This is a genomic window from Tardiphaga sp. (genome assembly GCF_028290495.1).
In the GTDB taxonomy this organism is placed as follows: Bacteria; Pseudomonadota; Alphaproteobacteria; order Rhizobiales; family Xanthobacteraceae; genus Tardiphaga.
In genome coordinates, this window is the sequence record NZ_JAQGJT010000026.1 from 1 (window position 1) to 81,897 (window position 81,897).

The window sequence follows — 81,897 nt, forward strand, 5'->3', positions numbered from 1 at the left end:
AACTTGCCACCATCGCAAACCGTCGCTTGCAGCACCGACTGCAGGCCGCTTAAACTCTAACCCCTGATGAGCCAGAGCCTCCCTTCTCGAAATGCCTGATCAGTCTCAAATTATCTGACGACGAACAATCGCTTCCTCGCCGGACGCCGTCAGGGCCGAGGCAAAGCCGCCGTCTGAAAGCGCTTCTTCGACCATAGCCTGAATAAGCTCCTCGTCCTCGACCACCAGAATCGTAACGGCATCGTTCAAAGCCCATCTCCCCCCGGGCTGCCTCGTTGCAGTGCCCCGGCAGGCTAAGAGGTGGTGGAACAATAAGATCCGTCGTTGAGACATACGAGGGCTTTTCCAGCAATACCACGCCTAGCACTAGACGCTTGGAAAGAGGTTCGCGCGCAAGTCCCCATCCCGCAGGGCAAACTGGAAGCGGACTCGTCCCAACTGGGCAACTTATCATGCTACAAGCCAAGAAGGGCCAGCCGCCCGGTTTTCGAAGGGACGAATTCATGCCAACCCCCGCGGGAACAGAGTTCGTGACGTCTCCCGTCCCGTCAAGCGCCGCAACGAGACAGGAACTTCCGTACCGGTTGAGACAACAGTCCTTGCTGGGTGAGTTCGGCCGAACCGCGCTCCAAACCCGCGATGTCGGCCAGATACTGCAACGCGCGACGGAGCTCTGCGCGCAGGGTCTCGAAACACCATTCGCCAAGGTCCTTGAGTACATGCCGGAGGAAAAAAGGTTACTGGTGAGCGCAGGCGTCGGATGGGCGCCTGAGACGATCGGCCAGATATCCTTGGGAGTCGATTTGGAGTCTCCCGCCGGCTATGCGTTCCATACCGGCCAAATTGTCATTTCCAATCACCTTCAGAAAGAAACCCGCTTTCGAACGCCGAAATTGCTCTCCGAGCACGGCATCAAGCGCGCCATCAATGTCCTGATCGCGCGGGGCGGCGAAGGCCATCTACCGTTTGGCGTTCTGGAGGTCGACAGCGGGGACCCGGGCCAATTTGACCTTGCGGATGCCGATTTCCTTGCCGGCTTCGCGGGCCTGCTCGGCATCGCCATCGAGCGGCAGCATGCCGACGCCGAGCTCCAAAAAGCCCTGGAGCACCAGGCCATCTTGACCCGAGAGATGAGCCACCGTGTCAAAAACAGCCTGGCGTCGGTGGTAGGGCTGCTTCGCGTCCAGTCGCGTAGCGCGCAGTCCGAGGAAGTTCAAAACGCACTCAAGGACGCGGCTTCCCGTATCACCACGATCGCCCAGGTTCACGATCACCTGTGGCGCAGCACCCGGATCGGGTTCGTCGATATTGCAGACTTCGCGGGCGAGCTTTGCAGAAAGCTGCAGGAAACACTCGCCTGCAAAATAAACTGCAACTTCGATCACCTGATGATTGCGGCGGACAAGGCAATTCCGCTTGGCCTCCTGATCAATGAGCTTGTCACTAACGCTGCGAAGCACGCCTACTCCGACAAGTCCGGCGAAATCCAGGTGGCGGGCGCCGGGCGTGGAGCCGATTTGCATGTCGTGGTAGCGGATCAGGGCGTAGGACTGCCGGCGGATTTCGATATGGACCAGCCGCGAGCGAGCCTAGGCTTCAAGGTGATCAAGAGCTTGCTTGCCCAACTCAATGGACGCATCGCGGTCTCATCAAACGAGCCAAAGGGCACAACAATCCAACTTGATGTACCGCTCGATTAGAGGAAGTCCGCCCATCCTACGTCCGGGAGCTGTCAAAGCTTCCCGGACCGATAGGCGAAGCGATCGGTCTCGCCCTTGATCGAGGGATCGAACACCTTGATCGAGCGCGGATCGTCCTTGTTCGAGAGCATGGTGCCTTCCGCGTCCACTACGAAGCCGCGCCTCCACCTGCTCGCGAAGGGATGCAGGCTTAATCCGATGCAGGACTGGGCGTCGCTCGTGCCCGCCCCGTCGACAACTGCCTGCAAGCGGACATCCCCTGCGCATGAATTGGGATTTCCGGAGTCACGGCACCGTTGGCTGCCTCTCAAAGACTCAGGAATATTACAAGCGGGGGCAGTCTAGGAAGGCGTTTGTTGCGGGTCCTCGATTTGAACTCACCATTCGAGAAGCTCCGAGTTCAGCCCATCATAGGAGCCCTGCAGTCGAAGTGTTCGGCTTGGCAAGCACGCCGTGGTTCTTGCGGGTCATCTGCTCAATTCGCTCGTTCGAAATAGCGAAATTCGTCCTGAACGTTTGCCCTGTCGATACCAGCAAAAATACCAGCAAAATGATCGGCTGCAACTGGAGCTTCCGCGAAATTTTACTTGTGTTCTCAAATAGGCCGCCCAAATTCTCCTGAAACTCAGGAATCGAACCAGCGTTGCAAGTTATTGTTATTGCTCATATTTTCTACTTGGTGCGCCATTCAGAATAAAACTACGAACTCGTATGTCATTGAAATTGTAATGTAATTCTGAAGGATATTTCCGCCTCATCACAACAATTGGACTCAGCGCCTTCAACAGAGGCGTTCCCCCCGCAGGGCTCGGCCTTGACGGCATGGGGCCGCAGGCCCCCTTTCTTTTGCTGCATACGATTGAAGCCTCTCTGCACGGGATGGCTCAGGAAAGATGCGGCTAGAGCCGCCATCGTCAGTCCTCCAACAAGGCCGGTTCTCATAACGAGCCTCGTCAGTTCTGAGCGGCGGCGCGCGTCGACAGCTTCACCAGCAACCTGGCGTTGGATCGGACCAACTGAACGCGGCCATGATCGGCATACTGGAGCCGGACCAACTGGTTGTGGAGCGCGCCTCGGATCCAGTTGAGCGGGTTGATGTCGCGGGCCCGAGCGGGCCGTCCGGTTGAAGTCAGGGTGAAGCTCCAGCCGGCTGGGCCCGCGGATTGTCCGGCGTCGGTTCGTCGATGAGCCATGTTGCATCCTCAAGGCGAAGGTGTCCTATGTTCGACGGTGCAGGCTCGCGGCGTTGGAAACGCATTTCTATCCGACCCCACGTCCCCCTCGTCCTGTCGTCGCTCGCATCTCGGCGCTTGTTGGTCCAGTACTCGCCCCTCAGGACCCAGGCCTCGGGATCGAGGCTCTCGTCGTTCAAGTCGAGTAAGAGGGCGCCGCTATGATCCTCGCCATGATCGACGGCCGGGATCACGGGAAGCGTCCGCTCCTTCCCGAAGGAGCTGTAGTAGGTGACGTAAAGACGCGCAGACATACTATTCGTGCGAGCGAGAGTCGCTGCGAGCGTGTTGCCGGTGCTCTGAGTGCGGATCAACGTCATTCGAAGCCCATGAAACGAATGATTTATCACCACAACCGTCCTGAATGGATTCCATTCGCCGGGGTTGGAGATGGCATGCCACGTACCCGAGAGGTCGGGAAAGTTGATGAGGCCGAGCTTCTGGAAGACCGGCTGTCGCCAGCCCCATTTGGTGAACAGCCAGAAGACCGCACCCGTGATCGCGAGGGCGCCTCCTGCGGCTTCGCTGAGTCCTCCGAAGGCGCCATAAAGGGCATGAATTGTATTCCAAGAAAGCTCGCGCGAAGGCAGAGCGATGTTCGTCTGCGCCCACCAAAGCTCCGTGAGAAACGCGATGACGAAGCAGATTCCAAGTCCCTTGCTGAGCCGGTTCCAGTTCGCAAGGCCGTTCATTGCGAGATGGCCTGGATGATCGCCTCGAAGTGCGGCTTCGATGCGCTATCTCCGGGCAGGCCCGGGAATCCTGTCTCCCCATCGCGCCAATCGCGCCCGCCTAGGACCGCGCTCACCGCAGCCGCAAGGTCGTCGACCTCACTCGCGCTGGACAGCACCTCCTCCAGCATTGCAATGAGACCGCAAGCGTCGCCTGCCGCTCCGGCCGCCCCCGGATAGGCGTCAAGCGGCTGGTCGAAATACATTCTTCGATCCTCGCTCGCCGCGCATCGTCGCCCGAAATTGTCCTGGAACCTTTGCCGGAGCCTTTCAAGGCTGCCGTCGAAAAACAGCAGCGGCCGCCCGCAAGCCTTCGCGAACGCGATCTCAGCGAGCGTGCCACGGCTGCCGCCAAATGCCACGACCACGTCGGGCGTCCGGCTGTTGATGACGTTTCGTATGTAGTGAGGCTGGCCCGTGTGAAGGAACAACCGTCGGGCACCCGCGGCGTAGTCCCAGCGGACGGCCTCAGCCCGCTGCTTCGCGGGCAAGATTCCGATGAGGCGGGCCTTGGAGGGCGACGCCTCCGCGGCCCCGAGCATCGACCCGTCCTTTACCTCGCCCTTGAGCTCAACCACTGCTCTTGGCAGCACTTGGCCGCCGGTCAACAGCATCCATTCGCGCTGAGCAATTACTCTCCCCAGCGCGACGCTGGGCGCCATCTGCCCGTCGCCACCGATGACGCCAATGATCGCTCGCCGTTGCCCAGGCATAATCGTCCCGCTGCCGTTTCAAGCAGTCTAAAGTCGTTTCGCGCCAACTGGAAGTGAGGACGCAGCAGTTTGGCGCAACATGCGGTTTTTGTTGCCGCTGCGAAGGCCGGCCTTGACGACAATTTCCTGGCCTTGCGCGCCGATGCCAGCCTCGACCATACATTTCGCGCACGGAATCAATGTCACCGCCTCCCGCGAAGGTCAGGTCGCAGCCGCCTTGGCCGATGCGCTTGTCAAGCTCCGGACGACTAAGTACCTGCACAACAAGGGAGACTATCAATTCTCGTTCTACCTCGTGGTGCATTGGTGTTTTCGAAGAATGTCTCCCGCCCTTCCCTGAAAATTCAACACGTCATATTTTTGTCGACCGGCAAGGCGGCTAGCGACACGATAGTCGGTCAATGATCGACGGAACAGATTTAAAAGCAGAGCGCCGCAGGCGTCCGCCCTTAGGCTAGGACGATCTTCAAGCTCACGTCAATGACCCGTCTTGCGCCGATTGGCGAGGAGACGTCGAAGCCTATCTCGCATGATCTGCCGCACCTCCACAGCTCGAGCTTTCGCACGCGTTCGCGCCGCAGATGGAATTCTCCCCATCGCTCCGTCTGAATCTCAAATCTTCACCCGCTCACGAAAGAACATACCGAACCACCAGCCACAGCCGGTCCAGATTCAGCTTGTTGCCCTGGAACGTGAGCGTCCAGTCATCCATAGGCACGCCACGGGTGTTCTCGGCATCGAAGGAGATTAAATCACCGACTGCAGCGCTGCGGACGAGCAGCGTGTCGTTGCCGCGCTCGGTAAGAGTCACGCCGGTCACGCCAGAGTCCTCGCCGGCAAAGACATAGACGTCATTGGCCGAGATCTTCGCGGCTTTGCGGCCCTTGGTGAATATCGGCAGGCGCTCGTAGATGCCTTTCAGTACGATGGCGGGGCCGCCCATCGGTTGGGTCGCCTTGTACCATTCGTTGGGGAAATCATGCTTAAGATCGAACGCTGCGTACAGACCCTCGTCGCGACTGAGATCCTCGACGCTCTTGATATATGCAAGCACGGAATCCGAGGCCGATTTCTTGAGCTTGTCACCGCCATCCTTGGATGTATACCGCATCGTCAGCACGACGTCGGAGATCGTGTCGTAGTCGAATTGCCGGAACTGGCTCGGAAGCTCAAGGCTCCATTTGCTGATCGCTCCCGCGCCCTCGAATGGACTGTACCGCTCATCACGAAAATTCAGTTCGAACAGCCCGCTATCGCTTTGCCCTTTGCTGACGGCGATGGCAGTGATCGGAATGTTGACCGTACTGAAGCGCTCGTCGTTCTCGTCGGTTCGCTGCGGATAGTCGCTCTTGTCCTTGACGATTGCGCTGCTCCGGAACTTGTGCTCCCGCAAACGCAAGGTGCAATTCAGGCTGGTGTACGGACCAATGACGCAGGGCACGGTAACGGCGACCGACCTGATGCGCCGCATATATTGGCCCGGAAGATCCATGTCGAAAAGCACTTCCGGCACGGCAAACTCGCAAACCCCAGTCTGGCGCAGCTGCAGGAGGGCGAGCGGGTCGACTTGCTTGAGAGATATTTCCTTCACTACTTCGAAGTCGTAGCCGCGCTCCGACTGGTAGGCGGCCTCAAGCTGTTTCAGGCCGATATAGAGCCGTTCGCCGGCGAGCAGGCCGTCATGAGAGGCGTCCCAATAGCCGAACTGAATAAAGTTGGAATCCGTCTGCCGCTCGAAGCGGAAGACCTGTTCGGCGCGTTTGGCGATGTCGTAGGCAAGCGTGTAGGCTTGGTAGTAGAGCCCGCGTACCGAATCCTGCATCCAGGAATATAGCTCTTCGTTGGTGTATTTGTTGCGCAGGAAATCCTCGACCTCTTGCGCATTGTCGATCTGCTTTTGCTGGTTGGTGATTTCCTGTCCCGCGATGTTGATGCGAATTTGCTGGGTCAGTATCTGCTTGTCGATGCCCTTGATTTCATATCCCGCGGTGTTCGCCTGGAGTACGCGGTCCTGCAGCTGACGCAGGAAGCCTCCCTTGCGACCCGCAGACGTCGATTCATAGGTCCGCTTGGAGACGGTTCCCTGAGCGGATCTGGCCATCGCCTGGAACGCGGCGCCCAAATTCGAGCCGCCGAAGCTGATGGTACCTCCGCAGCCGAGGGGCTGAAAGCTGGCGCCGAAATTAGGGATGATGCTCATGACGCTGCCAAGCGTCTCCATCTGCGTCACAGCGTCCTGTTGATCGGACGCAATGCCTGCCTTGTCCAACTCCTCCTTTTCCAGCGACATCAATTTCATGCCGCTGTCGCTGACAGGCGCCTCGATCATGTCCGGCAATTCGGCGAAATCGGTGTCGACGTCGGCCGGTACCTTGGCCAGGTCTTCACCGATTAGCTTGAGGGCGTGCTGGAGGCGATAGACCGGCCCCTTACGGTTCTGCTGTAGGGATTCGAGCGTTTTGTTCGCCTCGTCGAGCTGTTGTTTGCGCAATTCCATGACGAGATTAGCGATGCTCGACTCGTGCGTAGCGCGAAGCTTGGTGAGCGCTTCAGCGTCGGCCTTCTCCTTGGCGCTGAGGAAGGCATTGCCGAGCCCCTTCAATTCGCCGCACAATTCTATCGCTTTCTGCACGAGATAATTGAAGCGATAGTTCGGCATCGGACTGTTGAGATCGTTCAATACGCTGGACAGACTTAGCCCAGCGGCCGCCGCAGCGACGAGCAGGCCTGGATCGATCGGCGCATCGAACAGCGGCAGCTGGCGGAAGACCCCGTTGATGTCCTCGCAATGCCGGATTTTGAAAAGTCGGTCATCAATAGTGTCACGCAACGCCTGCAGATTCGGATTCGGCGGGATGCAGAAATAGAGCGACGTCGCAAAGCCGAACACATTAGGAATGCCGACTACGCCGTTGCTGGCGCCTGTCGGGTTCGAGATCTGGTTGCTAAACGGGAAAGCAAGTTCGAGCTCTACCATTGCGTTGCCGAACGCATCCCATTTATCCAGCAGCGAGAGGTAGGTTTCCGGCAGAATCTTCCCACGCTTTGGAATCACCTGACCCTTCGGGCCATAGATGTGCGACGCCAGCACATAACACTGGATCGCCATTGGTATCGCCTCGAGCGAGTTCTGGCGGAAATAATAGTCACCATAAGCGATCAATATCTGAACGTACTGCATGACCACCCATTTCATATAGGCGGATGGACGCGAGCGCGCGACCACGTGCGGCTGGAAAGGATTGTCGCGCCACTCGTTAATGGCCTTGTTCGGCACTCCGGGCTGGAGACTGAGGAACAGCCTTTCCAGCACGTTCATTGCGTCGATCTGCTTGAAGGGCGGGAATTGCCAGAAACGGCTGGCCTCGGCGCCTTTCGCCGAGGGATCGAACACGTAGTGGCACATCTCGAGCGCTTGATCGAACTGTTGGCCCGCGAGCAGTTTGGCTACGATCGCCATCGGCGCGTGCAGGCCCACCTCCCAATTGTAGAGGGCGTAGGGCCGCCGCAACTCGTGAAAGCCGACCTCCAAATCGGCACCGTATGCGTCGTCGGTGGTATTCTGATTGGTGATCCCCGCGTAATAGGCGTAGAGATCGTCGAGACCGCCGCGTGCCAGCTCCCCCAGCAATTCGTCCACGAAGGTATGATTGAAGCTCCGTGCTTTTCCCTCGCCACTGACGGTGACGCTTGCGGGTTCGACGTCGAAATACGGTTGTTTCGCGAGAAGTGGCGGATCCTCGGCGCCGACCGCCTGAAGCGAATGCATCTGCGTGTTCGACTGGGTAAAATGGAAGGTGGTGCTGGTACGATCGGATGCTGCAATGGCCGGCGGCGAATTGGATTCGCCGAACAACTGGCTTCCAGAAAATGTGAAGCGCTTCTTGGCTGTTTCGAAACCGCCGTAATAGACGTCCACGTGGACCTGCGCCCCGATTTGGTTGACAACCCGCGGCAGAAATTCGTACTGGCTTATGTCGGGAACCGGATGGGGTGGGCTCGGTGGATCGTTCCCATTGGGATCATCTGGGAATGAATCCGACGAAACCTGCTTCGGCGTCCATTTGCCGTTGCGGAGCTCCGTCCAGCCGATCTTGATCTCCCAGTAGATGTACGGGGCAGTTGAGGCTGGAGTTTCGCCAGCGTGCTTCTGAATGGTCTCGCCAGAATTCTTTTTGTTGGCGGCGGTCTTCTTGACGAATTGCGGGAAGAACACCAGCAGCCGGCCGTTGGTCACCACCGGCGTCAAATAGCTGCCATGCCCGGTTACAATGCCGCTGTCCGCTTGCTCGACATCATAGCTCGGGATGTCAACCGTCATTTTGCCCCACGGATACCAGTTGTCTGCGTAAACTTCGTAGTAGCGATAGTAGAATAGATAGGGCGCGTTCCGAGTGCGGCCGAAAATATGTATCTTGGCCTGGTTGCCGTCCCTGTCGCTCTCGACATATAGGCCGACAATGGTGAGGTTGGCCACTTCGTCGACCTTGAACAGATAGTTCTGCAGGGCGCTATCGACCGATTGGGGGGTGATGTCCTTCTGCAACAGCTCGGACTCGAGCTCCTTGTAGAAGATACTTTTGTCGTCGCGCAGCTCGGTCTTGATCCAATTCTCCGGATAGAGAAATACCTTTCGGTTTGCCTGCCACAGAACAAACTTCTCCATCCAGGTCCAACGGTCGCGGTCGAGCGCGTCATTCGGAACATAAGGCGATTCCAGTCCGAGCATGCAGCGCTGTACGAAGAGCTGGACCGTCGAGATCGCCTGTTTGATGCGCGAGGTCTCCATGCAGGCGCACATCTGGACGTCGATTAGGAAGAACTCAAACAGCGTGTCGGCGTCCAAAATCTCGCCGCGATCCGCCGCCCAGTCGATCAGATCCTGCTGCACGAGCAAATAAGCGATGAGCGCGTTCTTCTGGTTCTCCCGCTGCGTGTCGTTGAGCGGCTTGATGACTTGCTCCCAGTCCTCCGCGTCAAAGCGTGAGCGCAGCGCCTTGCGGATGTCTTCCGCGATCTTGTGGCACGGCCAGAACTGCGAATTGGGATCGGCCCAGCCGAATAGGCTGTCTACATTCATATTGGTCTTGGAGGCGATGGCCAGAGCCTTTTGAAGGGTCACGAGGTTAATCTCGTTACGGAAATCTGCGGGCGTGCCGACGTCGAAATGCGCAGGCGTCAGCAGGTGTGAAACGCTCGTCTCGTCCCAGGTGGCGACGGCAGCGATCTTGGCGCCAAGCTTCGTCGGATCGTCTGGATTCACCGCCCAGCCAAACAGATCGAGGAGCTTGGTATCCAACTGCGGCAAGCTGTCACGCAGCTTCGTGTACGCCTGCAACCGCTTCCAGTGTTTCAATTTCACCGAGTTAAAGTCGAAGTCGTCGAAGTCAGTACTATGAGCATGGAAATATTCGACTTCGTCTTCCGTCAGGTTGAATCCATTGACGAGGATCGCCGCCTTAAAGATCTTGGCGAAGGCTTCGCCAGTGCCCTTCATGGAATCGTCGGGCAGTAGTGCCGAGCCGGGGATCGTCATCTTGGGCGAGATCGCAGTCTTCCAGGCGAGCTGCGAGAGCGCGACACCGGTTACCTGAAGGTAATAGAGCTTGCCGCTCTTGAGCAGCACGGGATCGCTCGACCAAACGTTTGAGGGATCGTCCTGCTGGTGCGGAAAGCTAATCGCCTGTCCGTCCAGAACGAGCGGCGCGGGCGCCGTGTCACTCGTCACCGCGAAAGTGTACGAATCCGAAGTGGGCGGGATAAGGTATCCTTTCCAGATTCCTGGCGTCGAGGGCGGAATGTTCTTGATGTTCTCGAGCGACGTCATAGCATCGAGCGGCGGGGTCCCGACCGTGAGCACCTTTGACAGCAACGTGTCGGTCACGTCGGCAGCTAATCCCGTCGCGCCAGACATCGTGTCGACGATAAGCTTGTGTGCCAACCGCTCGCGGAGGAACGGCATAAAGCATCTAAGAAAATAGAGGCGTTTGATCGGTGCGGTGTTTGGGTCGGGTAGGGTCGGATCAATTTGATCAGCGGGCACGGTGACGTCACCCGCAAGCAGAATGGCCTTGGCAGCCGCCTTGTCCGCAAAAATTCCGAACAGCACGTCATCGTAGAAGTGCTCCGCCTGCTTGGCCGCTCGATCGATCGCCTTGCCCCAGTCCACATTGCCAGGCACCAGGCTCTTGGCTTGCATGGCTTCGTTCGCGGTAAGGAGGCCAGTGACCTGAATGCCGGCAGAGGACGGTGTCGCGGTCGGCTGGTTGCTGTATTTGAGTTTAGCTGCAAGTGCTGCCGGGATCGTCAAAGTCAGATTGACGGGCGCGTTCGTGGAATAGACCGTTGTGCCATTGATCAGGCCGACGATTCCCTCCACCACAGTTTGATCAAAGATCAGACCGGCCTTGGCGCGCACCACGTCATTGGTGGCAGTCTCCGGCTTGTCTTGCGGAATATCTGGTTGATCTTTGTCGATGCCAGTAAGGCCGTCATAGATTATCTTTGCGAGCTGCAGAGCTTTTTTCGGCGAGGGCGCCTGAGGCCTGAGTGGGTCATCGATCTCGCGGATAACGTAGTCGAGTTGCTGAAATTTGAAGCCCGCGTCCTCCATCTTGCCCCACACGTCGAACAAGACGACTGTCGAAGCGGCATCGACGAAGGGATCGCCGAAAAGGGCAAAGACATTGACAAGATCTGTCACCTTGACATGCAGCAGCTTGGCGATCAATCCGTGGCGGTAGAGCGCAGAAACGTTGGCAAGCGTCAGCGAATCCCGCAGACGTCGCTGCGCCATGATGGCTTGCACGTCGCCGGCCTTTAAACTCAACGCGGCCATGAGGACCGGGAGGTGATCGCTGATTTTTGCGGGCTGGGTCAAAAAATTACCATTCGCGTCGGCGGCAAAAACCTTGTCAAGGCCCTGGATGTTGTGCGTAAGAAAGAGCTTTGCATAGAGCGACCCACTGCCTGCCGTACTGATGTCGGCCCAAAATGTAAGCAACTTCAGCAGTGGCAAGCCGGTGAGGTCGAGCAGCTTCTTAATCGCAGCCAATTGGTGGATGAACTCTGGTGTAATGTCGAAATCGACCGCCCTTTCATCCGGGCATTCCAGCGTGCCGCCATCGTCGCAGCAGCAGTCTTCGTCGCCGTTGTCAGGAGTGTCGGCGCAATCGTCCTTGAACGCGGCGAAACTCACGTAGGGCGCGGCGCCCGAGTAGGAGGCGCCTAGCGCGTCGGCGGGTGGTTCGACGAAACCGTTCAGCGCCTTGTCAGCCTCGTCAATCGTCCAGCCCATCTTGCGCCACAAGCGAATGAACCGCTGAATGCGGTCGTATTCATCTTCTGTCAGCGCTGTTCCGTCGAGATGAGCGAGACGGACCTTGTTCAGATCGCAGGAGTCGCGCGTTGGCAACCACCGGGCGAGACTGCGCCCCTCGTGCAGGTAATCGTACAATGCGTAATCAATCACTGCCCCGATGACCGGAGCCCCGAAATCACGTACGAAAACTTCGCCTTTAAACAATACATTTGTCCCATCGTCTTTGAGCGCGATCTTCAAGTCCTGCCCGACCTGTCCAATGATTTTGCCGTCGTTGTCGGTGATGGAGCCGTCCGCGGACAACATGCCAATCTCTGTCCAGCCTCCCTCGGCCCGCTTGTAAAGATGCCCGTAGACGTTCAGCTGCGGTCCATCGCCGGTTTCCAAGACGATCAGCTGTCCGACGCGCTCGAAATAGCAATAGACCCAGCGAGCGAGTTCCTTGGCACGCTGCTCGTCGCCGCAACAATCCGACTTCATTTTATGACAGGGATCCGGGTGCAAAAATGCCTTTAACAGAGGCAGGACATCGTCCGTCGCCTCCAGCCATTCAATCAGCTTGGCATAGCGAATCCTCGGATCCGAGCTACTATTATCCACCAGCGTCTGCATGAAGCGGTAGCTTAGCCGCAGGCTTTCCATGATCGTCAGTGCGAGCCCCTGCGGGTAATTGGGGTTGATGCTGCGCGTCAGGAGAAGATCGACGAGGTCGCTGTACTGGATGCCGGTGCGCGGCAGAAACTGCTTCTTCACGAAAGTCAGGCCGGCCTGGCGCGTCTCGTCAGTGCTGAGCATCTCCGTGCTGCTGCCGTATCCGTAATATTCGCAGACTGGCTTGACACCGATTTTCTGGCTATAAATGTCGTCGGTCAGCGTCTGGCTCTGCGTCAGTTCAAAATACCGCTTCGGCCAGAAGGCCTGACGGGTAAGAATGATGTATTCCTCCTGTGTCATTCGAAGAAATTCCGCATCGGCGGACCGATCAAGCACTGCTGGATGCAGGGCCTGCAATTCCTGTTGCTGTGCAGGCGGGAGGCCCTGGCCAGAGCCGCTTTCGCTTGCGGTTCGGTAGGTATCGAGAAGCTCGAACCGGCTCGTGCCCATGTAATCGAGCAAGATGCGGGCTGCATCGATCGGCTGATGATAGGGCAACGAAAAGGGGTACACCGCGCTCTTGAGAATACAATAGGCCTCGTAATTTATGTGTTGCGGTTGCGCGAGAAGCTCTTCGGACGTCTCGTCGATCACATCGAAAACCTCGAGCGTCGCCTGCTTCGGCACGTGCGTGTCGGCATGATATTTTCCAAGATGCACGACGAAACTTTCCATCACCTCGTTGACGAGATCGATGTAGGGCAGCACGGTGTTGGTATTCTCGCAGGTCAGGTCAAGACAGAAGATGTCCGGCCGGCGCCGGTAAAGCATCGCCAGCGGGGTATTTGCAAAGCCCTTATGAATATTCGGATTATGCGTCGGATCCGGATCGTCGCTCTTAGGATCCGGCCCCAGATCGTTGTTGCGCAAATATTGCATCAACTCGACGAAATAGGCCGCGGGACTGTAGACCGACTGGCAGTCGTCGCAAGCGCAATAGTCCATGCTGCCAAACAGGGTTTCCAGATTTAGCGGTACCGCATGTTTGTTGAGAATGCCCGCGAATATCTTCTTCTTGTCGTCAAGGCTGGCATCCGCGTAGTCGTTGTCGAGTATCTTCATGCCGGATCCGCGTGCGGCTTCCTGCATTGTCATCAGCGCGTTTTCGTTGCGAACGCGCGCATCGATCGCATAGGTGTAGACACGTTGTGCCGAGTCCTCGCCGAGCGCTTCCTTGTGGGCGTTCATGAAGGTCGATTCCGGCATCTCGCTGATCTGGAAGGCCGAAGTTAGATTGGCTTTGAGTAGTACGGGAACCGCCTCCCCTGTCGGGCTCAGCGCTTGCACACGTTGAAGGGTCTTTAGCTGTTCGATGACGCCAGTCCGCTTATCCGCCGCAACTGAAGCAAGCGCGTCAGAGTCCTGCAACGCGGTATAGATAGAGGTTTGCCGGATATTGAAGTCCGGCTTGGCGTTGAAAAATTGCAACACGCCCGTGCGCACGTCGGCGTCGGCAATCGGAATCTCGGAAGCCTGGATCATACGTTGAAGTGCGGCGCTCGTCTGTACGGAAAACAGCCTGTTGTTGAGGGTGACCGCGGTCGCTTTCGCGGCCATGGCGCTATCGGCTGTTGTGTCTTTGTCGTCCGGGGGGGCGATGAGCGCGGCGAGCTTGTCGACGTCGTAGTTGAGGGCGAGGTCGCGAAACGAAGTGACGTTGGCTTGCTTTGCGATCTTCGTTACTAGGCTGACGTCGTCATTGGTTAGGTCCGCCAGCGAATGGGCAAGATCGGCTTTTTGCAATTGCTCTGGCGCAAGCGTTTCCGCGACCGACGCGCGCGCGGCAGTCCAGTCGCCGTTCGACGCCTCCAGAGCCGCACTTACTGCATTGAACACCTTCCCAGAGAGTACGCCGCGAAGCGATCTTATTCTGGTCTGAAGCTTCGAATTGGATGATGCCATGATGAAACTCCCTTACGTCCTTTAGACCGTTGAACGTCGAAGTAGAGAAATCTGCGCATTGTTGCCTATAGCGCCTTCAATCTCGGCAGCACGGTGAGTCGCGTTCACGTAAAGCAGGAAGGGAGCATGAAGATATTGTGGCTCCGACCATTCGCCCGCGTGTCTGTCGAAATTGCTCTTGACTAGAAGTTGCTCCCCGTCAGCGCCTCGGGTTGCGAAATAATTCCCTCCGTGGAACGAACTCTCGCGGGGTTCAAGTTTGGTCCGGAGTAGTAGTTCGACCAAGGCATTAGCTTTATCAAGAGACGCCGTATCAATGCCGAACAATAAAAAGACCTTCGTCATCGATTGTTCACCCATATTTTTTCCGCCCGCCTCGCCTGCGAGTCTTCGCTAAAAATGCGGAAGTTAACCTCTCTGCCTTCTGCCAAACGGACTAGCGATTCACGAAGTTTTGTCAGCCCGAGCTTTTCGATAACTTCCGCACTCAACGGCCCTGTGCTCGCACCGGAGTGGCGAAGAAATGCTCCCGCGGCTTTTGCGCGCTCTAGGAGCGTTGGACTAACAATGCCGATGTCGAAATCGCTGACACGGCCAATATCGAAGAGCTGGCCGGTTTCGGCGCTTCGGCCTGTGACCGAGCTACCTTGGAAAGCGGCGCGGATGTCTCCGAACCCAGCACGCTTCAATCCGGCGATCAACGCGCTCCCGAATTGACGGAACTGTCCTCTACTCTTGAAGCCAAGCGGAAATCCCCGGTTGACTATTTGTGCAGTGGTTATTGGCCCAGCTGGCGCCCCGCTCGGCGTCGTCGGAGTACCCTTCGCGGACGGGCCAGGCCGCTGTTCTGAAGATTGGGAGGCGGAGTTCGACGTCGAACCACCTCTGTCCTCCATCGCGGACATCATGGTGTGGGTGCCCGTCCCCAGGTGAGCCGCGGTGGAGATGAATGCTGGAGTTACTATCCTAGCGCCAGCGAGCGCTCGACCTCCTTGGCCCCCAGCTGCAAGCGCTGTCGCCAGGCGAGGGCCGCCTGTCACGCCACTCGTAGGATTGACGAAACCCAGCGTAATATCCGCCGCTACTGCGACGGCTTTGGCCTTATCTTCATCGACGTGCGCGGTCTCAAGCCCCGACTGGATGCCCTGCTGAACGATGCTGGTCGCCTCAGCTCCTGTTCGGACCTGGCGCATACCGGCCTCATAGTCGGACAGGCCGTGAGCAACCGCGATGGCTCCGATGACTTGGGTTGCACCAAATGTTTCGAAATTAGCGAAAGCGAAGGCTCCTGCGGCAACCTGAGCGAGGCCGCCAATCGCCCTCACTCCGCCCCAGAATCGGGTCCATTCGGCGCCATTAGGATCGTAAAAGACGATCGGGTTTGACCGAACGTATTCATAGCAATTGCTGAATTCAGGTCTGAAAATCGGATCGCACGCCGTCCAACGTCCTATCCAAGGCGCATAATAGCGCGCACCGTGATAGCTGAAGCCGGTCTCTTCGTCCCGCTCTTTGCCGCTGAAGCGGTAGCGCTTGGCGGCGGCTTTGACGGTCTTGTCGGTAGCCTGATAGGCGGTGCTCCCGTAAGGGAAATACTCTTCGTAGGAGATGACTGCGGCTGAATCGTCCAGCTCGAGGCTGGCGGAGCCTAGATGGTTTGCGAGCTGATAGCGGACGAGCTGCTCGGCCGAGCCGTCGTCGCCTTGCGTACGCGTCTCGACGAGCGCGATACGCTGTAGGTTGTCCATGACATGCAGCGTCTCGCGTTCCAGCGTGACCGCGCCGCCATCGGCTGCATATTCACGGTAGACCTCATAGAAGCTAACATAAATGCGCTCGTAGGAACGCACCGGAATCTGGGCCTGCCGCGCTGAGCTCTCCGTGACTTTGCGAACGCGATTCCCTTGGCCGTCATAAACATACCAGGTCGTTTCCGGTGTGCCGGTATTTACCACCTGGCGAGCGGTCGCGCGCAACTGATCCTTATGGTCCCAAACCATGGTCGGCAGATGGGACATCGTTGTGATATTGCCATGGAGACCCGCACTGCCGGCGTATTGATACGTCTCGGTGGTCGAGCCGCGGGTCGTGCTGCTCAGCCGATTGTTGGCTTTGCCGACCTCAAGCTGGCTGGGTTCGTTGTAGGCATATTTTTGCGTCCAACCGGGATTGGCGGGATCGCTGCCGCGATGTTGAAGCGAAAGGATATTGCCAACGGCGTCGTAGACATATTGTTCAGTATAGAGGCCGAGCGCGTTGCCGTCGCCCGGCTGGGCGATACCCAACGGAAATGAGTTCCAAGCGTCGGGCGCCGTCGGCGCCTGCAGATTGCCGCCATTGAGGCCGAGTTGCTCGCGTCCGCTGGCAGAGATCAGGCGGTAGAGCGGGTCGTAGCTGTAGACCGAGCTCGGTTCGACACGCTTGTTGCGGAAATAAATTGTTTGCTGCGCGTCGTCTCGGATACGGACGATATTGCCGGCGGGATCGTAAAAATAATTGAGATCCTGCAGAACGTCTTTCGCGTTGTGAAGGCCGAGCAGGCCCATTACCTTCGCTCCGAGCGTGTTCTGATCGCGAGTGGTCAGCAGGCGCATGAGGCGATATGTGTCGGCATCGTAGCTGTATAGCGTGGTCGCGCCGTTGCCATAGGCGATCAGTTCGCGCTGACCCTTGGCGTCGTAGTCTATGTTCTGAATGAATACCGAATCCGCGGTGGCGCCCGACGGCGTGACCGTAACACCATCGAGAAGGCCCGCTACGCTGTACGATGGACGGATAACGCTTGAGTCCGGGGCGGTGAGTTCTATTGGCCTATTGAACGCATCGTACCGCGTCGCGTTCGCATATGCGCCAGCCGCGAGCTGCACCGTGCTCAGTGACCAATCGATAACGTTTTTGTAGTCGTTGGCGAGCTGCCGGCTGCTCCCGAGCAGATTGCCCTTGAAATCGTAGCCGACGTTGCCGAGGAGGCCGGCCTGATCGAATATTTGAATCACCCGGCCGCGCAGATTGAGCATCTCCGGCGCGGCGACGCTCTCGCCGTAGATAGTGCGCTCGGTAAGGACTTCCGCGGATGCCCCGTCGGTGAGATAGAATTCCACCGGTCGTTGCAGGGCGTCATAAGCGTTGCGGAAGAGATGCCCGCGTGAGTCCCAAGCCCGGATGAGCTTACCCGAGACATTGTTGAGCGACCAGCGCTCGCCGGCCTCCGTGCTTGCCTGGTGCAGCAGCACGCCACGCATGTCGTGGTCGTACCGCATGACCGTACGGCCGAGCGCGTCTTTCACCGCGCATTGATTGCCTTCGATGTCGAGTACGATCCGGGCGAGAAATTTCTGCGGATTGCCGCTGGTGTCCGGACCGTTGTCAGAAATCGTGAGCACCGTGCGGCCGAGCGTGTCGAACAAATTTACTGTGGGCGTCGCAGTATGCTCGGCCGCGGCCGCCGCGGCCTGCTGTTCTTCAGCCCCAAGGGCGCCGCCGATGCGTTGCGCATACCAGGTAGGCTTGTAATCCGCGTCAGGCAGGCGCGCGAAGCAAATTCCAACGTCCTGATCCGCACCTGGGTCAGCGATCGCGACAGTATCGTTGACATCCCATTTGGTCTGGCGCCAGGGATCGAATGCGACTTTTTCCCAGCTGTGATTAGGGTGTAGCGTCGCGACGATTCGACCGATCGGGTCATAAAAAAGCGTTGCGCTCACGCCTACCCGAACGCCGAAGCGGAAATCGTGTGTGTCGTCGAAGAACGGCTCGTAGGCGCGGACCGGGTTGCCCTTGTTGTTGAGAATCGCCCAACCGCTGCAGGTCCAGCGCGGATCGACGGTTGGACCTCCCGGAGCAAGCGAACCCGTTTCCGCCTGAACCTTCTGCTGAATCTCTCGACCGAAGCCATCACTGTAGCTGAACGAAATTTGAAGCGAGGACGCTTCGCCTGAGGCCAGATCGCTCTTATGCGTCTCACGCGCGATTGTCGCGGCGTAAACCGGTGCCGGCGTGCCGACGTTCCGAGCATAGCGGCCTACGTCGTACACGATGCGCTTTGTGGCGTCGCCGAGAAAAGCAGCCGCGTTGCTGCGCGGATCGGCGAAGAATTGCGTGATCTGTTGCGACGTGAGATCGGCCGAGAATCCTGAAAGCGAATCGCCGAGGTTTTCGCCTTCCTTTCCCATGACCGAGATGCCGACAACTAGGCCGAGCGCATCGAACGCGGCCTGCGACTGGTTTCCATTCGGGTCGGTTACCAGGGAGGGATGCAGCACGCGATAGTCGTTGCGCGCTGCGACAACATTCTGCAAGGGGTCGCTGGCCGAGACCATCAGCAGGTCGTAGCCGTCATAGTCGACCGTGGTCGCGGCGCCGAATGGATCGACGAAGTTGCGGGGGAGGAAGAAGTGCTCGCGGGCTTCGGCGAGCTCGGCTGCAGCGGTGGTCGCGGGCGCCGCTGGATTTGCAGCCTTGCTCAGGAATACGCGTCCCTGAGGTGCCCACCAATTGCCATCGCTGTCGAGATCGACATAGCCCCCTTGGTCTGGCCCGGCCCCGCCGAGCACGGCTGCGGCGCCCGGAAGCAGGTTTTCCGTTGTCCCGCCAATGGCGCGCTGGAAGCATTGCACAAGCAGGCCGGGCGTGAAGGCTTGCGAATAACCGTCGAAGGGCAGCGCCAGAGATTCGAGCTTACCGAGCGTCAGAAGGCCGGTCATATCGTTTTTGCGATATAGCAGGCGATCGCGCTTCACCGCGCGGCGGTAGGGAACATTGTCCGTTGCGCCTGCCGCATCGAAATCCTGGTAAGGCAGGTCATGCGCGCCGTCGCCGGCCTGGGACAGCTTGCTCTCGAGCTCCCCGAACGAAAATCGCGCAGTTGCTATGCCTGGCGTACCCTGCGGCGCGACCTTGATAAGTTCGTAAGTGACAGTTTCAGCTGGGAGAGGAGTGCGATAGGCGCCATCGCCGTCGATCGCATTGGTGTAGCTGCGCTCTGTCGAGGTGACGTGAAGCGTCTTCTGGCTGGCGCGATCCTCCGGCTTGATCGCCGGATCGGGATCGTCGTGGCGCCGGCCATAGGCAATCTCAGCGGAGCGTTGCTCGTTGCCGAACTGATCCACCGCGAGAATCATTGAATGGGTGATACGCGGATCGGATACCAACGTGGTACCGATCGAATAGAGCACACGATCATAGTGGAAGTTGACCGATTCACGCGGGTGAGCGAAAAACACAGCGTTGGTGTTTGAACCAAATCCCTGCACACGCACGAGAGTGTAATTTCTTTCGACGACACTGTAGGGACGATCGGCGGCGCCAGTGCCGTCAAGCGCATAGATTTCTGTACGCAGCATGGAACCCCTGAGCGCGCGCAGAGCCTCGCGCATCTCGTCGGCGGTAACGTCCTCCGGCAGCACCGAATCCGGCAGCAGCGATGCGCTGAAATCGGCATCGCCAAGCCTACCCGTGACATTGGCAGAATCGCCTTCACGGTAGTATTCGTAGGCGTATTGACGAGATACGCGATCGCCGCCGATATAGACGCCGGTGTGAAACCAGGTCTTGGTGCAGACGGTTGGCACATAAGAGGCGGCGTCTATGTTCGTCGCTGCCGGGAAGGCTCCATCGGCGCTAAGAACGCCGAGCTCTTCGGTATCGAACTGCTCCACCAGGCCGAACCCGCGAAATTCGCGTTCTGTCCCGTCGTAATAACCGTGGTGATAGGCGTAGCGAGAGACGAAGCGGTTGCGGCTGACGCGATCACACGTCTCGATCCGATCCACCACATGCACCACGAAGGGCAGGCGCGTGATCCAGGGGCGCCCAGCTTCGCGGTCGGCGAGGTAGAACTTGGTTGACGGCGAGTATTGAACGTTGGTTTCAGCTCCAAGATTGTTGACCGATCTGACCAGCAAGTTCGGCTTCTGCCCGCCCGCGAGATCGATGTAGCGGAGCGGGCTGCGTGAGTCGGTTGGTAAGGGCGATGACCACACTAGGCATGCCGTGCCACTGCCGAGTAGATCGACGACCGAAACGGCCGCAATGTTGTCGATGTGCGGGAAGCGGCTTAATACGCGCGCCGCGCTCCAGCCGTTTCCCGCCTGGTTGTAATAGAGCGTAGCGCCTGCGGCACTGAGATAGACGATGTCGGCGCAACCGGTGCCGTCGACATCCGCCAGTCGGAGTCGCCTTGCGTCGAACTGCTCGACGCGGTCGAACCATGGTGACGCGTTCATCGTGACTTTGGCACCGAAGCGGCCATACCCGATGTTGGGCCAGTAGCAGGTTTCTCCGTTCCGGATGCGCACGAGATCGGTGAGGCCGTCGCCGCTCATGTCGGCGAGGAAGATGGATTGCGTTCCGTCTTCAAACAGCAGGCGAGGCCCGACTTCCTCGTCATCCGGGGTGCTGACCTTCCGTGCCGCGCCGAAACCGTCTGCGCCCTCCGACGGATACCAGGTGAAGACGCTCTGCTCAGTGATGAAGACGTCGGCGAGGCCGTCGCCATCGAGATCGACGATGCGCAGGTTCGGATCGTGCCACGAGATATTTGGAAGATGACTGAACGGCCGAAACGGATCGAGGTTCTCGCCATGCCGGCGAGCATAGCCGGGCGTCGGGCCTTCGAACTCGACGAGATCGACCTGACCGTCGCCATCCACGTCAAGCCATTGCTGCCGGTGCCCTGAAAGTTGCGCCCCTGACGGGCGACGCGCCACCGGCACGGCTGGATAGAAATGGCCACCGCCGCGATTGCGCTTGTAGTACCAGGCGGCGCCTTGTTCGGTGAGAACGCCCGAGATACCTTCGCCGTCGAGATCCATCCAGGCATATTCGTGGCCGTCCAGCCCTACCGGAAGCTGGGTGAGGTCGCCGGAATCCAGTTCGCGTACGTCCTCCTGGATTGCCGAATCGCTGTACTCAAAAGAGGAAGGCGGAAACGCACCATTGCGATACGTAGTGCCGTTGCGCACATACCCGTGTTGGGTCGCGGACGCGAGCAGCGAGCCCACGGGATTGCCGCGTTTTGCATCGTCGGGCTCGTTGCGCGAATTTCGGTAGGCAAGGTTGAGCGAGCGCACCAGACAGTCCGACCCCACGTCCAGCTCGGCGGGAAATTGATGAAACATCAGAATGCGCTGACAAAGCCGATAGCTGCGCACCTCAAATGCGGCGCGGTAGGTTGAGAAAGGATCGTTGCGGCAAAGCCAGGAACCAGTATCGGTCGGTCTCGGCGCGTCGGCATCGTGTTCGCCATAATCGAACACGAGGTCAAATGCCCAATCGGCATTGCTGATGTCGGCGCTTGCAAGGAAGGCCGGCCGGTTTCCGTCTCCATCCAGGAGTGGAACCCGATTCCCGTAACGTACGCGCTTGATGTAGCGTTGTACGGCGCGTCGCGGATCGCTCGTCGCGCCACGATTGCGCTCGCTTACAAGCGTCAGGTCGACGCCGGTCGCATCCTCGGGCTTGTACTCGTAAACAATCCCGTTTCCCTTATCGTCGCGGGACTCGGCGATGAGCCAGCTGAAGATGTGGACTGAATCGTGAGGGTCGGTGATACGCGAATTCTCATCCTTGCCGTAGACGACGAGCATGTTCTCGCGTGATACCGTCCTCCAATGGACGTCGCCGTCACTAAATCGGCGCCAACGCTCAATGCGAATGAACGCGCCCTCGACGCGCGGAAGATAGCGACGGACGGAGTAGCCGTCCTCCACTCGTTCGTCATAAAGCATGATGCCGGCATTGCTGCTCTTGAGCGCCGGAACCAAATCTTCTGCACCGGATAGGACAAAGATGTCCGGGTCGTCCCACTCGCGGTACTGCGGCAGACCCTTATCGGTCTTGCACGCGATGTTGGGCAAAGAGAGATGCCAGCCGATGCCGAAAGGGCCGTTGCCGCGGCCGGAATCGTAGGCAAGCTCCAGTTGCGGTTCGAAGCCCGCACGGCCACCGCTAACCGATAGCGGCAAGCCGAAGACTGCAGTTCCGGTGGCGGCGCCGACAGAGAATTTCTCGCCGATGCCGCGAATGGCTCCCCCACCTTTGGGAAGCTCTATCTGGGCCGGCCGGAAGGCGGCTCCTTCCACCGAGTTGCTGTGGTCCGCCTGCGCTGCCATGGCTCAGCATCGCTCCCCACAATCTCGGAGATCTACAACTATACGTTTAGTTCGCCCCGACCGTCAAATGGAATTTCCAAAATCACGGAAATTCTTAACCAGCGTTTCAAAGAGTTGGACAAATTGGGTCTAAGACGACTGAACTAATATCAATGAACGCCTCCAAACTTGCGCCGAATTGCGTGTTAGTGGGGACGATGACATCAAGCGTGATACCGAAGTAGCCATCAACGCCCGCCGGCGTGACGTTGGCATTTAGCGCTGTAGGCGCTTGATCGCTCATGAAGCCCTCCATCAGATTGGACACGCCAATTTAACGGGAAAGAGCGACGCTCCGTAAATCTGGATTTTCTTGAACGGGCTGTTGCCCGATCGGCAACAGTCGCCTTTTTGGCCGGGGTCTAGAGCTTAGAATCCGATTAAAAGGCGGGAATAGATGCACAGGTGTGAAAAATTAGTAACCTTTTTGTATCAAAAGAGAGCATTTAGTATCTGTTTCAATTTGCTCGGTTTTGCTTCAAGGCAAAGGTAGAATCCTGGCCTAAAAGAAGTGGATGGGAACCGATCCGAAACCTTGGGCCGAAGCATTTGTTTCTGAGATGAGCGTGGACGGCGAACGTATCCCGTTCGAACGCGTGCTTGCTCATCACCTCGATGCTATTTCCAAGCTGCGTTCCGCGTCGGGTATGACGTGGCGCAGCGTCGCGTCCCTTCTCGCCCGCGCTGGGGCACGTCGCGCGGACGGCAGTCCCATATCGGCCGATCAGTTGCGTGTCGGCCATGCCCGGCTGGTTCGCCATGCCGCGAAAGCAGTCAACGGCCCGCCGCTAAGAAGCCCCCCTCTAGTCGACAATCAACGCGTTGTAAGGACGGAGCCCTCGTCCGTTGCCGAGCTTCCGAAGTCACGCCCGCCTCGCGGCGCCAATTCGACGGCAACCGAAACCGCCTCGCCAGACCTCCGGTCGCCTTCGAGCGATCGCGAAAACGTTTCTGATGACGAAATAGCGTTGGCCCTCTCGCGTCTTACCAGATTACCCTTCAGACCGTGAGGCAACTGCCACGACGGTTAGCCGCAGGGACGCAAGCTGCTTCAAGAAATATGGGGTCGCCGGCCACGGCGCTGACTTGCAGACGTCTTTGCCACCCAGACCGGCTAGATTTTACAAAATAGCCGATTGTCGCTTGATGCAGTTGGATTATTGGGGGTAGCCCGCCTTCTGCGTTGCACGCCGAACAAATACGGAACACAATATCGGCGTGTCCACACCGCCTCAAATTGCACCGCCCGCAGCGACGGGTAATGCCGGCCCGCAATTCGAGGCTAGCGTTGGTGCGTTCTATCTTCTCTCACTTCTCGCAGGGAGTGAGCCGCGCGGGCTACCGGGCGCGACGATCCGAACTGTCGAATTCCAGCGTCGCGGTTCAGGCCACCCCCTTGATGACGTCATCATAAAAGCTGTGAACGCTGACGGCTCAGCAGCAGTACTTGAGATTCAAGCCAAGCGGACGCTGACTTTCATCGCGTCCGACGATGAATTCAAAGATGTCGTTTCGCAGATGTGGGAGGCTGCGCAAAATCCTGAGTTCGGGAAGATCCGGTATGAACTAGCCGCGGCCATTGCAAGGACCACGACGCGGGTCGAATTGGCTTGCCAGGAAGTCTTGCATTGGGCGCGGCAGCTACCCGATTCAGCGACTTTTAAAGCGCATATCGACCGCGAGAAATTTTCGTCGAAAGACATGCGCGACTTCGTCAAGGTGTTCAGCGCCAATCTTGCCCTGGCGGGCGCGCCGACAGACGATGAGACGGTTTGGCAGCTGCTGCGCAGCTTCCAGATCCTACCGTTCGATTTCGAATCGCCCGGTTCGGATTACGCGCATCGCGCGCGTGAACGAGCGCGCTTGGTGCTGCTTAACCACCAGGCCGAACGTGCGGCCGACCTTTGGCCGGTCCTGATCCACCACGCTGGCGTGAGCGCTAGAGCAGGCGGCGCGTTAGACAGGCCATCGTTAGCCACCTCACTCAACACGCAACATGGATATCAATTTGATCAGCGTGCGGATTTGCGGGCCGTGGACAACCGCCTGGCGGAAGCGGCTGAACACGCACTAGCCGAAATCAAAGATCAGGTCGGCGGGGTGAGGCTCGCCCGTACCGAACTGGTCGACGGGGTTTATGCCGCGCTCGAACAGAACCGCGTGGTGCATCTCGTGGGCGAGGCCGGCACGGGCAAATCGTCGATCCTGAAGCATGTCGCACGTCGCGTTCAGCTGGAAGGCCGCATCATTATCCTGCGCAATGGCCGGATCATCCCGGGCGGCTGGCTAACGATGGCACACACCATTGGGTGTCCGGTATCGCGCGACGAGCTCTTCAACGAGTTGGGCTGCGGCGGCGGAGCCACGCTCTTTATCGACAACATCGACCAGATCGACGACCCGGGCGATTGGGCAACCGTCTCGGATCTTCTCATAAGCGTTGCACGAAATCCGGGCTGGCGCGCCGTAGTTACGGGCGGCCTTGGAAATGATGAATGGAAAAGCAAAGTCTCGGAACAGGTAAGGACTGTCGGTATTGCTGCGCTTGATGTGGGCGCCATCACGGACGACGAAGTCGTCGTTCTTTCCGAGGAAAATCACGCGCTCGCGATCATACTAAGCGCCGATCATCCCGCGAAAGGCATCGCCCGGAATCTGTTTTATCTGTCGCGCATGATTGAACTTGGCGCGGGCCTGGCCGGCGCAGCGACCAGCATTGCAAGCGAAGTTAATTTGGCCCGGCTGTGGTGGCGCTACGGCGGTGGCCGCGCGGAGGATGCGGACAGGTTTTTCCGGTTAAAAGTTTTGCGAATGATTGGCGCCCAAGTGATTGCGAACCCTGGCCGTACGGTGTTCAACGTCGATGAATTCGAGTCGTCGACCGTTGTCGCGCTCCTGAGATTCGACAGTCTGCAGGAAGACATTAAGGGCGCAACGGTCAGTTACCGGCACGACGTGCTGCGCGATTGGACCGTCGGTTTCATGCTGCATGAAAATCGAGCCCTGCTAAGCGCGGTGCCTATGGAAGGGCCGATTGCAGTTGGCCTGGCCCGCTGCCTCGAAATAGCGGCGCGGCTTGCGCTTGACACTGACGCCACCGGCGCCACTTGGCTGACCTTGCTTGCCACGGTCGAAAGGCCGGGCGTTCATGGAAGTTGGAAGCGCCCGGTTCTGCTTGCACTGCCTCGCTCTGAACAGGCTTTAGCGCTGTTCATGGGCCTGAAGTCCGTATTGCTCGAATCCGGAGGCCGCCGTCTGAGCGAGATCATCAGGCTGATGATCGCGGTCGAGTCGACTCCGTTGGTCAAAGTCATCGCGCGTATCCAGCCTGCGGTCGCGATCCCGCCGGGTGTCGAAGACCTGATCGTGCCGAAGGGGATGGGCTGGACCTGGCTCGTGCTGTGGCTTGTTGGAGAAGCGGATGCATTGCCTTCTCAAGTCATTCCGGACGTCGTCAAGGTGTTTCAGGCGTGGCTGATTTCGACGCAGAGCCAATCTCCGGAAATAAATGCGCAAATCGTGGGTCTGCTGTTCGGCTGGCTGGCGTTGATCGAAGATGAAATGGTGCCCCGCTCGTACAAGCACATCAGCGAAGCGCCGCCGCCTCTGCGAATTCCACATCTGACAGACGTGCGCGACGAAATTCGCATGAACGTGTTCAGTTTCGCGCGCCTAAATCCGGCTGCCGCTGCAGGCTATCTCTCGGCTCTTGATCCAGACGCCGTCCGGCATCGCGAGGCGCAAGCCATCCTGCGCGCTCCGGGATCGCTGGCGCAAGCTGCACCCACCGAACTAGCGAATTTTGTGCTGGGAACACTCATCGAGAAAGACGACCCGGACGACTGGTATGGCGGGCGGCGCAACCGGTATGGACCGTTTGGCGCGAACGACCACCTGTTTACGCAGGCTTCGCCGTCCCAAGGCCCGTTCCTCGATCTTCTCGAGCACGCGCCTGCTGACGGGCTCAGGCTAATCCGTGCGCTCGTCGAGCACGCCACCCGTTGGTGGCGGGAGCAGTATATTGAGGCGCGACGGCCTTTCCCCAGGGTCACCATCCCTTTTCCCGACGGATCGAAGTCGTTCGAGGGTGATCAATCGATCTATCATTGGGCTCGCAGCGTCGCGCCTTCGACGATCACCGCATCGGCGTTGATGGCGCTCGAAGCCTGGGGACATCAGCAGATCGAGGCAGGACGTCCTTTCGCGGATGTCTTGCACGATGTCCTTGGCCCGGATGGATCAAGCATCGCTTTAGTATCCGTCGCGGTTGATCTCGTGCTGTCGCATTGGCCGAAGTCACGCGACGCGGCATGGCCGATTGTGGCCACGCCGGAGATACTAGTATTTGATAACGCGCGGCACCTGCGGGACCTGACAGGCGTTGATCGGATGAGTTTGTTCGAACAAGAGGCGAGCACGGCGCGCGTGAAGCGCGCTGATCTTGACGCCAAACCGTCAAGGCGCGCCCAACTGACCGATACGATTGGCCAGTACCTGTTCCGTGGAGAGCCAAAACAACTGGAAGAGCTTCGTAACGCGCTGGAGCGCGCCAGGAACGAGATTAAGCAGAAGCCAATTGAGAACGAAGACCCGATCAACGGGTTGGGCGCCACGGCTGATCGCGCGCAGCGCATGACAATTCCTGAACATTGGCCTGTGATCAAAGTGAGACTGCAAGACGGCTCAGAGGCTGAAGTTCGCCAGTTTCAGCTTGATCCCGAGGAGCTCCGGCTGAAAGAGATCAAGGGCGCTGATGCGGACGTTAATGTGGAACATCTCAGCCTGCGCATGAAGGTGAAGGATGCTTTGTTTGGGCGTAACAAGTCGACGCCCGCCATTGTGCGCGAAGGCATTGTCTGGGCAAAGACGCAGGTCGCCGATGATGCTGGACCATCTGAAGAGGACGATGAAAGCGACAGCGACTTTAGCAAAGAATGGGATCGCCGGGTTGTGGTAATGGCTGCAGCGCTTGCTGCGCGTGACTATGAGTCGTCAGATCGCGCCGATGTCATGGTGTGGGTAAGGTCGGTACTTCAAACGGCCTCATCCGTAAAAGATAAGGAATATCGCGGAAACGACCAGATCGAACATAACGCCACGGCAATCGCCGTCCTGGGTTTAGTTGCGCTATATCTAAGGAATAGAGATATCGCGACGCGCGATATGCTCATGCGGCTTGCCTGCGACGAGCACCCCGCCGTGGAACGGGCACTCGGCCAACACTTTTTTGATCTCGCGGGTGTCGATGAGCGGCTGCCTTGCGCGCTGGTTCGCATCTTCATGACGAACACCGTTCATCCGCATCGAACGGACAGCGACGATGAAGTCGGGGTGAATCAGCGCAATCGCCGGGAAAGGATCGAGGCGGCGATTGCTGCGGAGCAGCGGTGGCTTGATGGCGCAGAACGTGAACCCACTTGGCCCGACTTGCCGGACTGGTGGTCGCGACCGCGTCGCGGACTCCGGCTCGGAGACTGGACGCCGGATGAGAATGACGACCTTACCGAAAGCAAACCCGAAGATTACGTGGACGAACAAGCGCTGGGGATGATGATAAGCCATCTCGATCGCTTCACCACGGGCGTGTTGCCTCCATGGATTGTCGCGCTGTGTCAGCACATGATGCAGTGGACATGCGAAGCCAATGAACCGCACGGGGCCGGGGATCACGATCAGGATCACCGCCCATCAACCTGGAATCTGCACTTTTTCGAGTTCGCCGGGATATTGTCTGTCGCGCTGCCCCACCGCGATGTCGTGACCATGTTTTTGGCCCCGATCATGGAATTCAGGGACGAGTCTTTCTATGACGCCATGGCGCCGTTCGTCCGGGGTTTTGATCGCGCAACGCTGGCAATAGACACCAAAACGCCTGAGAACCCGGCGCAAGTCCGTCGGTTATTGGCTAACCGCATCAAACAGGGTTGGAATTTTCGGCGCTATGAAAGAGAGAAGACATTCTCAAGCGAGCGCCATGCCGGCGACGCGTTAACTGCCATCTTCTACCAAGCTTCGTCTTTCGTCAATAACGGCAGGCCAAGCACTCCAACCAACTGGGGCGGGTTGGATGCTACTATTTCGACTTTGACGGAGCTCGTCACCGGAGCCGGATCCTCCGGCTATCTCGCGGTCTTATTCTTGAATTTAATCAGCTCGTCACCTCGCGCCGCGCTGCTTCTTTATGTCGTGAAGGCAATGACGGCTTGGTGCGCGTCCTACGGCGCCGATACCAATTTTTGGTCTGAAAAAGACATCGGCGGCCGGACTTGCAGCTGGCTTGCTCGCACGTTCGACGCCGACCCGCAAGCGACAGCGGCGCTTCCCGACGTTTCTGAGGATATCCTCAGGTGCCTTGATATTCTCGTCAGGGCTGGAGTCACGCAGGCAGCCGAGATCGAGGAGCGATTTACCGGGATAGCCAGCAGCATGTCCGCATAGCGCGATACGCAACGGACGCTTTCGACCCTTCCAGGGTCCGGACCGCATAGCATCCGATGTCTTCAGCGCGTTGCTGGCTGACACCAGCCTCAACGCCCATACCCGCGACCTCCTGTTCGATTCAGGAGGAGCTTTGAGAAGGTTTTGGCCGACCTCCAGGTCTCAACAGACCCTCATGACCAAAAGCGGTACGACGCTCTTATCACAGCGGTGGCGGGGATAGCCAAGGTCCATCTATGAGCTAGAATCGGGTCCAGGCGGCCGCAACAAACCCTTCGCCTTTCACACTCCATCTGGTTGCCGGCCAGTCAAGTCGGTGGGCGGCACCGGCGTAGTGCACGATCGCCCTGATGTATTCCCTGTTAGTATTGGGCTCGAACAACCCGAAATCGCGAGCGAACTGGGCGGCGGTGACAATGGGCTTGGTTTCGTCCTTTGTTATGAATTTCCGCTTATCGCCCTGCCCAGGATTTTTGTTCGGCGCTTGCCAACGGATCGCACGCGACCCGAGAGTATTTGAGGCATCGGCGGCGCCGTCGCCGGCGGTAAGCCGGCTATAGATCTTGATCTGAAAAAGATCAGAAAGGAGGACCGATTCGTCCTGGTATAGCAGCCGCAATTGCTCCATGGACTGAACGGCGGCGACGCAGATCAAGCCTTTCTCCCTCGCGACGGAAAGCGCCGTGGCCAGACCCTCAATTTTGCCTAGAGAAAAGAACTCGTCCAGAATGAGGGTGGTACGGCGAGATTGGTCGATCGCCATGGATGCGTCGGAAACCCCCTTGCAGATACGGCGCAGCACGCCGCCGCAGACCGACGTCGACATCGCCTCGAAGTTTGGTGAAGTCTGAACGATGACGATTTTGGGGCCGGCATAGTTTGTGGCAAGCCACCTTTTGATGGAGAAATGCTTTTCCGGCGGCAGGCCCGCCCAAGCGTAAGCCATTGGGCGCAGGGTCGTAAGTGCCGCGGACAGCAACGTTGACATGATGCTTTGGACGGTCTTGTCGGCGCCGTCGGCACCGCTGGCAAGCAAGGGGCTGGCGCTGAGATTAATGTTCGCGATCTTCAGGCGGAGATCTTCCGGGCTACTTAGAAGCTCCAAAAGGAGGTCGAGCGGTCCCCACTTCTGGCCTTTTTCGACCGAGATGGCATTGATAGTGTCGGTCAAGATGAGGCGAGCGGAATCCGACCAGAACGGTTGGTCAGAAGACGGGATGACATCGCGGGCAAACTCTGCGGCTGCAGCAGGACCGTCCAAATCTGCCCCGATGTCCCAAGCCCAGCCGTCCCGATGGGACGGCGAAATCAGAACCACATCGCGAAGGTCGAAGCTCCGGGTCACGTCGCCCTTGTTGCAGTGGATGACCGTGCGGTCGCCCCGTTGGATCGTCTGGGTGGCGATCGCCCGCACGATATTGGATTTACCGTGGCCGGAGGCGCCAACCACCAAGAGATTTCGGCTTTCCAGTGTAAACGGCAGGTTGAGATAGGGGGCCAACCAGAAACCTTTGGTCGCCGCTCCTGCTTCTCTCCTGAAGCTCCATTGCAGTTTCATGCGCGCATCTTCGTCGTAGTAGACGTGGGGGTCGGCATCGTCGACCGTCTGGAACGGCTCCGTCCACGGCGTCCGATCTTTCGCCTCGAGGCTCGTCATGTAGCCGGCGACAATGCTGATGCCGAGCGCAACGAGCAAAATCGGCCGGTGCGCGACGATGTAGGTCCAGAGCTTGGAACCATCAGTCAGAGCGGCAAGTGCGACCATCCACTCGGACCAAACATAATGGTCGCCGATGGATCCCGCGACCAGCAGCACGACGATGACCAGCGGAAGTATGATTCCGGCAACGAGGAGCCCGATAGTAGTGGCCACGAACGGGTGCGGACGCGGCTTGAGGCCGACTTGCAGATATGTGAAAAGACCCATGGTGTGTTCCAGTCTGCTGAGAGGATTGGGCGGTGATGAGATGTCAGGCCATCAGCCGGAGAACGATGATGGCGCCGATGGTTAAGATCACCGCGGCGAGGAGCCCACGCGTGGTCGCCGCTGCCACGTAGGACGAGCGATAACGCTGCTGAGCTTGCCAGTTCTTCACGGCGACGACGGGTGCCTTTGCGCTTATCGACAAAGCCGCTTTCCACGGCAGCTTCATTTTGGTGCGCACCTTCGCGACAACGGCAGTAGCCTTTGTTGGGAGCGCGTGGCGCCCGGCCGGTGCCGCGACCTTCGCAACACCTGGGATGGCCCTGGTGGCCGCTGCCACGCCTACCTGTTGTTTGACGCGCGCCTTGAGCCGCTTGAAAAAGTATCGCGCGCCATCGTCTCCCCATTTGCGAAGGATCTTCGGATCGGCGGCTTTTGCCGAATCCAGCGTAAGCTCCACAAGGGCATTGGCCTCCCGCTTGATCTCCTCGGTACCTTCCTCAATGATGGTCTTAAAGGGAGGGATGGAGGCCCAAGCAGGCTTGGGAGCCGGCTCGGGATTGTTGATTGCGTCCGGCATCACGCACCACCCTTCGGCAGGTTGATGAGCTGCGACAGGGCGCCGTGCATCGACCTGAAGAAGATCGTGACCGCACGCCGGGCGAGTTTGACGTCGCCGACCGGCTTCTTCAGGAGCTTGCTGCCCTCCGCAGGATCCATCGCCAGCGCTTTGAGGAACCGCAAACCGGCATTCTCATACGGCTCCCAAAATTCGGAGATGATCCCCGGCATCACCATCCGCGTGACGTGGTCGAGCAGCGGCTTCAGTTCCTTTGCGTACTGCTGTCCGGCGATACTGGCAGCAGACAGTTGGTCAAGCGGCTTACGTTCGAGCAGGTTCTCGACCAGGACCAGATGTGCGCTCGGAACCGCCTTCCGGAAGCGGCGGATCGTCTCGGCTGCGGATCCGATGGCGTCGGGTTCGGCCTGCACAAGCACGAACACCAGCATCGGCAGCTTCCACGTACCGAGATCTTCATCGATTTCGACGTCGGTGAGATAGTTCGCGGTGTTTTCCACTTCGTCAGCGCCGATATCAAACAGCACCGAATTGCCGGCGGGTACCGCGGCTTGACATGCCGTGTAGAACGGGGTGAACGCCGTGCGCACCAGAGCCGGATCGTTCATGATCAGATCCGGATTGGGCCGCAGATCCACGACCCGCGCGCCGAGCATCTTGCTGAGCCGCTTTTTGTCGTCGGCCTGAAACACGCTGTAAGGATAACCGTTCAGCGTCAGCAGATCGGCGATGGTCGTCATCAAGTGGGTCTTGCCGGTACCGCCCTTTTTGGAAGCGGTAATCAATGCAACGGGCAGGCTCAGGGGGAACGACTTCGTCATCGGAGGAACCTCTCATCAAGCCGGCGCCAATCGCCGACGTGATGTCTTAACCGAGGCCGAGAGTCCCCCTCGCGAATGCAATCACCGCAAATTATTTTGACAGCGGCGCATCGTGACGCTTAACCGGACGCCAAGCGGCCACGGACCAAGCAGTCGGCCGGTCGGCGCCGCAGGCCGCTGCCATGCGGCCGCATAGCCCGCGCAGCCTTTCCTTTGTACAATCCATGTCGTTTTTCTTTCCGAACCGATAAAGAAAGAGACAGGAAGACATCAACATGGAAAGGCGACTGCGAACGGCATCCGAGGTCGAGTGGCGCTGGCGATTACCGTCTACTATTCATCGCAGCCCCGTTTTTGGGGTGGCAAGCTATGGTCCACGGCAATCGGCAAGCCGACATCGATCGATTGCGGGCTCAAGCGGATACAGCGACGGCCAGTCCTTCTAACATTATTAGCTCACTGAGGATTGATGGCGGCGGAGGCGAAAGGGACCGTCGGTCGGCTGCGGCCGGCGGGCTTCGATGCCGCTTGACAACCAGAAGTAATTCACTGCCCACTCGATAGGCCATGAGGGAGAGTGGATGGCGAAGAAAGTCCAAAAATCGAAAAAATCCGCCGTCAAGAAAACAGCAAAGCGCAGTGTTGGATCGTCAGGACGTACAACCGACTGGCTAAAGCCACCGCCGACGCGCCCCAAAAAGAAAGTTTAGCATGTCCGAGGATCACGACAAGGATCAGCCCAAGAAGCCTGCGCCTACTACCACTCCGACGCCGCGACCTGCTCCGCAGCAGCCCGGCCATAGAGAACAGGCGAACGAGCATAAAACGACTGACTGGATCAAGCCGCCGCCGGACAAAAAGAAGTGAGCGAATGGAATGATGGCGAATATCTCTATGCGTCGTTCGCCGTCGAGCGGGCACGTCGCTATCATTCCAAGATGCTCGCCTACTATGAGTGGTGTTACTATTTGATCCGCGCGGCAACCGCCTTGACGGGCACAGCAAGTTTTTTCGTTGTTCTTGCGAAAGACTTGGACATCGCGAAATACCTTACCGGGGTCGTCGCGGCTTCAGCAGCATTAGACTCTATTTTCCGCTTCAACCGAAAGGCACGCATTCATGATGCGCTTTGCCGTCGTTTCACAGATCTCAGCGGCAAGATTGCAGGGTGGGAGGCGACCCCAGCTAACCTCAAGAAAGCTCGGACGGCGCGGCTTCAGATTGAGAAGGACGAGCGCCCAGTTCGACGCCTCATTGACCTTCAAGCACACAACGAGGAGCTTCGAGCGCGAGGCAGGCCGGAAAATCAATTGCTGCCACTAAGTTGGTTGCAGCGGAAATTTGGCTATATATGGACTTTTGGGCTGCCGCGGCTGGAAAGGTGGCGCGCGGTTTCCGAGGATTCCGGGACGATCGAAAAAGACGAGCCTGTAATTGTTAGTGCGCTGCCGCATGTCGACGAAGCTACACCGCAGTAGAGCAACTGTTTCAGACTTAATTTAAGCACCAACGTTTAAAGCGCATTGCTTCTGTCTAAAGGGAGCGATGTATGGCGACGTGATGCCTCCAAGTTGTCTGAGCGCCGGAACAGTTGTTCGATAAATGAGGGAATGACGGGCAATATCCCACACGATCTTCAGCTTTGAATGCGCACTCAAGTCCGGCTTGAACTGCTGCCAGAACGTCGCCACCGGCCGCATCTTCCTGGCGCCTTCGCACGGCTTGTCGTCGTCGTCGTCCTACACATTGCCACAGTTCCGACAGACCACTGTCACTGCCGCCGCGGAGCAACGTTGGCCAGGCGTCCGTCATCGACAGCGGCACGTTCGACATCCGCGCGTCTGGATCCACCTATTGGGCGTCAACGCCCCAGAGGGCGCCCAGACATGCTTCAACGACGGAAGCACCACGTTCTTCCCGAAAGCACCTCAACTGGTTTGTGTCAGGGTGCATACAACGTCATGAAATCCGAATCATAAAGCCGCTCAATGGTATTTCCATCAGCAACAGCTATCGACAAATTGGGCGCCCTAGCGGGCGCCCAATTTCTGACCGGTCTCGACTACGCAAGGGGCGGCAATGCGGGCATCGTCGCCTTCAGGCTGACCTGCCACAGCCGGAATGGCTTCGGAAGGCCGGGAGTATAGATAACCATGACTGCCTGCCTTGTGGCGACAACATCCTCGCAAATCGCGAACAGGCTTTTGGTCACCTTCATCCTGCCGGCGATATCCTCAACATTGGAAATCCACTGCCGTCTGCCCAAGTAGCCACCCTCCGGCCGGATGTTCGAGCGCTCATTGAGGACGCGCTGCGCATCGTCCACGGTAAGAATGCGCCAGCCACAGCTCTGGATCGCAGCAATAACCGCGGCGCCAGACGGCAATGGCAGCAAGCCATCGCCACGAACCAACGTCGCACCTTTCTCCCGAAAACTCGGGAGGCTGTCTACACGGTGCGGCGCCAGAGCCATGAGAACCGGCTCATTGACGCGAACCAACGGTACATTCCCATTCGGAGCAAGAGACCGATATTCCACGAAGTTGAGGCGCGGAAAGTCCCGGTAGCTTGCGTTGAGCATATAACAGTGCGGGTACCGGGCGACGATAGTATCGGCGATCGCCCTGGGGCAACAGTGGCGAATCCCGTTTCGCACGTTACGAATCGCCGTAGGCAGTGCGTACCTTCCGAGATCATCTTTCATCTCACTCAGCAAAGTACGGGTCATAAGAACGAAGGCAGCGAGAACCTCCTTGACGGTGCGTGACATTGTAACCTCCTGTTTGGGGAGGTTTGTTCTAAGCGCTATCGGAGACACCCCTGGCGAATGCAATCGGCCCCATGTTATGGGGCCGATCAAAAATCAACTGCGCTTTATCGTATCAAGCTAAGACCAATCCCTTAAAATAATCATCCTCGTCTCGCTGCATCCGCCACCGGCCATGCCATTGGGTTTGATAGAACGGTGGCAGGCTGACGAATGTAGACCTTAAGTCCAGCTCCGGAGAAATGCTCTGACACATACCCAGTTCAGCGTTAAACCGGAAATAAGTGTGATGCTCGTCCTCGGGAATTTCGTCGTTCACCACTTGGCCGTCGGCCGCCACGGAATCTTGCAGCGCAAGGAAAACCGTTCGAACTTCGCCTGTCGACGCGATCTCCTCGGCGGCCTGAACAAACAGTGCCCGATCGGTTCTGTTCAGAAACGACATGCCTACTTCCAGACAGTTCTTGACCAGCAAGTGCTGGTCTGTTTCGCCCCCTGCGTGATGCAAAGCATTCAGGAACGTGCGGGCGGCGCTATAGTCGAAATCTCTCACCCTATGACGTTGCAGATGCCCTAGCCAAACCAGGCTTTCCAAGACATCCTCAAAGAACGATGGCAGTTCTGGACAAATTCCGGGTATAGTTGAACGTGCATTGACGCCGCCGAAAAACGCAAGAATGGCTGCATCAAGCGGTGCAAAGCAACGAGACACTGCATTCTGCTGGTCACTGTCGACCTGCGACAGCACGCGTGCGATCCTCCCGTCGAATTCAATAGCCGCCACCGTGATGGCGGCTCGCAATTCACCGATCCTTGCCGTGTCCGCTGGCGTTGAATGATCCAGTCGCATAAGACGCTGAATTTCTACATTCTCGTCAACCATCTTGTCGGCGACATCCGAACGTAGGCTATCAAGTTCGTCAAAAATGCTGGCTCCTAGCCGAAGAGCAGTCACCACACGATGATACCAAGCACCCATCGCGGTCCCATCCAGATCGAAGCCAAAAGTACTTTTTGCGTCGCGCATCTCGTCGTCCACACGAGCATTGTTGGACTCAAAGATGTGCGGGCGTGTCTCCCTATATTCCAAGCCAAACGCACCCCGTTGTTTTGGCTTGTCGATGGTCTCGCGTGCAATAGTTCGTGCCGCTTCAAACTTGTAGCACGTGATCGCTAAATATTTTGCGTTTGGATCACTTTGGGTGGGCCGTGAGACAATTACGTCGCGTTCGGCAACAAGATCGCCTTCTAAATCGACAAAGCACGGGCGTCCCAGGGCATGCTCCATGAACTGCAGCGCGTGCGCATCTGACAGGGTGTAGTGTTGACCCCTAGGAAAACGATTGGGATAGCGACCATACTCAGCTTCGAGCAGGGGCTTGACGACGGCCTTGCCGATTACGGATTGGATCGCCATCGCCTGTCGCAATGCTCGCCCAACCGGACTTTTACGACTTCCCTTTCGGACGCCAGGAACAAACATGGCTGGAAGGCGCCAGATCGGCTTTCCAGCCATATAATTCAGACGATCGCGGCTAGAAACAGACACTTTCTCTGCAAGCAAGTCATCGAGCGAAATCCGAAACACTCGTACCGCGAAACCTGTGCACCAACATATTTCATCCGTGATGGCGACAACCTGTTGCTCGGTGAGGTCGTAGTAGGGGTTGATATATATTCTGGTATGATCCGCAATCCACGCGGCATCGTATAAAATACTGACGGCGTCCTTAAGAACGATAGGTGTTGGCTTTTCGGCGACTTGCGGCATGTCATTCCTATGAACGCGGTTAATTGATTGAAAATCCAGACGGGGGCTTCATCGGCCTTGCTGCATTAGTAGTCCGACATCCCTGCCGTCTGACTGAAGGCTATTCCTCTAATTTGAATGAATCGCGTTTAAGGCGATCAGAGCCCGCGGCGCATCCCATGCGGAATGCAGCAAGCAAGTATTGCGGACTTCCATTCGCCGCCCCCCTGACAATGCTGTGATTTGTAGAGGACCTCAATGGAGGTTCTCATGGTTGCGACTCTCGCGGCTGGCACGACGGCGCGGTACTACACCAAGCAGGCCGAGTACTATCTTGGAGGCGGTGAGCCTGCGTGTCGTTGGATTTCGGCGACTAACAATTTCGATGCAGTTCATGGCGCTACCGTCAACGCGGACGCGTTCGAGCGCTTGCACGACGGTCTTGACCAATCTGGCCAACCGTTGCTGAGCAGCGCCGGCTCTACCGGTGCAGCCGGTAATCGTGTTGCGGGCATCGACCTCACGTTGTCGGCACCGAAGTCCGTCTCAATCGCCTATGCACTAGCTAACCGTAAGACGCGGAGCCAGATTGAACAGGCTCAGCAGCAGGCCTGCGAGGCGACGATCGCGTTTCTGGACCGGCATGCCGCGTTTGGACGACGTGGCAAGAATGGTCTCCATTTGGAAGCCGTGTCGCTGACGGTCGCCTCATTCCAGCAAGGAGAATCACGACCTGTCGTGCACGAAAACGGCGCGGTCTTCGCCGATCCCAATTTGCATAATCATCAGGTCATTCTGAACTGCGCGATCCGCAATGACGGCACGATTGGTGCTTTGGATGCGCGCCAATTGTTCGCCTTCAAGATGGCTGCCGGCGCGGCCTATCATTTGGCGCTCGCTTCAAATCTTCAGCGTCTCGGCTTTGCGATCGGCGAAATCGGTAAAAACGGCATTTTCGAAATCGTCGATGAACGTGGTGGTCAGGAGGCGGAGCGCGGCGTCGAGCTCCGACGCTTCATGTCAGCTCGTCGCCAGGAAATTGAGCAAGCTTTGGCTGACGAGGGGCTGACGACGGCAAGCGCACCGGCGTTGGCTGCCGCCGTCGCGCTTGGTACCCGGACCTCGAAGCAAGAAGAACGTCCCGGCGATCGCTTCGCGACGTGGGCTGAACAGGCGGCGCCCTTCGTCGATGTCGGGCGATATGTCTCGGACCTGCAGACGTATCGGGAGCTTGCCCTGGCTGAGCGCGAGGCGGTCATCGTCCAGCGCATGCTGGCATTGCCCAGCCAGCTGACAGAAACCGAAAGTCTTTTCGAGCAACGGCATCTGTTGGCGGCGATCGGAACGGCGCTGGTGGGAACGGGCGCCGGAGCGGATCGCATCGATTTAGAGGCGAAGCGCTTTATCGACGCCGGTCGTGTAGTCCAGCTCGGGCGCGACAAGCTGGGTCAGCCGATTTACTCAACGCCCGAACAGATCGCACTTGAACGCGAGCTGCTCGCGCTCACCGAACGTGTTCTCGGTCGCCGCCGCTCAGCCCCTGATGCCGCTCGCGTTGCGGCATTGTGCCGTGTCCGAGGGTTGACCGACGAGCAGACCAACGCTGCTCTTGCTGCAACGACTAACGCGTCCTTGGCGGTGTGTGAGGGCGCACCAGGTGCTGGCAAGAGCACGCTGATCGCAGCAGTCGCCTCAGCGTATCTCGAGCTCCCCGGAACGCGGCTGGTGGGAACGGCAGCCGCCTGGAATATCAGCAATCAGTTTTCTGCGCTCGGCATCGAATCGAAGGCCACAGACGCCTGGATCGCGACGGCAAAGGCGGGCGGCAAATTTCTAGATCGCAATTCCGTTCTGCTGATCGAGGAAGCAGGTTTGTTGTCGTCCAGCCAAATGTTTTCGGTGCTTTCAGAGGTCGAAAAGGCCGGCGCAAAGGCGATTCTCATCGGCGATCGGCAGCAGCTCCAAGCGGTTGGGTCCGGTAGCGGACTTATGATCGTCGCCAGTTTGGCGCATGCCACGCGCGTCGATGCGATTGTGCGTCAGCACGATGTCTGGGCGCGCGAGGCTGTTACCGATTTCACCAATGGCCGGGCGATCGAAGCCCTCAAAGCCTACGATGAACGCGACTTGCTGACATTGGCCGCCGGAGAAAAAGCGGCGATCACTGCCTTGGTCGACGCTTGGCAGGAAACCCAGGCCGTCGTCTCCAATCCCGCGGCGCTGCTGATTGCCAAGACGAATGCGCAGGTGAACGCCATCAATGCGGAGGTTCGCGCCCGCCTGAAAGCGTCGAAGCTCATCCGAGGTCCGGAACTGGCGGTGAACGCTGTTTCACGATCCGGAAATGCCCAGACGCTGCATTTCGCGATGGGTGACCGGGTCCGGTTTTCGCTGCGCCACGATGAACTCGGCGTCATTAACGGCACGATGGCGACGGTGACGCACATCGACAACACTGACGCGGTCGATCCCACCATGCATGTCGTCATTGGTGAGCGGTTGGCGCACTTCAAACTCTCGGAGATTGCGGATGAGCTCGGCCGCGCGCGCCTGGGCCATGCTTATGCCACAACCATTTACGGTTGCCAGGGCGCCACGACCGAACACGCCTTTGTCCTGCTGAGCCCATCCATGAACCGCTCCGATATCGTCGTGGCATCGTCCCGGGCGCGCCAGCGGACCAAGCTGTTTCTGGACACTAAAGCGTGCGACGCGCAGCTCCGATTGGATCTGTCGCTTTCGGAACGCCGTGGCGCGCTCATTGAGCCAGAGCGGCGCCTGGAGTGGCTGGCTGCTCGGCTGAGCCGGTTGCACGTGAAGACCTGCACGCTGGATCTCACAGTTGAGCTGGCCTCGCGCTCGCAGGCTTTGACCCGCCAGCTTGACCGGTCGGCGGGGTATGGCCGTGACTAAACCGGCCCGCCCCAACATTCGACTGCGCCCCGGTCGCTCAGCTGTTCCCACAGCATCGCTAACGCGCGTTTGCAGCAAGAAGACCGTTCGGAAGGTTACCACGAAGCTAAGGCCTTCCGATGCCGAGTTCTGGACGATCATCAATGAGCTTCCCGACCCGATCCCTGTCAATCGGCCGGAGCTCGATGCCATCGAAAGCTACTTCGCAGAAATTCTCGATGCCGTTTTTGACCAATCGCGGAATTCCTTGCCGTGAATCTAGGGCTCCGCCAAGTCGTTTCCCGATCAGCCCAAAAAAGGAAGTTATGTCATGCCCACCATGCTCGTCGCTAAAATCGCTATCAAATGTGCCATCTGGTTGGGAGCCGCTGACATCGACGCCGTCAACGTCAACACGCGGCTGGTGCTGGATCCTGCCCAAACTTGGCACCACGGATGCTCGTTGCCGGATTCATCCGGATGGCGCCCTATCTCCGAGCTGAGGAGATGTTTCGCAGGATGCTGCAGGAAAACACTGCTGCCGTCGACGAAGCGTTCCGCGTCTAGTAGGAACGCCGCTGCAAACAGTGGCTTCCGTACGGCTGATTTTAACCGTGCAAGCGACTGGAAAAATGAGGCCTTCCCATGAATCTGCGAGGCCGATAGACTCTCCACAGTACAGCGTAAGGAATAAAATATGGCACGCAAGAATCTCCAGGCGGCTGACGTCGAACTCGCTGTAGCTGCACCAAAGCCCCGTAATGTTCTGGTGTACAGCCGCGTCTCAACTTTGGCCCAGAGCCAGAATATGCTTTCGAGCTCGGACCAAATTTCCCAAATTTTGGGGCGATGTAAGCGTGACGGGGATAACGTTGTCGGCGTGTTCCGGGACGAGGGCGAAACGGCTACCAACATGAGACGGAGCGGCTTCGAGACCATGATTGCGCGTGCGACCGATGGGACTCGAACGATCGACGCAATTCTCGTGTTCTCTTTTTCCCGTGCGTTCCGCAATCAGGTCGAGCAGGAATTGACGGTGCAGACGCTGCGCAAGCATCGCGTCGAGTTGATCTCGTTCGCCGAACCCCTGACCAAAGATGATACTGGAGACATGTTCCGAAAGTTCATCGGAATCGTCAACGAATATCAATCCAAGGAAACATCGAGGGCAACCAGCCGCACGATGCTGGCCAATGCGAGGTTGGGCTATTCCAATGGCGGCAACATCCCGTTCGGATACAAGTCCGTCGACTCCGACATCATCGGCAACAAACAGAAGAAGCGGCTCGCCATCGAACCGGTTGAAGCGGAGGTGGTGCGGCTCGCCTTCGATCTCGCCAGAAACGGCGATGGCACCAGCGGACCGCTCGGCACAAAAAAGATCGCCTTATGGCTGAACGAGCGCGGCTACCGCTCCCGCAAGGGATCGCTGTTCGGCACCGGCACTGTTCACGAAATCCTGACCCGCGAGGCCTATACCGGCACCCGGCGCTTCAACGAATACGACCGCGGAGCTGGTGAGCGAAAGAAAGAGGCCGACATCGTCGAATACGATGTGCCTGAGATCATCAACCGAGCAGCTTTCGACGAGGTCCAGGCTTTGTTGGTCTCCCGACAACCCCGACTCAAGGGTCCACGGTTGGCCTCGGCGCCCTCGTTGCTTGGCGGTCTTGTTCGATGTGACTGCAAAACGTCCTGTGCGCTGACCACGGCGACCGGCACATCCCGCACCGGCAAGGTCCACACCTATTACAAATGCTGCCAGGCCATCAAACAGGGCCGCCACAAACAGGATAACGGCGCTTGCTGCGCAAACCGCAAGATCGCCCGTCCGATCATCGAAAAGCTGGTCGTCGAGGCCCTGGTCGATCAGTTGCTCCAGCCTGAGCGGGTCACCGCCATCTTGATGACCCTCAAGGCCCGCAGAGACGGGCGCCAGGCGTCCGCTGATCAGCGCCTGACGGATCTGGCAAGGCAGGTTGCCGACACTGGGGAGCGGCTATCGCGGCTTTACGGGTCGATCGAGGCTGGCACCATCGACGGGACCGACCCGGCTCTGAAAGATCGCGTGGCTGCGCTCAAGTCGGCCCGCGACAGCGCTTTGGAAGCCCTGGATTACGCAAAACGGTCCAGCGCCCTCCCGATCGAGATCGACCCCGTCGCAATCGACCGATTTGCCCGCCTGATGCGCGAACAGCTTATCTCGGGAGATGTGGCAGCCCGGAAGGCCTATCTGAGCGCCGTAGTCGACGCGATCGTCGTTTCCGACAACACCATCCGCATTATCGGGTCGAATGAAAACATTCGGGCCACCCTGGGTCCGAATGGCCAGCCGACGCCCGTGGTTCGTAAGTCTGTTCAGGAATGGTGCCCCTGGCCGGAATCGAACCAGCACTCCTTGCGGAACTCGATTTTGAGTCGAGCGCGTCTACCAATTCCGCCACAGGGGCCATCGCGCCGCCGCCAAGGCAGCGGTGCGAAGCGGGCGGAATATAGCGGGCGTTCCGTGCGGGTCAACCGGCACGTGCCCGGCCATACACCCCAGTGTGATCGCATCCGCCTCGACAGGCTTTGGCGACCGGGATACGAGGCAGGCTGAACCCGGAGAATGCCGTGACCGCCGCAACCACCATGAAGCCCGCGCAAGCCCGCGGCGAGTCTGATCCGGCGCTGCTGGCGGCCTCCGCTGTCGGCGTTATCGCCGCGGCGACGCTGGCAGGGGCCTGGTTCTTCCAGCTGGTGCTGGACATCCTGCCCTGTCCGCTCTGCCTCGAGCAGCGTTATGCCTATTATCTGGCGGTGCCGCTTGCCGCTCTGGTGGCGATCGCCGCGGCGAAACGGGCGCCGCGCGCGGTGCTGATCGGGGGCCTGCTTCTGCTCGCGCTGGCGGCGCTCGGCAATGCCGGCCTTGGCGCCTACCATGCCGGCGTCGAATGGGGTTTTTGGCCGGGGCCGACCGATTGCACCGGGCCGGTCGGCAATCTGGGCAGCGCCGGCAGCCTGCTGTCGCGCCTCGACAGCGTCAAGGTGATCCGCTGCGACGAGGTCCAGTTCCGCTTCCTGGGCGTCTCGCTGGCCGGCTACAACGTGCTGATATCGCTGCTGATGGCGGCGATTGCCGCGTTGGGCACGGCCAGAACCGCGAAGGCGCTCTAATCGTCGATATCGTCCTGCGCCTTGCCGAACAGGTGCACGATGCCCGGCGTGACGATCGAGACGTAGACGAAGCGTGACAGATGATGCGCGCCGACAAATACGGGGTCGATGTGCAGCGTCAGCGCCAGCGCCAGCATGGCGTCCATGGCCCCCGGCGCGAAGGCGACCACGATGTCGCTCAGTTTGACATTCGTGGTCAGCGCAATCGCAGCGACAAACACCGACGAAATCGCGATCGCCACGGCGAACGAGCCCAGCGCTGCATAGAGATGACTGAGGACGGTGCGCGGGCTGATCTTGCCGAAGCGCGAGCCGATCAGCGTGCCGATGCCGGTGAGGGCTGCGATATAGGCCCATTGCGGCAGCGCGCCTTCGACCAGGCCGGTGCCGTGCAGGATCGACGACGCCATCATCGCGCCGAACATCCAGCTTGCCGGAAACCGGATCCAGCGCATCAGCAGCGATACCGCGACCGCGGCCACGGCGAGTTCGGCGAGCGCCAGCGCGGTGGCCGGCTCGCCGCGCGACGGCAGCGGGCCGTGGCCGATCAGCCCGGTGGCGGCGAGCAGCAGCGGCACCGCGGCCGTGAGGATCATGACGCGGAAGATCTGCACCACGGCGATGCCCGGCACATCGGCATTGCGCTCGGTCGCCAGCATGATGATCTGCGACAGTGCGCCCGGGCTGCCGGCGAGCAGCGCCGAGGTGCGGTCCCAGCCGTGGAACCGCTGCAGATAGAGGCTGCTGCCGAAGGTTGAACAGAAGGTGGCGACGGCCAGCAGCGCGATGGTCAGCGGATAGGCGCTGAGGTTCTTCACCATCGTGGGCGACACCATCGATCCCAGCGACAGGCCGAGCGTCATAAGGATCACATGCGCCATCGGCTGTGGCAGCCCGACGGGGCGGCCGGACATGCCGAACAGCGCCACCGCGATCATCGCGCCAGAGATCAGCCCGCCCGGCAATTCCGCGACATAGAACAACGTCGCGCCGACCGCGCCGACGGCCAGCGTCTGCAGCGTGGTGATGTTTTGCGAGAGGGTAGGAAGTGCAAGTGGCATTCGCGCGCGGACTCAGATGACCCCGCCTTATGGCAAAGTCCGGCGCAGCCTACAAATGCGCTTTGCTGGTCGCCGCGTCTGCCCGGCGCTGTTACGCTGCGTCGGGCAGAGAGGGAATCAAGCTGACGTCAGCTCTTGCCGCCGGTCTTCTTGCAGTCAGAGCGAAACTTGTGGCGTTCCTTGCCGTGCAATCCCTTGGCGTCGGCTTGCTTGGAGCACTCCAGCGACACTTCGGTGCGCGGCTTCGCGGTCTTGGCTTCCGACTTGGCCTCCGGGGCTGTCTTCGCGACCGGGGCGGATTTGGTCATCGGCGTGGGGGCTGGCGCCGGGCTCTGCGCGGAGGCGGCGCCGATCAGCATCAGCGAAGCGAAGGCGGCGATAGCTGCGCGGGAAGAGAACTTCATCATGGGGGCACCTCGGGTTGAAGAGGCGGCAAGCGTCGCGCCGACGGGCTGAATGGCGGGTGAATGAAAAGCCGCGTGCACCGCAACCGCGATCACGATAATTTGCCATAATGCCGGCCGCCGGCGTTGCCCCCCGCCATCGTCGCGCTAGGATGGCATTGTCAATTCATCGTGTGTCGAGGGAGTGAACGATCATGAAGACAAGCAAGATCCTGTCCTGCGCCATCGCGGCATCCGGCCTGGCCATGCTGGCGTTGAGCCCGGCGCAGGCACTGACCATGTCGGAATGCAGCGCCAAATACAAAGCGGCGCAGACCGCCGGCACGCTGGCCGGCCAGAAGTGGAATGATTTCCGGAAGGCGCAGTGCGGCACTGACGCCGCCGCCACGCCGGCCGCCGTGACCACCACGGCCCCGCCCGCCGCCACGCCTGCGCCGAAAGCCGCCGAGGCCAAGCCCGCCGCGCCGAAGCCCGCGGCAACGGCTGCGGCCGCGCCGGTGGCAACCGGCCCGGCCACCTTCCCAACGGCGATCGATCCGAAATACGCCAAGGAAACGGCCGGCAAGGCCCGCATGCACACCTGCGTCGACATGTACAACGCCAACAAGTCGGGCACCGGCAATGGCGGCCTGAAGTGGATCCAGAAGGGCGGCGGCTATTACAGCGAATGCACCAAGAAGCTGAAAGGCGCGGCGTAAGCGCCGGCCAGGAAGCCGTCCGCGTTTCAAGTCCGAAGTAGCCTGCCTTGCACAGAGTGCGTGATGGCCGGGGATTACTCGCCCGTCACGCCGGCTGTTTTTCCATTTCCTCGCCGAAGTCGATCGGGTGCAGCAGCGCCTTGTGCAGCTGGTCGCGGTCGAGTTCGCCTTCCCAGCGGCTGATCACGATGGTCGCGACGCCGTTGCCGATCAGGTTGGTCAGCGCGCGGCACTCGCTCATGAACTTGTCTATGCCGACAATGATGGCCAGCGACGTGATCGGAATATCGGGGATGATCGACAGCGTGGCGGCGAGCGTGACGAACCCCGCGCCGGTGACGCCGGAGGCGCCCTTCGAGGTCAGCATTGCCACCACCAGCACCGTCGCCATCTGGCCGTAGGTCAGGTGCGTGTTGGTGGCCTGAGCCAGAAACAGCGTCGCCAGCGTCATGTAGATGTTGGTGCCGTCGAGGTTGAAGCTGTAGCCGGTCGGGATCACCAGTCCGACCACCGGCTTCGATGCGCCGAGCGCTTCCATCTTGGTGATCATGCGCGGCAGCACGGTCTCCGACGAGCTGGTGCCGAGCACGATCAGCAGTTCATCCTTGATATAGGCGATGAAGCGCAGGATCGAGAAGCCGAAGGCACGCGCGATGGCGCCGAGCACCAGCAGCACGAACAGCAGCGAGGCGAGATAGAAGGTGAAGATCAGATATCCGAGATTGACCAGCGCGCCCAATCCGAACGAGCCGATCGTGAATGCCATCGCGCCGAACGCGCCGATCGGCGCCAGTTGAACGATCATGCCGATGATGCGGAAGAACATCTTGCCGGCGAGGTCAATTCCGCGAGTGATCTGCTCGCCGGGCTTTCCCATATGGGAAATGGCGAAGCCGCTCAGGATGGCGACCAGCAGCACCTGCAGCAGGTCGCCCTTGGCCAGAGAGTCGAAGTAGGAGCTCGGGATGATTGCCAGCAGGTGCGTAACGAAGTTCTCTTCCTTGGCACGGCTGACATAGCTGGCGACCGATTTCGGATCGAGCGTGGCGGGATCGATGTTGAAGCCGGTGCCGGGCTGCAGGAAATGGCCGACCAGAAGGCCGATCACCAGCGCCAGCGTCGAGACGGTCTCGAAATACAGCAGGGTCTTGCCGCCGATCCGGCCGACCTTGCTCATGTCGCCGATCGAGGCGATGCCGTGGACCACCGTGCAGAAGATCGCGGGTGCGATCATCATCTTGATCAGCGCGATGAAGCCGTCACCGAGCGGCTTCAGTGCCTTGCCCGCATCCGGATAGAAGTATCCGAGCGTCACGCCGAGGATGATCGCGATGATCACCTGAACGTAGAGGATGCGGTACCAGGCTTGCTTGGCCATGACGATGGTCCTTTGGGCAGTGCTTCCGAAAAGGAGGGAGAGGGCGACGACCGCCTCAGGTTGCCTCGGCCAGCTTGTCTTGTGTCCTGGTCTCGAAATCGGAGGCGTCGTGCCGTTCGTGCAATTGCTCGGACAGCGGGCCCGAGGTCCGGTTCACTATCCGGCCGCGCTTCACGGCAGGACGGCCGGCGATCGCCTTGGTCCAGCGCTGCAGGTTTTTATAGGACTTCACGTCGAGGAATTCAGCGGAGTCGCCGTAGAGCAGGCCCAGCGCCAGGCCGCCGTACCAGGGAAATACCGCAATATCGGCGATCGAATAATCCTTGCCCGCCAGATACTCATTGTCCGCGAGGCGGCGGTCGAGTACGTCGAGCTCGCGTTTGACCTCCATCGCAAAACGGTCGATGGCGTATTCGATCTTGGTCGGCGCATAGGCATAGAAATGGCCGAAACCGCCGCCGAGATAGGGCGCGCTGCCCATCTGCCAGAACAGCCACGACAGCGTCTCCGTGCGGGCCGGCCCGCTACGCGGCAGGAAAGCGCCGAACTTCTCGGCCAGATGCATTAGGATCGAACCGGACTCGAACACCCGGACCGGGGTCGGCCCGGAGCGGTCCATCAGCGCCGGGATCTTGGAGTTCGGATTGATCTCGACGAAGCCCGAGCCGAACTGGTTGCCATCGATCCTGATCAGCCAGGCGTCATATTCCGCGCCGCGGAAGTCCCGCGCCAGCAGCTCTTCCAGCATGATCGTGACCTTCTGCCCGTTCGGCGTGGCCAGCGAATAGAGCTGCAGCGGATGCTTTCCGACCGGCAGTTCCTTGTCATGGGTCGGTCCGGCGATCGGCCGGTTGGTGCTGGCGAACTTGCCGCCATTTTCCTTGATCCAGGTCCAGACTTTGGGCGGGGAGTACGAGGTGGGATCGGTCATCAATGGGCTCCGGCCGCCGGATGGCTCTGCCGCTGGCCACGCTCACGAAGATGAGTGGCGGGCGGCTCCGACGGTATAGGTGATAAAAATCATAGCGGGCCCTCTGAAAAACAAGAGGCGGAATTGCAGCCCGGTGGGTTGATGGAACAAGCAGGCAGCCTGCTACCGGCCCGGTGCGGCACCCTTTGGCGAGATCCCCGGAGGTAACTTCCCCGCTACCCTGCTCCGAAGGCCACGGCCACGTTGTAGGTCATCAGGCTGGCGATGTAGGCCAGTGCGAACATGTAAAGGAAGGTGACGACCATCCAGCCGGTGCTGCCGGTCTCGCGGCGGATCACGGCCAGCGTCGAGGCGCATTGCGGGGCGAAGATGAACCAGGCCAGCAGCGACAAGGCGGTGGCGAGACTCCATTTGGCGGCCAGCACCTGGCCGATCTGGTCGGCGGCTTCCTTGCCGCCTTCGATCGCGTAGACGGTGCCCAGGGCTGCGACCGCGACTTCGCGCGCCGCCATGCCGGGGATCAGGGCGACCGCGATCTGCCAGTTGAAACCGAGCGGCGCCAGTACCGGCTCGAGGATTTTCCCGATCATCGCGGCGAGGCTGTAGTTGATCGCCGGGCCCTCGGCGCCGGCGGGCGGCTGCGGGAACGAGGCCAGGAACCAGATCAGCACCATCATCGACAGGATCGTGGTGCCGGCGCGCTGCAGGAACATCTTGGCGCGGGTGTAGACGCCGATTGCGATCGAGCGCACGCGCGGCAGCTTGTAGTCCGGCAGTTCGAGCATGAAGGGCGCGGGCTGGTAGTCGCGCCACATGAAGAACTTGATGACGAACGACACGCCCAGTGCGCTGGCGATGCCGACGGCATACAGCCCGAACATCACCAGCCCCTGCAGGTTGAGGATGCCCCAGACGTCGGTCGCCGGAATGAAGGCGGAGATGATCAGCGTATAGACCGGTATCCGCGCCGAGCAGGTCATCAGCGGCGCGATCAGGATGGTGGTAAGGCGGTCGCGCCGGTTGTCGATCACCCGCGTTGCCATGATGCCAGGGATCGCGCAGGCGAAGCTCGACAGCAGCGGGATGAAGGCGCGGCCATGCAGTCCGGCGCCGCCCATGATGCGGTCCATCAGGAACGCGGCGCGGGCCATGTAGCCGAAATCTTCCAGCAGCAGGATGAACAGGAAGATGATGATGATCTGCGGCAGGAACACCAGCACGCTGCCGACGCCGGAGATCACGCCGTTCTGCAGGAAGCTTTGCAGCAGCCCGTCGGGCAATATGTCATGCACCAGCGCGCCCAGCGCCGAAAAACTGTTTGCCAGAAATTCCATCAGCGGCTGCGCCCAGCTGAACACCGCCTGGAACATGACGAACAGGATCAGCGCGAGAATCACCAGCCCGCCGACCGGATGCAACACCACGGCATCGACCCGCGTGGTCAGTGAATCCGGCTTCGTCGGCAGCGTGACCGTTTCCCGGATGATCCTGTCGGCCTCGCGCTGTAGCGCCTTGAGGTCGGAGATTCCGAGCGGTTTCCAGGTGTTGTCGACGCTCGCGGGCGGCGCATGCGCCGCGAATTCCTCGGTGCGCGCGATAAGTTCGGCGGTGCCGCCCTTGCGCACCGCAATCGAGGTCACGACCGGCACGCCGAGCGCCGCCGACAGTGCCTCGATATCGACCGACACGCCGCGGCGCTGCGCGATGTCGAACATGTTCAGCACCAGCAGCAGCGGCCGGCCGGTGCGCTTGAGTTCGAGGACCAGCCGGAAGGTCAGTCGCAGGTTGGTGGAATCCGCGACGCACAGCACCAGGTCGGGCAGCGTCTCGCCGGGGTACTTGCCGAGCACGACGTCCCTGGTGATTTCCTCGTCGGGGCTGCGGCCGCGCAGCGAATAGGTGCCGGGCAGGTCGACAAGCGATATCTGCCGGCCGGTCGGCGTGACGAAGGCGCCGGTCTTGCGCTCGATGGTGACGCCGGCATAGTTCGCGACCTTCTGCCTGCTGCCGGTCAGCGCGTTGAACAGCGAGGTCTTGCCGCTGTTCGGCGCCCCCACCAATGCGAGATGGATCGAGCGGGGATCGAGGGCAAGGTTGCTCATCACAGCACGACGACGGCCATGGCCTCGCGCCTGCGCAATGCGATGGTGACGTTATTGACGCGGACCGCGATCGGGTCGCGCCGGATCGCGCCCTCGTGCAGGATTTCGACCCGGGCGCCCTCGACGAAGCCCATTTCGATCAGCTGGCTCTCCAGTTCGTGCGCCGTCAGCGACGAGCCACCTTCCTGAATGTGCAGTCGCTGGATGATCCCGCAGAAGCCGCGGGGCGCCTTGCCGAGAACGAGCGGGGTTGAATTGGCTGCGATGTCCATGGCCAAGCTTCTTCCAAGCGGGGCCGATGCGGTCAAGCCGGAAGCGGCGTCTTAGAACGATTGTAAAAACACGATTTAGCCAGTGGATGGCCGCGCGTGACATCGACGGCGACGCGGGCGATAAAGCTGGAACTTTGCGGAGCCTCTATGATTGCCAGCCTTTGTCTTATTTTACTGTGCCAGCTGGCCGGCGAAATCGTCGTTCGCGCTCTGGCGCTGCCGATGCCCGGCCCCGTGGTCGGGATGTTGCTGTTGCTGATCCTGCTGCTGGCGCGTGACCGTTTCGGCTTCCTCGCGCGTGGGCCGCTGCAAGGCGGCGGCGTCGAGAACGGCGCCAAGGGACTGCTGGCGCATCTGTCGCTTTTGTTCGTGCCGGCTGGCGTCGGCGTCGTGCAGAAGCTCGATCTGCTCGCCGAACACGGGCTGGTGATCGCAGCAGTGCTGGCGATCTCGGTGCTGATCACGCTGCTGGTGACGGTGGCGACCTTCCTGCTGGTAGGCCGGCTGATGACGCACAGACGGCCCCAAGAACCGTTCAATGAACGGCCAATGCCATGACCCCCAATCCGTTCTCGCTCTGGGTCTATCTCTCGCAGACGCCGCTGCTGTGGCTGACGGTGACGCTGCTGGTCTATGCCTCCGCCGACGCGCTGTCGCAGGCCACCGGCCGGCATCCCTTTGCCAATCCGGTGTTTCATTCGATGTGGATGCTGGCGGCCTTCCTGCTGCTCACCGGCACCTCCTACAACACCTATTTCGGGGGCGCGCAGTTCGTCCACTTCCTGCTCGGGCCGGCCACGGTGGCGCTGGCGGTGCCGCTGTACGAGAACCGCAAAACCGTCGCGCTGGCGATCCTGCCAATGCTGGTGGCGCTGGTGGTCGGCTGCGCCACGGCCATCGTCTCGGTGGTGCTGCTGGCAAAGGCATTCGGCCTGCCGCGCGATATTACGCTGGCGCTGGCGCCGAAGTCGGTGACGGCCGCCGTTGCGATGGGTATCAGCGAATCGCAGGGCGCCGACGCCTCGCTGACGGCGGTAGCGGTGATCCTCACGGGCATCATGGGCGCGATCATCGTCACTCCGCTGATGAACCGCATGGGCATCACCGATTACCGAGCCCGCGGCTTCGCGGTGGGGCTTGCGTCGCACGGCATCGGCACGGCGCGCGCGTTTCAGGTCGATGCGGTGGCCGGGGTGTTCGCCGGGATCGCGATGAGCCTCAACGCGCTGGTGACCTCGCTGCTGGTGCCGATCGCCGTCACGCTGCTGCTGCGCTGATGGCGATCACGCAATTGCACGGCGTACCCATCGCAGTTGTGATGACGCCGGCATGGAGCCATCGGGCAAAGCTGGCTATGGTCGCGCCTTCGCCAACAAGAAACGTCCATCCATGATCACCATGATGCAAGGCGCGCTGGGACTGGTATCGGGTGTGCTGGTCGGCTTTTCGCTGGGGCTGGTCGGCGGTGGCGGCTCGATCCTCGCGGTGCCGCTGATGGTCTACGTCGTCGGCGTGCCCGACGCCCATGTCGCAATCGGCACCAGCGCCATCGCGGTGGCGGCCAATGCGGCGATCAATCTCGGAAATCATTCGCGCAGCGGCAACGTGCACTGGTCCTGCGCCCTGCTGTTCGCCGCAGCCGGCATCGCCGGCGCGATCGGCGGCTCGACGCTAGGCAAGCTGGTCGACGGCAACAACCTGCTGGTGATGTTCGCGCTCCTGATGCTGGTGATCGCCGGGCTGATGTTGCGGACGCGGTCGAATGCCGGGCTGGCCCGGGTCGACATCAGCATGGCCAACATGCCGGCGCTGATGGCGCTGGGGCTCGTGACCGGCACCTTGTCCGGTTTCTTCGGTATTGGCGGCGGCTTCCTGATCGTGCCGGCCTTGATGCTGGCGACCGGGATGGCCATCATGAGCGCGATTGCGTCGTCGCTGGTCGCGGTTACCGCCTTTGGGATCACGACGGCTGCAAACTATGCCCTGTCCGGCATGATTTCGTGGTGGCTTGCGTTGGTGGTTGTCCTCGGCGGCATCGTCGGCGGTCTGGCCGGTTCCGGTTCGGCGCGTCATTTATCGCTGCGCCCCGGCGCGCTCAACATCGTGTTTGCGTCTATCATTATTGTGGTGGCGCTCTATATGTTGGCGCGCAACATCTACGTTATCTGACGGCGGCGGGCGCATCGCCGGGAGCTTTGCATGAGCGATATCATCGACCCGTCCCGATCTTCCGCCGGCCGCACCACGCGCCGTGGCGCACTGGGCCTGCTCGGCGCCGGCGCTGTTCTGCTCGGCTTTGCGCCGGTTGCAGCTGTCGCCGCCAATGGCGACGAGAAGGTGCTCAACGAGGCCTTGGTGCTGCGCGACCCCGATATCCCGGTCGCCGGCAATCCTGATGGCGACATCACTATCGTTGAATATTTCGATTTCCAGTGCCCGTATTGCCGCAAGCTGGCGCCGGAGTTGAATGCCGCGGTGAAGCAGGATGGCCGCGTCCGGCTGGTGCACAAGGACTGGCCGATTCTCGGGCCGGTCTCGGTCTATGCGGCGCGGCTGGTGCTGGCGACCAGGTACCAGAACAAGTTCGTCGAGGCGCATGACGCGGTGATCAGCCTTGACGTCAAGCTGACCGAATCCGGTACCCGCGACCGGCTCGCCAAGGCCGGCATCGATGTCGATCGTGCGGTGGCCGATCTGCTGGCCCATCAGGAGGCGATTGCCGCGACGCTGAAGCGCACCGATGAGCAGGCCACGGCATTCGGCTTCAACGGCACCCCGGCCTTCATCATCGGCAAATTTCGCGTCCCCGGTCCGCTCACCCAGGAGCAGTTCGGCCAGGCGATCGCAGATGCCCGCAAGGCGAACGCGAAGAAATAGCGCGCCAAAATACCCGAACGCAAAACGCCCGCGTCATCCGACGCGGGCGTTTTGTATTTTCGGCTGGGGTCGATCAGTTCGACGTCAGCTTGACCCAGTCCTTCTGGGTGCGTGTCTTGAGCGCGTCCCATTCGCTGGCGGCGACGTCCCAATTGACGATGGTCCGGCGCTCCAGCGCGACCTCGCCATTGGCGACCGACGATGTCGACATCGAATCGTGGATATAGATGCCGCCAGTCAGCAGCAGCGCACCCAAAATCATTCCCGCAAACATCCGCATCGCACATTCTCCCGTGAGCGTGAACAACGCGACGGCCGGGAGAATGGTTCCCCGGTTGCTAGGCGGCGGGCCTTATGTGGATCAGGACGCCGAGGCGCGGCCGCCCTGGATGACGACGACGCGGCTGCCGGTTTTGACGCGGCTGTAGAGATCGACGATGTCCTGGTTCATCAGCCGGATGCACCCGCTGGAGACGGCATGGCCGATGGTCTGCGGCTCGGTGGTGCCGTGGATCCGGAACATGGTGTCGCGGTCGCCCTGGTAGAGGTACATCGCACGCGGGCCGAGCGGATTGTCGATGCCGCCGTCCATACCGCTGGCCATATGGCGGTAGCGCGCCGGTTCGCGGTTCATCATGTTCTCGGTCGGGCTCCAGTGCGGCCATTCCGCCTTGCGCTTGATGACGGCATTGCCCGCGAAAGCGAGGCCGGCCTTGCCGACGCCGATGCCGTAGCGCATTGCGCGGCCATTGCCCTCAATGAGGTAGAGATGTCGCGCGGCAGTATCGACGACGATGGTGCCGGCGGGCTCACGGCTGCGATATTCGACGGGCTGGCGCAGCATCGCCGGTTCGATCTCGCTGATGTCGATCGCCGGCAGCACATGGCCGCCGTCATTCAGCTCGGCATATTTCGCGGAACCGCCGCCAGCAAAAACGCCCGGCGCCATCGCGCCATTGCCCGCGCAACCGGCCAGCGAGGCCGATACCATCAAAAGCGCCAGCAAGCGCAACCCGCGTGATCCGCCAAAACCCGTCATCGTCATTCCCAGTCGTCACTGCATTTTTGAGCCGCCTCTGCGAGGCCGTTCATTCGCCCCATCGGTTGGGGCCTGCAGCTTCGTTAAGGAAGTGACATTCGTGTTAACGGGCCTGCGGCGTGGCCTTTTGCGCATTGCTGTGGTGATCAGGCCACAACGTCTGCCACCTCAGGATGTCTTTGGAAGCTGATGCGTCCCGAATCGCTCCACCATCGTCTCGCTGGCCTGGTTCAACCCGATCACTTCGACGTCGGCGCCGTGGCGGCGCAACTTCAGCACGATGTCATCCAGCGCGCCGATCGCGCTGATGTCCCAGAAGTGCGCGGCGCTGACGTCGATGCGCACATGCGCCGGCACGTCCTGGTAATCCACCGCATCGATCAGGCTTTGTGCCGAGGCGAAGAACACCTGACCTGCAATGCGATAGGTGATCGCCTGGCCGTCCGCGGCGCGCTCCGTGCTGACGCCGAGCAACCGCGCCACCTTGGCGGCGAAGAACACGCCGCTCAGCACCACGCCGCCGAGCACGCCCATCGACAGGTCGCCGGTGACCACCACGACGCTCACCACGGTCAGCATCACCACGCTGGAACTCAGCGGATGCGAGCGCAGATTGGTGACCGAAGACCACGAGAAGGTCGAGATCGATACCATGATCATCACGGCGACGAGGGCGGCCATCGGGATCTGTTTGACCCAGTCGCCGAGCACCACGATCAGGAACAGCAGCAGGCAGCCGGCGAAAAAGGTCGACAGCCGTGTTCGCGCGCCCGCGGTGACGTTGATCACCGATTGCCCGATCATCGCGCAACCGCCCATCGCGCCGAGAAAGCCGGTGACGAAATTGGCGACGCCCTGGCCGACGCATTCGCGATTCTTGTTGCTGGACGTGTCGGTCATGTCGTCGACGATCGAGGCCGTCAGCAGCGATTCCAACAGGCCGACCGCCGCCATCGTCAGCGAATAGGGCAGGATGATCCGCAGCGTTTCCCAGTTGAAAGGCACCTGCGGCAGCGCGAAGAACGGCAGCGAGGAGGGCAGTTCGCCCATGTCGCCGACAGTGCGCAGCTTGATGCCGGAGAACAGCGTGAAGGCGGTGAGCACGATAATGCTGACCAGCGCGGAAGGCACGCGCTTCGTCACAAAGGGAAACAGATAGATGATGCCGAGCCCGCCGGCGACCATCGCATAGGTTTCCCAGCCGACGTGGATCAGCTGTGGCAGTTGCGCCATGAAGATCAGGATCGCCAGCGCATTGACGAAACCGGTCATCACCGAACGCGAGACGAATTTCATCAGGAGGCCGAGCCGCAGCGCGCCGGCGGCGATCTGGATCAACCCCATCAGCACGGTGGCGGCGAACAGATATTGCAGGCCGTGGTCGCGCACCAAAGTGATCATCAGCACCGCGGTGGAGGCCGTGGCGGCGGAGATCATCGCGGGCCGGCCACCGACGATGGCCGTGACCACCGCGATCGAGAACGAGGCGTAGAGCCCGATCTTGGGATCGACGCCGGCGACGATCGAGAACCCGATGGCCTCCGGAATCAGCGCCAGCGCGACCAGCGTGCCGGACAACAATTCGGTGGGGATATTGCTCAGCCACTCGCGGCGGAACCGTTGGACAAACGTCATGCGGGAAAGACCGATATGGCCAGCGCGGCGACGGGCGATGCCCGGTCGGCCAGAAGCAGAAGTTGCCCGTATGCGCTGAAGGGTTTCCGGGGGATAGGCGCCCGGCCGAGCCACCCGATCAGATCGGGTCCGACGACGTCGGCAACCTGCCTTTGCGGGCCTGTGAGATCAAGCGCGAATTTGCGGCATAGGCTCGATATTGCGAGCCGTAATGCGAGGCAGTTGCAGTTGTGAAATGCGCCTTGCATCGCTGGCGTCAGCATATTAGAGCACACAGCCGCGCACGGCCGCGTCCCTCAATGAGCATTCATGATGACAAGCGTTCGCAGTCTGGCGCAGGGCAGTATTGCCGTGGGGTTCGTGGTTCTCGGGCTGAAATATCTCGCCTGGCATCTCACCGGCAGCGTCGCGCTGTTGTCGGACGCGATCGAGAGCATCGTCAATGTCTTGACCGCGGTTGTGGCGCTGATGGCGATCAGCCTCAGCGCCAAGCCCGCCGATGAGGAACATCCCTACGGTCATCACAAGGCGGAGTATTTTTCCGCGGTGCTGGAGGGCGTGCTGATTGTGCTCGCCGCGATCCTGATCCTGCGCGAAGCCTATTTCAGCTACCTCGCGCCGCGCGCACTCGATGCGCCGTGGCTCGGTCTCGTCGTCAATGCGGTGGCAACGGTGATCAATGCCGGCTGGGCCTGGGCGCTGATCCATCGCGGCCGGCAATTGCGTTCGCCGGCGCTGACGGCCGATGGCCGGCATCTGCTCACCGACGTGGTGTCGTCGATCGGCGTGCTCGGCGGCGTCGGCGTCGCCGCTTTGAGCGGCATTGCGATTCTAGATCCGATCCTGGCGGCGCTGGTGGCGCTGAACATCCTGTGGGCTGGCTGGGGCCTGATGAAGGAATCGCTGAGCGGCCTGATGGACGAGGCGATCCCGCCGACGACGCTGGCCGCGATCAGGAAGATCATTTCGACGGAGTCGGTCGGCGCGATCGAGGCGCATGACCTGCGGACCCGCCGTGCCGGGCGCATGACCTTCATCGATTTCCATCTGGTGGTGTCCGGCGCCACCTCGGTCAGCGCCGCGCACGAGATCTGCGACAATCTTGAGCGCGCGATCCGGCAGGAAATCGGCGAGGCGCTGATCACCATCCACGTCGAACCCGACAATAAGGCCAAGCACGCCGGGATCGTGGTGCTGTAGGCTGGTCCGTTCTCCGGTCGCCCCTTTGACAGGTACCCCCGCCGTGGTAATCGGAAGGTGAGGGCAATCCTTTGAAGCAGCATTCGCACAGACGCTGGTTTGGCACCGTGGCATCGCTCGCCGCGGCCTATGCGCTTGTGCTCAATGTCGTGCTGTCCAGTCTGCTGCTGGCATCGGTGTCGCCGGCCGCCTATGCCGCCGGCTTCGAGATCTGCGCCGTCAATCCCGACCATGGTGACGCCGGCAAGACCTCCGGCCAGGTCGCCGTGCATTGCCCGGTCTGCGTCTTCAGCCACGCGCCCGGTGCGCCGCCGCAGCCGACGCAGTTCCTCACCGCGCGGATCGCTATCACCATCGCGCCGAGCGCCGCCCGCGAGGCTGCCGTCGTCGCGCGCCTTGCCGCCACCGACCACCAGGCCCGCGCCCCGCCACTGAGCTGACGTTCCCGCGCGAAAATCTTCGCGCGCCATCCTCGTCATTTCAGTCCGGTGGAGATCACCCATGTTACCTGTGTCCCTACGGCTGCGCAGCGTATTGCTGGCATCCGCAGCTGCGCTCGTATCCGGCGCCGCTCACGCGCAGGCCGGCCCGCAAACCGTGCTGCCGGCGGTCACCGTCCATGCCCCGCAGCCGAAACACGTCGCAGCCGTGCGTCCGGCGCGCCGTGCCGACACCGCTTCGCGCGCCTCGCGTCGGCCTGTTGCGAGATCCCAGCAGCCCGCGCAAGCCCCGGGCGTGCCCGGCGCGCTCACCGTGGCTACCGCGCAGCAGGCGCTGCGCGAGATCCAGCAGACGCCGGGCGGCGTGGCTTTGGTGACGGCGGAGGCGTGGAAGAATTCGACCGTCGGGAACACCGTCAAGGATATCCTGGATTACGTGCCGGGCGTGATCGTGCAGCCGAAATGGGGCGACGACACAAGGCTGTCGATCCGCGGATCCGGCCTGTCGCGCAATTTTCATCTGCGCGGCGTGCAGCTTTATATGGACGGCATTCCGATCAACACCGCGGACGGCTACGGCGATTTCCAGGAGATCGACCCGACCGCCTATAAATATGTCGAGGTGTTCAAGGGCGGCAACGCGCTGCGCTTCGGCGCCAATTCGCTCGGCGGCGCGATCAATTTCGTCACCCCGACCGGCCGCGATCCCTTCGTGAACAGCGCCAGTATCGACATGGGCGCGTTCGGCTATCGTCGCGTTCAGGCCAGCGCCGGCGGCGCCAACGGCCCGTGGGACGGCTTTCTCACCGCCTCAACACAGGCCGCCGACGGCTATCGCGACCACAGCGACGGCCACTCCACCCGCGTCAGCGGCAATGTCGGCTACCAATTCTCACCGGATTTCGAGACCCGCTTCTATCTCAACGCCAACGAGGTCCGGCAGCGGATTCCGGGCAGCGTGACCAAGACATCGGCTCTGGACAATCCGACGGCGGCGCTGGCCGGCAATGTCACCGGCGACCAGCAGCGTAACATCGACACGGTGCGCCTCGCCAACAAGACCACGATCCGCTTCGACGACACCACGCTGGAGTTCGGCGCCTTCGGCGTCGACCGCCATCTGATGCACCCGATCTTCCAGTATCTCGATTATCGCTACCGGGATTACGGCGGTTTCGCCAAGGTCACCGACGACCGCAACATCGGCGGCTTCCGCAACGTGTTCGTTGCCGGCGTCAACGTCATCAACGGCTCGATCGACAATACGCAATACGCCAATGTCGGCGGCCAGAAAGGCACGCTGCTGTCGTCGTCCGTCGATTCGTCGAAGAATACGTCGGTCTATGCCGAGAACTCGTTCTACTTCCTGCCGACTGTGGCGGCGATCGCCGGCACCCAGTTCCTCTACGCGACGCGCGACCGCAGAGATCGCTATCTTGCCGATGGCGACCAATCCGGCTCTACGGAATTCAACCTGTGGAGCCCGAAGGCCGGGCTGCTGTGGCAGATCGACAAGGGCTGGCAGGCCTATGCGAATGTTTCGCGCAGCGCCGAGGTGCCGAGCTTCGGTGAAAGCTCGGTCGGGCCGGGGATTCCAACCATCCCCTTCACCAGCATTCAGCCGCAACGCGCTACGACCTATGAGATCGGCACGCGCGGCCGAAGGCCGGACCTGACCTGGGAACTGACCGGCTACCGCGCCGAAATCTCCGATGAGTTGCTGTGCCTGTACAGCGCATTCGGCAATTGCAACGTCACCAATGCCGACCGCACGGTGCATCAGGGCATCGAGGCCGGCCTCGGCATTGCCGTGATGAAGGGCCTGTTCGCGGTCGGCGAGCAGCCCGACAGGCTTTGGCTCAACCTAGCCTATACGTTGAACGACTTCCGCTTCGATAACGATGCGGTGTACGGCAACAACCTGCTGCCCGGCGCGCCCCGCCATTACCTCCGCGCCGAATTGCTCTACAAGCATGCCAACGGCTTCTACATTGGTCCCAATCTCGAATGGGTGCCGGAAGCCTATTATGTCGACAGCGCCAACACGCTGAAGACCGAACCCTATGCGATCTGGGGCCTCAAGGCGGGCGTCGACAACGGCGGCACCTATTCCGGCTACATCGAGGCGCGCAATATCGCCAACACTGCCTACATCTCCTCCGCCAGCATCATCGACAGGGCCAATGCGAGTTCGACGCTGTTCGAGCCGGGCAGCGGCCGCGCCGTCTATGCCGGCATAAAGGCTCGGTGGTGATCACCATGTTCAAGAATCCAACCCAAGGAGCTTCCATGAAGAACCTCTCCACGCTGGCGATCGCCGCCGGTCTCACGGCACTTGCGGTTCCCGCTTACGCCCATGTGTTCCTGCAGAGCGGCGACGGCACGCTGGGGGCGTCCTACCGCGCCGTGCTGGCGGTGCCGCATGGCTGCAAGGCCTCCGCGACGACGAAGGTCACAGTGAAAATTCCCGAGGGCATGATCGCAGTGAAGCCGATGCCGAAGCCGGGCTGGAGCATCGAGACGAAGAAGGGCGCCTACGCCAAGACCTATGACTTCATGCACGGCATGAAAGCCTCCGACGGCGTGCAGGAGATCAGCTGGACCGGTAAGCTCGACAACGACTTCTACGACGAGTTCGTGTTCACGAGTTTCCTGCCGGAATCGTTGAAGACCGACGCGCCGCTTTATCTGCCGACGCTGCAGACCTGCGAGACCGGCTCCGAGAACTGGGCGGAAATCCCTGCCGCCGGGCAGGATCCGCATGCGATGAAATCACCGGCCCCGATGCTGCGGCTGGCGGCCTCCACCCAGCCTGCGATGGAGGGGATGGTTCATGCCGGCAATCTGATGATCACCGCGCCATGGACCCGCGCGACGCCGCCCGGCGCCAAGCTGGCCGGCGGCTATCTCACGGTGATGAACATGGGCAAGGAAAGCGACCGCCTGACCGGCGGCAGCTTCGGCGCCGGCGGCCGCATCGAGGTGCATGAGATGAGCATGACCGACGGCGTGATGAAGATGCGCGAAGTCGGCGGCGGCCTCGAGATCAAGCCCGGCGCGACCGTGAAACTCGAGCCCGGTGGTTATCATTTGATGCTGCTGAACCTCGCCGCGCCGTTGAAGCAGGGCGACAAGGTCAAGGCACAGCTGACGTTCGAGAAGGCCGGCCGGGTCGATGTCGAACTCGACGTCGCCGGCATCGGCGCCTCGGCTCCCGCCGGCGGCCACGCGCACTGAGTGCCATAGACCCTCGCCCCGCCAGAGCGGAGCGAGGGCGCGCACGGCCGGCGCGCATCCCTTGCCCGGCCAACGCCATCTATTGCCTTTGTTTTCCCATAGACAATTCAATTTTGTATACATATACAAAATTGATGAGCCCGATTGCCGCCCGCCCCTATCTGCGAGACGAGGTCTATTCCGCGCTGAAGGTCAGCCTTGGGCTGCGCGCAGCGGGGATCACTGCGCCGGTGCGGGTACGGGAGGAGGAACTCGCCGCCGAGCTGGGCGTCAGCCGGACGCCGGTGCGGGAGGCGATGCGGCGGCTGGAGCAGGAGGGACTTATTGCATTCCGCCCGCGCCGCGGCGCGCGGCTGATGCCGACCTCGCTGCCGGAATATCTGGAGTGGCTGGCCATTCGCGAGATGCTGGAAGGACTTGCGGCCCGCGAGGTGGCGAGCCACGGCTCCGCCGATGTCGGCGCGCGGCTGCGCGCGGTGTTCGCCGGCTTCGACGAGGCGGGCGCCCTGGCGCGCCCGGGGGATTATGCGGCGGCCAACACCGCCTTCCATGCCCTGCTGGTGCGTGAAAGCCGCAATACGCTGCTGGAAAAGACCTGGGACTCCTTCGGTCATCTCAAGATGGCCGGGCTGCGTTTCATTGAGCGGCTGAACCGCGGCTCGCAATCCTTTCACGAGCATTTCGACATCATCGACGCCATCGACGCCCGTGATCCCGACCGCGCGGAGGCCGTGGCGCGCAGCCATGTCCGCGTGCTCCGCGATCAGGCGGCGGCGTCGCTCACCCAATTCGACATCCCCGAACCCCACGGAAGCAACACATGATCTTTCTGACCTTCGCTGCGGCCGATGGTTGCCGCCTCGGCCTCGTGATCGGCGGGCAGGGGGTGCTCGATCTCACCGCCGCCTGGCCTTCGAGCCAGACCGCGCCGCGCCATGTCGGCGATCTCGCTGAAGCCGGCGACGCCGGCATTGCCATCGTCCGCGATCTGCAATCTGCAGCCGCGACCAAGGACCTGTTGCCGCGCGCCTCGCTCAAGATCCTGGCGCCGATCCCGCGGCCGAAGAAGAACGTGTTCTGCGTCGGCCGTAACTACAAGGAACACATCGACGAAGGCATGCGTGCGCAGGGCAAGGCGCCGGTGCCGCTGCCGGTCGTGCCGGAATTCTTCACCAAGCCGCCGACCGCCGTGATCGCCGACGGCGACACCATCCCGCAGCATGCCAACGTCACCGCGCAGCTCGATTATGAAGTCGAGCTCGCCGTCATCATCGGCACCAAGGGCACCAATATCGCCGCCGCCGATGCGTATTCGCATGTGTTCGGCTATTCGATCATCAACGACATCACCGGGCGCGACACGCAGCGCCGCTATGGCCAGTGGTTCAAGGGCAAGGGCCTCGACCGCTCCTGCCCGTTCGGGCCGGTGGTGGTGCACGCCTCGGCGATCGGCGACGTCGAAGATCTGCGCATCTTCAGCACGGTCAATGGCGAACTCCGCCAGGACAGCCGCACCAGCCGGATGATCTTCGATATTCCTGACATCATCGAACACCTGTCGCGCGGCCTGACGCTGGAGCCGGGCGACGTGATCGCCACCGGCACGCCTTCCGGCGTCGGCTACGCGATGGAGCCGCCGCGCTTCCTGGTGGACGGCGACAGCGTGACCGCCGAGATCGAAGGCATCGGCATCCTGCGCAACACGATCACGGCGTAATCAAAAAAATACCTGAGAGGACACCGACATGAGCGAAGCCGAGACCTTCCGCGTGCAGCGCGCGACTTCCGATTTCCGCTGGCCGAACGGCGCGCGGATCGCGGTGGTCTTCAACCTCGCTTATGAAGCGTGGTCGCCCGGCAAGGCGCCGGGCATCGGGCCGATGGGCAATGTGCTGCAGCCGGGCTTCTTCGATACCAATGCGCATTCCTGGGCCAGCTACGGCGCGGTGCGCGGCATCCAGCGTCTGACCCGGATCGCGGCCGCCAACGGCGTCAAGGCCAGCATCATGGTCAACGCCGTGCTGGCCGAAACCCATCCGGCCGTGCTGGCTGAACTGCATGCCGCCGGTCACGAGATCGTCGCGCATTCCTACGGCATGGACGTGATCCCGGTCTATTTCGACGAGGCCGGCGAGCGCGCCAACATCCGCCGCACCACCGACCTGATCGCCGGGATCACCGGCGAGCGTCCGCTGGGCTGGATCAGCCCGCGCGGCACCGGAAGCCTGATCAGCCCGCGGCTGCTCGCCGAGGAAGGCTATGTCTGGTTCGGCGATTGCAACGACGACGACCTGCCGGCAATCATTGCGGCATCTGACGCTGTCGATAGTCCGCGTATCGTTGCGATCCCGCTGACGATGGACGTCAACGACCTGCCGCACAGCATCCGTTACGGTAATGCGCCGGCGGCGCTGGTCGAGCAGTTCCGCGCCATCCTCGACAATGCCCCTCGCGCCGACGATGCGCCGTTCATGCTCGATGTCACCGCACATACCCATGCGTTCGGGCGTCCCGCCGGAGCCTGGGCCTATGACGCGATGATCAAGCTGGCGCTTGAGCGCGATGACATCTGGATCGGCACGCGCATGGAGATCGCCCGGCACGCGCTGGCGCAGGGTCAGATGTTCAAGGACCAGACGACCTAACTCTCGCTCCTGTCAAAAGAGCGGCGCACAAGCGCCAGAACGATCATCTTGAAGGAAACGCCATGTCATCCGTCGTCACCCGTCCGGCCCTTGCCGCCTTGTTTGCAGCAGCAACCATCGCAGCGGTTGTTCCGGCGAATGCCCAGCAGCCCTATCCGTCGCAGCCGGTGAAGCTGGTGGTGGCGTTTGCGCCGGGCGGGCCGGCGGATCTTATTGCCCGCATTCTCGGCCAGAAGCTGAACGAGCACTGGAAGCAGCCGGTGGTGATCGAGAACCGCGGCGGCGCCGGCGGCAATATCGCCGCGGGCGTCGTCGCCAAGATGGAGCCGAACGGCTACAACGTGCTGGTTACGACCAGCGCCTTTGCCGTCAATCCGAGCCTGTCCTCGAAGGCTGGCTACAACCCGGCCGATTTCAATACGGCGATCGTCGCGGCGACGACGCCGAACCTGATCGTCGGCGCCCCAGGCCTGAAGGCCAAGACGCTGCGCGACGTGATCGAGGCGTCGAAGACCGAGAACTTCACCTATGGCACCGCGGGTGTCGGGACCACGCCGCATCTGTCGGCGGAAAAGATTTTCCGCCTCAATGCCAAGGTGACGATCGTGCACGCGCCGTTCACCGGCGCGGGGCCGGCGCTGAATTCGGTGATGGGCGGGCATACCGCGCTTGCCAGCGTGGCGCTGCCGGCGGCGATGGAACTGGTCAAGGGCGGCCAGGTCAAGGCGCTGGCCGTCACCAGCCGCGACCGCATGATGTCGCTGCCGGGCGTGCCCACCGCGCGTGAACTCGGCCTCAGCGACGACGAGGACGCCACCTGGGTGGCATTCCTGGTGCCGGCTGCAACGCCGCCCGCCATCGTCGAGAAGCTGAATGACGATATCAATATGGCGCTGGCCGATGCCGGCGTGCGCGAGCAGTTCGAACGCATCGGCTTCAGCGCGATCGGCGGCACGTCCGCGGAGTCGCAGACCTATGTGCGTTCCGAGATCAGCAAATGGGGCGAGATCATCCGCAAGCTCGACCTGAAGCAGGAATAGTTCGCGGGCGCGCGTGAGGATGCATTATCAATGCATTCTCAGTGCATCTTTGGCGCCTTTAGCATTCTGGCGCGGTCGGTGGACACCAGCTCGACATCGAATGTGTCGCCGCCGCGGTACAGCGTCAGCGGCACGTCGATGCCGGCAGGGCCGAGCGCCCATAGCGCGCGGTAGAACTCCGCGGAGTCCGCGACATCCTCGCCGTTGACGGCGAGGATGACGTCGCCGGTCTTCAGTTCCGCGCGCGCCGCAGGGCCGCGCGCGGCGAGCCCGACCACCACCACCTTGTCCTCGACCTCGGCGGCATAGAGCCCGAGCCACGGCCGCGCGGGGCGGTTGACCCGGCCGAACTTGAGGAGATCATCGAGTATTGGTTTCAGCAGGTCGATCGGCACCACCATGTTGAGGTGTTCGCTCTTGCCGCCATGCTCGCGCTCGATCTGCAGCGAGCCGATGCCGATCAATTCGCCATGGGCGTTGATCAGCGCAGCACCGCCCCAGTTCGGATGCGCGGGGTGGGTGAAGATCGCGTCGTCCAGCAGATATTCCCAGTAGCCGGCGAATTCCTGCACGGCGGCGATCTTGCCGGCGACCGAGCGGGTCCGCCCGCCGACGCCGCCGATCACCACGGCATCGCCGATCTTCGCATTGTCGGAGACCCCGAGCGGCAAGGGGGTGATGTCGAGTTCGCCGAGCACCTGGACCAGGCCGAAGCCGGTTTCCTGGTCGACGGCGAGCGCATGGCCCGGCACCACGCGGCCATCGCCGAGATGCAGCCAGATCGTCTCCGCCTCGGTGATCAGATAGCCGATCGTCAGCACCAGCCCCTTGTCGATCAGCACGCCGTTGCCGGCGCGCTCGGTGCCCAGCGTCTGCGCGGTTAAGGCGTCCTCCGGAATGATGCAATGCAGCCCGACCACGGCCTCCAGCGCGCGCTCCAGATCGAACCCAAATTCCTCTACGCGCGGCTGCACGGCGGCCGGCACCTTCCATTCGGTCAGTGAGGGCATGGAGGGATCTCCTGTTGGCTGGTGTCAGTGCGCAAGGTCCAATATGTGCATGGCCGCGGCAAAATTCCAGCGATGCGTTTGCCCTGCGTGTGCGCCATCTTCCTCTCCGGACGCGAGCGCACCGGCGAGAATTTCCCGCTCGGTCAACTCGGCAAATGTCTTCATTTCGGAGCCGATCATTCTTATTAGAATCATTCTAAGGTAATTTAAGCTCGCAAAGGTGACTCGTCAACGCTTGAATTACCATAGGGGGGTAGGCTATACGGTCTTATGAGCCATACGGTCAGAGAAAAGAAAAAGCTGCTCGCGCGGGTCCGCCGGATCAAGGGGCAGGTGGAGGCAATCGAGCGCGCTCTCGGCGAGGAAGCCGAATGCGAGCGCATCATGCACATGATCGCCGGCATCCGCGGAAGCGTCGCCGGCCTCATGGCTGAAGTGGTCGAGGACCACATCCGCACGCACCTTGTCGATCCCACGAAGAACCCGGGCGCGCTTAACGCCGACGCCGCGGATCAACTGATCGAAGTCGTCCACAGGTACCTGAAGTAACACGCCATGACAGATATCCATGCAGAAGACCGTGCCGGTTCGCACGACCACGTCTTTCTCGGCCCGGACCACGACAAGGCCGAGCGCCGGACATGGGTGGTCATCGCGCTTTGCACGGTCATGATGATCGCCGAAATAATCGGAGGCGCGATGTTCGGATCGCTGGCGCTGGTGGCAGACGGGCTGCACATGTCCACACATGCCGGCGCTTTGCTGCTGGCAGCATTGGCCTATACGTACGCGCGCAAATATGCGGGCGACCGCAATTTCACCTTCGGCACCGGAAAGTTCGGAGATCTTGCCGGTTACAGCAGCGCGATTGTATTGGCGATGATCGCCTTGCTGATCGGCTACGAAGCGGTCTCACGCTTCTTAAATCCGGTCGCCATCAGCTTCGAGGAAGCTATTCCGATCGCCGTGCTGGGTCTCGCGGTCAACGTCGCCAGTGCCTGGCTGCTGTCCGGCGGCCATCACCACGGACACGACCACGCTCATTCACATGGTCCCGATGAGGCGCATACGCACGGCGAGGAAGTTAGAAGCATCGACATCGGCGGCAGCACAATCGAACTTGAAATTTTCGAAGAAGGCGTTCCGCCGCGCTTCCGGATCCGGGTTCCCGAAGCTTCTGCATTGCAGGTGTCCGGGATTACCATTGAGACGATACGCCCGGATGTCGCTAGCCAGGTGTTCGCCTTTGTCGATCGCGGAGACTATCTGGAGTCGGTCAACGATATTCCCGAACCGCACGCATTCCTGGCCAAGGTTCGGATCATGGAGGCGGGTCGGTCCCGAGAATTCCAAACCACCTTCGCCGAACACGATCACGGCTCTACGGGCGGCGCCCATCACCGCGACAACAACATGCGCGCCGCGGTCGTCCACGTGGTCGCGGACGCGGCCGTCTCCGTCCTTGTGATTGCAGGTCTGCTGATGGCGCGCGCATTCGGATGGCTCTGGATGGATCCGCTTGCGGGCCTGATCGGAGCCGTTGTGATCGCGAATTGGTCGTTCGGTCTTTTGCGCGACACGGGCGGTATTCTGCTCGACCGGGTTCCCGATCAGAAGGTATTCGAACGGGTCCGGAAGACGGTCGAGTGCGATGGCGACCGGGTCACCGATCTGCATCTGTGGCGTCTGGGCCCCGGCCATCTCGGTGCCATCGTTTCAGTTGTGACGCCAAATGGGCGCGGCTCCGATTACTATCTTGCCAGGTTGGCGAGTTTTCACGATTTGTCGCATGTGACCGTCGAAGTCCGGGCAGTCGCCTAGTCGTCCCGGTCACGTAACTGTCAGCAAGTAGCCGGCTGATCTGCATCACGACGTCGTCAGCGTTACCGACTATCAATCCGGGCCTTTCTGTGGGAACTTGGGGTGTGAAAATCAAAGTCACCATACGTCGGATGCTGTCGATCCTGATGATCGCAGGACTTGCACTGGCGCCCGTATCTCGCCCGGTTATGGCGGAATCGTCCGCTGACGTGCCGATGGCGGCCATGTCGGACGAGACGATCGCGCCATCGATGGCCCAAGAATCGATGGCCCAAGAGATGGCCGGGGAGATGGCCAGCGATATGCCCTGCTGCCCGTCGAAGGCGGCGGTGCCCAGCGGTTGTGACAAGTGTGTCTTCATGGCAGCCTGCATGACTAAATGCTTCGCCGGCGTCTCGGAAGCCGCGTTTGAGCCGGTGTTCACGACCGCGGGCTCGCTCTCGCTTCCGCAGAACGACTTTTGGCCTGATGGCTTGGGCCATCCGCCTCCAGACCACCCCCCGCGTACCTCGATCTGATCGGCGCCTGGCGCCGCCGCTGCTGCGCGCTTGAAGCGCGTAGTCGACACGTGCCGCTCGCGGCACATCAGATTTTATCGAGGATCGAATCCATGAAGACAATTAACCTTCCGCGCGCCCTCCGGGCGTCGCTGGTTGCTGCCGCATTGGGCGGAGCAAGTACGGCCGCATTGGCGGATATCAAGGACTACAAGTTCGAACTCGTCGATCAAACCATCCAGGCGGGTCCCGACAAGGTCGTCACGGTCCGGCTCATGAACACCAAGACCGGCAAGCTGGTCCCGGACGCCGTCATTTTTGCGACCCGTCTCGATATGGCGCCGGATGGAATGCAGGAGATGGTGACCAGGATTGTATCGGTTCCGGGAGCCGAGCCGGGGACCTACAAGTTCAAGGCCACCTTCGGTATGGCCGGCCGCTGGCAACTCTCTCTGGGCGCCAAGGTCCAAGGCGAAACCGGGACGGTCGAAAACAAGTTCGTCATCACGGCTCAGAAATGAACCGGGCTGTTCTCGCAGGCACGGCCGCCGCGTTCATCGCGGCGGCCGGAGGCGGATTCATCATCGCGGAGCGCCCGTGGACGCCCGCGTCTGTTGTCGTTCCTGCCGCGTCGGCGGAGGAGACCGGCGCTCCGATCTATTTTCAGGACCCGGACGGAAAGCCGACGTACTCACTGACGCCGAAGAAGACGGCGGCAGGGCGCGACTATCGCGCCGTTCCGATTGGCGCCGACGTCAGCTTTGAAGACCTCCCGGCCGAGAACGCGCTGACGCCAATGCCGGCGTCGGATGGCGCCGACGCGAGCCGCAAGATCAAGTTCTATCGCAATCCGATGGGGCTTCCAGATATGTCACCGGTGCCGAAGAAGGACTCCATGGGGATGGATTACATCCCGGTGTTCGAGGGCGAGGATTCCGACGACGGATCGATCAAGCTGTCGCCTCGCAAGATTCAGCGCACAGGAGTGAAATCCGAACCCGCCGCCTCCCGGGTGATCCAGACAACGATCCGCGCGCCCGGGACAATCCAGCTCGACGAGCGGCGTGTCTCCGTAATCTCGATGCGCGCGGAAAGCTGGATCCAGAAGGTTGCCGACGTCACCACCGGTACGAAAGTCCGCAAGGGCCAGCCGCTGATGGACATCTACAGTCCGGCAATTTCGTCGGCGGCGGCTGAGTACGTCTCGACGATCAGTTCGCGTGCAACGGGCGGCGAGGGATCATACGGGCGCGGATCCCGCCAGCGCGTCATGAACCTTGATGTTCCGGAGTCGGCGATCGCTGAAATGGAGAAAACCCGCATTGTCCCGATCTCCATTGCGTGGGCCGCGCCGCGGGACGGCATCGTCCTGGAGCGCAACGCGATCGAGGGTATGAGGGCGCAAGCCGGCGACGTGCTCTTTCGGGTGGCGGACACGTCGACCATCTGGGCCACGATAGATGTCGCGGAGCGCGATCTTGGCGCCATAGCGGTTGGGCAACCTGTCACGGTCCGGGCGCGCAGCTTCTCCGGGCGGGAGTTCGCCGGGACGATCAGCGTGGTCTATCCGCAGGTCAACCGCGAGACCCGCACGGCCCGGGTCCGCATCGAACTGGGGAACGCCGATCTCGCTCTGCTCCCGGATATGTACGTTGACGCCGCGATCAGCACCGGGGCCCCTGAACCCGTGATCTCCATTCCGGAAAGCGCCGTGCTCGACACCGGCAGCCGGCAGGCGGTGTTCATCGACAGGGGCGATGGCCGCTTTGAGCCGCGCGCAGTCAAGCTCGGCCGCCGCGGCGGCGGCTATGTCGAAGTGCGGGAGGGCATTGGCGACGGTGAACCGGTCGTGGTGTCGGCCAACTTCCTGATCGACGCGGAGAGCAACCTGAAGGCCGCTCTCAAGGGCTTTTCCGAGGCGGGGAGCCAGCCATGATCGCCCGCATCATCGCATGGTCGGCCCACAACCTGCTCCTGGTGCTGTTCGGCACCGGCTTCGCCGTTGCCGCCGGAATTTATGCGCTGGCCCATCTGCCGCTCGATGCCATCCCTGACCTCTCCGATACCCAGGTGATCGTCTACACGGAGTATCCCGGCCAGGCGCCGCAGGTGATCGAAGACCAGGTCACCTATCCGCTGACCACCGCGATGCTGACCGTTCCGAAGTCGAAGGTGGTCCGCGGCTTTTCATTCTTCGGCGTTTCTTTCGTCTACGTCATCTTTGAGGACGGGACCGACATCTACTGGGCGCGTTCCAGGGTCCTTGAGTTCCTGAATGGCGCCGCCTCGCGACTGCCCGCCGGCGTCACGCCGACGATGGGGCCGGACGCTACCGGAGTCGGCTGGGTCTACCAGTACGCGGTCATGTCTAAGGAACTGAACCTTGCCGACACGCGGGCTATCCAGGACTGGAATCTGAAGTTCGCGCTCGCAAAGGCGGAGGGCGTCGCCGAGGTCGCCAGCGTCGGCGGCTTCGTCAAGCAGTACAACGTCGTTCTCGATCCGCTGCGGATGCGCGACCTCGGCATCACCATGCAGAAGATGCGCGACGCCATCCGCGCCAGCAACGCCGACGTCGGCGGCCGCACCGTGGAGCTTTCGGAATTCGAGTACGTCATCCGGGGCAAGGGCTACCTGAAATCGATCAATGACCTCGGCAATGTCGTGCTCAAGACCAACAACGGCACGCCGGTGCTGCTGCGCGATGTCGCGCGGGTCGAACTCGGTCCCGACGAGCGGCGAGGCATCACGGAGCTTAACGGCGAAGGCGAGGTGGCCAGCGGTATCGTGCTGCAGCGCTTCGGCGTCAACGCGCTCGACGTCATCGAGAACGTCAAGAAGCGGTTCAAGGAAATCGCCAGCAGCCTTCCGAAGTCCGTTGAGATTGTTGCAGTCTACGACCGTTCGAACCTGATCAACGCGGCTATAGCCACTCTCAAACACACACTGCTTGAGGAAAGCGTCGTAGTCGCGCTGGTCTGCGTCGTTTTCCTGCTGCACGTCAGGAGCGCGCTGGTCGCGATCCTGATGCTTCCGGTCGGCGTTCTGATGGCGTTCGGCGCCATGAAGTTGCTTGGACTGGGGTCCAACATCATGAGTCTGGGGGGCATCGCCATCGCGATCGGCGCCATGGTCGACGCCGCCATCGTGATGATCGAGAACGCCCACAAGCATCTCGAGCGGGCCGCTCCCGGAAAATCGCGTGTCGACGTCCTGATCGAGGCGGCCTCCGAAGTGGGCCCGGCGCTGTTCTTCAGCCTACTGATCATCACCGTGTCGTTCATGCCGATCTTCACGCTGGAATCGCAGGAAGGGCGGCTGTTCAGCCCGCTGGCATTCACCAAGACGTTTTCGATGGCCGCCGCGGCCATCCTGTCGGTGACGCTGGTCCCGGCGTTGATGATCCTGTTCGTCCGCGGCCGGATTATCCCGGAGCGCAAGAATCCCCTCAACCGCTTCCTGATCTGGATATATCGACCCGTCATCAAGGGCGTCATGCGGGCAAAGACGCTGGTCTTGCTGCTTGCGGCCGCAGTCCTCGCGGTGAGCATCTGGCCGGCAAGCCGGCTCGGTACCGAGTTCATGCCCAGTCTGAACGAGGGCACGTTGATGTACATGCCGACGACGCTGCCTGGCATCTCCGTGACCAAGGCGGGCGAACTGCTTCAGATGCAGGACCGGATCATCCGGTCGTTCCCGGAGGTGGCGTCCGTCTATGGCAAGGCGGGGCGTGCCGCGACCGCGACGGATCCGGCGCCTTCCGAGATGTTCGAGACGATCGTCAATCTCAAGCCCAAGGAGGAATGGCGTCCGGGCCTGACGGTCGATGGGCTGATCGCCGAGATGGACAAGGCGCTGCAGTTTCCGGGGGTGTCGAATGCGTGGACCATGCCGATCAAGGCCCGCATCGATATGCTCTCCACCGGCATCAGGACGCCGATCGGCGTCAAGGTGATCGGAACTGACCTGGTCGAGATCGATCGGCTCGCCAAACAGATCGAGCAGGTTATGAAGGCAGTCCCTGGCACGTCGTCCGCCTACGCCGAGCGCGGCATCGGCGGCTACTACCTCGATGTGACGCCGGATCGGGAGGCGCTGGCGCGCTATGGCATCATGATCCAGGACGTCCAGGACGTGATTGCGACGGCGCTGGGCGGGCAGACCGTGACGACCACCGTGGAGGGCCGTCAGCGCTTCTCCGTCAACATGCGTTATCCACGCGACCTCCGGGACAGCCCGCAGGCCATCGCCAGCGACGTGCTCGTCCCCATGCCCGGAGGTGGTGCGGTTCCGCTCGGCGAGGTGGCCAAGGTCGCGCCGGCGAGGGGGCCGACATCGATCCGGACCGAAAACGGGCAGTTGGCGACCTACATCTATGTCGACATCCGCGACCGCGACCGCGACCTCGGCGGCTACGTGGCCGACGCAAAGCGCGCCGTCCAGGCCAGCATCCAGTTTCCGCCGGGTTATTACGTGATGTGGAGCGGTCAGTACGAATATCTCGAACGCGCCACGGCGCGCCTCAAGATCGTCGTGCCGGTGACCCTGCTGATCATCTTTCTCCTGCTGTACCTGAACTCCCGGTCGATCACAGAAACCTTGATTGTGATGCTGTCGCTGCCATTCGCGATGGTCGGCGGCCTCTGGCTCATGTGGTGGCTGGGCTTCAATCTCTCGGTGGCCGTCGCGGTCGGCTTCATCGCCCTGGCTGGCGTTGCCGCCGAAACCGGCGTGGTGATGCTGATGTACCTCAACCAGGCCTTGGCGGCGATCCAGGTACGGCGGGACGCCGAGGGCCGGCCCCTGACGCGTAACGATCTGTACGATGCCATCATGGAGGGAGCCGTCGAGCGCGTCCGTCCGAAGATGATGACGGTGGTGGCCATCATGGCAGGCCTGCTGCCGATCATGTGGAGCACGGGAACCGGCTCGGAGATCATGCAACGCATCGCGGTCCCAATGATCGGCGGCATGATCTCATCGACGCTCCTGACGCTGATCGTCATTCCGGCGATCTTCGGGCTGGTCAAAGGTTTCCGACTTTCGTCAGCCGATACCGAAGCGAAAGCAGGAGGGGCTAAACGGTATTCCGCGTCTTTTTCAGAAACCCTCTGACTAGGCGAAATGGGCGTCCTCTCGGACGCCCGCCGCACCCGACGCCCCGCTTCTGATCAGCGAGGTCGTATCGGCCAGGTCGCTGAACGAACCAGGGGGAATATGAATTGTGGGTCGCCAAGGGCCCAGAGAAGTTTGGCGGGTTGCCTCCATAGTTGAGGCGATTTCGACCCGTGGCAGCGCAGATTCGTCACGTCCCTATGGGGCGTTTTACTCACATATGAGTGGCACGACAGCCACGCGCCCGCCTGCTACGGATCCAGCTCTGTATCCCAGTACAGATAGTCCAGCCAGCTATCGTGCAGATAGTTCGGCGGGAACAGCCGGCCGTTGCGGTGCAACTGGTGCACCGTGGGGGAGAATGCGGTCTGCCGCGGGAACATGCGCGCCTGCTGCGTCGTCATGTCGGCCTTGCGCAGGTTGCAGGGCGAGCAGGCCGCGACGACGTTCTCCCAGGTGGTCTGGCCCCCCTTCGAGCGCGGGACGATGTGGTCGAAGGTGAGGTCGTCGTGATTGCCGCAATACTGGCAGGTAAAGCGGTCGCGCAGGAACACGTTGAAGCGCGTGAACGCGGGGTGTGTCGTCGGCTTGACGAAGGATTTCAGGGACACCACGCTGGGCAGCTGGATCTCGAACGACGGGCTGTGCACCGCGTGATCGTAGTGCTCAACGATATTGACGCGGTCGAGGAACACCGCCTTGATCGCATCCTGCCACGACCACAGTGACAGTGGATAATAGCTCAGCGGCCGGAAGTCCGCGTTGAGGACGAGTACCGGCCAACCACCTTGCGAGACATGTGCGTTCAACTAACGCTCCTGACCCCACCCCGACGCTGCGAAGCAGCCAACGCCGTCATACTACAGGCAGCGTGACGGCGTTGTGAAGGGTGTTGGTGGGGTGCTCCCCGGCGGCATCTGCCCGATCAGGCACTCGGTACCGTGCCGCCGTCGATGACATCCTCGGTTCCGGTGATGGCGGAAACGCGTTTCGAGGCCAGAAAGGCGACGAGGTCTGCGATTTTCGTTCTACTCAAATACCAATCGGACGTGAACCAGAGCAGCAAATCGTTTGATAGTCGCGCGCCGTCACTACGGCAGCGGCTGGCGGAACCGATCGAGGAAGCCGCTGGAATCTCCAGCGAAATGTCCGCTCGCGTCCAGCGCCTCGGCGATGGCCGGGCCGATGCCGCCTTCGGGAAAGGACCTCATCGCCCGGCGCTGCTGCGGCTGCCCGATGGCGGTCGACGGCGTGGTTTCGACAGCGCCTCGGCGGCTTTGCGGACCGTGGTGTCGGCAAAGCTCAATGCGCCGCCCTCGCGGGAGGGCAGCACCAGCCGTGCAACAGGCCGGCCGGATCGATCCAGCAGTTCCGAGCGCGCCTCGCCCGGCGCATACAGATGGGCTTCGCCCCATTGCCGCAGGCTGACGACGACATGAAACAGCCCGCGCCCCTTGTCCGTCAGTGCATACTCGCTGAACGCACTGCCATCGGACGCCGGCACGACGTCCAGCACGCCATGTTCGACCAGGCTGCGCAGCCGCGTGCTCAGGATGCCCTTGGCGATGCCGAGGTTCTTCTGGAATTCGCCGAAGCGACGGATGCCGTCGAAGGCGTCGCGGACAATGAGCAGCGACCACCAGTCGCCGATCGCGTCCAGCGCACGCGCCACCGGGCATTCCGCGGCCGCCAATGTCCTGCGTTTCACCCTCGGCTTCCTTCCTTCGATGTGGTCCTAAATTAAGACTGGACGGCGCATTCCGCAACTGGTTCTATAATAGAACCAAATGGAGATGCCCCGTGAGTCCTTGCACCGACGAAGAAATCCGCCCGCAGGAGATGCCGCCCGCGCTGTCGCAGCGGGTTATCTGGTTGTTTGCGGTGGCCTGCGGCGTCAGCGTCGCCAACGTCTATCTCGCGCAGCCGCTGCTGGATTCGATGGCGCATGATCTGGCGATCGACCCGGCGGTCATCGGGATCGTCATGACGTTGACCCAGATCGGCTACGCGCTCGGACTGATCTTCATCGTTCCGCTCGGCGACCTGATCGACCGCCGCCGGCTGATCCTCGGGCAGACCGTGCTGTCGGCCATCGCGCTGGCCGTCGTCGGCCTTGTTCAGAATGCGGTCGTCGTGTTGATCGCCCTCGTGGCCGTCGGACTGCTGGCGGTGGTGGTGCAGGTTCTGGTGGCGTTCACCGCCACACTTGCCGCGCCGGCGTCGCGCGGCCGCGCGGTCGGCACCGTCACCAGCGGCGTGGTGATCGGCATTCTGCTCGCCCGCGTATTCGCCGGCGCACTCGCCGATTTCGGCGGATGGCGGCTGGTCTATCTCGTATCAGCCGGACTGATGCTGTCGCTGGCGGTTCTGCTGAACCATGCGATGCCCGCTCATCGCCAGCCGCGAGGCGCCGCATCCTATACGGCGCTGCTGCGTTCGACCGCCATGCTGTTCGTCGAAGAACCGCTGTTGCGCCTTCGTGCGACCTTCGCGCTGCTGACCTTCGCCGCGATGAATGTGTTCTGGTCCTCGATCGTCCTGCTGCTCAGTTCCCCACCCTGGTCGTTGCCGCACAGTGCGATCGGACTGCTCGGCCTCGCCGGCGTCGCAGGGGCGCTGGCGGCCAGCAGCGCGGGGCGGCTGGCGGATCGCGGTTTCGCTACAGTCGTGACCGGCGGCGCGCTGATCCTGATGCTGGCAAGCTGGGCGCCGCTGGCGCTGGCGCCCTCGTCGATGCTGGCCCTCATCGTCGGCGTGATCGTCATCGACCTCGCGGTGCAGGCGGTGCATGTCACCAACCAGAGCCTGATTTTCGCTGCGCGGCCGGAAGCGCACAGCCGTCTGGTCGGCGGCTACATGGTGTTCTATTCGATCGGCAGTGCGTGCGGCTCGATTTCATCGACCTTCATCTATGCCAGGGCCGGCTGGTACGGCGTCTGTGCTCTCGGCGCGGCGATCAGCGCCTGTGCGCTTGTCCTGTGGGTATTCACCACTTTGCGACGGCGGCGCTCAACATCGGAGTGCCCCGGCACTCCGGCGACGGCGGGCAACTGAGCGGGGTCACACGCCCTCACGCTTCTTGATGGCGTGATAGTAACTCCACCACAGATGCGCGGCGGCGCCGCGCAACGGGCGCCAGGGTTCGGCGATCGGCGCCATCTGCTTCACCGTCGGTCGCGCGGGTAGTCCGAGCCCGACCTTGATCGACTCCTGGATGGCGACGTCGCCGGCCGGCCAGGCGTCGCCGTGGCCGAGACAGAACAACAGATAGACGTCCGCCGTCCACGGCCCGATGCCGTGCAGTTTCGTCAGCGTGTTATGCGCGGCGTCGGCGTCTTCCTCGGCGAGCACGTCGAGATTGAGCCGGTCGGCGGCAAGTTCGCGCGCCACGCCCTTCAGCGTCTTGATCTTGGCTGCCGACAGGCCGAGGCGGCCGAGTCGGTCGGCACGAGCTTTGCGCAAGGCGTCGGGGTGAAACGGCGCGAACGCGCCGGACACCCGGCCCCAGATAGCGGAGGCGGAGGCGACGGAAACCTGCTGGCCGCAGACGATCTGCGCCAACCCCTCGAACCCCGGCGCGCGGCGTCGCAGCGCCGGCATGCCGGCAACCTGCAGGATGGGCTGCAACCGCGGGTCGAGCCTGACCAGCGCCGTTATGGCGTCGTCAAGGTCGGCCTGGCTGTTGAGGTGCACGGTCATCGCGATCTAGGATCATCACGTCCCGCGGAAGAGTTCAATGCCACCCGTTTTCCGTTTTGCGCCCAGTCCCAACGGTTACCTGCATCTGGGCCATGCCCGGTCGGCGCTGCTGAATTTCGATCTGGCGCAGCAGGCCGGTGGCAGGCTGCTGCTGCGGATCGAGGATATCGACCGCGCCCGCTGCAACCCGCACTTCGAGGCGGCGATCTTCGAGGATCTGGATTGGCTGGGGATCACCTGGGAGACCCCGGTGCGGCGGCAGTCCGAGCATTTTGCGCAATACCGCGCCGCTGCCGACCGGCTGGCGCGCGCCGGGCTGCTGTATCCCTCCTTCGAGAGCCGCGCCGGGATCGCCCGGCTGGTTGCCGAGGAACAGGCGCGGGGCAAGTGGCCGCACGATCCCGATGGCGTGCCGCTCTATCCCGGCGTGGCGAGAACGCTGACGCCGAAAGCCGTCGCGGAATTGCGGCTGGCCGGCGCGCCGACTGCCTTGCGGCTGGATATGGATGAAGCCTGTCGCAGGGCCCGGGAACTCGATTGGACCGAACTGGGCGCCGGCCCGTCCGGCGAGACCGACGCGGTGCTGGCCCGGCCACAGGCCTGGGGTGACGTCATCCTCGCCCGCAAGGAAACACCGACCAGCTATCACCTCTCGGTGGTGATCGATGACGCGCTGCAGGGCGTCACCGACGTGGTGCGCGGCCAGGACCTGTTCTGGTCGACCAGCGTGCACCGGCTGTTGCAGGCGCTGCTCGGCCTGCCGCAGCCGGTCTACCGGCATCACGCGCTGGTGCGCGATGAGAGCGGCGCCAAGCTGGCGAAGTCGAACGGCGCCATCAGCCTGCGGGAGCTGCGTGCGCAGGGCCTCGGCGCGGCCGACATTCGCCGCATGGCCGGGTTGCCCGCGGCCTGAGCGTGTCCCGCGACTTTCAGGGGACGCATCAGGTCGGCGGCGTGACTCTTGAAGTCCTGCCGTGGCATGATGGCGTGGGGATCGGGTGGAAGATACATGGCGCCAGTAAAGCGCCCGCCGCAGCCGCTGCGGAAGCGCACCAAACGGACATTGAAGAAGCGCGCCGTGAAAACGACGGCTGCGAAGTCGCATGCCAAGCGCAGCGCCGTGCGTGCCGGTTCGATGGTCGAAGCCGCACTTGCCGCCTTCGCCCATGAGGTCCGTACGCCGCTTACAGGCATCCTTGCGGTCAGCGACCTGCTTGCCACGTCCGATCTCGACGAACGCGAGCGGCGCTGGGTCGATACCATCAAGGCCGGCGCCGAACATCTCGCGGGCCTTGCGACCCTGTTCGTCGATGCCGCCCGCAGCAGCAACTCCCGGCTCGAAGTCCGCGAGGACTTCTTCGACCTGCGCGCGCTGGCGCGAAACTCCGGTGACTCGCTGGCTGGCCGGGCCGCCGCCAAGGGGCTGCAATCCTCGGTGAAGATTTCCGAAAAGCTGCCGGTGTTTGTGAACGGCGATCCCGTTCGGTTGCGCGCCGCGCTGGAAAACCTGATCGACAACGCCGTCAAATTCACCGACCGCGGCAGCGTCACGCTGAGTGTCAGCCGGGTGCGGGCTCCGGGCAAGGTCGGGGTCGCCTTTGCGATTGCCGACAGCGGCATCGGCCTGTCGCTGGCCGAAATCAAGAAGCTGTTCCGGCCGTTCTCGCAGGCCAATGTCAGCATCGCCTCGCGGTTCGGCGGGGCCGGGCTCGGCCTGTCCTCAGTGAAGCAACTCGCGCGCGCGATGGGCGGTGACATCGTGGTGGCGCAGCGACCAGGCGGCGGCACCGTCTTCACGCTGACGGTGACGCTCGCCAAGGCCAAAGGGCCGATCAGCATTTTGTCCGACTTTGACGGCGAAGATTATTCCGGACCGCATGAGCCGCTGCGCGTCCTCAGCGTCGAGGACAATCCGTTCGGCCGCGTCGTGCTCAATGCGATCCTCACCGAACTCGGCCACCAGGCCGAATTTATCGGCCGCGGCGAGGCCGCCGCCGAGCGCGTTCGGCAGGGCGCCTTTGGTGCGGTCCTGATGGACATGGTGCTGCCGGGCATCAATGGCATCGAGGCAATCCGGCAAATCCGCGGGCTCGGCACCGCGCAGAGCCGGGTTGCCATCATCGGCGTGTCCGGGCGCGGCGAAGACGAGGCGGCGTCGCTGGCCGCCGGCGCTGACGCCTTCCTGATCAAGCCTGTGTCTCCACGGGCGCTAGCGACTGCGCTGCTTGAAGCGAGACGCCGCGTGGCAGCCGCGACTTGATGATTGCGGCGTTGAGTTCGCCGCCAAACACGAAGATCGCGGCGATGAAATACAGGAACACCAGCGCGATGATCACCGAGGCCAGCCCGGCATACATCGTCACATAATTGTTGGCGAAGCGCGCCAGGTACATGCCGAAGCCGATGCCCGAGACCAATGACGCCAGCATCGTGAAGATGATGCCCGGCAGGATTTGCAGGAAGCTGCGGCGGCCGGCCGGCAGCCACGCATGCAGAATGAACAGCGCGCAGATCATGGCGACGATGGTGATGCCGTAGCGGGTGACGTTGAGCAGCTTCTCGTTGTTCTCAATCATCAGCGGGACGTAGAGGCGGACGATTTCCAGCACCAACGGTCCGAGCACGATCAGGAACGCCATCGCCAGAGCGGTGAAGGCGGCGACCAGCGTGTAGCCGATCGATTCCAGCCGCAGCCAGTACCAGCGCCGCGGTTCGATCACCGCATAGGCCCGGTTCAGCGCCACCCGCAGGCTTTCGACGCCATTGGAGGCGAAATACAGCGCCAGCACGAGGCCGATGGTCAGGGCGTCGCCGCGCGTCGTGGTGAGCACATCGTGGATCTGCCCCGACAGCGTTCCCGCCACCTGGTCCGGCCAAATTTCCAGCATCAGGCCGACGGCCTGGTCGGCGAGTCCTTTCGAGCCAAAAAAACCGGCCAGCGAGGCCAGCACGATCAGGAACGGGAACAGCGCCATCAGCGTCGACAGCGCGATATGGCTGGCGATCGCCCAGCCGTCATCGGCGAGAAACGTATAGAAGGCGTCCAGCCCGACATCGAAAACGTAGCGAATCTGCCTCACATCTCACCTGGTTCGGGCAACCGTTGGGTTCTGCCGGCGGCGACGCTACTATTTGATATCTACGGGAAAAAGGCCAGTTGGTTGCAGCGTGGCCATGATTTTCCCGGCAGTCATGGCGAAGCCGGGAGCGCGGTGTTATGTAGCGGCCATGACAACCTTTCTGGGCAATATCCTCCTTCCGGTCGCGGCCGGCGCGGTCGCGCTGGTGCTGCTACTCGGCCTGTTCAATTTGATGCGCGGCGGCTCGCCGAATCGTTCGCAAAAGCTCATGCGCTGGCGCGTGGTGCTGCAATTCGTCGCCATCGTCATTACGATGGCGACGGTGTGGGCGATGGGGCGCTAATTCAACTCGGTCTCGTGCCGCGGATGCGGCGCCGTGCACCGCTGTTGCGGCGCGCCCGGGACAAGGATGTCAGGAAATAAACGATGGTCGTTCTCAATAAAATCTACACCCGCACCGGCGACGACGGGACCACGGGGCTGGGCTCCGGCGAGCGGCGGCCGAAATACGACCTGCGGATCGAAGCCTATGGCACCGTGGACGAGACCAACGCCGCGCTCGGCGTGGTACGGCTGCATCTGGCGGCAGCGCCGCAACTCGACGCCATGCTGGCGGCGATCCAGAACGACCTGTTCGACCTCGGCGCCGACCTCGCGGTGCCGGAGCGCAACGGCAAGGCCGAGCGGCTGCGGATGGTGGCGAACCAGGTCGACCGGCTGGAGCATGATATTGACGCCGTCAACGCGCCGCTCTCCGACCTGACCTCCTTCGTGCTGCCGGGCGGCACCCCCGCCGCGGCGTATCTGCACGTCGCCCGCACCATCTGCCGGCGCGCCGAGCGGATCATGGTGGAACTTGCCGCCCGGCCCGATGAGCCGGTCTCCGCCCCTGCGATCCAGTACATGAACCGGCTGTCGGACTTCCTGTTTGTCGCCAGCCGGTCGGTCAACGACAATGGCGCCGGGGACGTGCTCTGGGTGCCCGGCAAGAACCAGTAGCAAGAATCGCTATAAGGACCGCCAAAAGCGGGCATCAGGGACCCGCGATTTTCGATTCTCGCGCGTTGACCCCGGTTGGCCGGGGCTTTAGGTTCCGCGCCCAAGCTTTAGGTGCGTCGAAAACCGACGAAACTCACACGAAAGAGGATCGATGAAGATTCTGGTGCCGGTCAAGCGCGTGGTCGATTACAACGTCAAGGTTCGCGTCAAGAGCGACGGAACCGGCGTTGAACTCGCCAACGTCAAGATGTCGATGAATCCGTTCGACGAAATTGCCGTCGAGGAAGCCCTGCGCCTGAAAGAGGCCGGCAAGGCGACCGAAGTGGTCGTTGTCTCGATCGGCCCCGCGCAGGCGTCGGAAACCATCCGCACCGGCCTCGCGATGGGCGCTGACCGCGGTATCCTGGTGAAGGTCGATGGTATCGTCGAGCCGCTGGCGGTCGCCAAGATCCTCAAGGCCATCGTCACCGAGGAAGCCCCCGGCCTGGTCATTCTCGGCAAGCAGGCGATCGATGACGACAGCAACCAGACCGGCCAGATGCTGGCAGCCTTGCTCGGCTGGTCGCAGGCGACCTTTGCCTCCAAGCTGGAAGTCGATGGTTCCGATTTCATCGTGTCGCGCGAAGTCGATGGCGGCTCGCAGACCGTGAAGCTCAAGGGGCCGGCGATCGTGACGACCGATCTGCGCCTCAACGAGCCGCGCTACGCCAGCCTGCCCAACATCATGAAGGCGAAGAAGAAGCCGATCGCCGACAAGACCGCGCAAGACTATGGCGTCGATGTCACCCCGCATCTTGAGATCATCAAGACGACGGAACCCGAGGGCCGCAAGGCCGGCGTCAAGGTCAAGGACGTCGCCGAGCTGATTTCCAAACTCAAGACCGAAGCCGGGGTGATCTGATGACCACGCTTTTGATTGCCGAACACGAACACGACATCCTCAAGGATTCCACCAACAAGGCACTGACCGCCGCTACCGCGCTCGGCGCCGAGGTCCATGTCCTGGTTGCCGGCGGCGGCGAAGGCACCAAGGCCGCGGCTGACAAGGCTGCCAAGCTGGCCGGCGTTACCAAGGTGCTGGTTGCGGACGACGCGCTGTATGCCCATGATCTCGCCGAGCCGCTGGCTGCCCTGATCGTGTCGCTGGCGCCCGGCTATGACGCCTTCGTGGCGCCCGCCACCTCGCGTTTCAAGAATGTGATGCCGCGCGTCGCCGCCCTGCTCGACGTGATGCAGGTGTCGGAAATCACCAAGGTGATCTCCCCCGACACCTTCGAACGCCCGATCTATGCCGGCAACGCGATCCAGACCGTGAAGTCCAGGGACGCCAAGAAGGTGATCACCGTGCGCACCTCGACCTTCGCCGCCGCGGCGGGTGAGGGCGGCAGCGCCACGGTGGAAGCCGCGGCCACCGCCGCTGATCCCGCGCTCTCCGCCTTCGTCGGCGAGGAAGTCGCCAAGAGCGACCGTCCGGAACTGACCTCGGCAAAGATCATCGTCTCCGGTGGCCGTGCCATGGCGAGCCGTGAGAATTTCGCCAAATACATCGAGCCGCTGGCCGACAAGCTCGGCGCCGGCGTCGGCGCCTCGCGCGCCGCAGTGGATGCCGGCTATGCGCCCAACGACTGGCAGGTTGGCCAGACCGGCAAGGTGGTGGCCCCCGAACTCTATATCGCCATCGGCATCTCCGGTGCGATCCAGCATCTCGCCGGCATGAAGGACTCCAAGGTGATCGTCGCGATCAACAAGGATGAAGACGCGCCGATCTTCCAGGTCGCCGATTACGGCCTGGTCGCCGACCTCTACCAGGCGGTGCCGGAATTGACCGAAGCGCTCGGCAAGCTGTAACGCCGATTAAGGACATCGGCCGGATCAACAGACACCGGCCGGTGTTTATGCAAGAATGGCGGCCGGCTGCGACACCCGCGGCCGAGCACCCCGATGAGATGACAAGATGGCGATGATCAAGAAAGTCGGCGTGATCGG

General features: G+C 61.4%; 62 protein-coding genes, 1 tRNA gene, 3 pseudogenes and 1 other annotated feature. Of the genes and pseudogenes, 36 read left to right on the plus strand and 30 right to left on the minus strand.

What is annotated here, in order from left to right; genetic code table 11:
- Positions 1 to 105 precede the first annotated feature (105 nt).
- Positions 106 to 249 (minus strand): hypothetical protein, encoded by a 144-nt coding sequence (locus tag JWQ24_RS04810; RefSeq protein ID WP_299805050.1) that lies wholly within the window; start codon positions 247 to 249, stop codon positions 106 to 108.
- 254 nt (positions 250 to 503) lie between these two features.
- On the opposite strand from JWQ24_RS04810, the gene JWQ24_RS04815 reads away from it, so the two are divergent.
- Positions 504 to 1,700, plus strand: coding sequence for a histidine kinase dimerization/phosphoacceptor domain -containing protein (locus tag JWQ24_RS04815; RefSeq protein ID WP_299805192.1), 1,197 nt, complete (start codon positions 504 to 506; stop codon positions 1,698 to 1,700).
- Between the two features lie 32 nt (positions 1,701 to 1,732).
- Here the strand turns inward: JWQ24_RS04815 and JWQ24_RS28545 are convergent.
- The 7 genes and pseudogenes from JWQ24_RS28545 to JWQ24_RS04845 form a co-directional block, all read right to left on the minus strand.
- Positions 1,733 to 1,930: pseudogene (locus JWQ24_RS28545) on the minus strand (methyltransferase); the annotation flags it as partial.
- Positions 1,931 to 2,829: 899 nt separating this feature from the next.
- Positions 2,830 to 3,624, minus strand: a complete 795-nt coding sequence (locus tag JWQ24_RS04820; RefSeq protein ID WP_299805053.1) for a hypothetical protein — start codon at positions 3,622 to 3,624, stop codon at positions 2,830 to 2,832.
- Positions 3,621 to 4,376, minus strand: a complete 756-nt coding sequence (locus JWQ24_RS04825) for a hypothetical protein (protein ID WP_299805056.1) — start codon at positions 4,374 to 4,376, stop codon at positions 3,621 to 3,623. Before JWQ24_RS04825 ends, JWQ24_RS04820 begins: the two co-directional genes overlap by 4 nt.
- Before the next feature lie 628 nt (positions 4,377 to 5,004).
- Complete coding sequence (locus JWQ24_RS04830; RefSeq protein WP_299805059.1) at positions 5,005 to 14,253, minus strand: neuraminidase-like domain-containing protein; 9,249 nt, start codon at positions 14,251 to 14,253, stop codon at positions 5,005 to 5,007.
- A 21-nt stretch (positions 14,254 to 14,274) separates the two neighbouring features.
- Positions 14,275 to 14,613 carry a hypothetical protein gene (locus JWQ24_RS04835; RefSeq protein WP_299805062.1) on the minus strand — a complete coding sequence of 113 codons (339 nt, stop codon included), beginning with the start codon at positions 14,611 to 14,613 and terminating at the stop codon, positions 14,275 to 14,277.
- On the minus strand, positions 14,595 to 22,364 hold the full coding sequence (locus JWQ24_RS04840; RefSeq protein ID WP_299805065.1) for a SpvB/TcaC N-terminal domain-containing protein: 7,770 nt from the start codon (positions 22,362 to 22,364) through the stop codon (positions 14,595 to 14,597). Before JWQ24_RS04840 ends, JWQ24_RS04835 begins: the two co-directional genes overlap by 19 nt.
- A 106-nt stretch (positions 22,365 to 22,470) precedes the next feature.
- The gene (locus JWQ24_RS04845; RefSeq protein WP_299805067.1) at positions 22,471 to 22,647 is read right to left on the minus strand and encodes a hypothetical protein; all 177 of its coding nucleotides are present in this window, start codon (positions 22,645 to 22,647) and stop codon (positions 22,471 to 22,473) included.
- 974 nt (positions 22,648 to 23,621) lie between these two features.
- Here JWQ24_RS04845 and JWQ24_RS04850 point away from each other — a divergent pair.
- Positions 23,622 to 28,841, plus strand: a complete 5,220-nt coding sequence (locus tag JWQ24_RS04850; protein ID WP_299805069.1) for a hypothetical protein — start codon at positions 23,622 to 23,624, stop codon at positions 28,839 to 28,841.
- A gap of 241 nt (positions 28,842 to 29,082) precedes the next feature.
- On the opposite strand, the gene JWQ24_RS04855 is transcribed toward JWQ24_RS04850, so the two are convergent.
- The 3 genes from JWQ24_RS04855 to JWQ24_RS04865 are packed head-to-tail and all read right to left on the minus strand — an operon-like array spanning position 29,083 to position 32,166.
- Positions 29,083 to 30,768: a type IV secretion system DNA-binding domain-containing protein gene (locus JWQ24_RS04855; protein ID WP_299805071.1), complete on the minus strand. Its 1,686-nt coding sequence runs from the start codon at positions 30,766 to 30,768 to the stop codon at positions 29,083 to 29,085.
- Between the two features lie 43 nt (positions 30,769 to 30,811).
- Positions 30,812 to 31,345: a hypothetical protein gene (locus tag JWQ24_RS04860; RefSeq protein ID WP_299805073.1), complete on the minus strand. Its 534-nt coding sequence runs from the start codon at positions 31,343 to 31,345 to the stop codon at positions 30,812 to 30,814.
- Complete coding sequence (locus JWQ24_RS04865; protein WP_299805076.1) at positions 31,345 to 32,166, minus strand: hypothetical protein; 822 nt, start codon at positions 32,164 to 32,166, stop codon at positions 31,345 to 31,347. Before JWQ24_RS04865 ends, JWQ24_RS04860 begins: the two co-directional genes overlap by 1 nt.
- Before the next feature lie 581 nt (positions 32,167 to 32,747).
- Between JWQ24_RS04865 and JWQ24_RS04870 the strand changes: the two genes are divergently transcribed.
- The 3 genes from JWQ24_RS04870 to JWQ24_RS04880 are packed head-to-tail and all read left to right on the plus strand — an operon-like array spanning position 32,748 to position 33,644.
- Positions 32,748 to 32,876 carry a hypothetical protein gene (locus JWQ24_RS04870; protein ID WP_299805079.1) on the plus strand — a complete coding sequence of 43 codons (129 nt, stop codon included), beginning with the start codon at positions 32,748 to 32,750 and terminating at the stop codon, positions 32,874 to 32,876.
- A 1-nt stretch (position 32,877) separates the two neighbouring features.
- The gene (locus JWQ24_RS04875) at positions 32,878 to 33,033 is read left to right on the plus strand and encodes a hypothetical protein (protein ID WP_299805081.1); all 156 of its coding nucleotides are present in this window, start codon (positions 32,878 to 32,880) and stop codon (positions 33,031 to 33,033) included.
- A complete protein-coding gene (locus JWQ24_RS04880; RefSeq protein WP_299805084.1) occupies positions 33,030 to 33,644 on the plus strand; it encodes a hypothetical protein in 615 nt (204 codons plus the stop codon). The genes JWQ24_RS04875 and JWQ24_RS04880 overlap by 4 nt, the downstream gene beginning before the upstream one ends.
- 584 nt (positions 33,645 to 34,228) lie before the next feature.
- On the opposite strand, the gene JWQ24_RS04885 is transcribed toward JWQ24_RS04880, so the two are convergent.
- Together JWQ24_RS04885 and JWQ24_RS04890 are read right to left on the minus strand one after the other, a co-directional pair.
- A complete protein-coding gene (locus JWQ24_RS04885) occupies positions 34,229 to 34,936 on the minus strand; it encodes a hypothetical protein (protein WP_299805087.1) in 708 nt (235 codons plus the stop codon).
- A 112-nt stretch (positions 34,937 to 35,048) separates the two neighbouring features.
- Positions 35,049 to 36,704 carry a hypothetical protein gene (locus JWQ24_RS04890; protein WP_299805089.1) on the minus strand — a complete coding sequence of 552 codons (1,656 nt, stop codon included), beginning with the start codon at positions 36,702 to 36,704 and terminating at the stop codon, positions 35,049 to 35,051.
- A gap of 249 nt (positions 36,705 to 36,953) precedes the next feature.
- On the opposite strand from JWQ24_RS04890, the gene mobF reads away from it, so the two are divergent.
- The 4 genes and pseudogenes from mobF to JWQ24_RS28550 all read left to right on the plus strand — a co-directional run.
- Positions 36,954 to 39,596: a MobF family relaxase gene (gene mobF / locus JWQ24_RS04895; protein WP_299805091.1), complete on the plus strand. Its 2,643-nt coding sequence runs from the start codon at positions 36,954 to 36,956 to the stop codon at positions 39,594 to 39,596.
- Positions 39,589 to 39,852 (plus strand): hypothetical protein, encoded by a 264-nt coding sequence (locus JWQ24_RS04900; RefSeq protein ID WP_299805093.1) that lies wholly within the window; start codon positions 39,589 to 39,591, stop codon positions 39,850 to 39,852. The genes mobF and JWQ24_RS04900 overlap by 8 nt, the downstream gene beginning before the upstream one ends.
- Positions 39,853 to 39,906: 54 nt before the next feature.
- A complete protein-coding gene (locus tag JWQ24_RS04905) occupies positions 39,907 to 40,224 on the plus strand; it encodes a hypothetical protein (protein ID WP_299805095.1) in 318 nt (105 codons plus the stop codon).
- A 159-nt stretch (positions 40,225 to 40,383) separates the two neighbouring features.
- Positions 40,384 to 41,169: pseudogene (locus JWQ24_RS28550) on the plus strand (recombinase family protein); the annotation flags it as partial.
- 771 nt (positions 41,170 to 41,940) lie between these two features.
- Here JWQ24_RS28550 and JWQ24_RS04915 read toward each other — a convergent pair.
- Positions 41,941 to 42,025: transfer RNA gene (locus JWQ24_RS04915), tRNA-Leu, on the minus strand.
- Between the two features lie 181 nt (positions 42,026 to 42,206).
- Here JWQ24_RS04915 and JWQ24_RS04920 point away from each other — a divergent pair.
- On the plus strand, positions 42,207 to 42,731 hold the full coding sequence (locus JWQ24_RS04920; RefSeq protein WP_299805195.1) for a disulfide bond formation protein B: 525 nt from the start codon (positions 42,207 to 42,209) through the stop codon (positions 42,729 to 42,731).
- Here JWQ24_RS04920 and JWQ24_RS04925 read toward each other — a convergent pair.
- Together JWQ24_RS04925 and JWQ24_RS04930 are read right to left on the minus strand one after the other, a co-directional pair.
- Positions 42,728 to 43,792, minus strand: a complete 1,065-nt coding sequence (locus tag JWQ24_RS04925; protein WP_299805099.1) for an AbrB family transcriptional regulator — start codon at positions 43,790 to 43,792, stop codon at positions 42,728 to 42,730. The genes JWQ24_RS04920 and JWQ24_RS04925 overlap by 4 nt on opposite strands.
- A 128-nt stretch (positions 43,793 to 43,920) precedes the next feature.
- A complete protein-coding gene (locus tag JWQ24_RS04930; RefSeq protein WP_299805197.1) occupies positions 43,921 to 44,196 on the minus strand; it encodes a PsiF family protein in 276 nt (91 codons plus the stop codon).
- 194 nt (positions 44,197 to 44,390) lie between these two features.
- Between JWQ24_RS04930 and JWQ24_RS04935 the strand changes: the two genes are divergently transcribed.
- The gene (locus JWQ24_RS04935; RefSeq protein ID WP_299805101.1) at positions 44,391 to 44,894 is read left to right on the plus strand and encodes a hypothetical protein; all 504 of its coding nucleotides are present in this window, start codon (positions 44,391 to 44,393) and stop codon (positions 44,892 to 44,894) included.
- 85 nt (positions 44,895 to 44,979) lie between these two features.
- On the opposite strand, the gene JWQ24_RS04940 is transcribed toward JWQ24_RS04935, so the two are convergent.
- From JWQ24_RS04940 to JWQ24_RS04955, 4 genes are all read right to left on the minus strand, one after another.
- The gene (locus JWQ24_RS04940; protein WP_299805104.1) at positions 44,980 to 46,272 is read right to left on the minus strand and encodes a dicarboxylate/amino acid:cation symporter; all 1,293 of its coding nucleotides are present in this window, start codon (positions 46,270 to 46,272) and stop codon (positions 44,980 to 44,982) included.
- 55 nt (positions 46,273 to 46,327) lie between these two features.
- On the minus strand, positions 46,328 to 47,203 hold the full coding sequence (yghU, locus tag JWQ24_RS04945; RefSeq protein WP_299805107.1) for a glutathione-dependent disulfide-bond oxidoreductase: 876 nt from the start codon (positions 47,201 to 47,203) through the stop codon (positions 46,328 to 46,330).
- Positions 47,204 to 47,418: 215 nt separating this feature from the next.
- Entirely contained in the window at positions 47,419 to 49,305 is a 1,887-nt protein-coding gene (locus JWQ24_RS04950; protein ID WP_299805110.1) for a ferrous iron transporter B, read from the minus strand.
- Positions 49,305 to 49,577 (minus strand): FeoA family protein, encoded by a 273-nt coding sequence (locus JWQ24_RS04955; protein WP_299805113.1) that lies wholly within the window; start codon positions 49,575 to 49,577, stop codon positions 49,305 to 49,307. Before JWQ24_RS04955 ends, JWQ24_RS04950 begins: the two co-directional genes overlap by 1 nt.
- A 147-nt stretch (positions 49,578 to 49,724) precedes the next feature.
- Here JWQ24_RS04955 and JWQ24_RS04960 point away from each other — a divergent pair, with 147 nt between their 5' ends.
- The 4 genes from JWQ24_RS04960 (at position 49,725) to JWQ24_RS04975 (ending at position 52,454) form a co-directional block, all read left to right on the plus strand.
- Positions 49,725 to 50,135: a CidA/LrgA family protein gene (locus JWQ24_RS04960; protein WP_299805116.1), complete on the plus strand. Its 411-nt coding sequence runs from the start codon at positions 49,725 to 49,727 to the stop codon at positions 50,133 to 50,135.
- Positions 50,132 to 50,854 carry an LrgB family protein gene (locus tag JWQ24_RS04965; protein WP_299805118.1) on the plus strand — a complete coding sequence of 241 codons (723 nt, stop codon included), beginning with the start codon at positions 50,132 to 50,134 and terminating at the stop codon, positions 50,852 to 50,854. Before JWQ24_RS04960 ends, JWQ24_RS04965 begins: the two co-directional genes overlap by 4 nt.
- A 112-nt stretch (positions 50,855 to 50,966) precedes the next feature.
- On the plus strand, positions 50,967 to 51,746 hold the full coding sequence (locus tag JWQ24_RS04970) for a sulfite exporter TauE/SafE family protein (protein ID WP_299805120.1): 780 nt from the start codon (positions 50,967 to 50,969) through the stop codon (positions 51,744 to 51,746).
- Positions 51,747 to 51,776: 30 nt separating this feature from the next.
- A complete protein-coding gene (locus JWQ24_RS04975; RefSeq protein ID WP_299805122.1) occupies positions 51,777 to 52,454 on the plus strand; it encodes a DsbA family protein in 678 nt (225 codons plus the stop codon).
- 73 nt (positions 52,455 to 52,527) lie between these two features.
- On the opposite strand, the gene JWQ24_RS04980 is transcribed toward JWQ24_RS04975, so the two are convergent.
- The 3 genes from JWQ24_RS04980 to JWQ24_RS04990 form a co-directional block, all read right to left on the minus strand.
- A complete protein-coding gene (locus JWQ24_RS04980) occupies positions 52,528 to 52,734 on the minus strand; it encodes a hypothetical protein (protein ID WP_299805124.1) in 207 nt (68 codons plus the stop codon).
- A gap of 81 nt (positions 52,735 to 52,815) precedes the next feature.
- Positions 52,816 to 53,493: a L,D-transpeptidase gene (locus tag JWQ24_RS04985; RefSeq protein WP_299805126.1), complete on the minus strand. Its 678-nt coding sequence runs from the start codon at positions 53,491 to 53,493 to the stop codon at positions 52,816 to 52,818.
- A gap of 168 nt (positions 53,494 to 53,661) precedes the next feature.
- Positions 53,662 to 55,128, minus strand: a complete 1,467-nt coding sequence (locus tag JWQ24_RS04990) for a SulP family inorganic anion transporter (protein WP_299805128.1) — start codon at positions 55,126 to 55,128, stop codon at positions 53,662 to 53,664.
- Between the two features lie 80 nt (positions 55,129 to 55,208).
- Positions 55,209 to 55,262, minus strand: a sequence feature (sul1 is cis-regulatory element that is thought to sense ions involved in sulfur or methionine metabolism; They are found in Alphaproteobacteria).
- Between the two features lie 178 nt (positions 55,263 to 55,440).
- On the opposite strand from JWQ24_RS04990, the gene JWQ24_RS04995 reads away from it, so the two are divergent.
- The 8 genes from JWQ24_RS04995 to JWQ24_RS05030 all read left to right on the plus strand — a co-directional run bounded on the left by JWQ24_RS04995 (position 55,441) and on the right by JWQ24_RS05030 (position 63,690).
- Positions 55,441 to 56,328 carry a cation diffusion facilitator family transporter gene (locus tag JWQ24_RS04995; RefSeq protein ID WP_299805131.1) on the plus strand — a complete coding sequence of 296 codons (888 nt, stop codon included), beginning with the start codon at positions 55,441 to 55,443 and terminating at the stop codon, positions 56,326 to 56,328.
- Positions 56,329 to 56,399: 71 nt separating this feature from the next.
- Positions 56,400 to 56,768, plus strand: coding sequence for a hypothetical protein (locus tag JWQ24_RS05000; protein WP_299805133.1), 369 nt, complete (start codon positions 56,400 to 56,402; stop codon positions 56,766 to 56,768).
- A gap of 61 nt (positions 56,769 to 56,829) precedes the next feature.
- A complete protein-coding gene (locus JWQ24_RS05005; RefSeq protein ID WP_299805136.1) occupies positions 56,830 to 59,022 on the plus strand; it encodes a TonB-dependent receptor in 2,193 nt (730 codons plus the stop codon).
- 35 nt (positions 59,023 to 59,057) lie between these two features.
- Positions 59,058 to 60,005: a DUF1775 domain-containing protein gene (locus JWQ24_RS05010; protein WP_299805139.1), complete on the plus strand. Its 948-nt coding sequence runs from the start codon at positions 59,058 to 59,060 to the stop codon at positions 60,003 to 60,005.
- A gap of 134 nt (positions 60,006 to 60,139) precedes the next feature.
- Positions 60,140 to 60,829: a GntR family transcriptional regulator gene (locus JWQ24_RS05015; RefSeq protein WP_299805142.1), complete on the plus strand. Its 690-nt coding sequence runs from the start codon at positions 60,140 to 60,142 to the stop codon at positions 60,827 to 60,829.
- Positions 60,826 to 61,722, plus strand: a complete 897-nt coding sequence (locus JWQ24_RS05020) for a fumarylacetoacetate hydrolase family protein (protein WP_299805144.1) — start codon at positions 60,826 to 60,828, stop codon at positions 61,720 to 61,722. The genes JWQ24_RS05015 and JWQ24_RS05020 overlap by 4 nt, the downstream gene beginning before the upstream one ends.
- Positions 61,723 to 61,750: 28 nt before the next feature.
- On the plus strand, positions 61,751 to 62,650 hold the full coding sequence (locus tag JWQ24_RS05025; protein ID WP_299805145.1) for a polysaccharide deacetylase family protein: 900 nt from the start codon (positions 61,751 to 61,753) through the stop codon (positions 62,648 to 62,650).
- Between the two features lie 62 nt (positions 62,651 to 62,712).
- Positions 62,713 to 63,690, plus strand: coding sequence for a tripartite tricarboxylate transporter substrate-binding protein (locus JWQ24_RS05030; RefSeq protein WP_299805147.1), 978 nt, complete (start codon positions 62,713 to 62,715; stop codon positions 63,688 to 63,690).
- Positions 63,691 to 63,728: 38 nt separating this feature from the next.
- On the opposite strand, the gene JWQ24_RS05035 is transcribed toward JWQ24_RS05030, so the two are convergent.
- Both JWQ24_RS05035 and JWQ24_RS05040 read right to left on the minus strand, forming a co-directional pair.
- Positions 63,729 to 64,700: a S1C family serine protease gene (locus tag JWQ24_RS05035; RefSeq protein ID WP_299805150.1), complete on the minus strand. Its 972-nt coding sequence runs from the start codon at positions 64,698 to 64,700 to the stop codon at positions 63,729 to 63,731.
- A 24-nt stretch (positions 64,701 to 64,724) separates the two neighbouring features.
- Entirely contained in the window at positions 64,725 to 64,880 is a 156-nt protein-coding gene (locus JWQ24_RS05040) for a hypothetical protein (RefSeq protein ID WP_299805152.1), read from the minus strand.
- 90 nt (positions 64,881 to 64,970) lie between these two features.
- Between JWQ24_RS05040 and JWQ24_RS05045 the strand changes: the two genes are divergently transcribed.
- From JWQ24_RS05045 to JWQ24_RS05070, 6 genes are all read left to right on the plus strand, one after another.
- A complete protein-coding gene (locus tag JWQ24_RS05045) occupies positions 64,971 to 65,249 on the plus strand; it encodes a metal/formaldehyde-sensitive transcriptional repressor (protein ID WP_299805154.1) in 279 nt (92 codons plus the stop codon).
- Between the two features lie 6 nt (positions 65,250 to 65,255).
- Positions 65,256 to 66,521 carry a CDF family Co(II)/Ni(II) efflux transporter DmeF gene (gene dmeF / locus JWQ24_RS05050; protein WP_299805157.1) on the plus strand — a complete coding sequence of 422 codons (1,266 nt, stop codon included), beginning with the start codon at positions 65,256 to 65,258 and terminating at the stop codon, positions 66,519 to 66,521.
- 104 nt (positions 66,522 to 66,625) lie between these two features.
- Positions 66,626 to 67,039, plus strand: a complete 414-nt coding sequence (locus JWQ24_RS05055) for a hypothetical protein (RefSeq protein WP_299805159.1) — start codon at positions 66,626 to 66,628, stop codon at positions 67,037 to 67,039.
- Positions 67,040 to 67,131: 92 nt separating this feature from the next.
- The gene (locus JWQ24_RS05060; protein ID WP_299805161.1) at positions 67,132 to 67,539 is read left to right on the plus strand and encodes a FixH family protein; all 408 of its coding nucleotides are present in this window, start codon (positions 67,132 to 67,134) and stop codon (positions 67,537 to 67,539) included.
- Positions 67,536 to 68,954 (plus strand): efflux RND transporter periplasmic adaptor subunit, encoded by a 1,419-nt coding sequence (locus tag JWQ24_RS05065; RefSeq protein ID WP_299805163.1) that lies wholly within the window; start codon positions 67,536 to 67,538, stop codon positions 68,952 to 68,954. Before JWQ24_RS05060 ends, JWQ24_RS05065 begins: the two co-directional genes overlap by 4 nt.
- Positions 68,951 to 72,133: a CusA/CzcA family heavy metal efflux RND transporter gene (locus JWQ24_RS05070; RefSeq protein WP_299805166.1), complete on the plus strand. Its 3,183-nt coding sequence runs from the start codon at positions 68,951 to 68,953 to the stop codon at positions 72,131 to 72,133. Before JWQ24_RS05065 ends, JWQ24_RS05070 begins: the two co-directional genes overlap by 4 nt.
- Positions 72,134 to 72,384: 251 nt before the next feature.
- On the opposite strand, the gene JWQ24_RS05075 is transcribed toward JWQ24_RS05070, so the two are convergent.
- From JWQ24_RS05075 to JWQ24_RS05085, 3 genes and pseudogenes are all read right to left on the minus strand, one after another.
- Entirely contained in the window at positions 72,385 to 72,942 is a 558-nt protein-coding gene (locus JWQ24_RS05075; protein ID WP_299805168.1) for an HNH endonuclease, read from the minus strand.
- A 116-nt stretch (positions 72,943 to 73,058) separates the two neighbouring features.
- Positions 73,059 to 73,157 (minus strand): annotated as a pseudogene (locus JWQ24_RS05080) (short-chain dehydrogenase); the annotation flags it as partial.
- Positions 73,158 to 73,340: 183 nt separating this feature from the next.
- Complete coding sequence (locus JWQ24_RS05085) at positions 73,341 to 73,841, minus strand: helix-turn-helix domain-containing protein (protein ID WP_299805170.1); 501 nt, start codon at positions 73,839 to 73,841, stop codon at positions 73,341 to 73,343.
- Between the two features lie 131 nt (positions 73,842 to 73,972).
- On the opposite strand from JWQ24_RS05085, the gene JWQ24_RS05090 reads away from it, so the two are divergent.
- A complete protein-coding gene (locus JWQ24_RS05090; protein WP_299805200.1) occupies positions 73,973 to 75,187 on the plus strand; it encodes an MFS transporter in 1,215 nt (404 codons plus the stop codon).
- Positions 75,188 to 75,193: 6 nt separating this feature from the next.
- Here the strand turns inward: JWQ24_RS05090 and JWQ24_RS05095 are convergent, their stop codons facing one another.
- Positions 75,194 to 75,832 carry a DNA-3-methyladenine glycosylase 2 family protein gene (locus JWQ24_RS05095; RefSeq protein ID WP_299805172.1) on the minus strand — a complete coding sequence of 213 codons (639 nt, stop codon included), beginning with the start codon at positions 75,830 to 75,832 and terminating at the stop codon, positions 75,194 to 75,196.
- A gap of 37 nt (positions 75,833 to 75,869) precedes the next feature.
- Between JWQ24_RS05095 and gluQRS the strand changes: the two genes are divergently transcribed.
- Positions 75,870 to 76,745 carry a tRNA glutamyl-Q(34) synthetase GluQRS gene (gene gluQRS, locus JWQ24_RS05100; RefSeq protein WP_299805174.1) on the plus strand — a complete coding sequence of 292 codons (876 nt, stop codon included), beginning with the start codon at positions 75,870 to 75,872 and terminating at the stop codon, positions 76,743 to 76,745.
- Between the two features lie 96 nt (positions 76,746 to 76,841).
- Positions 76,842 to 78,092: an ATP-binding protein gene (locus tag JWQ24_RS05105; protein WP_299805176.1), complete on the plus strand. Its 1,251-nt coding sequence runs from the start codon at positions 76,842 to 76,844 to the stop codon at positions 78,090 to 78,092.
- Here JWQ24_RS05105 and JWQ24_RS05110 read toward each other — a convergent pair.
- Entirely contained in the window at positions 78,019 to 78,912 is an 894-nt protein-coding gene (locus JWQ24_RS05110) for a YihY/virulence factor BrkB family protein (RefSeq protein ID WP_299805178.1), read from the minus strand. The two genes, JWQ24_RS05105 and JWQ24_RS05110, sit on opposite strands and share 74 nt — an antisense overlap.
- A 148-nt stretch (positions 78,913 to 79,060) precedes the next feature.
- On the opposite strand from JWQ24_RS05110, the gene JWQ24_RS05115 reads away from it, so the two are divergent.
- From JWQ24_RS05115 to JWQ24_RS05130, 4 genes are all read left to right on the plus strand, one after another.
- Complete coding sequence (locus JWQ24_RS05115) at positions 79,061 to 79,255, plus strand: twin transmembrane helix small protein (protein WP_299805181.1); 195 nt, start codon at positions 79,061 to 79,063, stop codon at positions 79,253 to 79,255.
- 83 nt (positions 79,256 to 79,338) lie between these two features.
- Positions 79,339 to 79,911, plus strand: coding sequence for a cob(I)yrinic acid a,c-diamide adenosyltransferase (locus JWQ24_RS05120; protein ID WP_299805184.1), 573 nt, complete (start codon positions 79,339 to 79,341; stop codon positions 79,909 to 79,911).
- Between the two features lie 151 nt (positions 79,912 to 80,062).
- Entirely contained in the window at positions 80,063 to 80,812 is a 750-nt protein-coding gene (locus JWQ24_RS05125) for an electron transfer flavoprotein subunit beta/FixA family protein (RefSeq protein ID WP_299805188.1), read from the plus strand.
- Entirely contained in the window at positions 80,812 to 81,759 is a 948-nt protein-coding gene (locus JWQ24_RS05130; protein WP_299805190.1) for an FAD-binding protein, read from the plus strand. The genes JWQ24_RS05125 and JWQ24_RS05130 overlap by 1 nt, the downstream gene beginning before the upstream one ends.
- The last annotated feature ends 138 nt before the right edge of the window (positions 81,760 to 81,897 follow it).

Excerpts from the sequence above, each read along its gene's own strand:
- JWQ24_RS05095 (WP_299805172.1), bottom strand. The coding sequence starts at position 75,832 with ATGACCGTGCACCTCAACAGCCAGGCCGACCTTGACGACGCCATAACG.
- JWQ24_RS04845 (WP_299805067.1), bottom strand. The coding sequence starts at position 22,647 with ATGAGCGATCAAGCGCCTACAGCGCTAAATGCCAACGTCACGCCGGCG.
- JWQ24_RS04920 (WP_299805195.1), top strand. The coding sequence starts at position 42,207 with ATGAAGCCCGCGCAAGCCCGCGGCGAGTCTGATCCGGCGCTGCTGGCG.
- JWQ24_RS05035 (WP_299805150.1), bottom strand. The coding sequence starts at position 64,700 with ATGCCCTCACTGACCGAATGGAAGGTGCCGGCCGCCGTGCAGCCGCGC.
- JWQ24_RS04905 (WP_299805095.1), top strand. The coding sequence starts at position 39,907 with ATGCCCACCATGCTCGTCGCTAAAATCGCTATCAAATGTGCCATCTGG.
- yghU (WP_299805107.1), bottom strand. The coding sequence starts at position 47,203 with ATGACCGATCCCACCTCGTACTCCCCGCCCAAAGTCTGGACCTGGATC.
- JWQ24_RS04885 (WP_299805087.1), bottom strand. The coding sequence starts at position 34,936 with ATGTCACGCACCGTCAAGGAGGTTCTCGCTGCCTTCGTTCTTATGACC.
- JWQ24_RS04965 (WP_299805118.1), top strand. The coding sequence starts at position 50,132 with ATGACCCCCAATCCGTTCTCGCTCTGGGTCTATCTCTCGCAGACGCCG.
- JWQ24_RS04985 (WP_299805126.1), bottom strand. The coding sequence starts at position 53,493 with ATGACGGGTTTTGGCGGATCACGCGGGTTGCGCTTGCTGGCGCTTTTG.
- JWQ24_RS04815 (WP_299805192.1), top strand. The coding sequence starts at position 504 with ATGCCAACCCCCGCGGGAACAGAGTTCGTGACGTCTCCCGTCCCGTCA.
- JWQ24_RS04825 (WP_299805056.1), bottom strand. The coding sequence starts at position 4,376 with ATGCCTGGGCAACGGCGAGCGATCATTGGCGTCATCGGTGGCGACGGG.
- mobF (WP_299805091.1), top strand. The coding sequence starts at position 36,954 with ATGGTTGCGACTCTCGCGGCTGGCACGACGGCGCGGTACTACACCAAG.
- JWQ24_RS05090 (WP_299805200.1), top strand. The coding sequence starts at position 73,973 with ATGCCGCCCGCGCTGTCGCAGCGGGTTATCTGGTTGTTTGCGGTGGCC.
- JWQ24_RS04970 (WP_299805120.1), top strand. The coding sequence starts at position 50,967 with ATGATCACCATGATGCAAGGCGCGCTGGGACTGGTATCGGGTGTGCTG.
- JWQ24_RS05040 (WP_299805152.1), bottom strand. The coding sequence starts at position 64,880 with ATGATCGGCTCCGAAATGAAGACATTTGCCGAGTTGACCGAGCGGGAA.
- JWQ24_RS05015 (WP_299805142.1), top strand. The coding sequence starts at position 60,140 with ATGAGCCCGATTGCCGCCCGCCCCTATCTGCGAGACGAGGTCTATTCC.
- JWQ24_RS05005 (WP_299805136.1), top strand. The coding sequence starts at position 56,830 with ATGTTACCTGTGTCCCTACGGCTGCGCAGCGTATTGCTGGCATCCGCA.
- JWQ24_RS04870 (WP_299805079.1), top strand. The coding sequence starts at position 32,748 with ATGGCGAAGAAAGTCCAAAAATCGAAAAAATCCGCCGTCAAGAAAACA.
- JWQ24_RS04935 (WP_299805101.1), top strand. The coding sequence starts at position 44,391 with ATGAAGACAAGCAAGATCCTGTCCTGCGCCATCGCGGCATCCGGCCTG.
- JWQ24_RS04955 (WP_299805113.1), bottom strand. The coding sequence starts at position 49,577 with ATGGACATCGCAGCCAATTCAACCCCGCTCGTTCTCGGCAAGGCGCCC.
- JWQ24_RS04820 (WP_299805053.1), bottom strand. The coding sequence starts at position 3,624 with ATGAACGGCCTTGCGAACTGGAACCGGCTCAGCAAGGGACTTGGAATC.
- JWQ24_RS04930 (WP_299805197.1), bottom strand. The coding sequence starts at position 44,196 with ATGAAGTTCTCTTCCCGCGCAGCTATCGCCGCCTTCGCTTCGCTGATG.
- JWQ24_RS05115 (WP_299805181.1), top strand. The coding sequence starts at position 79,061 with ATGACAACCTTTCTGGGCAATATCCTCCTTCCGGTCGCGGCCGGCGCG.
- JWQ24_RS04855 (WP_299805071.1), bottom strand. The coding sequence starts at position 30,768 with ATGGGTCTTTTCACATATCTGCAAGTCGGCCTCAAGCCGCGTCCGCAC.
- JWQ24_RS05125 (WP_299805188.1), top strand. The coding sequence starts at position 80,063 with ATGAAGATTCTGGTGCCGGTCAAGCGCGTGGTCGATTACAACGTCAAG.
- JWQ24_RS04860 (WP_299805073.1), bottom strand. The coding sequence starts at position 31,345 with ATGCCGGACGCAATCAACAATCCCGAGCCGGCTCCCAAGCCTGCTTGG.
- JWQ24_RS04890 (WP_299805089.1), bottom strand. The coding sequence starts at position 36,704 with ATGCCGCAAGTCGCCGAAAAGCCAACACCTATCGTTCTTAAGGACGCC.
- JWQ24_RS04960 (WP_299805116.1), top strand. The coding sequence starts at position 49,725 with ATGATTGCCAGCCTTTGTCTTATTTTACTGTGCCAGCTGGCCGGCGAA.
- dmeF (WP_299805157.1), top strand. The coding sequence starts at position 65,256 with ATGACAGATATCCATGCAGAAGACCGTGCCGGTTCGCACGACCACGTC.
- JWQ24_RS04990 (WP_299805128.1), bottom strand. The coding sequence starts at position 55,128 with ATGACGTTTGTCCAACGGTTCCGCCGCGAGTGGCTGAGCAATATCCCC.
- JWQ24_RS05020 (WP_299805144.1), top strand. The coding sequence starts at position 60,826 with ATGATCTTTCTGACCTTCGCTGCGGCCGATGGTTGCCGCCTCGGCCTC.
- JWQ24_RS04875 (WP_299805081.1), top strand. The coding sequence starts at position 32,878 with ATGTCCGAGGATCACGACAAGGATCAGCCCAAGAAGCCTGCGCCTACT.
- JWQ24_RS04830 (WP_299805059.1), bottom strand. The coding sequence starts at position 14,253 with ATGGCATCATCCAATTCGAAGCTTCAGACCAGAATAAGATCGCTTCGC.
- JWQ24_RS05010 (WP_299805139.1), top strand. The coding sequence starts at position 59,058 with ATGAAGAACCTCTCCACGCTGGCGATCGCCGCCGGTCTCACGGCACTT.
- JWQ24_RS04865 (WP_299805076.1), bottom strand. The coding sequence starts at position 32,166 with ATGACGAAGTCGTTCCCCCTGAGCCTGCCCGTTGCATTGATTACCGCT.
- JWQ24_RS05045 (WP_299805154.1), top strand. The coding sequence starts at position 64,971 with ATGAGCCATACGGTCAGAGAAAAGAAAAAGCTGCTCGCGCGGGTCCGC.
- JWQ24_RS05025 (WP_299805145.1), top strand. The coding sequence starts at position 61,751 with ATGAGCGAAGCCGAGACCTTCCGCGTGCAGCGCGCGACTTCCGATTTC.
- JWQ24_RS05065 (WP_299805163.1), top strand. The coding sequence starts at position 67,536 with ATGAACCGGGCTGTTCTCGCAGGCACGGCCGCCGCGTTCATCGCGGCG.
- JWQ24_RS04980 (WP_299805124.1), bottom strand. The coding sequence starts at position 52,734 with ATGCGGATGTTTGCGGGAATGATTTTGGGTGCGCTGCTGCTGACTGGC.
- JWQ24_RS05120 (WP_299805184.1), top strand. The coding sequence starts at position 79,339 with ATGGTCGTTCTCAATAAAATCTACACCCGCACCGGCGACGACGGGACC.
- JWQ24_RS05030 (WP_299805147.1), top strand. The coding sequence starts at position 62,713 with ATGTCATCCGTCGTCACCCGTCCGGCCCTTGCCGCCTTGTTTGCAGCA.
- JWQ24_RS04975 (WP_299805122.1), top strand. The coding sequence starts at position 51,777 with ATGAGCGATATCATCGACCCGTCCCGATCTTCCGCCGGCCGCACCACG.
- JWQ24_RS04940 (WP_299805104.1), bottom strand. The coding sequence starts at position 46,272 with ATGGCCAAGCAAGCCTGGTACCGCATCCTCTACGTTCAGGTGATCATC.
- JWQ24_RS04840 (WP_299805065.1), bottom strand. The coding sequence starts at position 22,364 with ATGGCAGCGCAGGCGGACCACAGCAACTCGGTGGAAGGAGCCGCCTTC.
- gluQRS (WP_299805174.1), top strand. The coding sequence starts at position 75,870 with ATGCCACCCGTTTTCCGTTTTGCGCCCAGTCCCAACGGTTACCTGCAT.
- JWQ24_RS04950 (WP_299805110.1), bottom strand. The coding sequence starts at position 49,305 with ATGAGCAACCTTGCCCTCGATCCCCGCTCGATCCATCTCGCATTGGTG.
- JWQ24_RS04995 (WP_299805131.1), top strand. The coding sequence starts at position 55,441 with ATGACAAGCGTTCGCAGTCTGGCGCAGGGCAGTATTGCCGTGGGGTTC.
- JWQ24_RS05130 (WP_299805190.1), top strand. The coding sequence starts at position 80,812 with ATGACCACGCTTTTGATTGCCGAACACGAACACGACATCCTCAAGGAT.
- JWQ24_RS04925 (WP_299805099.1), bottom strand. The coding sequence starts at position 43,792 with ATGCCACTTGCACTTCCTACCCTCTCGCAAAACATCACCACGCTGCAG.
- JWQ24_RS05070 (WP_299805166.1), top strand. The coding sequence starts at position 68,951 with ATGATCGCCCGCATCATCGCATGGTCGGCCCACAACCTGCTCCTGGTG.
- JWQ24_RS04835 (WP_299805062.1), bottom strand. The coding sequence starts at position 14,613 with ATGGGTGAACAATCGATGACGAAGGTCTTTTTATTGTTCGGCATTGAT.
- JWQ24_RS05105 (WP_299805176.1), top strand. The coding sequence starts at position 76,842 with ATGGCGCCAGTAAAGCGCCCGCCGCAGCCGCTGCGGAAGCGCACCAAA.
- JWQ24_RS05060 (WP_299805161.1), top strand. The coding sequence starts at position 67,132 with ATGAAGACAATTAACCTTCCGCGCGCCCTCCGGGCGTCGCTGGTTGCT.